This window comes from Roseateles sp. (assembly GCF_965262435.1).
In the GTDB taxonomy this organism is placed as follows: Bacteria; Pseudomonadota; Gammaproteobacteria; order Burkholderiales; family Burkholderiaceae_C; genus Paucibacter_A.
Genome location: NZ_OZ253537.1, coordinates 5,582,575 through 5,664,498 on the forward strand (window position 1 = coordinate 5,582,575; position 81,924 = coordinate 5,664,498).

Annotated in this window: 80 protein-coding genes, 4 tRNA genes, 3 rRNA genes and 2 riboswitches (1 of these 89 only partly in view); of the genes, 27 read left to right on the forward strand and 60 right to left on the reverse strand. The window is 63.4% G+C overall.

Annotation, left to right across the window (positions count from 1 at the left end; genetic code table 11):
- Window positions 1-869 carry the beginning of a hypothetical protein gene (locus ACQY39_RS23925; protein ID WP_428510577.1) on the reverse strand. It extends 988 nt beyond the left edge of the window, so only the first 869 of its 1,857 coding nucleotides appear in the window; its start codon is at window positions 867-869; the stop codon falls past the left edge of the window.
- Between the two features lie 290 nt (window positions 870-1,159).
- Between ACQY39_RS23925 and icmF the strand changes: the two genes are divergently transcribed.
- Together icmF and ACQY39_RS23935 are read left to right on the forward strand one after the other, a co-directional pair.
- Window positions 1,160-4,450: a fused isobutyryl-CoA mutase/GTPase IcmF gene (icmF, locus tag ACQY39_RS23930; protein ID WP_428510579.1), complete on the forward strand. Its 3,291-nt coding sequence runs from the start codon at window positions 1,160-1,162 to the stop codon at window positions 4,448-4,450.
- Window positions 4,451-4,558: 108 nt separating this feature from the next.
- Window positions 4,559-5,683, forward strand: a complete 1,125-nt coding sequence (locus tag ACQY39_RS23935) for a TerB family tellurite resistance protein (RefSeq protein ID WP_428510581.1) — start codon at window positions 4,559-4,561, stop codon at window positions 5,681-5,683.
- A gap of 19 nt (window positions 5,684-5,702) precedes the next feature.
- Here the strand turns inward: ACQY39_RS23935 and ACQY39_RS23940 are convergent, their stop codons facing one another.
- On the reverse strand, window positions 5,703-6,725 hold the full coding sequence (locus ACQY39_RS23940) for a transglycosylase SLT domain-containing protein (protein ID WP_428510583.1): 1,023 nt from the start codon (window positions 6,723-6,725) through the stop codon (window positions 5,703-5,705).
- Between the two features lie 275 nt (window positions 6,726-7,000).
- Between ACQY39_RS23940 and ACQY39_RS23945 the strand changes: the two genes are divergently transcribed.
- Entirely contained in the window at window positions 7,001-7,753 is a 753-nt protein-coding gene (locus ACQY39_RS23945; protein ID WP_428510585.1) for a DUF6683 family protein, read from the forward strand.
- Between the two features lie 78 nt (window positions 7,754-7,831).
- On the opposite strand, the gene ACQY39_RS23950 is transcribed toward ACQY39_RS23945, so the two are convergent.
- From ACQY39_RS23950 to ACQY39_RS23960, 3 genes are all read right to left on the reverse strand, one after another.
- On the reverse strand, window positions 7,832-9,448 hold the full coding sequence (locus ACQY39_RS23950; protein ID WP_428510587.1) for an oleate hydratase: 1,617 nt from the start codon (window positions 9,446-9,448) through the stop codon (window positions 7,832-7,834).
- A gap of 171 nt (window positions 9,449-9,619) precedes the next feature.
- Window positions 9,620-10,195: a Crp/Fnr family transcriptional regulator gene (locus ACQY39_RS23955; RefSeq protein ID WP_428510589.1), complete on the reverse strand. Its 576-nt coding sequence runs from the start codon at window positions 10,193-10,195 to the stop codon at window positions 9,620-9,622.
- Window positions 10,196-10,247: 52 nt separating this feature from the next.
- Entirely contained in the window at window positions 10,248-11,345 is a 1,098-nt protein-coding gene (locus ACQY39_RS23960; RefSeq protein ID WP_428510591.1) for a calcium:proton antiporter, read from the reverse strand.
- A 237-nt stretch (window positions 11,346-11,582) separates the two neighbouring features.
- Between ACQY39_RS23960 and ACQY39_RS23965 the strand changes: the two genes are divergently transcribed.
- Window positions 11,583-13,127, forward strand: coding sequence for a methyl-accepting chemotaxis protein (locus ACQY39_RS23965; RefSeq protein ID WP_428510593.1), 1,545 nt, complete (start codon window positions 11,583-11,585; stop codon window positions 13,125-13,127).
- 90 nt (window positions 13,128-13,217) lie between these two features.
- Here ACQY39_RS23965 and ACQY39_RS23970 read toward each other — a convergent pair whose 3' ends face one another.
- Complete coding sequence (locus tag ACQY39_RS23970) at window positions 13,218-14,864, reverse strand: hypothetical protein (protein WP_428510595.1); 1,647 nt, start codon at window positions 14,862-14,864, stop codon at window positions 13,218-13,220.
- A 130-nt stretch (window positions 14,865-14,994) separates the two neighbouring features.
- Here ACQY39_RS23970 and ACQY39_RS23975 point away from each other — a divergent pair, with 130 nt between their 5' ends.
- Window positions 14,995-15,822: a hypothetical protein gene (locus ACQY39_RS23975; protein WP_428510597.1), complete on the forward strand. Its 828-nt coding sequence runs from the start codon at window positions 14,995-14,997 to the stop codon at window positions 15,820-15,822.
- Between the two features lie 22 nt (window positions 15,823-15,844).
- On the opposite strand, the gene ACQY39_RS23980 is transcribed toward ACQY39_RS23975, so the two are convergent.
- Window positions 15,845-17,059: a DUF5009 domain-containing protein gene (locus tag ACQY39_RS23980; protein ID WP_428510599.1), complete on the reverse strand. Its 1,215-nt coding sequence runs from the start codon at window positions 17,057-17,059 to the stop codon at window positions 15,845-15,847.
- A 161-nt stretch (window positions 17,060-17,220) separates the two neighbouring features.
- Between ACQY39_RS23980 and ACQY39_RS23985 the strand changes: the two genes are divergently transcribed.
- Together ACQY39_RS23985 and ACQY39_RS23990 are read left to right on the forward strand one after the other, a co-directional pair.
- A complete protein-coding gene (locus ACQY39_RS23985; protein ID WP_428510601.1) occupies window positions 17,221-17,880 on the forward strand; it encodes a response regulator transcription factor in 660 nt (219 codons plus the stop codon).
- On the forward strand, window positions 17,877-19,271 hold the full coding sequence (locus ACQY39_RS23990) for a sensor histidine kinase (protein WP_428510603.1): 1,395 nt from the start codon (window positions 17,877-17,879) through the stop codon (window positions 19,269-19,271). The genes ACQY39_RS23985 and ACQY39_RS23990 overlap by 4 nt, the downstream gene beginning before the upstream one ends.
- Window positions 19,272-19,279: 8 nt before the next feature.
- On the opposite strand, the gene ACQY39_RS23995 is transcribed toward ACQY39_RS23990, so the two are convergent.
- Window positions 19,280-20,206 (reverse strand): LysR family transcriptional regulator, encoded by a 927-nt coding sequence (locus ACQY39_RS23995; RefSeq protein WP_428510605.1) that lies wholly within the window; start codon window positions 20,204-20,206, stop codon window positions 19,280-19,282.
- A 96-nt stretch (window positions 20,207-20,302) separates the two neighbouring features.
- On the opposite strand from ACQY39_RS23995, the gene ACQY39_RS24000 reads away from it, so the two are divergent.
- From ACQY39_RS24000 to ACQY39_RS24015, 4 genes are all read left to right on the forward strand, one after another.
- Window positions 20,303-20,563, forward strand: a complete 261-nt coding sequence (locus ACQY39_RS24000) for a DUF1127 domain-containing protein (RefSeq protein WP_428510607.1) — start codon at window positions 20,303-20,305, stop codon at window positions 20,561-20,563.
- Window positions 20,529-22,043, forward strand: coding sequence for an AMP nucleosidase (locus tag ACQY39_RS24005; protein ID WP_428510609.1), 1,515 nt, complete (start codon window positions 20,529-20,531; stop codon window positions 22,041-22,043). Before ACQY39_RS24000 ends, ACQY39_RS24005 begins: the two co-directional genes overlap by 35 nt.
- 61 nt (window positions 22,044-22,104) lie before the next feature.
- On the forward strand, window positions 22,105-23,328 hold the full coding sequence (locus tag ACQY39_RS24010) for a GGDEF domain-containing protein (protein WP_428510611.1): 1,224 nt from the start codon (window positions 22,105-22,107) through the stop codon (window positions 23,326-23,328).
- A 98-nt stretch (window positions 23,329-23,426) separates the two neighbouring features.
- Window positions 23,427-24,122, forward strand: a complete 696-nt coding sequence (locus ACQY39_RS24015; protein WP_428510613.1) for an N-acetyltransferase family protein — start codon at window positions 23,427-23,429, stop codon at window positions 24,120-24,122.
- Here the strand turns inward: ACQY39_RS24015 and ACQY39_RS24020 are convergent.
- The 41 genes from ACQY39_RS24020 to rpsL all read right to left on the reverse strand — a co-directional run bounded on the left by ACQY39_RS24020 (window position 24,112) and on the right by rpsL (window position 54,602).
- Entirely contained in the window at window positions 24,112-25,068 is a 957-nt protein-coding gene (locus ACQY39_RS24020) for a diguanylate cyclase (RefSeq protein ID WP_428510615.1), read from the reverse strand. The two genes, ACQY39_RS24015 and ACQY39_RS24020, sit on opposite strands and share 11 nt — an antisense overlap.
- Entirely contained in the window at window positions 25,065-29,930 is a 4,866-nt protein-coding gene (locus tag ACQY39_RS24025; RefSeq protein WP_428510617.1) for a PAS-domain containing protein, read from the reverse strand. Before ACQY39_RS24025 ends, ACQY39_RS24020 begins: the two co-directional genes overlap by 4 nt.
- A gap of 122 nt (window positions 29,931-30,052) precedes the next feature.
- Complete coding sequence (locus ACQY39_RS24030; protein ID WP_428510619.1) at window positions 30,053-30,547, reverse strand: hypothetical protein; 495 nt, start codon at window positions 30,545-30,547, stop codon at window positions 30,053-30,055.
- A gap of 60 nt (window positions 30,548-30,607) precedes the next feature.
- Entirely contained in the window at window positions 30,608-31,507 is a 900-nt protein-coding gene (locus ACQY39_RS24035; protein ID WP_428510621.1) for an acyltransferase, read from the reverse strand.
- Between the two features lie 274 nt (window positions 31,508-31,781).
- A tRNA-Met gene (locus tag ACQY39_RS24040) sits at window positions 31,782-31,858 on the reverse strand.
- Between the two features lie 112 nt (window positions 31,859-31,970).
- Window positions 31,971-32,047 (reverse strand) — tRNA-Met (locus ACQY39_RS24045).
- A 38-nt stretch (window positions 32,048-32,085) separates the two neighbouring features.
- A complete protein-coding gene (gene dsbD / locus ACQY39_RS24050; protein ID WP_428510623.1) occupies window positions 32,086-33,966 on the reverse strand; it encodes a protein-disulfide reductase DsbD in 1,881 nt (626 codons plus the stop codon).
- A gap of 265 nt (window positions 33,967-34,231) precedes the next feature.
- A complete protein-coding gene (gene rplQ, locus ACQY39_RS24055; RefSeq protein ID WP_263521011.1) occupies window positions 34,232-34,621 on the reverse strand; it encodes a 50S ribosomal protein L17 in 390 nt (129 codons plus the stop codon).
- A gap of 163 nt (window positions 34,622-34,784) precedes the next feature.
- Entirely contained in the window at window positions 34,785-35,771 is a 987-nt protein-coding gene (locus ACQY39_RS24060) for a DNA-directed RNA polymerase subunit alpha (RefSeq protein ID WP_263521013.1), read from the reverse strand.
- A gap of 138 nt (window positions 35,772-35,909) precedes the next feature.
- Window positions 35,910-36,533 carry a 30S ribosomal protein S4 gene (rpsD, locus tag ACQY39_RS24065; RefSeq protein WP_263521015.1) on the reverse strand — a complete coding sequence of 208 codons (624 nt, stop codon included), beginning with the start codon at window positions 36,531-36,533 and terminating at the stop codon, window positions 35,910-35,912.
- Between the two features lie 245 nt (window positions 36,534-36,778).
- Complete coding sequence (gene rpsK, locus ACQY39_RS24070) at window positions 36,779-37,183, reverse strand: 30S ribosomal protein S11 (RefSeq protein WP_058721926.1); 405 nt, start codon at window positions 37,181-37,183, stop codon at window positions 36,779-36,781.
- 29 nt (window positions 37,184-37,212) lie between these two features.
- Window positions 37,213-37,578: a 30S ribosomal protein S13 gene (gene rpsM / locus ACQY39_RS24075; protein WP_263521019.1), complete on the reverse strand. Its 366-nt coding sequence runs from the start codon at window positions 37,576-37,578 to the stop codon at window positions 37,213-37,215.
- A gap of 34 nt (window positions 37,579-37,612) precedes the next feature.
- Window positions 37,613-37,726, reverse strand: coding sequence for a 50S ribosomal protein L36 (gene rpmJ, locus ACQY39_RS24080; RefSeq protein ID WP_056194202.1), 114 nt, complete (start codon window positions 37,724-37,726; stop codon window positions 37,613-37,615).
- Window positions 37,727-37,785: 59 nt separating this feature from the next.
- Window positions 37,786-38,004, reverse strand: a complete 219-nt coding sequence (infA, locus tag ACQY39_RS24085; protein ID WP_009855680.1) for a translation initiation factor IF-1 — start codon at window positions 38,002-38,004, stop codon at window positions 37,786-37,788.
- A gap of 49 nt (window positions 38,005-38,053) precedes the next feature.
- The gene (gene secY / locus ACQY39_RS24090; RefSeq protein WP_428510629.1) at window positions 38,054-39,364 is read right to left on the reverse strand and encodes a preprotein translocase subunit SecY; all 1,311 of its coding nucleotides are present in this window, start codon (window positions 39,362-39,364) and stop codon (window positions 38,054-38,056) included.
- Between the two features lie 20 nt (window positions 39,365-39,384).
- Window positions 39,385-39,816, reverse strand: coding sequence for a 50S ribosomal protein L15 (rplO, locus tag ACQY39_RS24095; RefSeq protein WP_263565002.1), 432 nt, complete (start codon window positions 39,814-39,816; stop codon window positions 39,385-39,387).
- Between the two features lie 26 nt (window positions 39,817-39,842).
- Window positions 39,843-40,025, reverse strand: a complete 183-nt coding sequence (rpmD, locus tag ACQY39_RS24100; protein ID WP_102766033.1) for a 50S ribosomal protein L30 — start codon at window positions 40,023-40,025, stop codon at window positions 39,843-39,845.
- 23 nt (window positions 40,026-40,048) lie between these two features.
- Window positions 40,049-40,567, reverse strand: coding sequence for a 30S ribosomal protein S5 (rpsE, locus tag ACQY39_RS24105; protein ID WP_263521032.1), 519 nt, complete (start codon window positions 40,565-40,567; stop codon window positions 40,049-40,051).
- A gap of 18 nt (window positions 40,568-40,585) precedes the next feature.
- A complete protein-coding gene (gene rplR, locus ACQY39_RS24110) occupies window positions 40,586-40,951 on the reverse strand; it encodes a 50S ribosomal protein L18 (RefSeq protein ID WP_102766031.1) in 366 nt (121 codons plus the stop codon).
- Window positions 40,952-40,962: 11 nt separating this feature from the next.
- Window positions 40,963-41,496: a 50S ribosomal protein L6 gene (gene rplF, locus ACQY39_RS24115; RefSeq protein WP_263521034.1), complete on the reverse strand. Its 534-nt coding sequence runs from the start codon at window positions 41,494-41,496 to the stop codon at window positions 40,963-40,965.
- Between the two features lie 19 nt (window positions 41,497-41,515).
- Window positions 41,516-41,911 carry a 30S ribosomal protein S8 gene (gene rpsH, locus ACQY39_RS24120; RefSeq protein WP_102766029.1) on the reverse strand — a complete coding sequence of 132 codons (396 nt, stop codon included), beginning with the start codon at window positions 41,909-41,911 and terminating at the stop codon, window positions 41,516-41,518.
- Window positions 41,912-41,936: 25 nt separating this feature from the next.
- Window positions 41,937-42,242: a 30S ribosomal protein S14 gene (gene rpsN, locus ACQY39_RS24125; RefSeq protein ID WP_263521037.1), complete on the reverse strand. Its 306-nt coding sequence runs from the start codon at window positions 42,240-42,242 to the stop codon at window positions 41,937-41,939.
- An 8-nt stretch (window positions 42,243-42,250) separates the two neighbouring features.
- Complete coding sequence (gene rplE, locus ACQY39_RS24130) at window positions 42,251-42,790, reverse strand: 50S ribosomal protein L5 (protein WP_263521039.1); 540 nt, start codon at window positions 42,788-42,790, stop codon at window positions 42,251-42,253.
- A 10-nt stretch (window positions 42,791-42,800) separates the two neighbouring features.
- Window positions 42,801-43,118: a 50S ribosomal protein L24 gene (gene rplX / locus ACQY39_RS24135; protein ID WP_263521041.1), complete on the reverse strand. Its 318-nt coding sequence runs from the start codon at window positions 43,116-43,118 to the stop codon at window positions 42,801-42,803.
- A gap of 26 nt (window positions 43,119-43,144) precedes the next feature.
- Entirely contained in the window at window positions 43,145-43,513 is a 369-nt protein-coding gene (gene rplN, locus ACQY39_RS24140; protein ID WP_058721914.1) for a 50S ribosomal protein L14, read from the reverse strand.
- A 309-nt stretch (window positions 43,514-43,822) separates the two neighbouring features.
- Window positions 43,823-44,332, reverse strand: a complete 510-nt coding sequence (locus tag ACQY39_RS24145) for a peroxiredoxin (RefSeq protein ID WP_428510634.1) — start codon at window positions 44,330-44,332, stop codon at window positions 43,823-43,825.
- Window positions 44,333-44,515: 183 nt separating this feature from the next.
- Entirely contained in the window at window positions 44,516-44,785 is a 270-nt protein-coding gene (gene rpsQ, locus ACQY39_RS24150; protein WP_263521044.1) for a 30S ribosomal protein S17, read from the reverse strand.
- On the reverse strand, window positions 44,782-44,982 hold the full coding sequence (rpmC, locus tag ACQY39_RS24155) for a 50S ribosomal protein L29 (RefSeq protein WP_137945235.1): 201 nt from the start codon (window positions 44,980-44,982) through the stop codon (window positions 44,782-44,784). The genes rpsQ and rpmC overlap by 4 nt, the downstream gene beginning before the upstream one ends.
- Before the next feature lie 13 nt (window positions 44,983-44,995).
- Window positions 44,996-45,412 (reverse strand): 50S ribosomal protein L16, encoded by a 417-nt coding sequence (gene rplP / locus ACQY39_RS24160; protein ID WP_058721910.1) that lies wholly within the window; start codon window positions 45,410-45,412, stop codon window positions 44,996-44,998.
- Between the two features lie 2 nt (window positions 45,413-45,414).
- Window positions 45,415-46,269 carry a 30S ribosomal protein S3 gene (gene rpsC / locus ACQY39_RS24165; RefSeq protein ID WP_263521047.1) on the reverse strand — a complete coding sequence of 285 codons (855 nt, stop codon included), beginning with the start codon at window positions 46,267-46,269 and terminating at the stop codon, window positions 45,415-45,417.
- 16 nt (window positions 46,270-46,285) lie between these two features.
- Entirely contained in the window at window positions 46,286-46,615 is a 330-nt protein-coding gene (rplV, locus tag ACQY39_RS24170) for a 50S ribosomal protein L22 (RefSeq protein WP_263521049.1), read from the reverse strand.
- 11 nt (window positions 46,616-46,626) lie between these two features.
- Window positions 46,627-46,905: a 30S ribosomal protein S19 gene (gene rpsS, locus ACQY39_RS24175; RefSeq protein WP_102766020.1), complete on the reverse strand. Its 279-nt coding sequence runs from the start codon at window positions 46,903-46,905 to the stop codon at window positions 46,627-46,629.
- A 10-nt stretch (window positions 46,906-46,915) separates the two neighbouring features.
- Window positions 46,916-47,740 (reverse strand): 50S ribosomal protein L2, encoded by an 825-nt coding sequence (gene rplB / locus ACQY39_RS24180; protein WP_428510639.1) that lies wholly within the window; start codon window positions 47,738-47,740, stop codon window positions 46,916-46,918.
- Complete coding sequence (rplW, locus tag ACQY39_RS24185; RefSeq protein WP_263521054.1) at window positions 47,740-48,054, reverse strand: 50S ribosomal protein L23; 315 nt, start codon at window positions 48,052-48,054, stop codon at window positions 47,740-47,742. Before rplW ends, rplB begins: the two co-directional genes overlap by 1 nt.
- Entirely contained in the window at window positions 48,051-48,671 is a 621-nt protein-coding gene (rplD, locus tag ACQY39_RS24190) for a 50S ribosomal protein L4 (protein ID WP_102766017.1), read from the reverse strand. Before rplD ends, rplW begins: the two co-directional genes overlap by 4 nt.
- Complete coding sequence (gene rplC / locus ACQY39_RS24195) at window positions 48,671-49,342, reverse strand: 50S ribosomal protein L3 (RefSeq protein WP_263521060.1); 672 nt, start codon at window positions 49,340-49,342, stop codon at window positions 48,671-48,673. Before rplC ends, rplD begins: the two co-directional genes overlap by 1 nt.
- A 306-nt stretch (window positions 49,343-49,648) precedes the next feature.
- Window positions 49,649-49,960: a 30S ribosomal protein S10 gene (rpsJ, locus tag ACQY39_RS24200; protein ID WP_102766015.1), complete on the reverse strand. Its 312-nt coding sequence runs from the start codon at window positions 49,958-49,960 to the stop codon at window positions 49,649-49,651.
- Window positions 49,961-50,067: 107 nt separating this feature from the next.
- A complete protein-coding gene (gene tuf / locus ACQY39_RS24205) occupies window positions 50,068-51,258 on the reverse strand; it encodes an elongation factor Tu (protein ID WP_428502918.1) in 1,191 nt (396 codons plus the stop codon).
- Between the two features lie 158 nt (window positions 51,259-51,416).
- Window positions 51,417-53,519 carry an elongation factor G gene (gene fusA, locus ACQY39_RS24210; protein ID WP_263521009.1) on the reverse strand — a complete coding sequence of 701 codons (2,103 nt, stop codon included), beginning with the start codon at window positions 53,517-53,519 and terminating at the stop codon, window positions 51,417-51,419.
- A 70-nt stretch (window positions 53,520-53,589) separates the two neighbouring features.
- A complete protein-coding gene (gene rpsG, locus ACQY39_RS24215; protein WP_102766012.1) occupies window positions 53,590-54,060 on the reverse strand; it encodes a 30S ribosomal protein S7 in 471 nt (156 codons plus the stop codon).
- Window positions 54,061-54,227: 167 nt separating this feature from the next.
- Window positions 54,228-54,602: a 30S ribosomal protein S12 gene (gene rpsL / locus ACQY39_RS24220; protein WP_102766011.1), complete on the reverse strand. Its 375-nt coding sequence runs from the start codon at window positions 54,600-54,602 to the stop codon at window positions 54,228-54,230.
- A gap of 375 nt (window positions 54,603-54,977) precedes the next feature.
- Here rpsL and ACQY39_RS24225 point away from each other — a divergent pair, with 375 nt between their 5' ends.
- Window positions 54,978-55,451 carry a PIN domain-containing protein gene (locus tag ACQY39_RS24225; protein ID WP_428510643.1) on the forward strand — a complete coding sequence of 158 codons (474 nt, stop codon included), beginning with the start codon at window positions 54,978-54,980 and terminating at the stop codon, window positions 55,449-55,451.
- Here ACQY39_RS24225 and ACQY39_RS24230 read toward each other — a convergent pair.
- Complete coding sequence (locus ACQY39_RS24230) at window positions 55,442-55,654, reverse strand: hypothetical protein (RefSeq protein ID WP_263520972.1); 213 nt, start codon at window positions 55,652-55,654, stop codon at window positions 55,442-55,444. The genes ACQY39_RS24225 and ACQY39_RS24230 overlap by 10 nt on opposite strands.
- Window positions 55,655-55,902: 248 nt before the next feature.
- Between ACQY39_RS24230 and ACQY39_RS24235 the strand changes: the two genes are divergently transcribed.
- Window positions 55,903-56,466, forward strand: coding sequence for a thymidine kinase (locus ACQY39_RS24235; protein ID WP_263520974.1), 564 nt, complete (start codon window positions 55,903-55,905; stop codon window positions 56,464-56,466).
- Window positions 56,467-56,503: 37 nt separating this feature from the next.
- Here ACQY39_RS24235 and ACQY39_RS24240 read toward each other — a convergent pair whose 3' ends face one another.
- Together ACQY39_RS24240 and ACQY39_RS24245 are read right to left on the reverse strand one after the other, a co-directional pair.
- Entirely contained in the window at window positions 56,504-56,740 is a 237-nt protein-coding gene (locus tag ACQY39_RS24240) for a hypothetical protein (RefSeq protein WP_102766008.1), read from the reverse strand.
- 221 nt (window positions 56,741-56,961) lie between these two features.
- Window positions 56,962-57,720 carry an enoyl-CoA hydratase/isomerase family protein gene (locus ACQY39_RS24245; RefSeq protein ID WP_428510646.1) on the reverse strand — a complete coding sequence of 253 codons (759 nt, stop codon included), beginning with the start codon at window positions 57,718-57,720 and terminating at the stop codon, window positions 56,962-56,964.
- A gap of 170 nt (window positions 57,721-57,890) precedes the next feature.
- Between ACQY39_RS24245 and ACQY39_RS24250 the strand changes: the two genes are divergently transcribed.
- The 5 genes from ACQY39_RS24250 to ACQY39_RS24270 all read left to right on the forward strand — a co-directional run bounded on the left by ACQY39_RS24250 (window position 57,891) and on the right by ACQY39_RS24270 (window position 64,959).
- Window positions 57,891-58,928 (forward strand): branched-chain amino acid ABC transporter permease, encoded by a 1,038-nt coding sequence (locus ACQY39_RS24250; protein ID WP_428510648.1) that lies wholly within the window; start codon window positions 57,891-57,893, stop codon window positions 58,926-58,928.
- 5 nt (window positions 58,929-58,933) lie between these two features.
- On the forward strand, window positions 58,934-60,718 hold the full coding sequence (locus ACQY39_RS24255; RefSeq protein WP_428510650.1) for an ABC transporter permease subunit: 1,785 nt from the start codon (window positions 58,934-58,936) through the stop codon (window positions 60,716-60,718).
- 25 nt (window positions 60,719-60,743) lie between these two features.
- The gene (locus tag ACQY39_RS24260; RefSeq protein WP_428510652.1) at window positions 60,744-61,487 is read left to right on the forward strand and encodes an ABC transporter ATP-binding protein; all 744 of its coding nucleotides are present in this window, start codon (window positions 60,744-60,746) and stop codon (window positions 61,485-61,487) included.
- Window positions 61,488-61,627: 140 nt separating this feature from the next.
- Window positions 61,628-64,378, forward strand: coding sequence for an HD domain-containing phosphohydrolase (locus ACQY39_RS24265; RefSeq protein ID WP_428510654.1), 2,751 nt, complete (start codon window positions 61,628-61,630; stop codon window positions 64,376-64,378).
- Window positions 64,379-64,530: 152 nt separating this feature from the next.
- On the forward strand, window positions 64,531-64,959 hold the full coding sequence (locus ACQY39_RS24270; RefSeq protein ID WP_428510942.1) for a CreA family protein: 429 nt from the start codon (window positions 64,531-64,533) through the stop codon (window positions 64,957-64,959).
- A gap of 7 nt (window positions 64,960-64,966) precedes the next feature.
- Here ACQY39_RS24270 and ACQY39_RS24275 read toward each other — a convergent pair whose 3' ends face one another.
- On the reverse strand, window positions 64,967-66,388 hold the full coding sequence (locus ACQY39_RS24275) for a M28 family metallopeptidase (RefSeq protein WP_428510656.1): 1,422 nt from the start codon (window positions 66,386-66,388) through the stop codon (window positions 64,967-64,969).
- A 139-nt stretch (window positions 66,389-66,527) separates the two neighbouring features.
- Window positions 66,528-66,620: riboswitch (glycine riboswitch) on the forward strand.
- Between the two features lies 1 nt (window position 66,621).
- A riboswitch (glycine riboswitch) is annotated at window positions 66,622-66,740 on the forward strand.
- 168 nt (window positions 66,741-66,908) lie between these two features.
- Here ACQY39_RS24275 and ACQY39_RS24280 point away from each other — a divergent pair.
- From ACQY39_RS24280 to ACQY39_RS24310, 7 genes are all read left to right on the forward strand, one after another.
- Entirely contained in the window at window positions 66,909-68,216 is a 1,308-nt protein-coding gene (locus ACQY39_RS24280; RefSeq protein WP_428510658.1) for a D-amino acid dehydrogenase, read from the forward strand.
- Between the two features lie 172 nt (window positions 68,217-68,388).
- Entirely contained in the window at window positions 68,389-70,485 is a 2,097-nt protein-coding gene (fusA, locus tag ACQY39_RS24285; RefSeq protein ID WP_428510660.1) for an elongation factor G, read from the forward strand.
- Between the two features lie 130 nt (window positions 70,486-70,615).
- Complete coding sequence (locus tag ACQY39_RS24290; protein ID WP_428510662.1) at window positions 70,616-71,230, forward strand: hypothetical protein; 615 nt, start codon at window positions 70,616-70,618, stop codon at window positions 71,228-71,230.
- A 480-nt stretch (window positions 71,231-71,710) separates the two neighbouring features.
- The gene (locus ACQY39_RS24295) at window positions 71,711-71,905 is read left to right on the forward strand and encodes a hypothetical protein (RefSeq protein WP_263520994.1); all 195 of its coding nucleotides are present in this window, start codon (window positions 71,711-71,713) and stop codon (window positions 71,903-71,905) included.
- A 36-nt stretch (window positions 71,906-71,941) separates the two neighbouring features.
- The gene (locus ACQY39_RS24300) at window positions 71,942-72,205 is read left to right on the forward strand and encodes a hypothetical protein (RefSeq protein WP_263520995.1); all 264 of its coding nucleotides are present in this window, start codon (window positions 71,942-71,944) and stop codon (window positions 72,203-72,205) included.
- Between the two features lie 185 nt (window positions 72,206-72,390).
- On the forward strand, window positions 72,391-73,233 hold the full coding sequence (locus ACQY39_RS24305; RefSeq protein ID WP_428510665.1) for an HDOD domain-containing protein: 843 nt from the start codon (window positions 72,391-72,393) through the stop codon (window positions 73,231-73,233).
- Window positions 73,220-73,852 (forward strand): methyltransferase domain-containing protein, encoded by a 633-nt coding sequence (locus tag ACQY39_RS24310; RefSeq protein ID WP_428510667.1) that lies wholly within the window; start codon window positions 73,220-73,222, stop codon window positions 73,850-73,852. Before ACQY39_RS24305 ends, ACQY39_RS24310 begins: the two co-directional genes overlap by 14 nt.
- A gap of 31 nt (window positions 73,853-73,883) precedes the next feature.
- Here ACQY39_RS24310 and ACQY39_RS24315 read toward each other — a convergent pair whose 3' ends face one another.
- On the reverse strand, window positions 73,884-74,366 hold the full coding sequence (locus ACQY39_RS24315; RefSeq protein ID WP_263521001.1) for an Lrp/AsnC family transcriptional regulator: 483 nt from the start codon (window positions 74,364-74,366) through the stop codon (window positions 73,884-73,886).
- Between the two features lie 122 nt (window positions 74,367-74,488).
- Between ACQY39_RS24315 and hppD the strand changes: the two genes are divergently transcribed.
- Window positions 74,489-75,613: a 4-hydroxyphenylpyruvate dioxygenase gene (gene hppD, locus ACQY39_RS24320; RefSeq protein WP_428510669.1), complete on the forward strand. Its 1,125-nt coding sequence runs from the start codon at window positions 74,489-74,491 to the stop codon at window positions 75,611-75,613.
- 108 nt (window positions 75,614-75,721) lie between these two features.
- Here hppD and ACQY39_RS24325 read toward each other — a convergent pair whose 3' ends face one another.
- Window positions 75,722-76,642, reverse strand: coding sequence for an esterase/lipase family protein (locus ACQY39_RS24325; protein ID WP_428510671.1), 921 nt, complete (start codon window positions 76,640-76,642; stop codon window positions 75,722-75,724).
- Window positions 76,643-76,701: 59 nt separating this feature from the next.
- Between ACQY39_RS24325 and ACQY39_RS24330 the strand changes: the two genes are divergently transcribed.
- Window positions 76,702-77,451, forward strand: a complete 750-nt coding sequence (locus ACQY39_RS24330; RefSeq protein WP_428510673.1) for an FFLEELY motif protein — start codon at window positions 76,702-76,704, stop codon at window positions 77,449-77,451.
- A 101-nt stretch (window positions 77,452-77,552) separates the two neighbouring features.
- Here ACQY39_RS24330 and rrf read toward each other — a convergent pair.
- The 5 genes from rrf to ACQY39_RS24355 all read right to left on the reverse strand — a co-directional run.
- A 5S ribosomal RNA gene (rrf, locus tag ACQY39_RS24335) occupies window positions 77,553-77,665 on the reverse strand.
- Between the two features lie 238 nt (window positions 77,666-77,903).
- A 23S ribosomal RNA gene (locus ACQY39_RS24340) occupies window positions 77,904-80,784 on the reverse strand.
- Between the two features lie 337 nt (window positions 80,785-81,121).
- Window positions 81,122-81,197, reverse strand: a tRNA-Ala gene (locus ACQY39_RS24345).
- Window positions 81,198-81,288: 91 nt separating this feature from the next.
- Window positions 81,289-81,365 (reverse strand) — tRNA-Ile (locus ACQY39_RS24350).
- A gap of 197 nt (window positions 81,366-81,562) precedes the next feature.
- Window positions 81,563-81,924: ribosomal RNA gene (locus ACQY39_RS24355) — 16S ribosomal RNA — on the reverse strand; the annotation flags it as partial.

Sequence of the window (81,924 nt, forward strand, 5' to 3'; positions counted from 1 at the left end):
TGGGGTGCATCGGCCAGCACCCGGACCACATCGGTGTGCCCGCTGCGCGGCATCTGCAAATAGACCAGGCCGGCCGAGGAAGCGGCATCGACGTTGTCCCCCGGCGGCACGATGTCGTCGACCGTGCCGAGCAGCTGCACCACCTTGAAGCCCGGCGCCTGGCGCTCGGCCCAGCGCGTGGGCAGTTCTTGCCAGCGCAGGCGCAGGTCGTTCACGAAGGGCGCACCGTGGCGCGAGGCCATGACCGTGAACGGTGCACCGCCCAGGGCCGTCACCCAGGCATTCAAATCTTCGCCGAGCTGGTAGACCAGGCTGTTGAGCAAGCCCATATGGTGGTCAATGCTCCAGCCTCGGTTCACCCCGGCAAACAGCAGGATGCGGTCGGTCTTTAGCGCCCAAGGCGCGGCTTTCTCGGCCGTCAGCCCGTCGAGGTAGACGCGCCGCGCAATCAGGCTGCCCATGCTGTGGCCGACGAAGCGCACGCGCTCGTAGGCGCCACCGGGCGTCTTGGCGCGCGCCTCCCAGCGCTCCTGCACCTGGGCCACGACATCGGCGACAACGCTTTCGATGTCTGCCTGCGAGAAGACGTTCAGGGCCAGCTTGGGCACCAGCAGATCGATATGGGCCGCGTCCTCGCGCCGCAGCCATTCGCCCACCTGACACATGCCACCGGGCTCACGCGTGAAGGCATGCAGCAAGACCACCAGTTCGCGGGACTGCGGCCCACCGGCGATCCACTGGGTCTGCCCGGGCTCAGGCCAAGGGCAGGCATAGCCCGAGTCATCGGCCGCCGTCGCCCAAGGCCGCCACAGCAGCAGGCCGAGGGTCAGGACAAGAACGGGTGCGAGGAGTTTGAGCGGCAGATTCATGGGCTCATGCTTGCGCATCGGCCAGCCCCGGGCAAGCGGGACAACGCGAAGCCTGCGCGCTCGCTGGCGCACCGATCAACGCCCACAGGCCACCGCTAGGCGGCGCTGGATACAAGAAGGACCCGATCGCCCCAGTTGGGCGGACTTGACGAAGCGGGCACACCGGCGCAAGGACGAACCCAGCCTTCGTCGCCAGTGACGTTTACGTAAACGTCAATCAAGACCTAGAATCCGCCCACCTTTGCTGATAAAACCGGGCTTTGCCACCACGGGCCCGCAGGAGACTCGCCATGACCGATTTGTCCGCCGAAAACAAAGCCCTGGCCAATTACCGCCCGACGAACAAGGTGCGCTTTGTGACGGCCGCCAGCCTCTTCGACGGCCACGATGCGGCCATCAACATCATGCGCCGCATCCTGCAAGGCATGGGCGCCGAAGTCATTCACCTGGGCCACAACCGCTCGGTCGACGAGGTGGTCACCGCTGCGCTGCAGGAAGACGCGCAAGGCATCGCCATCAGCTCTTACCAGGGCGGCCATGTCGAGTACTTCAAATACATGGTCGAGCTGCTGAAGGCCCGCGGCGGCGAACACATCCAGGTCTTCGGCGGCGGTGGCGGCGTGATCGTGCCAGCCGAGATCCGCGACCTGGCCGCCCACGGCGTGCGCATCTTCAGCCCCGAAGACGGCCAGCGCATGGGCCTGCAAGGCATGATCGGCGAGATGGTGATGAAGGCCGACCAGGACTTCAGCGTCTACGCCCCCAGCGCCCTGAGCGCCCTGCAAGGCCACAGCGAAGCCGCCTGGCGCGCCCTGGCCCAGCTGATCACCGCGCTGGAAAACGACAAGGCCGATGCCGGCCTGGTGGCCGAGCTGCAAGCCGCTGCCAAGAGCATCCAGGTGCCCGTGCTGGGCATCACCGGCACCGGCGGCGCTGGCAAGAGCAGCCTGACCGACGAGCTGATCCGCCGCCTGCGCCTGGACCAGAACGACCGCCTGCGCGTGGCCGTCATCTCCATCGACCCCTCGCGCCGCAAGAGCGGTGGCGCCTTGCTCGGCGACCGCATTCGCATGAATGCCATCGGCCCGTGGAGCCAAGGTCAACGCGTCTTCATGCGCTCGCTCGCCACACGTGACTTCGGCAGCGAAATCTCCCCTGCCCTGCCCGACGCGATCGCCGCCGCCAAGGTGGCCGGCTTCGACCTGATCGTGGTCGAGACCTCGGGCATTGGCCAGGGCGATGCGGCCATCGTGCCGCATGTGGACGTGCCCATGTATGTGATGACGCCCGAGTTCGGCGCCGCCAGCCAACTCGAGAAGATCGACATGCTGGACTTCGCCGAGTTTGTGGCCATCAACAAATTCGACCGCAAGGGCGCGCTGGACGCGATCCGCGATGTCGCCAAACAGGTGCAGCGCAACAAGGAAGCCTGGACCACCGCGCCGGACCAGATGCCGGTGTTCGGCACCATGGCCAGCCGCTTCAACGACGACGGCGTCACCGCCCTCTACCAGGCCATGAAGCCTCGCCTGGCCGAGCTGGGCCTGCAGCTGCAAGACGGCCGCCTGCCCCTGGTCGCCACCCGCCACAGCACCCACCAGACGCCGGTGGTGCCCGCTGCGCGTGTGCGTTATCTGGCCGAAATCGCCGACACCGTGCGCGGCTACAAAAAGCGCGCCCGCCAGCAGGCCACGCTGGCCCGCGAGATCCAGCAGCTCTGGGGCAGCTCACGCATGCTGCTGGAAGCCAACCCCGAAAAGAACGGCGCCCGCACTGCCCTGGGCGAGCTGGCCGAGGCCCGCGAAGCGCAGATGGAAGGCGGCGCGCGCCAGTTGCTCAAGCAATGGCCGGACATGCAAAAAGCCTATGCCGGCGACGAGTACGTGGTGAAGATCCGAGACAAGGAAATCCGCACCAACCTGGTCCACACCAGCCTGTCGGGCACCAAGATCCGCAAGGTCGTGCTGCCGCACTACGAGTGCCATGGCGAGCTGCTCAAGTGGCTGCTGCTGGAAAACGTGCCGGGCAGCTTCCCCTACACCGCCGGCGTGTTCGCCTTCAAGCGCGAAGGCGAGGACCCGACCCGCATGTTCGCCGGCGAGGGCGATGCCTTCCGCACGAATCGCCGCTTCAAGCTGGTGTCCGAGGGCATGCCGGCCAAGCGCCTGTCCACCGCCTTTGACTCGGTCACGCTCTACGGCGCCGACCCGGCACCGCGGCCGGACATCTACGGCAAGGTCGGCAACTCCGGCGTCAGCATCGCGACGCTGGACGATATGAAGGTGCTGTACGACGGCTTCGACCTGTGCAGCCCCACGACCTCCGTGTCCATGACCATCAACGGCCCGGCGCCGACGATACTGGCCATGTTCATGAACACGGCCATCGACCAGAACCTGGCCAAATTCCGCCAGGACAACGGCCGCGAACCCACGGCTGACGAGGCCGCCAAGATCAAGGACTGGGTGCTGGCCAATGTACGCGGCACGGTGCAGGCCGACATCCTGAAGGAAGACCAGGGCCAGAACACCTGCATCTTCTCGACCGAGTTCTCGCTCAAGGTGATGGGCGACATCGCCGAGTACTTCGTGCACCACAATGTGCGCAATTTCTACTCCGTCTCGATCAGCGGTTATCACATCGCCGAGGCCGGCGCCAACCCGATCAGCCAGCTGGCACTCACGCTCTCCAACGGCTTCACCTTTGTGGAAGCCTATCTGGCGCGCGGCATGCACATCGATGACTTCGCGCCGAACTTGAGCTTCTTCTTCTCCAACGGCATGGACCCCGAGTACACCGTGCTCGGCCGTGTCGCCCGCCGCATCTGGGCCGTGGCCATGCGCGACAAGTACGGCGCCAATGAACGCAGCCAGAAGCTGAAGTACCACATCCAGACTTCGGGCCGTTCCCTGCACGCGCAGGAGATCCAGTTCAACGACATCCGCACCACGCTGCAGGCCCTGATCGCCATCTACGACAACTGCAACAGCCTGCACACCAATGCGTTTGACGAGGCCATCACCACGCCGACCGAAGAGTCGGTGCGCCGCGCCATGGCCATTCAGTTGATCATCAACCGCGAGTGGGGCCTGGCCAAGAACGAGAACCCCTCGCAAGGCGCTTTCATCATCGAAGAGCTGACCGAGCTGCTGGAAGAAGCGGTGCTGAGCGAGTTCGAGAAGATCGCCGAACGCGGCGGCGTGCTGGGTGCCATGGAGACCGGCTACCAGCGCAGCAAGATCCAGGAAGAGAGCATGCACTACGAGATGCTCAAGCACACCGGCGAGTACCCCATCATCGGCGTCAACACCTTCCGCAACCCGCATGGCGACCACGCGCCGGAGAGCATTGAACTGGCCCGCTCGACCGAAGAAGAAAAGCAAAGCCAGCTGCACCGCCTGCGCAATTTCCACCACAGCCATGCCGGCGACAGCGCGACTCAACTGCAGCGCCTGCAGCAAGCCGTGATCGACAACAAGAACGTCTTCGAAGTGCTGATGGACGCGGTGCGCGTCTGCTCCCTGGGCCAGATCACCTCGGCGCTGTTCGAGGTGGGCGGGCAGTACCGGCGGAGCATGTAAGTGCGACCAGCGCGCGGGCGCCGAACGGCTGCCTTGCCCCTGCGATAGCTGGGTCACAGGCCGCTCGGTTACGCTTGCGCTCCCACTGCTTGAAGGGAGCGCCGCACCGTGACAGCCGATCAGACCCACAACGTCGCCCATGATCTGACGCGTTTTTCAGGCGTGGAACGCGTGGTGGCCGAGCCGCTGCGATTCAAGGCCAAGCTGGCCATCGGCGAAGACGCCTACACCTCGCTGCGCATGGTCAGCCGTGCGCGCGAGGTCTGGGATGTGCTGGGCGCTGCGGGCGCGGGCGCTGCGATTGCGAAATCCAGCCTGGTGGCCTCGACCTTTTTCGCGCCCAGCGGTTTGATGGGCGCCATGGGCATTGGCGCCGCCGCCACACCGGTCGGCTGGGTGGCCTTCGCGGCCCTGGCCTCGGGCGGTGCCTGCTACGGCATCTATCGCTGGCTGGGCCACAGCAAGGGCAGCCGCGTGATCGAGATCCCGAAGTTTCTCAACACGCCGCTGGACACCCTGGGCTTGGCCCTGTTCGATCTGATCGCGCCGCTGAGCTTGCGGCTGGCCATGGTGGACGGCGAGGTCGAGTCGGCCGAGCGGGAGTTCCTGCGCCGGCATCTGATCGAGGACTGGGGCCTGGATCCAAAGTTTGTCGATGCCGCCATTGGCGCCGTGGAGTCCGAGCTGGCCGAGGCGCCGCTGGAGGTGTTGGCAAAAGACCTCTCCGACCTGCTGCATGCCAACCCCGACTGCAACCAAAAGGTGATGGTCGAGGAACTGATCGCTTTTTTGGCGCAGATGCTGGAAGCTGCCGGACCACTCTCGAACGAAGAAGCCCTGGCCCTGGCACGGGTGTCGCAGACCTTGCGGGCGGCACCTACCAGCGAACTGGCCGCATCGTGGGCCACGGCCAGGACCAAGGCTGGCGAAGCGGCCGAGCACGTCAAACGGGCCACCTTGGAGGCAGCCGACTGGACTGCCGATCGCCTGCCCTCGGCCGAGCAGCTGCGCGAGGTGGCCGAGCAATCCACCCAGCGCCTGAAGGTCGGCGCCATCAAGGCCGGTGAGACGGCCGAGCAGCTCGGGCTGGCGGCCGCCGAAGCCGCTGCGCAAGCCGCGGCCTGGACCACCGAACGCCTGCCGAGCCAGGAGCAACTGCGGAGCCAGGCCCAGCAAACCGGCGAGCAACTGAAGCTCGGCCTGGCCCGCATCAAGGCCAAGCTGAAGCCCTGACGCCGAGCCTCAACGGCGATCACGGCCCCTTGCGCAAGAGCGGCAGCTGGGGCGACGCCGGCGTCGCCTGAGCGTCGAAGGGATGGAAACCACGCCAGCCGAGCTGACCAAGGATCCGGCGAACATAAGCCCGAGTCTCTGCGTACGGCGGCACGCCGCGGTAGCGCTCCACCGCGCGCTCACCGGCGTTGTAGCCGGCCAAGGCCAGGGCGACATCGCCCTCAAAGTAGGCCAGCAACCAGCGCAGATAGGCCATGCCGCCGCGGATGTTCTGCGTCGGGTCGGTCAGGCGGCTGACCTTGAAACGGCGCGCCGTGTCGGGCATCAGCTGCATCAAACCCTGGGCATTCTTGGGCGACAAGGCGGCAGGGTCGAAATTGGACTCGGTGGCCATCACGGCCAGCACCAAGGCCGGTGCCAGGCGGTACTCGGGCGCCACCTGCTGGACGAAATCGACAATGGCAGCCGGTGCCTGCGCCGGCGGCGGCATCGCGGGCCAGTCTTGCGAGCGGGCCAGGGATTGCGGCTTCGCGCCGGGTTTCTGAGCGACGATCACCGGCTTCGGCGGCACATCGGCCTCGGGCGGGCGCAGGCACGGCGGCGGCTCGCCCATGGGTGTGCCGCCCATGGCAGCCAGCATGCGCTCGGCCTGGGCAATGCCTTGCTCGGCGGCTGCGGCAAACAGATGAGCCGCTTCGGCATCGTTGCGGGCGATGCCGCGGTCATGGCTGAGCATCCAGGCCAGGCTGTACTGCGACTCGGCATCGCCGTAGCGAGAAGCACGGCAGTAGAGCGCGGCGGCAGCCACCGGGTCACGCGGCATGCCGTTGGCCCCATGCTCGAGCGCCTTGGCTTCATCGCGCCAGCGCAGCACCTGGGACGGCACCACCAGGGCCCGCTCCGTCGGTGGGCCGCTGGGGCGCGGCAGCTGCTCCAGGGTCAGCAAGGGAGGCGCGGCGGCGGCCGGCTGCGCCCACAGCGGCGCCGCGGCGGGCAGGGCCAACAGCAGCAGGGCAAAAGTGGGGAACAAAGCGGGCTTCACGGCCGGAAGTGTAGGCGCCGTGCGCCAATGATCAGCGACCCGATCGCCCCGGCGCTTCGCCGGCCCTGAGTTGCCGGATTGCCCGGCTTGTGCGCCAGAACCAACAGCACAGGTGAAATGCGCAGGAGGCGCGGTCACAGCGTCCTCAGCCTCCCCAAGGCTGGAGATGTCCTGTAACAAAGTCGTTAGGTTCTCGGCCTCGCAACGCTGCGCTGGCCTCTAGACTGCAGCCCAAGTTTCAAACGGCGGCCCTTGGCCGCCAAGGAGCGGACCCAATGAAGTTGAACTCCACATCCAGGGCATTGCGTTTCAGCTGGCGCACGCTGGCTGGCTTGCTGCTGTGCAGCCTGCTGCAACCGACCTGGGCTTTCGACATTCCGCCGCCACCGCCACCGCTCTACCAAGGACTGATCTTCCCCTTGTTCCCTGGCTCCTCGGCCATTCCGTTTTCAGGCAGTTCAGGCAGCAGCAGCAACAAGCCGGCAGCGCGCAGCACCCAGGGCAACACGCCCGCCACCACGCTGGCGACCGAGCCGGCCCAAGTGCAAGCCCATGCGCGCGAGCTGGCCGCCCAGGCGCCAGCGGCGCAGCGCGACGCCCTGGCACAAGCCTACAGCCAGGCCTTCGAAGGCTACCGCCAGCTCGAACGAAAGCTGGGCCTGCCGGAGAACGATGTGGCCAATGCCATGGCGGCCTTCATCGCCGGCAACTACATGGCCTTGCACCAGGTCGAGGTGCCCGACGCTCACTTTGTGCGCCTGGCCGCTCAGCTGCGCGAGGCCCTGCCCCGCAACCCCGGCTTCAGCGCCATGAGCGGCGCCGCCAAGCGCAAACTCTATGAGCAAAGCGCGATGCAAGGCATGTTCATGGCCGTGGCGCGGCTGGCGTTTCTGAAGCAGCCCCAACCGGCGGCCGAGCAGAACTACCGCGCCGCCGCACGCGCCAGCCTGGAGGCAGCGTTGCAGCTGCCGGCCGAGCAGATCCGCATCGACGCGCTAGGCCTGCAGCTCGGCAGTACCAGACCCTGAGGCCCTGAACCCATGCGCGGGCGGCCTGGGCCTCGCTTTCGCGGTATCACATCGGCCAGGGCCTGGATCGCCAAGCCATCATTTCAGCGCCTTGACCAAGGCGTCCAGCTGCACCTTCAGTGAATGGTCGTGGCGCAGGATGGGCGGCACCGGGCGCGGCACATTGAGCAACTGGTAGACGGCCATCTGCGCGGCACGCACCGAGTATTCGACGGTGAAGACCACATCGTCCGGGATCTCAACGAACTGGCTGACAAAGGCCAGATTGCGCGAGTTCTTGGGCACCGGCAGCGGCCGGTCGCTGAGCGCGCGCGGCATGAACATGCTGGTGATGTAAGGCATGCGGCAGGGGATACAGTTGGCCCGGGCCACGGCATCGAGATCGAAGCGCAGGTGGCCGCAGAGCTCGCGCAGGATCTCTTCGCCCGTGCACTCGGACATGGGCTTGGCCACGAAATCACCGACGCGGTCGGGGAACAAGGCATAACCCCAGAACACCTGCACATCGGCCGGCTGGTTGGCAAAGTGCGGCTGGTGGGCCAGCACGATGGACATCAGCCAATTCGAATCCTTGAAGGTCACCAGGCCGCCGGTGCCCGGCTCATTGCCGCTGAAGGCGCGCATCTTGTCGAAGAAGGCGGTGTCCTTGAGCGTGACGGTGAAGGACTCCCACATGGACTCGGCAATGCTGCTGTTGAAGGCCGCCGGCTTGCCGAACTCGGGCCGGCCCTGGGCCAGCTTTTCCCACAAGGCCCAGCCCTGGCTGTGCTTCTTGTTCAGCTGCGGCGGCGCGCTGTGCATGGAGCCGAGGCTGGAGGCGTCGGTCATGGAGCCGTTCTGGAAAAACACCAGGTCTTGCGGGCCGAGCTCGATGCGCTCGGCCTGGCCGGCGCGCTGGCAGCAGATCGCGGCGACCTGGAACTGGCCCTCGGTCTCGACATGCTCCAGATCGGTGACCTGGCAGTCCATCACGAAGTTCACGCCCTGCTCGCGCAGCCAGGCTTGCAGCGGCCGCACAAAAGAGTCGTACTGGTTGTAGACCGTGCGCTTGACGCCGCCCAGGGTTTCGATGCGCGAGAACTCCATCATGAAGCGATGCAGATAGCGCTTGAACTCGACGGCACTGTGCCAGGGCTGGAAAGCGAAGGTGGTGGCCCACATGAACCAGAACTCGGTCTCGAAGAAGGCGGGCGACAGCCAGTCGGTGATGGTGCTGGTGCCCAGTTCTTCTTCGCTGGCATTGGAAAGCTTGAGCAGCTCCAGGCGGTCGTGCATGGAAAACCCCATGGACTCGACCGGCACCTTGGCGCGCTGGCGGTTGACCAGGCGGGCTTGCGAATGGGCCTTGTACTTCTCGTTGAAATCCAGGGTTTCGCCGAGCACGCTCTGGCCCGGGTGCTCCAGCGAGGGAATGGACTTGAACAGGTCCCAGGTGCACTCGTAGTTGTCGGTGGTCAGCATGCGACCACCGCGCAAGGAATAGCCGCGCTCGACATCGCCGGCGCCGTCCAGGCTGCCGCCCATCAGCGGAGACGCCTCGAGGATGTGAATCTGCGCGCCGGGCACCTGGGCGTCGCGGATCATGAAGGCTGCAGCGGCCATGGAGCCGATGCCGCCGCCCAGCAGGTAGGCGCGGAAGGATGAATCAATGGGGCGGGTCGATTGAGGCGTGGTCATGGCAAAGCTCGCTTTCATGTCAGGGGTGGCAGCGGATCTTTCAAGAATCCGCTGAACTTCACCGTTCTCCAGGGAACAGGTGATGGCATGGGCGTAGCTTGGCGTCGCCGAGGTAATCGGCAAATGATCAGGATCAATCGGCCCGGGTCGTGTGGCTGGGCTTTGACTTGGGACAAAGCCGGAGCGTCCTCACTCGTTTCGTAGACGCTTGCGAATGCGACTCAAGGCCTCGGGCGTCACGCCCAGGTAATGCGCGAGATCGCGCTGCTGCACCCGCTCGGCCAGAGCCGGTTGGCAGCGCAGAAAGGCCTGGTAGCGCTCGTCGGGGCGCAGGGTCAGCAGTTCGCGCTCGCGCTGCTCCTTGCGCACGATGTGCCAGGCCAGCAACTGGCGGATGGCGCGCTGCCAGGCCGGGTGGCGCTCGGTCAGCGCATGCATGGCGGCAAAGTCCACCTGCTCGATCTGACAATCCTCCAGGGCCACGGCGGCATAGTCGGTCTTGCCGCCGGCCACCAGCACATTGGGGCAGGCGAAGAAGTCACCCTCGCCGATGAAGGACTTGATCCACTCCTCACCCGCCTCATTGCTGTAGCTGAGCTTGACCACACCCTGGCGCAGCACATACACAAAAGGCTGCCACTGGCCGATGCTGAACACATCGTCGCCACGGGCGTAGTGACCCAGGCGGTAGCCGGGCTCCAGCAAGGCCCAGTCAGGCAGGGGCGCGCCGGCGGCGCCTTCGAGAAGAAGTCGGGTTTGCTGCATCAATCAGAGAAAAACACCAAGCGTTCAGAAGGCGCCGGACCGCGCCCGCCGATCAAGGCACAACGGCCAGGAAACAAAAGACGGCAAACAGCACCAGATGCACGGCACCTTGCAGCACCGTGGCGCGGCCGCTGCCCAGGGTCAGGGTGGCCACCACCACCGTCAGCAGGAACAGCACCATGCTGGTGTTGGACAGGCCCAGCACCAGGGGGTAGGGGAAGAACAGGGACAGCAAGGCCACGGCCGGAATCGTCAGGCCGATGCTGGCCACGCCCGAGCCCAGGGCCAGGTTGAGGCTGGTCTGCAAGCGCTTGCGCAGGGCCGCGCGGACGGCGGCCACGGTCTCGGGCAGCAGCACCAGCGCAGCCACGATCACACCCACCACCGAAGGCGGCGCGCCAGCCGCACGCACGCCGGCCTCGATGCCCGGCGCCAGCAGCTTGGCCAGGCCCACCACGCCGACCAAGCAGGCCAGCAGCAGCAGGACGCTCCAAGCCGCCACGCCGCCCGAGGGGTGCTCCGCGGCCTGCTCGCCTTCCTCCGTCTCAATGGGCAGGAAGTACTCGCGGTGCCGCACCGTCTGCACAAAGACAAAGGCGCCGTAAAGCACCAGAGACACCAGGCCGGCAAACATCAGTTGGGCGGTGGAAAAGGTCGGGCCCGGCGTGCTGGTGGTGAAGCTGGGCAGCACCAGGGTCAGCGTGGCCAGGGCCACCAGCACGGCCAGAGTCGGGCTGGTCGCTTCGACGCGGAAGGCCAGCACCTTGTGGCGCAGACCGCCCAGCAACAGGCACAGGCCGACCACACCGTTGCAGACAATCATCAGGGCCGAGAACACCGTGTCCCGCGCCAGCGCGTTCGAGCTTTCGCCGCCAGCCAGCATCAGGGACACGATCAGCGCCACCTCGATCACCGTCACGGCCACGGCCAGCACCAGGGAGCCAAACGGTTCGCCCACGCGGTGAGCCACCACCTCGGCATGGTGCACAGCAGCCAGCACGGCGGCCATCAGCAGCACGCTGACCGGTGCGGTCCAGGCGCCGTCCAGCGAGCCGTTGGACAGGCCCAGCAAGGCGGCCAGAGCCAGGACGGGGGACAGCACTGACCACAGAGGCAGGGCCGGTGGCAGAAGTCTGGAGATGTTTCGCATGGGTCGAGCATAAAGGCTGAGCGAGGCTGGGCCGCCTGTGCCGCCAGACCCACATACGTGCACCCAGGCAAATGTGGGTCAGCACCCCATGCCGCTTTTTCTAAACCTGCAGGGGCGTTTGCGTAAGCGGCAGAAAACGAAGTCGCTTGCAGAATTCCGCTTGTGCCCGCGAGGCAGCGGTCCGCATAATCGTCTGCACAAACGCAGCCGTCACAGCCAGCGACAGGAGACCTCGCCATGCTCAATGCCTTGAACCGCATGAAGATCACCACCTTGCTGCAGCTGGGCTTCGGCATCGTGCTGCTGATGACCATGGCCACCGCGACCATGGGCATCTTGCAGCTGAAGAACATCGTGCAGCTGAACGCCGAGCTGGCCCAGCTGGACGATCGCTCGGCCAAGGTCAACCGCTGGTACGCCGCCACCGACCTGAACCTGAACCGTGTGATGGCGATCGCCAAATCGGGCAACCAGGCCGATGTGGCCGGCTACCTGACCCAGCGCATGGGCGAAACCACCAAGCTGATCAACGGTCTGCAAAAAGACCTGGAAGCGGACATCAGCAATGCCGAGCAGAAGCAACAGTTGGAACGCATCGGCGAGGCGCGCAAGTCCTATATCGACACCCGCAAGAAGGTGATGGATCAACTCAAGGCGGGCACGGCCGACGGCTTGGCCCTGGTCGACCAGCAGCTGGCGCCATCCGCCGACGCCTATCTGAAGTCGGTGCAAAGCCTGGTCGATTTGATCGACAAGGAGTCGACCTCCTTCGCCAGCGCGCTGCAAAGTGGCGCCCGCCAGGCCACCTGGACGCTGGGCATGCTGGCCCTGGGCGCGGTGCTGATCGGCGTGATCGTGGCCTGGCGCATCACCCACTCGGTGACCGCGCCGGTCGCACGCGCAGGCGCCATCGCCCAGCAAATCGCCCAAGGCGATCTGAGCCAGCACATCGTCGTGGACCGCCAGGACGAGGTCGGCATGCTGCTGCAGGAATTGAGCAGCATGCAGGCCTCGCTGCGCCATATGGTCAACCAGGTGCGCAGCGGCACCGAGGGCATCAGCACCGCGACGGAGGAGATCGCCACCGGCAATCAGGACCTGTCGCAGCGCACCGAGGCCGCGGCCGCCAATCTGCAGCAGACCGCGTCCTCGATGGAGGAGCTGACCAGCACTGTCAAGCACACGGCCGACTCGGCCCGCACGGCCAATCAGTTGGTCGCCTCGGCGCAAAGCTCGGCCACCAAGGGCGGCCAGATGGTGGCCCAGGTGGTGTCGACCATGGACGGCATCAACGCTTCCTCGCGCAAGATCTCCGACATCATCGGCGTTATTGACGGCATCGCCTTCCAGACCAATATCCTGGCGCTGAACGCCGCCGTCGAAGCAGCCCGGGCAGGCGAGCAGGGCCGGGGCTTCGCCGTGGTGGCCGGCGAGGTGCGGCTGCTGGCCAAGCGCAGCGCCGACGCCGCCAAGGAGATCAAGTCCTTGATTGGAGAGAGCGTCGAGCGCGCCGCCTCGGGCGCCCGCCTGGTGGGCGATGCTGGCTCGACGATGGACGAGATCGTCGGCAGTGTGCAGCGCGTCTCCGACATCATTGGCGAGATCGCCCATGCCACCTCGGAGCAAAGCGACGGCATCGGCCAGGTCAATGTGGCTGTCAGCAATCTGGACCAGATGACGCAGCAGAATGCCGCCCTGGTCGAGGAGAGTTCGGCAGCGGCCAGCAGCCTGCGCAACCAGGCCCAGCAGCTGAACGAGCTGGTGGCGGTGTTCCGCGTCTGAGCCCGGAGCCCCGGACGAAGCCCGCCCAACGCGCAGCCTGTTCCGGCTGACGTCAAGTCTGCTCGGCAGCCACGAGCTCGCTTGCGGGCTTCAGCGCCAGACCGCGACAAAGGCGCGCAGCTTGTCCCAGGCCGACAAGCGCTCGTCGCTGAGGGCATCCAGGAAGTCAGACAGGCGCTTGGACTTGACCATGGTGTAAACCGTCAAGGCCAGGGTCACAGCCATCACCGCGGCGAAATAGAGCAGGCGCTGGCCGAGCGGTGCGTCGGCCTCAGCCAGCAAGTTCATGCCGAGAAAGCCGGTGGTGATGGTGCCAACCAGGCCGAAGATGGTGACCACGGTCAGGCGCACCACGGTGTTGGCCTGGCGGCGGATGCTGTCGGTCTCCAGATAGGCGCTCATGTCGGTGACGCGCTGCTTGACCTCGGCATGCAAGCTGTCCAAGCCCAGATGCTCGGCGCACATGCGGAACAGCGCACGGGACTGCGCCTGCTCGGCCACATCGTGGAACCAGTAGCGGTGGGTGAAACGCAGAAAGCCCTCGAAGGCCGAGCGGATGGCGCGCTTGAAGCGGCGCACGTTCTCGGGGTCTTGCACATTGAGCCGGCGCAGCGCCTCGACCAGGCGGTCCGAGAACATCAACAGCGCCGCCTTCTGGAAATGCGCGATCAGGAAGATCAGGAAATGCTGGTGCCGGAACTGGGCCAGCACACCGCGGTCGCGGCAGCTGAAGAACTCGGAGTCGGCCCGCCCCACCACCACCAGGGCATGGCCGCTGCACAAGTACCGCGTCTGCGGCGCCGCACCGCCATCACTCCAGAAACGGTCATAGCAGTGGCGCCGCTCAAAGTCGCTCAGATGATCTTCGCCGTAAGGCAAGCTGCCCTCCTGCGCCACCGGGCCGGATCCGGTGACCAGGCCCAGGCGCACGAAGTCGCTGCGTGTCAAGGCGCGGGGCTCGTCCACCGCCAGATAGGCCATCATGGGCATGCGGTAGTACTCGATCTGGCGGTAGCTGAGCGCGCCCGGCTGGGCCCGCGCCTCGTCGCTGGCATGGTTGAGCAGCGGGCGCAGCAACCAGTCCCAATGCGTGGCCAGACGCGGCGCACGGTGGCGGTGCACATGTTCGATGAAGCGCTCGCGCTCGCGGCTGTCGGAGCTGGACAAGACCTGCCCTTCGGCGTCCAGCCACTCGGCTTGCGCCAGGCAATGCAAGGGCAGGCCTTGCGCATCCCAGCCCGGCGGGTAGGCGCGGCCCAGTCGGTACATCAGCTCCTGCGCCTGCGCCAGGGCCAGATCGGCGCTGCTGACCTCCACATTCAGCAGCACCACGTCAACATCGAAGAAGAAATAGAGGTCGACGTGGACCACCTCCAGCAGCAGCGGCGCGTCCTGCGGCCGGGTCTGCACGCGCAGGCGCCGGACGTCATGGCGGCGGAACACTTTCATGCCCGAGCCGGCGCCGCCCTCGGCACCCTCGCCGTAGAGAAAGCGCTGCACATAGGGCAAGAAGGTGACGAACTCCTGGTAGTGGCGTTCGTGGAAATTCTGCGGCCCGCCGGTGTACTCGTCGGCCACTTCGCGCCAGGGGCTGTCGGCCACGGCAGCCAAGCGCTCCCAGGGGCGACGTGGCGCCCCCGGGGCATCGCCGATCGGCATCAGGCGCAGGGGCCACAGCAGGATCTGGTGCAGACGCTGCACGCGCGGGCTGGCGGCATTGCTTTCCGAAGCGGGCATGGCAGGGCTCGGGCAAGAACAGAGCCGCCATCATCGGCCGCTCAGCGCCGCCGTCAAGCAGCCATGAGCCAGGGCTCTGCCGGCTTGTTTGGCGCTTGCTCGCATCGCTTTAGCGTGCCACCATGACGCGATGATGACATTGACTGTCGCCGAATGGTGGACCCTGCTGAGCACGGTCGCCGCCTTCAACATCCTCGCCTGGCTGCTTTCCTCCGCCTTGTTGCGGCGCCGGCGAGCGGCCCTTAGCGAGGAGGTGTTTCTGATGCGGCGCTGGCAGCTGCTGCTCTCGGCCGGCTATGTCTTCGGTTGTGCTTACCGCTCTTTTGTCCCGGTCTTTGACGTGCCGCGAATCGTCTTGCTGGACAGCTGGATGTCCAGCGTGCTGATCGGTCGCTCGGTGGCGACCGTGGCCGAGCTTTGCTTTGTGGCGCAGTGGGCGCTGATGTTGCGCGAGGTGTCCAAGGCCACCGGCAGCCGGGTCGGTCACCTGACCTCCTTCTGGATCGTGCCCTTGATCGCGGTGGCCGAAACCTGCTCCTGGTACTCGGTGCTGACCACGGCCAATATCGGCCATGTGATGGAGGAGTCGATCTGGGGCATCTGCGCGGCCCTGCTGGTGCTCAGCCTGGTGGCCATCTGGCCGCGCTGCAGCCCACGACAGCGCCCCCTGCTGGCGGCCTGGTGCGTGGCCGGCGTGGTCTACGTGGCCTTCATGTTCATGGTGGACGTGCCCATGTACTGGGCCCGCTGGCTGGCTGACGAACTGGCCGGCCGCCCCTATCTGAGCGTCAGCCAGGGCCTGATTGATGTGGCCGGCCGCTGGGTGGTGTCACACCGCCAGGAAGACTGGCAGGGCGAGATGCTCTGGATGTCGGCCTACTTCAGCGTCGCGGTCTGGATGAGCATTGCGCTGATCCATGCACCGGTTCATCGCCCGGCGCCCCAAGCGCTGCGCTGAGCACAACCGCGCGCCCTGCGCTTCAGATGCGCAGGCGCAGGCCGCGCGCCGCCAAGCACTTGACCACGCCAGCCACAAGCAAGGCATAGACCGCGCCAAAGATCACCCCGCCCGGGCTGCGACCGAGCAGCTCAGGCCAAGCCCAGCCGGCCAAGCCCATGGCGGCACTGACGACGAAGGGGATCAAATAGGCCAGCAAGGGGTTAGCGGCCACTGGCTCCAGCAAGGCCGGCCACAAGCTGCGGCCCCAGCCGTCCACCCACTGCGCCAGCGCCGCAAAGATCAACACGCAGGCCGCCGCGCTGTACAAAGCCCAGCTCGGCGTGGCCAGGATCTTGGAGACCTTGAACTCCGGCCGCAGCAGCGCCGCCGCCAGCGCCAGCACCACCGCAAAGGCCAGGGCCCAGAGCCAGAGCCGCGCGCGATCCGTATGGCGCCCCGTTCCGTAAAACAGCAAGGCCGTGGCGCAGCCGCTGAGCACCAGGACCGCATGGGCGAAATGACCGTTCTGGCTGAACAACAGGGCCAGGCCGGGTGAAGCCTGCACCGCACCGAGCCAGTGCAGCGTGGCATAGGCCGCGCTGAACACCAGGCCGAGCAAAACCCCGGCCAGGCGGCCGCGCGCCAGCATGTAGACCGCGCAGCCAATCAAGTAGGCCCAGCCGATCAGACCCAGGATGCCCCACCACTGCGGCGTTAGGCCCTCACTGCCGTCTGCGCCGCCTCGATACAGCCAGGCCAGCAGGGCAAACAAGCCCAGGCCGGCCCAGCGCCAGGGCCGCGCCAGCGCCGGCCCACCACGCAGCGAGCCCCAGACCAGAAAGGCCGCCAGATAGCTCAGCAGGGTCCAAGCCGCGATGGGCAAGGGCATGGACGCCGTATGGAAACCGCCCTCCGCATTGACCATGAAGACCCCGATCAGCACCAGGCCCAGCGCTCTTTGCAGCACTTGCAGTTGCAGCTGCACGGTGCTGTCGCCCAAGCGCTGGCGCTGCTGCAGGGCGAAAGGGATGGACATGCCGACGATGAAGAGAAAGGCCGGGAACACCGCATCGACAAAGCTCATGGCATCGGCATTCGCTGGCATGTGCTGCATCCAGGCCGGCAGGCCGGCCACCCCACCCCAGGTGTTGACCGTGATCATCACCAGCACGGTCAGGGCCCGGAAGATGTCGATGGCCACGATGCGGCCGCTGAGCAGCAGCGGCCCGGACGGGGTGTAGACAGGCGGGTTCATGTCGTTCTCGTTCTCTTCTTTGTCTTGGTGCCCTTCACGCCAGGCCCCTGAAGCAGGCCTGGCCATGGTGCTGTCTGCGCACTATCGGGCTTGTTCACTGAGCACCGGCTGAAGGTCAGGTTAAGGCTTCATTAATCCGGCGCTTGCTAGAGTCGCCCCCCATGAAGATCTGCCTCGTGGAAGACGACCTGGAACTCGGTCACAGCCTGCAAGTTCTGCTGCAGGACGGCGGCCACGAGGTGGTCTGGGTGCGGCGCCTTTCGGAGGCCCGTTACTGGCTGGAATGCAAGCCGTTTGACGCACTGGTGCTGGACCTGGGCCTGCCCGACGGCCACGGCTTCGATTTGCTGCGCAGCGCGCGCGCGGCCGACCGGCAGCAACCCATCCTGGTGATCACCGCGCGCAGCGGCATCGAAGACCGCCTGCGTGGCCTGGACATCGGTGCCGATGACTATCTGGTCAAGCCCTTTGCCGGCGCCGAGTTGCTGGCTCGCTTGCGCGCCGTGGCCCGGCGTGCCGGCCTGAGCGACACCGACACGCCGCAGGAATGGCAACTCAAGGACCTGCGCCTGGACGAGCGGCGCATGACGCTGAGCCGCGAGGGCCTGGCCATCCACCTCTCGCGGACCGAATTTGCCATCCTGCTGGCCCTGCTCAAGCTGCCCGACCGGGTGGTCACGCGGCGCGAACTGGAAGCGCGCGCCCTGCCCAGCGCCGACAGCCATGCCCTCGACGTTCACATGTTCAATCTGCGCAAGAAGATCGGCGAGGGCTATATACGCACGGTGCGCGGGGTCGGCTTCGTGCTGGAGCGTGCATGAGTTCGGCCAGTGCCTCAGCGCCCTTAGCTCGGCATCGCTCCTTGCTGCGCCGCACCTTCGGCTATTTCAGTGCGGTACTCCTGCTGGTCTGGTGCGTGTTGATGGGGCGCGAGATCCATGACATCAAGGTCGTGCATGCCCGAAATGGCCAAGCCTGGAACCATGTCTGGGCCGAGCATGTGCGCTTGCAGTGCGAGCTCTGGGCCACTGAACCGGAACGTTTGGAGCAGGTGCTCCAGGAGCTCGAGCGGCTGCGCAGCCAGGAATGGGACGAGATGGGCTACGAGCCCCCCATCATTGCACTGCAGGTCTGGCACCGGGACCGCATGATTTACCGCCAGGCGGCCGACGGGCTCAGCGCGGATCGCCAGCCGCCCAATGAAGCACGCCTTGCCTCTGACGATCATTGGCTGTATGTCGAAGCCGAAGCGCCGGCCCAAGACATCGTCGTGCGGCGCTGGCAGGAAATGCCGGGCGACTGGCATTTCAGCATCCAGGGTCTGAGCTACTACGCCCGGCCCTTGTTCTACAGCCTGCCCTTGATGCTGCTGGTGGCTTGGCTGCTGCTGCGCAGCGGCCTGGAGCCGCTGCGCCGTATCGGCGAGCAGATCGGTCAGCGCTCGGCCCGCGACTTGACCCCCTTGCCACCCACACCCTTCACAGAACTGAGCCCGGTGGTCCAGGGTGTCAACGAGCTGATGGCGCGCTTGCAGGAGCGGCTGGAGCGCGAGCGCGAGTTCCTGCTCGATGCCGCCCATGAGCTGAAGACCCCTCTGGCCGTGATGCAGCTCAATGCCGAGGCTTTGCAGCTCAAGCCCGCCGGCCCGGCTCGCGACGCTGCCGGCCTGCGCCTGCTCGAAGGCGTGCGCCGCGCCAGCCACACGGTGCACCAGCTCCTGGCGCTGGCCCGCTCGGGTGCCGACCAAGAAGCGCTGGACATCGAGCGCCACGATCTGGTCGCCCTGGTGCGCGACCGCATCGCGCTGGCCAGCCAGCTGGCCCTGCCGCGCGGCATCGAGATCGAGCTGCACGCGCCAGAGCACTGCCCGAGGTCCATGCACCGCGAAAGCCTTGGGGCCCTGATCGACAACCTGGTGGACAACGCGATCAAGTACTCGCCCGACGGCAGCTTGATCCGGGTGGAAATCCTGCCCGAAACGGCCGATGGAGGCCCGCTGATCTTGCGCGTCAGCGACTCCGGGCCGGGCATCCCGACCAAACTGCGCAGCAAGGTGTTCGAGCGCTTCTACCGCCTGCCCGGACAGAACCAGGCAGGCAGCGGCCTGGGCCTGGCCATCGTCGAACGCGCGGCGGCACGCCATGACGCCACGGTTCACTTGAGCGATGCTGCACCGGGCGGAGGCCTGTGCGTCGAAGTGCGCTTCGGCTGAAGTCTCGCTCAGGCCTGAGCAAAAGCCCGCAACACCTCCAGCACTGGCGCCGCGCCCGGCGGCAGCATGGCCTCGTCGGCATGGACCAGCGCCAGCTCGCGGCTCAGCGGCGGGTTCAAGGGGCGCAACTGCATGCGCTCATGGCCGACCCGTCGCTGCGCCTCCTGCTCGCTTTCCAGCGGCAGCAGGGCCGCGCCATAGCCGGCCGCCACCAAGCTCTTCATCGCCTCGGTGAAATTGAGCTCGATGCGCGCGCTGGGGTTGAAACCGGCCTGGCCGAACCAGGCCATGGTCATGCGGTACATCTGGGTGCTGCTGTCGTTGAAGATCAGCGGCTTGTCGGCCAGCCAGGCCGGGTCCAGCTGCGCGGGCGCCTCCCAATCGGCCGGCAGAAAAGCCACCATGGGATCGCGCCGCCAGGGCGTGCAGCGAAGGCCGGTGCCGCCGGGCAGGGGCAAGGTCACGAGGCCGATGTCCAGGCGCCCAGCATCCAGCCGCGCCAAAGTGTCGGCCGAGCCGAACACGCTGAGCTCCACATCGATGCCCGGATGCTGCTGCGCCAGCGCCTCCAGCACTTGAGGCAGCAGATGCACGACCACGCCCGTGGCCGTGCCCAGGCGCACCCGGCCGACCAGGCCACGCGCATGGCGTCGCACCTGGGCCTCGGCGTCCTCGGCATCGCGCAAAAGCTGGCGGCCGCGCTGCACCAACTCCTGACCGGCCGGGGTCAGGCTCAGGCCGGCGGCCCGCGCGTCGGCGCGCGGCGCACCTTTGCGGCGCAGCAGCAAGGTGGCGTCGAGGCGCGATTCCAGCTCGCTGATGTGCAGGCTCACCGTCGGCGGGGCCAGGTGCAGGGCCTGGGCGGCGGCAGCAAAACTGCCCAGGTCGGCAATCGCCACCAGGGTGCGGATCTGGTCCAGACTCAGGCATCGCATCAGATTTCCTGATCTTTCCAATCAGTTCATTCTACTTTTCAAACCATACCTCAAAACCCAAGATGGCGACCACTCGCTACCCACCCGGTGAACGCCATGAGCCCCAAGCACTTTCCCCTGCTTTTACAAGCCCTGCTGCGCATGCTGGAACAAGGCCGGCAAGCCCGCCGTGCACGGGCCGAGCTGCGCGCCATGGATGGTCGGGCGCTGAACGATCTGGCCCTGGGTCCCGGAGAGGTCGAGGCCGTGCTGGCCGGGGCCACAATCAAGACCGATGGCGCACCGCCTCGGCCGCGCCCAGCCCGCCCGACTCATCAGCCCCATGGACTCACTGTTCTTCGCACCCCAGACCTTTGACCAGGCCGCCCCGGCCCTGGCCTATGTGCAGCAGATCTACCAGGCCGGCCTGCAGCAACTGCGCCGCGCGCTGCAGGACTTTCTCGCCGGCCAGGACATCGCCCCGGTGCGCGCCTGCTACCCCCTGCTGCGCCTGCGTGTGGGCAGCAGCGCGCGCGAGCAGCGCCAGGTTTCGCGCCTGGCCTACGGCTTTGTTGCCGGCCCCGGCGTGTATGAAACGACTCTGACACGACCCGAGCTGTTTGCGCGTTACTACCTGGAACAGTTCGAGCTGCTGCTGCAGAACCACGGCGTGGAGCTGGAGGTCTGCAGCAGCAAGCAGCCCATCCCCCTGCACTTCGCGCTCGACGAGCAGGCCAGCCTGGACAGCCAGCTGGCGCCCGAACGTCGCCGCCTGCTGCGCAGCCTGTTCGATTTCCCCGAGCTGGCCGATATGGACGACGGCATCGCCAACGGCACGCAAGAGCTGCCATCCGGCGCGCCCCAGCCCCTGGCCCTGTTCACAGCGCCGCGGGTGGATTACTCCCTGCACCGCCTGCGCCACTACACCGGCACCAGCCCCGAGCACTTTCAGAACTTCGTGCTCTTCACCAACTACCAGTTCTACATCGACGAGTTCGTCAAGCTGGGCCAGGCGCTGATGCGCGAGCGGCCCGACCCGGCCCGCCCGCATGAGCTGGACGACTGCATCGCCCTGGTCGAGCCTGGCAACCGCATCACGCGTCGCGTGGGCCTGAGCGCCGAGGACGCCGATGCCTTGGGCCAGTTGCCGCCTCGCCTGCCGCAGATGCCGGCCTACCACCTGATCCGGCGCGACCGCAGCGGCATCAGCCTGATCAATATCGGCGTCGGCCCGGCCAATGCCAAGACCATCACCGACCATGTGGCCGTGCTGCGCCCGCATGCCTGGCTGATGCTGGGCCACTGCGCCGGCCTGCGCAACAGCCAGCAGCTGGGCGACTATGTGCTGGCCCATGCCTATGTGCGCGAGGACCATGTGCTGGACGAGGACCTGCCGCTGTGGGTGCCCATCCCGCCCCTGGCCGAGGTGCAGGTGGCGCTGGAAACCGCCGTGGCCGACATCACCCAGCTCAGCGGCCTGGAGCTCAAGCGCCTGCTGCGCACCGGCACGGTGGCCTCCACCGACAACCGCAACTGGGAGCTGCTGCCCAAGACCCGCCACGGCGGCCCCGAGCGCCGCTTCAGCCAGAGCCGGGCCGTGGCCCTGGACATGGAGAGCGCCACCATCGCCGCCAACGGCCTGCGCCTGCGCGTGCCCTACGGCACCCTACTCTGCGTCAGCGACAAGCCCCTGCACGGCGAGATCAAGCTGCCCGGCATGGCCGACCAGTTCTACCGCGCCCGCGTTGACCAGCATCTGCAGATCGGCCTGCGTGCCGTCGAACTGCTGCGCCAGGGCTCGGCCGCGCAGCTGCACAGCCGCAAGCTGCGCAGCTTTGCCGAGGTGGCCTTCCAGTAGAGAATCCATCAAGCCGCCCTGCGTCCACTGCAAGCGACAAGAACAACCAGAGCCCGCCACCATGCTGTTTGACAACCCCACGCTGTTCAATGTGCTGCTGGTGCAGGCCCTGGCTGCGGCCCTCCTGTTCTTGGCCTTGAGTGGCTGGCGCAGCGGCCCGGCCACGCGCTGGGCCCAGGCCTGCATGGGTGCGAACGCGCTCGGCTGGCTGCTGATCGAGGCCAGCGCCAATCAGCCCGAGCTGGCGCGCGGCCTGCAAACCCTGGCCATGGTGGCCTTCAGCGCCGGCCTCAGCGCGCTCTGGTGGGCCTTGCAGCTCTGGTTGCTGCGCCGTCGGGGCCTCTGGCTGATGGCGGCGGCGCCGCTGTTGCTGGGCCTGGGCTATGGCATTCACTTTCATGACAGCGTGAGCTTCCGTCTGGCCTGGAGCCAGGCCTGGCTGGGCCTGCAATGCCTGATGCTGACCTTGAGCCTGTCCCTGCCGCGGCCGCCGCAGGAGCTGCATCCGGACATGAGCGCGACCGCAGCCGAGCTGCAGCCCAGCAGTGTCAGCCTGCGCTGGCGCGCACTGCTGCTGTCCGCCATCGTGCCGATCGGCCTGATCTGCCTGCTGCGCGCTGCCTTGACGGCTGCGGGCCTGCAAGATGCCAGCGGCCTGGCCAATCTGCACCTGACCGGCGCGGCCAACAGCCTGCTCGGCCTGACCGTGCACTGGAGCCTGACGGCCGGCCTGCTGGGCCTGGTGCTGGCATGGCGCGGCGAGGCGGAGGCGGAACTGGCTCGCTTGGCCCAGACCGACAGCTTGACCGGGCTGGCCGACGCCCGAGCCTTCGCGGCCCGCTCGGTGGCGCTGATCTCCATGGCGCGCCGGCACCAGGAGCCGCTGGCCCTCGTGCTGCTGGACTTGGACCATTTGAAGGCGATCAACGCCAGCCATGGCAATGAGGGTGGCGACCGCGCCCTGGCCCTGTTCGGCAGCTGCATCCAAGCGCAGATGCGGCTCGGCGACCTGGCCGGGCGCATCGGCCCCGAAGAGTTCGGCGTGCTGATGGCGCGCTGCGACGCCCAGGGCCCTGAGGCCCTCGATGCGCGCTTGCGCACCGCCCTGGCGCAGCGTGCACCAGCGGAGCTCGGTTTCGAGCTGGCCTACAGCGGCGGATGGGCCAAGCTGAGGCATGGCGACCGCGACATCGAAGACCTCAAGCGCCGTGCCGAAACCGCGCTGTATGAGGCCAAGCGCGGCGGCCGCGCCCGTCTGCAGGCCGAGCCCGGTCTGCAGGACTGAATTTCTCAGGCCTGGCACGCCGCTTGCATGCAAGCAGGACAAACCCGGGGGATCACCCGGGCTCTTGATTCCTTTTGCACGCACCCGGAGGCCAGGCCATGTTTTCCACCATCCTCTCTGCCAAACCCGCCGCCAGCGCTTTCACCGCCCGCAGCGCCCTGATGGCGCCCGAGGCTGCTCGCAAGTGCCTGACCGCCTCGGCACTGCAGGCCGTCAAAGGCCAGCAAGCGCTGTGCGTGCGCAAGATTGGCCCCAACGATCTGCAGTGGCTGCCGGCACTGTGCGACCTGCTGATCGACGGCGTGCACCGGGGCGCCAGCCTTGGTTTTCTCGCACCCCTGTCACGCTATGCCGCACTGACCTACTGGCACGGCGTGTTCGCCCGCCTGGGCCCGCAACACAGCCTCTGGATTGCCTGCGACAGCGACAGCGCCGACGGCAGTGACTCGCACGTGCCCAGCGGCCCCTTGCAAGGCGCGGTACAGCTGTCGCTGGCACCGCACAGCAATGCGCACCACCGTGGTGAAGTGCAAAAGCTGATGGTGCACAGCCAGGCGCGCGGCCGCGGCATTGCGGGCCGACTGATGGCCCGACTGGAATGCAGCGCCCAGGCACAAGGGCGCTCACTGCTGGTGCTGGAGGCCCAGGCCGGCTCGCAAGCCGAGGCGGTGTTCGTCCACCTGGGCTGGCAGCGAGCCGGAGAGATCCCGGACCATGAAGCCTGTGCCGATGGCCGGCTCCATGGCTCGGCGCTCTACTACAAGCGCTTGACGGCCGACGCCGCTACAGCGTGATGCCGCAGGCACGCCGGCGCCCGCCGGACTTGGCCAAATAAAGCTGCTCGTCGGCCGCCGTGACCAGGTCGGACGCCGCCAGCGTGCCGTGCGGGCGCAGCGCCGCCACCCCGATGCTGACGCTCAGGCAGGGCGCCACGTCGGAGTCGGCATGGGCGATGTCCAGCGCTGTCATGGCCTGTCCCATGGCCTCAGCCAGGGACAGGGCACCGGCCAGCTCGGTGTCGGGCAGCACGCAGGCAAACTCCTCGCCGCCAAAACGGCTGAGCAGATCCGCTGGGCGCTTGAGCTGCGCCTTCAGCGCCATCGCCACCCGGCGCAAGCCGTCGTCGCCGGCCAGATGGCCATAGCGGTCGTTGAAGCGCTTGAAGTAGTCGACATCGATCATCATCAGCGCCAGGCTGCTGCCCTGGCGGCGCGCCCGCTGAAACTCACGGGCCAAGCGCTCGTCGAAATGCCGGCGGTTGTAGACCCCGGTCAGACCATCGATGAAGACCAGCTCACGCAGCAAATCACTCTGGACCTTGAGCGTCAGATGGGTGCGAACGCGCGCGCGCACCACGGCCGGGCTGAAGGGCTTGCTGATGAAATCCACCGCGCCCAACTCCAAGCCACGGGTTTCGGTCTCGGCATCGCTGTGCGCGGTGACGAAAACCACCGGCAAGGCTGCAAGCTCGGGGTCGGCCTTGATCTGACGACAGACTTCGTAGCCATCCATGCCGGGCATCTGGATGTCCAGAAGCAGCAGATCGGGTTGTTTGTCGCGGCACAGCTGCAGGGCCTGGGCGCCCGAGGTGGCCATGAAGACTTGGTGGTCATGGGCGAACACCTGATAGAGCGCCTGGATATTGGCCGGCTGGTCGTCAGCAATCAGCAGGCGAGGCCGCCGGCCCAGTTGCTGCACGAGGTTGAAGCTTTCGCTGGAGCCGCCGGGGATCGCAGTCATGAGGCCTCCTGCAGCTCGCGGGCCAAATGCAAGGCCTGGGCAAAGTCCAGGGCGCTGACGGCCTCGTCCAGCCGCTCAGCCAGCGCACCCAAACGAGCCCCGTGCTGGCGCTGCAGCTCGGCAAAAGCTTCGGTGGCATCCATGTCGAAATCCTCCAGCATGCGCATGAAGCCCTGCAGGGCGGCGCGGAAGGCCGCATCATCGCCGGCCGCCGCCTCGACAGGCGGCGCCTGCTCGACCGGAGTGAGCTCCAGTGCCGCCAGCTCACCGGCCAATTGCTGCAAGTCCTGACTGCCCTGCAACACCTGCTGCTGCAGATCGACCAGCCAGGCCTCGCCCAGCGCCTGCCCCTGCTTGAGCAGGGTTTCACCCTCAGCACCGCGCTCGGACAGGCGCTGCGCGCCCAGCGTCGCAGCCAAGCCCTTGAAGCTGTGCAACGCCAACATGGCGCCGGCGCGGTCATCCTGCGCCAGGCAGCTGCGCAGTTGCGCGTCCATCTGGCCCGCCGACTTGCAGAAGGAACTCACCATGCGCTGGAACAGCGCCGTCTTGCCCATGAAACGGTCCATGGCGGCCTGCAAATCGACGCCCAGACTCTGGGCCCGCTGGCGCAGCGCGCCCGGCACGGCCAGCGTCGGGAAGCTGCGCTCGGGCTGCACCGGCGCCTCGGGCGCGACACGGCCGCTCAAGCGCAGCAGCACCTGGGCCAGATGTTCGAGATCGAAAGGCTTGCCGACATGCTCGTTCATGCCCGCGGCCAGACAGTCTTCGCGGTCCGAGGCCATGGCATTGGCCGTCATGGCGACGATGGGCAGCTCGACCAAGCCGAGCTGCTGCCGGATCGCGCGCGTGGCGGTGTAGCCGTCCATCACCGGCATCTGCACATCCATCAGCACGACATCGAAACCGTCGGGGTCGGCGCGCAAGACATCGACAGCGATCTGCCCATGGCCCGCCAGCTGGACCAGCGCACCGGCGTCTTCGAGCAGCTCCTGGGCCACTTGCTGATTGTTTGGGTTGTCCTCCACCACCAGCAAACGCAAGCCCTGCAAAGGACGCAGCGATGGGGTGGTGGCTGGGGCGGCCGGCACCGGCTGGCCGAGTCGCGCCTGAGCCGCCCGCAAGGCATCCGACAGCATGGCCGGTGTGACCGGCTTGACCAGGAAGCCCTGCAGCAGCTCTTGATCCTGATCGCTGCGTTGGCTCAGCAGCTCGCGGCCATGGGCCGTGACCATGATCAGCAGCGGAGCCGTGGCGGCGCTGTCCAGGGCATGAATCCGCCGCGCCGTCTCGAAGCCGTCCAGGCCGGGCATCTGCCAGTCGATCAGCACCAGTTGGTAGCCTTGAGCTTCGGAATTGGCCGCCTCCAGCCGAGCCAAGCCGGCCTCGCCGGAGCTGGCCAAGTCGGCCTGCCAGCCCAAGGTCTGGGCCATCTGCCCGAGCAGGGTCAGGGACAGCGGGTTGTCGTCCACGATCAAGGCGCGCAGCGGCGGCGCTGAACGCTCTGTTTGCGGCGGCGCTTCGGCGGCATCCGGCACCAGCGGCAAGGTCAAGGTGAAAGCAAAGCGACTGCCCTGCCCGACCACGCTGTCCAGGCTCAAGTCGCCGCCCATCAGCTGCACCAGGCGCTGACTGATGGCCAGACCCAGCCCGGTGCCGCCAAAGCGGCGAGTTGTTGAGGCCTCAGCCTGCGTGAAGCCGGAAAAGATCTGTGCCTGATGTTCGGGCGCAATGCCAATGCCGCTGTCACGCACCGAGAACTCCAGTTCGGCTTCGCCAGCCTTCAGGCTGAGCAGGCGCAAGGCCAGCACCACTTCACCGCGCGGCGTGAACTTGACGGCATTGCCACAGAGATTGATCAGCACCTGCTGCAGTCGCAGGGCATCGCCGACCACGGCCGGCGGCAGGGCCGGGTCGAGATCGAACAAGACCTCGACCGGCTTGGGGCCGACCGTCGCCGAAAGAATCACCGACAAATCACGCAGCAGCGGCTCCAGGCGGAAAGGCTGCGGATCCAGGGTCATCTTGCCGGCCTCGACCTTGGAGAAATCCAGAATGTCATTGAGCAGGCCCAGCAACGAGCGCGCTGCGCCTTCGGTCTTGCTGGCGTAGTCCAGTTGCCGTTCGCTCAGCTCGGTCTTTTGCAGCAGCTTGAGCATGCCCAGAATGGCGTTCATGGGCGTTCGGATCTCATGGCTCATATTGGCCAGGAACTGGCTCTTGGAGCGTGAAGCGCTCTCCGCTGCCTCGGTGGCGCGCATCAGATCGGTGATGTCGATGCGGAAGCCCACCTGATGCCCATCGTCCATGCGGCGTTCGACAACTCGGACCCAGCGCCCGTCACCGAGCTTTTGCAGCGGACTGACCTGCCCCTCACGGTGGGCTTTCATGCGCTCGGCCACCCATTCATCCACCCGGCCCTGTGCCTCCGCATACTGGCCCCGTTCGGCGCCGCCGCGGATGATGGACTCGAAGCTTGCACCCGGCACGATCAGGTCGGCGGACGCGGCATACATCTGGCGGTACTTCTCATTGCAGAAGACCAGGCGGTCGTCCGCGTCGTAAAGCACAAAGCCCTCGTTGACGGCATCAATCGAACCGCGCAGCAACGCTTCGGCGCGCAAGATCTCGGCCTCGGCACGTTTGCGTGCGCTGATGTCGACATAGGTGGTGACAAAACCACCGCCGGGCATGGGAGAGCCTCTCACTTCCAGGGTGTCGCCATTCGGCCGGGTGCGTTCGAACTGATGCTCGCTGGGGTGACGGGCGCGCTCGATGATCTGCTGCACGGTGGCTTCCAAGTCGGCCGGCTGGCCATATTCGCCGCGCGCCGCATTGAACCGGATGATGCTCTCGAAGCTCGTGACCTCGCCGTCGAAAAGATCGTCAGGAAAGTCCAGGAGGCGCCGAAATTGGGCGTTATGCGCCAGCAGGTTGAGTTGGGCGTCAAACACGCTCAGAGCACAAGGCAGGTTTTCCAGCACGCTGCGCAGCACCTGGTTGGCCTGCCGAGTCTGAGCCTCAAGAGCGCGCTGCAGGGTGATGTCTTGGTAGGTGCCGAACACCCGCAGGGCGCCATGGTCGTCGAAGGACGCCTCGCCGACCGAGCGCACCCACAGCTCACGCCCCTTGCTCGTGCGCAAGCTGAGTTCCAGATCCCAAGCGCGCCCCGAGGCGGCTTGGTGCAAGGCTGCTTGCAGAGCCGCCCGGCCCGGCTCGGCCAGGTGCGAGAGCGCCAACTCCAGGGACATGGGCGTGTCCAGGCTGACTTCGTGCAGGCGATAGGTCTGGTCGGACCAGGTCAACTGCTGGCTGGCCAGATCCAGCTCCCAGGCGCCCAAGCCGGCCAGCCTCTCGGCACGGTCCAGCACGACCTGGTTGCTCTGCAGGCGCTGGGCAGAGCGCTTGGCCGCACTGATGTCGGTGCGGATCGAGATGTACTTCTCGAGCTTGCCCTGCAAATCAAAAATGGGCGCGATGATGCTGTCCACCCAGTAGAGCCGACCGTCCTTGGCCCTGTTGCATAGCTCGCCGCGCCAGCTGTGCCCGGCCTGCAGCTGTTGCCAGACGCCACGCCAGAACTCCGCCGGGTGATGCCCGGAATTGACGATGCGGTGGTCGCTTCCCAGCAATTCTTCATGGCTGTAACCGCTGATACGGCAGAAAGCTTCGTTGGCCTCGATGATGGTGCCCGCCGGGTCGGTGATCGAGACGATGGCGTGCTGGTGGATGGTGCTGAGCAGAGAGCGGTTCTCACCGAGCGCTTGGGCCAGATCGGCCGTGCGAGCAGCAGCCAGCGCCTCGGCACGATGCCGTCCCGAGATCAGCAGCCAGCTGGCCAAAGCGAGACTCAAACTCAGGCCCAGGCCGCTGAGGGCAATCCATTGGACCGGGCCGCGGTCGATCTGTTGCTCAAACGCCGGCGTGCTAGCCAGCTGCAAATGCAGTCGCTTGCCGCCAAACTCCAATCGCCGCTCGATCTGCCAGTCGGCTTCTCGCGGCACACTCCGTGTCTCATAGAGGGGGCTCAGTTGCTGGGGCCCATCATCGGAGAGCAGGCGGAAGTCCAGGAGTTGCTCGCTGACGTCGGCCACACCGGCCATCAGCTCATGGACCAGCAAGGGCGCGTAAACCAGGCCTACAAGTGCGCGCAGATGCTGATCTGGTGTCTGCGGATCGGCCCCGCGCCGATAGACCGGCACCAGGAGCAGCAGACCAGGCCGGCCGGCTTCGTCCTGTAGCAAGTTGACACGCCCGCTCAAGGTATCCCGCCCGGTGAGTACCGCCCGTTCGACGGCTTCACGTCGCAGCAGCTCCTGCCCCATGTCGTATCCAAGGGCTTGGATGTTGTTGGCCAGGGGCTCAAGATACTTGATCACGTACAGATCTTCAGCCGTAGCCCCGGGGCTGCTTTGGACCCGAAAATCGGGCATGCCGTCCGCCTTGGCCTCGGCCGTGAAACGATCGAGATCCGCCCGCAGAACGCGCTCGATGAAGCCGAAGCCGCGAATGCCGGGGAACTCCTGCTCCATCTGGCGCGAGTCCACATAGTTGCGGAAGTCTCCGCGTGTGACCGCGTCGCTGGCCGCATAAACACCGCGCGCACCCTTCAGGCCATAGGTCGGCTGGCGCAAGCGCTGCTCAATCTCGCGCTCGATGCGAGAGGCCAGGATGTCAAAGCGGAGCTGAGCATCCTGCGCGATTTCAGCGTGCTTGCTCAGGCTGAGCAAGGCGGTCAGGGCCGCCCCGACCAAGGCCACGGCCACCGCGGCGATTGCGGCCGTCGGACCACCTGAGCGGAACTTCTGCCACAGGGCGGCAGGTGTTGCGACCCGAAGATGGTGCAGGCCAGGCAGGGACATCAGGCAAGCGGCTGCAGGCCGCGCAAAGAGTCAGAGGCGACCCCTAGTTTAGGCACCGGCCTTGCAAACGCGAGGCACAGAAACGCTGGTTTCAGGGCGCAGACCCAGCGATACCTAGCGCGTCACTGCACGCGCTTGACCCGCGGCGAGCGGTTGAGCCCGTCAAACTCCATGAAGTAGGTCCCCAAGGCTCCGCGGCGCACCAGAACGCGTTGATTCTCGGCCTGGAGCACGCCGCTGCTGCCATCGACCACCTGCCACAACTGGCCATTGGCGAGCTGAATGATCTGGTTCGGGCCCCAACCGTCCAGCTCGCGCGCCAGACGACTGGAGACGGTCTGAGCCTCACCCGCTCGGGCGTTGACCGGCAAACCAAAACCGTCAGCACTGCCGGCAGCGGCCTGGACCGGCGCGGGGGCAGCAGGCGTCGAGGCTGGTGCGGCTGGGCCTGCGCTGGCGGTCACGGCGGCTGCGGACAGAGGCGAGAGCGCGTCGTAGCAACTCAGTCGCTTCTGGGGGTCGGCGATCTTGCGGCAGGTCTGCAGGTCCGTCGCGGCCACGGTAAGCGCCGAACCCGTCAGGACGAAGAACACGGAGGCGCGGCTGATTGCTCGCATGAGGACTGCCCTTATTGGAAGTTGATCAGAAAGTAGCCGCTGTCCAGCGCGCACACCACTTCACTCCGGCGCGCGCAGGCCCTGCAGCAAGGCATCTTTGTCGGACCATTGCCGTTTGATCCACATGGAAATCCCGGCCCGCAGTCGCTTGTCTGCCATCGGATTGCCGCCGACCAGTTCGACGGGAATCGGCCGTTGCTGCACACGCACCACCACACGCCCGCACCGGCCGCTGAGCAAGTCCCAAAAGCTAGGCGTGCCGTCGGGGTAGGCCAAGGTGACATCTAGCATGGCCTCGAACTGATCGCCCATGGTGGCCATGGCCACGCTCAGCGCCCCGACCTTGGGTTTCAGCAGATGCTGGTAGGGGCTGTTCTGTTCGGCATGCTTGGCAGCGCTGAAGCGCGTGCCCTCGACGAAGTTGATCACCGTGGTCGGGATGGTCTTGAAGCGCTCGCAAGCCTTGCGCGTGGTTTCCAGGTCATCGGCCTGCGAGCTGGCATTGCGGCCTCGCTTCATGAAAGGGAAATCCAGAGCCCACCAAGCCAGACCGATCACCGGCACCCACATCAGCTCCCGCTTGAGAAAGAACTTCAGGAAAGGAATGCGGCCGTGGAAGACGCGCTGCAGCACCAAGATATCTACCCAGGTCTGGTGGTTGGGCGACACCAGATACCAACCCCGTTCATGCAGCCCATCCATACCCTGCACATCCCAAGGCGATGGGTTCAGTGCGGCAATCCATGCATTGTTGAATGCCACCCAGCCCGCCGCGATCGCATTGAGTGTCCGGTCGCACAGGCGTCGCACCGGCAAGACGGGCAGGATGAGCTTGAGCAGAGCCGGCGGCATCATCAAGGCCACACCGATCACAGTGTTCAGGGCGAGCAGCACGCTGGCCAGAATGCCGCGCAAGGGCGCCGGCAGCAGGAGGTGGAGAAGATTCGAAGGCCGGGTCATCAATCAGAGTCGGTGGAAGGAATCGGAGCTGAGCAGTCAGCGTGGGCCGGTATTTTAGGTGCAGAGCTCTAAAGAGGCCGGCTGCGCATGCTCGGGCCAAGACCGTGCATCGTAGTCCCTGAGACTCAGGCAAGCCCTGGCTGACTGCAAAGAAAGCATAAGCCGTGCGGCTGGCGCAGCAACATGGCATCGCAAGGACTGCGCCAGGCACTTGAGCGGGCAATCGGCGCGCGCAAAGCAAAACGCCAACCTCACGGTTGGCGCTTCGACATGATGGTTGCGGGGGCAGGATTTGAACCTACGACCTTTGGGTTATGAGCCCAACGAGCTACCAGACTGCTCCACCCCGCGACTGATGGGTGATGAAAACAAAGGCCACCGAATTCGGCAGCCTTGCTGTTGTTCATGGATCTTGCTGTCAGAACCGCTCGGAGACTTTTCCGGGCCGCACTGCACTAGTATTTGGTTGCGGGGGCAGGATTTGAACCTACGACCTTTGGGTTATGAGCCCAACGAGCTACCAGACTGCTCCACCCCGCGACTGAAGCTAGCAGTATAGCGCACTTTCTGCCCCGGCGTCAAAGTCCAGCGGCAGAAAGCGAAGAAAGGAAGCGTTCGGCGTTCTGAAAGCCGATCACGCGGACGCCGGTCAGCTCCTGGCCTTGTGCATCAAAGAAGATCGAGCCCGGCGGGCCGAAGAGCTTGAAGCGCTTGAGCAGCTCGCGGTCAGCCGGCGTGTTGGCCGTGACGTCCGCCTTGAGCAGCAGTGCCCCAGCCAGTCGCTGGCGCACCGCGGGGTCGGTGAAAGTGAATCGCTCCATCTCTTTGCAAGACACACACCAATCGGCATAGAAGTCCAGCATGACAGGCCGACCAGCGGTGGCGAGCGCCGCGTCAAGCTCGGCCACGCTGTGGACCTTCTGAAAATTCAATGCCCCACCGGCAACTGCCGCGCCGCCAGTCCTGGCCTCGGCCACGCTCAGCCCGGCCAAAGGCTTGAGCGGATCGGTTCCGCCGCTGGCCGCTCCCACCACCTGCAGCAGGCCATAGACAAAGGCCAACACGGCGGCCGTCTTGCGCAACCAGGTACGCGGGCGGTGCACAGCGTGGGCTGGCTGAAACAAGCCGAGCATGGCCGAGGTGCCGATCAACAAAGCGCCCCAGAGTGCCTGGGACAGAGCCGCAGGCAGAACCGGCTGCACGGTCCACAGCGCGACAGCCAGCAAGAGCATGCCGAAGAAATGCTTGACGCCGTCCATCCAAGCGCCAGCGCGCGGCAGCAAGCTGCCGGCGGAGGCCCCGAGCAGCAGCAAAGGCACACTCATGCCGCTTGCCAGAGCGAAGAGTGCACTGCCTCCAAGCACCACATCGCGAGACTGGCTCAGGTACAACAAGGCACCGGCAAGCGGGGCAGCCACACAAGGGCTGACGATCAGGGCCGACACGCCGCCCATCACAAAGACCCCGAAGAGATGGCCAGCCGGAAGTCGCTGCGAAGCCTGCGAGAGCCCCCCACTCAGTCCGCTGGGCAGGCTGATCTCATAAGCGCCGAACATAGACAGAGAGAACAGCACCAGCGCGCTGGCGAATGCCGCCAGGACCCACGGCTTTTGCAGGGTGGCAGCCAAGCCCTCACCAGCGAGGCCGGCGGCGACACCCAGGGCGGTGTAGATCAGCGCCATGCCCAAGGAATAGCTCGTCGCCAGCAACAGGCCGCGCCCACGGGTGGCTTTTCCGCCCTGAGCTTCACCAACAATGATGGACGACAGAATCGGCAACATGGGCAAGACACAGGGCGTGAGCGACAGCAGCAAGCCGGCAACAAAGAAGACGCCGACCACAGTCCAGAATTTCCCAGACTGCAAGGCAGCATCCAGCCGATTCGACTCTGACACTGGGGCAGTCGCAATCGACGCAGCGTCCAGCGTGGGAGCCGCGGCCGTGCTGCTCTGCTGCGCTGCAAGTGCCCCACCTTCAAGCGCCGGCTTGACTTCACTGGCACCACCCCCAAAGGCAGCCAGGCGCACCTGGAACTCAGAACTCATGGGCGGATAGCACAAGCCCTTGTCGGCACAGCCTTGACCACTGACCAGCAACTTGAACGGCCCAGTCGCCTGCTCAACCGCGACCTTGACCACCAAGGCCTCGCGGTAGACCTCGACTTCCTTTTGAAAGGTCTCGTCGAACTTGACCTTGCCTTTGGGGATGGCGAGCTCACCCAACTTGGCGTCTGCCGACTCCGCCTTAAACTGCTCACGGTACATGTAGTACCCCGGCGCAATGTCAAAGCGGACCTCGACGCTACGTTCATCGAGCGGCTTCACCGAAAGCTTGAAAGCCTGCTCAGGGTCCAGAAAATCGTCCGCGCGAGCCAAACCGGGCTGCAGCACCAAGCTCAGCAAGAGCAGCAAGCCTGCAAGCGGCCGCAAAAGGTTAGATGAAGAGAACAGACGCATCATGGGCAAACGACACCCGGCCCTGCGGCCGCGGGTGTTCCATAGGTCAAAAGATTCGAAGGCAAGGAGCAGCCACGTGATGACTGCCTGAGGCGCGGAACTGTACGCCGAAAGCCCGCCGGTGCGCCCAGACTGGCGCAACTGACCCGACTCCAGGCCGGGCTCCGTTCGCGCAGCGCCCAAAAAAAAGGCCAGCACGTCGGCTGGCCTTCATTTGCAGGCAATCGAAACTGAAAGACTCAGCTCCGGCGCCCTGGCTGCGCTGGATTTACTCAGCAGCTTCGCCAGCAGTCTCGGCTTCGCCGCGGTCCACCAGCTCAACGTAGGCCATGGGAGCGTTGTCGCCCACACGGAAACCCATCTTCAGGATACGGGTGTAGCCACCCGGACGGGCAGCGAAACGCGGGCCCAGCACATCGAACAGCTTGACGACCATGTCGCGGTCACGCAGGCGGTCGAAAGCCAGACGGCGGTTGGCAACGGTCGGAACCTTGGCCAGGGTGATCAGGGGCTCGACAACGCGGCGCAGTTCCTTGGCCTTCGGGACCGTGGTCTTGATGGCTTCGTGCTGCAGCAGCGAGTTGCACATATTGCGCAGCATCGCCTTGCGGTGTTCGGAGGTACGGTTCAGCTTACGGAGGCCGTTACGGTGACGCATGGTGCTATTCCTTTCTCGATTAATCCCAGCAGCCGTATCAGGTACTGCCCGGGTGCACCGGGTGGCCGGAAAGGCCACCCTTCTTAAAAACTAATGAATCCAAAAGTGCCAGCCTGACTGGCAAAACCAGCCCTGCAAGCGCCACCCTTGCGGGGGAGACGGATCAGCGCTTGTCCAGACCTTGCGGCGGCCAGTTTTCCAGGCGCGCGCCCAGAGTCAGTCCACGCGAAGCCAGCACTTCCTTGATTTCGTTGAGCGACTTGCGACCCAGATTCGGAGTCTTCAGCAGCTCGGTCTCAGTACGCTGGATCAGGTCGCCGATGTAGTAGATGTTTTCGGCCTTCAGGCAGTTGGCCGAACGCACCGTCAATTCCAGCTCGTCCACAGGGCGGAGCAGGATCGGGTCGAACGACGAGCTGCGCTGTGCAGGCTGGTCGAAATCAGGCACTTCGCTGCCTTGCAGCTGAGCGAACACGGCCAGTTGTTCCACCAGGATCTTGGCCGAAGCACGGATCGCCTCCTCGGGCGAGATGGCGCCGTTGGTCTCGATTTCCATGACCAGCTTGTCCAGGTCAGTCCGCTGCTCCACACGGGCGCTTTCCACGGCGTAGCTGACACGGCGAACCGGAGCGAAGGACGCATCCAGAACGATGCGACCGATCGACTTGGTGGGCTCATCGCCATAACGACGCATGGAACCGGGCACGTAGCCACGGCCCTTTTCAACCTTGATTTGCATGTCGAGCTTGCCACCTTGCGACAGGTGTGCGATGACATGCTCAGGGTTCACGATCTCGACGTCGTGCGGGGTCTGGATGTCGGCTGCCGTCACCGGGCCTTCACCTTCCTTGCGCAAGACCAGGGTCACTTCCTCGCGGTTGTGCAGACGGAACACCACGCCCTTCAGGTTGAGCATGATGTGAACGACGTCTTCCTGCACACCGTCGATGGCCGAGTACTCGTGGAGCACCCCAGCGATCGTGACTTCTGTCGGCGCATAACCCACCATCGACGACAACAGCACACGGCGCAGAGCATTGCCCAGAGTGTGGCCATAGCCGCGTTCAAACGGCTCCAGAGTCACCTTGGCGCGATGTCCGCCCAGGGGCTCCACATTGATGGATTTGGGTTTGAGCAGGTTTGTTTGCATGAGGTCTTTCTTTCAATACCCTCGGTTCGTTACACCGATAAGGCTGAGGGACCAGCCGGGCTTTGCGCGTCTGCGCTAAGCCCAGACGAGGAAACGCCGGCCATGCTCGAAAGAGCATCGCCGGCAAAAGAAGATCGATTAACGCGAGTACAACTCAACGATCAGCGATTCATTGATCTCAGCGCCGAACTCGTCGCGGTCAGGTGCCTTCTTGAACACGCCTTCCAGCTTGGTGCCGTCGACGGTGACCCAGGCGGGCAGACCGATAGACTCGGCCAGCTTCAGAGAGTCAGCAATGCGCAGCTGCTTCTTGGCCTTCTCACGAACGCCCACGGTGTCACCGGCCTTGACCAGGTAAGACGCGATATTCACGACTTCACCGTTCACGACGATGCCCTTGTGCGAAACCAACTGACGGGCTTCTGCACGAGTGGAGCCAAAGCCCATGCGATACACGACATTGTCCAGGCGCGATTCCAGCAGCGTCAGCAGGTTGACACCCGTCGAACCCTTGCGGCGCTCGGCCTCTGCGAAGTAACGGCGGAACTGACGCTCCAAAACGCCGTACATGCGCTTGACCTTCTGCTTTTCACGCAGCTGCAGACCGAAATCAGACGTGCGCTGACCGGAAGTGCGGCCATGCTGGCCAGGCTTCGAATCAAACTTCGCCTTGTCGCTGATGGGGCGGCGAGCGCTCTTCAGGAACAGGTCAGTGCCTTCACGGCGGGAAAGTTTGGCCTTGGGGCCGAGATAACGTGCCACTTTGAGTGTCCTTGTTCAATCTAACGCCAGCACACCTATCGAAGATGAGCCCAGCGCGAGTCCGGCCAGTGTTTTTATCGGCTCGGACGGTGGTCTTCAACAATCAGCCTGGATCGCGACTTACACGATCGAACAGGCCACAAACAAGCCCGAAGGCTTCAACAGAACCGCCGGCGCGGCACTTACGTGCCCGCCGGCGATGAGTAACCGCAGATTATCGCAGAAAAGCGAGCATCCGTGGAAACTTAGATGCGACGACGCTTTTGCGGACGGCAGCCGTTGTGCGGCACCGGTGTCACATCAGAGATCGAGTTGATCCGGATGCCCAGAGCACCCAGAGCACGAACCGACGACTCACGACCCGGGCCGGGGCCCTTGATCTTGACGTCCAGGTTCTTGATACCTTGGTCTTGAGCGGCACGGCCAGCCACTTCAGCTGCCACCTGGGCTGCGAAGGGAGTCGACTTGCGCGAACCCTTGAAGCCTTGGCCGCCACTGGAGGCCCAGGACAGAGCGCCGCCTTGACGGTCGGTGATCGTGATGATCGTGTTATTGAACGACGCGTGAACGTGTGCAATGCCATCGGCAACGTTCTTGCGAACCTTCTTGCGAACGCGTTGCGCAGCCGAGTTATTGGGTGCTTTTGCCATCTTGACCTTCTTTCAATGCTGTGCGCAGATCACTTCTTGCCCGTAGCGGCCGACTTGCGCGGGCCCTTACGAGTGCGAGCGTTCGTGCGAGTACGCTGACCGCGCATCGGCAAACCGCGACGATGACGGAAACCGCGGTAGCAACCGAGGTCCATCAAGCGCTTGATGTTGATCGACATTTCGCGACGCAGGTCGCCTTCGATGGTCATGCGGCCCACTTCGTCACGGATCTTTTCCAGATCAGCGTCGGTGAGGTCTTTGACCTTCTTGTCGAAAGGAATACCGCAAGTCGTGCAGATCTTCTGAGCCGTCGTACGGCCAACGCCGTAGATCGAAGTCAGACCAATCTCAGTGTGCTTATGCGGCGGAATGTTGATACCAGCAATACGTGCCATGTGCGTCCTCTAATTCGCTCGTGTCGTGCAGCAATCAGCCTTGACGCTGTTTGTGGCGCGGATCGGTACAGATCACACGCACCACGCCCTTGCGACGGATGATCTTGCAATTGCGGCACATCTGCTTGACGGATGCCGAAACTTTCATGGTCTGCTCCTTGACCTACTCAAATGCGCTCACAGCGCGTAACCGGGGAAAAGAAAAGCTCACTTCGCCCGGAATACGATGCGAGCACGACTCAAATCGTACGGGGTTAGTTCAACGGTGACTTTGTCGCCAGGCAGGATGCGGATGTAGTGCATCCGCATCTTGCCGGAGATGTGGCCGAGAACAACATGCCCGTTCTCCAGCTTCACTCGAAACGTGGCATTAGGAAGATTCTCAAGAATCTCGCCTTGCATCTGAATGACGTCGTCTTTCGCCATGCCTTCGTTTCTGTTCTGATGGAAATTGATTAAACGGGGGATCAGCTTTTCAGCTGGCCTTGAAATTTGCCTTCTTCAGCAGCGATTCATACTGCTGGCTCATCACGTAAGACTGCACTTGAGCCCAGAAATCCATGGTGACCACAACAATGATCAACAAGGAAGTGCCACCAAAATAGAACGGCACGTTGTACTTCAAGGTCAAGAACTCTGGCAGCAAGCACACACCGGTGATGTAGATGGCACCTGCCAGGGTCAAACGAGACAAGATCTTGTCAATATGCTTTGCAGTCTGGTCACCCGGGCGGATACCCGGAATGAACGCTCCGCTCTTCTTCAGGTTGTCTGCAGTCTCACGGCTGTTGAAAACCAGCGCCGTGTAGAAGAAGCAGAAGAACACGATAGCAGCGGCGTAGAGCAGCACGTAAATCGGCTGTCCTGGCGCCACCATGCCAGCAAGGTCCTTCAACCAACGCAGGCCGTCACCCGTAGCGAACCAACTCACGATCGTGGTCGGCAGCAAGATGATGGACGACGCGAAGATCGGCGGAATCACGCCCGACATGTTCAGCTTGAGCGGCAGGTGCGACGACTGACCACCATAGACCTTGTTACCCACCTGGCGCTTGGCGTAATTCACCAAGATCTTGCGCTGACCGCGCTCGACGAACACCACCAAATAGGTCACGGCAACGATGACAGCCGACAGGAACAGGAACGACACCGGGCCCATGGCTCCAGTACGCACCAATTCCAACAGACCACCAATAGCACCAGGCAAACCTGCGGCGATACCGCCAAAGATCAGGATCGAAATCCCATTGCCCAAGCCACGCTCAGTGATCTGCTCACCCAACCACATCAGGAACATCGTTCCGGCCACCAAGCTGGACACCGCCGTCAAGCGGAAGCCAAAACCCGGACTGACAACCAAGCCGGCGGAACTCTCAAGCGCCAGAGCAATGCTCAGCGACTGAAACAACGCCAGACCCAAGGTCCCGTAACGTGTGTACTGCGTGATCTTGCGACGGCCTGCTTCGCCTTCCTTCTTCAGCGCTTCCAAGGCCGGAACGACATAACCCATCAACTGGATCACGATCGACGCCGAGATGTAGGGCGTAATGCCCAGCGCAAAGACGGTGAAGCGCGACAAAGCGCCGCCCGAGAACATATTGAACAGGCTCAGGATGCCACCCTCCTGACCCTTGAAGAACTGCTGCAGCTGAGCCGGATCGATACCAGGCACCGGGATATGACCCCCGATGCGATACACGACCAGAGCCAGCAACAGAAACACAAGACGACGACGCAAGTCGCCGAACTTGCCGCTCTTGGCCAGTTGGTTTGCGTTGGTAGCCACTGTGCCTCGTTCCTAAAGCTTTAAGCGACCGAACCGCCGGCTGCCTCGATGGCCGCCTTGGCGCCAACCGTCGCACCCACGCCCTTGAGCGTGACCTTGCGGCTGATCGAACCGGACAGGATGACCTTGGCGTTCTTGGTCAGCTCGGGCACCAGGCCCACAGCCTTCAGCGTCATCAGATCGATCTCGTCGGCCACGAGGGCCTGCAGATCGTCCAGGTTCACTTCGGCATTGAACTTCAAAGCAGCCGACTTGAAACCACGCTTGGGCAGGCGACGTTGCAGAGGCATTTGACCGCCTTCGAAACCCACCTTGTGATAGCCGCCAGCGCGCGACTTTTGGCCCTTGTGGCCACGACCTGCGGTCTTGCCCAGACCAGAGCCGATGCCACGGCCCACGCGGCGCTTGGCGTGCTTGGCGCCAGCTGCGGGCTGAATGGTATTGAGTTGCATGTGTTGTCCTCTGTTCGTGAAGATGCTTACAGCACCTGCACGAGGTAGGCGATCTTGTTGATCATGCCGCGCACGGCCGGCGTGTCTTCCAACACACTGGTGCTGTTCAGCTTGCGCAGGCCCAGACCCACCACGGTGGCTCGGTGCGAAGCACGTGTACCGATGGGGCTGCGAACCAACTTGACGGTTACGGTTTTCTTGTCAGACATGTGTCTACTCCAATGCTGGCGAATCAGCCGAGAATTTCTTCGACCGACTTGCCGCGCTTGGCGGCGACTTCCGCAGCCGTCGTGGAGCGCTTCAGCGCGTCCAGAGTGGCGCGAACCATGTTGTACGGGTTGGTCGAACCGTGGCTCTTGGTCACGATGTCGGTCACGCCCATCACTTCGAAAACCGCGCGCATCGGGCCGCCAGCGATCACGCCGGTACCAGCTTGTGCGGGGATCATCATGACGCTGGCTGCACCGTGACCGCCCACCACATTGTGGTGAATGGTGCCGTTGCGCAGGTCAACCTTGACCATATTGCGACGAGCCGATTCCATGGCCTTCTGCACGGCGACGGGAACTTCCTTCGCCTTGCCCTTGCCCATGCCGATGCGGCCATTGCCGTCGCCGACCACCGTCAACGCGGCGAAGCTCAGAGTACGACCACCCTTCACCACTTTGGTGACGCGGTTGATCGCGATCATCTTTTCCTTCAGGCCGTCGTCATTGCCTTCGGTCTGCACGCGGGGTTGAAACTTTGCCATTTCGAAATCCTTTTTGCGTCAGAACTGCAGGCCGGCTTCGCGGGCTGCTTCGGCCAGAGCCTTGACACGACCGTGATAGGCGAAACCTGCGCGGTCGAAAGCAACCTTCTCGATGCCAGCAGCCTTCGCCTTTTCGGCGATGCGCTTGCCGATCAATGTGGCTGCGGCCACATTGCCACCCTTGCCAGCGCCGCCCAGTTGCTCGCGAACAGCCTTTTCGGCGGTCGAAGCGCTGGCCAACACACGGGTGCCATCGTCGGAGATGACGCTTGCGTAGATGTGCAGATTGGAGCGGAAAACCGTCAAGCGGACGACGCGCTGCACCGCAATGCGGGCGCGAGTCTGACGCGAGCGACGGATGCGCTGTTCTTTTTTGGTCAACATGGCGCTGCTCCTTACTTCTTCTTGGTCTCTTTGAGAGAGACCTTCTCGTCGGAATAGCGGATGCCCTTGCCCTTGTAGGGCTCCGGCGGACGGAAGGCGCGCACTTCTGCTGCCAGCTGTCCGACCACTTGGCGATCCGCGCCCTTGATCAGAATTTCGGTCTGGGTCGGGCACTCAACCTTGATACCAGCCGGCATGTCTTTCACCACAGGGTGAGAGAAACCGATCTGCAGATTCAGCTTTTGACCTTGAGCCTGGGCACGGAAGCCCACGCCAACCAGGTTCAGCTTCTTTTCGAAACCCTTGCTCACGCCGTTGACCATATTGGCCACCAGAGCGCGAACAGTGCCGCTCATCGCGCCAGCGGCGGTCGAGTCGTCACGGGGAACGAAAGACAGCTGGCCGCCTTCATTCTTGATGGTCACGAGGCCGTTCAGGGGACGCACCAGCGTACCCAGAGCGCCCTTGACGCTGACTTGATCAGCGCTCACGGTCACGTCCACTCCCTGGGGAATGGCGACCGGCATTTTTCCAACGCGGGACATTGTGTAAATCTCCTTGCGCTTAGGCGACGTAGCAGAGCACTTCGCCGCCGATGCCGGCTTGACGTGCTTTGCGGTCAGTCATCACACCTTGCGGGGTGGTGACAATCGCCACACCCAGGCCATTCATGACCTGAGGAATATCGTGGCGGCCCTTGTAAATGCGCAGGCCAGGGCGGCTCACGCGCTCGATGCGCTCGATCACCGGACGACCGGCGTAATACTTCAGCGCAATCTCCAGTTCCGGGCGAGCGGCTTCACCGCGCACTGCGAAACTGTCGATATAGCCCTCGTCCTTCAGGACTTTGGCGATCGCGATCTTCAACTTGGAGGAAGGCATCACGACGCTGGGCTTCTCAACGCTTTGGGCGTTGCGAATGCGGGTCAGCATATCGGCGATAGGATCACTCATGCTCATTTGCGAAATCTCCTAATCGTGCCGATTACCAGCTGGCCTTGACGACACCGGGGATGTCGCCCTTGAAGGCCAGCTCACGAATCTTGTTACGGCCCAGGCCGAACTTGCGGAAAGTACCGCGGGGACGGCCAGTCAACGCGCAGCGATTACGCTGACGGGTCGGGTAGGCATTGCGAGGCAGCTTCTGCAGCTCCAGGCGAGCGATGTAGCGCTCTTCGTCCGACTTCTTCGCGTCGTTGATGATTGCCTTCAGTTCCGCGTATTTCTTAGCGTACTTGGCCACCAACGCATCGCGCTTCAGTTCACGTTGAATAAGTGAAGTTTTAGCCACGAGTCACCTCAGTTCTTGAACGGAAACTTGAACGCAGCCAGGAGAGCCTTGGCTTCGTCGTCCGTCTTGGCGGTAGTGGTGATGCTGATGTTCAGACCACGCAGCGCATCCACCTTGTCATAGTCGATCTCAGGGAAGATGATCTGTTCTTTGACGCCGATGTTGTAGTTGCCACGTCCGTCGAACGAGCGACCCGAGATACCACGGAAGTCACGAACGCGCGGCAGCGCGATCGTCACAAAGCGATCCAGGAATTCATACATCTGGACGCCACGCAGTGTGACCATGCAGCCGATAGGCACCGAGTCACGAATCTTGAAGCCGGCAATCGCCTTCTTCGACTTCGTCACGACGGGCTTCTGGCCGGCGATCTTGGTCAAGTCACCCACAGCGTGGTCCATGACCTTCTTGTCGGCAACGGCCTCGCTCACACCCATATTCAGTGTGATCTTGGTGATGCGCGGCACTTCCATGACCGACTTGTAACCAAACTTCGTCGAGAGGTCGGGCACAACTTTTTCGCGATAAAACGCTTGCAAACGAGCCATGTCGAACCCCTTAAGCCTTGATCTCTTCGCCGGTCGACTTGTAAACGCGCACCTTCTTGCCATCGGCGGTGAGCTTGATGCCCACGCGATCGGCTTTGCCGGATGCAGCGTTGAAAATCGCCACGTTGGATTGATGGATAGGCATCGTCTTGTCCACCACACCACCGGTGGTACCCTTCATCGGGTTGGGCTTGACGTGCTTTTTGACGACATTGATGCCGTCGACGACGATGTGATCAGCATCCACGCGTTGCGAAACCGCGCCGCGCTTACCTTTGTCACGGCCGGTCAGAACGATGACCTCGTCGCCTGTGCGAATCTTGTTCATGGCAATACCTTTGTCTGTGGCTGAGCTCAGAGAACCTCAGGCGCCAGCGACACGATCTTCATGAAACGCTCCGTACGCAGTTCACGCGTAACGGGGCCGAAGATGCGAGTGCCGATCGGCTCGAGCTTGGCGTTCAGCAGCACGGCGGCATTGCCGTCGAACTTGACCAAAGAGCCATCTTGACGACGAACGCCCTTGGCGGTACGAACCACCACAGCGCTGTAAACCTCACCCTTTTTCACTCGGGCACGAGGCGCAGCTTCTTTGATGCTGACCTTGATGATGTCACCAATCCCGGCATAACGACGCTTGGAACCACCAAGCACCTTGATGCACATGACGGATTTAGCGCCAGTGTTGTCCGCGACATCAAGTCGCGATTGCATTTGAATCATGTCTATCCCCAACTTTTCCCAAATCACCCCATGCATGACGCACAAAGCTCATCGGTCAGTCTTGGGCCCGTTGACCAAACGCGATCCTCAGCACTCCTGTGTGAGTTTCGCGCCCAGCAGTTGAGGGCGGATCCGAGGCCATAACGCATCACTAGATGCGCCTTGCGTTCGGCGAAGCTTTAGATTGTGCACCAGAAGCTCTGGCGCCGTCAAGCGCGATTTGCAAAACAATTGAGTACTCAGCCTCTCACGAGGCCTGTGCCATGCAAGCGCCCGACGATGTGCGGCGCCGAACGGCGCCGCGTGAGCTCAGGCCTGTTGCGCCTGGCTCAGCATGGTCGAGGCGTCGCTGACTTCAAACTTGCCCGGAGCTTCAATATTGAGCGTCTTGACAACTCCATCGACGATCAGCATGGAGTAGCGCTGCGATCGCAGACCGAGCCCACCCGCCGTCAGGTCCAGAGTCAATCCCGTTGCTTTGGTGAACTCAGCGCTACCGTCAGCCATCATGCGCACGCTGCCTGCAGTCTTTTGCTCGCGGCCCCAAGCTCCCATCACGAATGCGTCATTGACAGACAGGCACCAGATCTCATCAACACCAGCGGCGCGCAGAGCCGCAGCCTGCTGCACATAGCCAGGCACATGCTGGGCGGAACAAGTCGGCGTGAAGGCGCCGGGCAAAGCAAAGATGGCAATCTTCTTGCCAGCCACCAGGGCGTCAACAGCGAACTTATTCGGACCGAGGGAGCAACCCTCGCCTTCGACTTCAATGAATTCTTGCAAGGTCGCAGCGGGCAGGCGATCGCCAATCTTCAGCATGGAGTTGTCCTTTTGGTTGGGTGGCGGAATTGGAAGCAACGAACTCATCGCGCACAGAAGGCCCATGCGACAAGAGAAAGCACCTCCGAAAATGAAAAATGACCGGGCGCCAGTATTCCAGCGTTCCGGTCATTCCTGTCAATCAGGGCACTAAGACCCCGCGAAAGACATGTCTAGCAGCGATCAGACCACTTGTGCCTTCTCGACCAGGCGGGTCACAACCCAGCTCTTGGTCTTGGACAGCGGGCGGCCTTCAGCGATCTCGACGACGTCACCCATCTTGTACTCGCCATTTTCATCATGGGCGTGGTACTTGCGGGAACGGGCCACGATCTTGCCGTAGAGCTCGTGCTTGGCGCGACGCTCGACCAGGACCGTGACGGTCTTGGAGCGCTTGTCGCTGACCACGCGACCCACCAGGGTGCGCGTGTTCTTCTCTTGAGCTTGCGTCATTTCGCGGCTCCCTTCTTCTTCTCGGCCAAAACAGTCTTGACACGAGCGATGTCGCGGCGCGTGTTGCCCAGCACGGTGTGGTTGGTCAACTGTTGGGTCGCCTTTTGCATGCGGAGGCCGAAATGGGCCTTCAGCAGGTCGGTCACTTCCTTTTCCAAGGCAGCGACATCCTTGCCACGCAGTTCAGATGCTTTCATGGTGTTCTCCGCTTCAGGTGCCGACCTGGCGGGTCACGAAGGTGCAGCTCAGCGGCAGCTTTGCAGCAGCCAGAGTGAACGCTTCGCGAGCCAGGGCTTCCGGCACACCGTTGATCTCGTAGAGCACCTTGCCAGGCTGAATTTCAGCGACGTAGTACTCCGGGTTGCCCTTGCCGTTACCCATCCGGACTTCAGCAGGCTTCTGGGAGATCGGCTTGTCGGGGAAGATGCGGATGAAGATGCGACCACCGCGCTTGATATGGCGCGAGATTGCACGACGTGCAGCTTCGATTTGACGAGCCGTCAGGCGACCGCGTTCGGTGGCCTTCAGACCGAAGTCACCGAAAGACACGGCAGCACCACGGGTGGCAACACCAGTGTTACGGCCCTTTTGCTCCTTGCGGTATTTGCGACGAGCTGGTTGCAGCATGTTTATTCTCCTTTGGCCTCGCCGCCAGCGGGTGCGACCTTGCGGACGACACGCTTGGCAGCGGGCTGGGCTGCGTCACCGGTGGCAGCCGGCTTGTCGCCGCCTTCACCACGCGGACCACGGTCACCACCCGGACGGCCACGGCCGGCGGGGGCGCCAGGACGGGCGTTGCGACGCGGGCGACGATCGTCTTCACCGGCTTCGCTCTTGATCACCGGCGCATCGCCGTTGGCCAGGCGGTCACCGCGGTAGACCCACACCTTCACACCGATGATGCCGTACGTCGTGCTGGCTTCGGAGAAGCCGTAGTCGATGTCAGCCTTCAGGGTGTGAAGAGGCACGCGGCCTTCACGGTACCACTCGCAACGAGCGATTTCGATGCCGTTCAGACGGCCCGACGACATGATCTTGATGCCTTGAGCACCCAGACGCATCGCATTCTGCATCGCACGCTTCATAGCGCGGCGGAACATGATGCGCTTTTCCAGCTGCTGGGTGATCGAGTCGGCGATCAGCTGAGCATCGATTTCAGGCTTGCGCACTTCTTCGATGTTCACAGCCACCGGCACGCCCAGACGCTTGGTCAGCTCGGCCTTCAGGCTTTCGATGTCCTCGCCCTTCTTGCCGATCACCACACCCGGACGAGCCGAGTAAATGGTGATGCGGGCGTTCTTGGCGGGGCGCTCAATCAGAACGCGCGACACAGCGGCGTTCTTCAGGCGAGCCTTCAGGAACTCCCGGACTTGCAGGTCTTCAGCCAGCATGGTCGCGAAGTTCTGGTTGTTCGCGTACCAACGCGAAGCCCAGTTACGCGTGACCGGCAGACGAAAACCGGTCGGATGAATTTTCTGTCCCATAGTCTTCCTTCAGCCTTCAGTTGCCGACCGACACGAAGATGTGGCAGGTGGGCTTGCTGATGCGATTGCCACGGCCTTTAGCGCGGGCAGAGAAACGCTTCAGCGTGGCACCTTGCTCCACATAGATCGTGGTGACCTTGAGCTCATCAATGTCAGCGCCGTCGTTGTGTTCGGCGTTGGCGATGGCGCTTTCCAGCGCCTTCTTGATGATCAGGGCCGCCTTCTTCTGGGTGAATTCCAGGATGTTGAGCGCATGGTCCACCTTCTTGCCGCGGATCAGGTCCGCCACCAGGCGGCCCTTGTCACACGAGAGGCGAACGCCGCGAACGATTGCTTTGGTTTCCATCGTTGGCATCCTTACTTCTTCCCGGCCTTCTTGTCGGCCGGATGGCCTTTGAAGGTGCGGGTCAGTGCGAATTCACCCAGCTTGTGGCCGACCATCTGGTCCGACACATAAACGGGAACGTGTTGCTTGCCGTTGTGCACAGCGATCGTCAGACCGATGAACTCGGGCAGGATCGTCGAGCGACGCGACCAGGTCTTGATAGGCTTCTTGTCCTTGGCAGCAACCGCCTTCTCGACCTTGGCCAAGAGGTGGTGGTCAATGAACGGGCCCTTCTTCAGTGAACGAGTCATGGCCTACCCTTTACTTCTTGCGACGCGAAACGATGAACGTCTGCGTGCGCTTGTTGTTACGAGTGCGGAAGCCCTTCGTGAGGGTGTTCCACGGCGACACAGGCGCCTGGCCTTCACCGGTACGACCTTCACCACCACCGTGCGGGTGATCCACCGGGTTCATGGCGGTACCACGAACGGTCGGTCGGATGCCCTTCCAGCGGATCGCGCCGGCCTTGCCGTACTGGCGCAGCTGATGCTCTTCGTTGGACACTTCGCCAATCGTGGCGCGGCAGTCGATGTGGATGCGACGAACTTCACCCGAGCGCAGACGCAGCTGGGCGTAGACGCCTTCGCGAGCCATCAGCACCACGGACACGCCAGCCGAGCGAGCGATTTGCGCACCCTTACCGGGCAGCATTTCGACGCAATGGATGGTGGAACCCACGGGGATGTTGCGGATAGGCAGGGTGTTACCGGCCTTGATCGGGGCTTCCGCGCCGCTCAAAACTGTCGAACCCACTTCCAGACCACGCGGAGCGATGATGTAACGACGCTCGCCGTCGGCATAGCACACCAGAGCGATGTGGGCCGTACGGTTCGGGTCGTACTCAATGCGCTCAACCTTCGCGGGAATGCCGTCCTTGTTGCGCTTGAAGTCGACCACACGGTAGTGGTGCTTATGACCACCGCCCTTGTGGCGAATCGTGATGTGACCGTTGTTGTTACGGCCAGCATTTTGCTTTTGCGGTTCCAGCAGCGAAGCTTCCGGAGCGCCCTTGTGCAGGTGCGAATGCACCACCTTCACGACGGCACGGCGGCCGGGCGAGGTTGGCTTGACTTTAACGACGGCCATTACGCAGCCTCCCCGGAGAAGTTGAGCTCTTGGCCCGCCTTCAGCGAAACATAAGCCTTCTTGACGTGGTCACGACGGCCGATCGAACGACCGAACTTCTTGACCTTGCCCTTGACGTTGACAACGTTCACGGCCTCAACCTCGACCTTGAACATCAGTTCAACAGCGGCCTTGATTTCCGGCTTGGTGGCGTCGCGCAGCACCTTGAACAACACTTGGTTGTGCTTTTCAGCAACCGCCGTGGCCTTTTCGGACACGATGGGAGCGAGCAGCACTGAGGCCAGACGGCCTTCAGAATACTTAGGGGCGCTCATGCCAGCATCTCCTGGAGTTGCTCCATAGCGGCCTTGGTCACCAGCACCTTCTTGTAGAAGACCAGCGACAGCGGATCCGCGTAGCGCGGCTCGCACACCAGCACATTGGCCAGGTTGCGCGAAGCGAGCAGCAGGTTGTCGTCCATCTGATCAGCGATCAGCATCACTGATTCCAGGCCCATGGCCTTGAACTTGGCGGCCAACAGCTTGGTCTTGGGAGCTTCCAGCGTGATCGAATCGATCACGGCCAGACGACCTTCACGGGCCAGCTGCGACAAGATGGCGGCCATACCGGCGCGATACATCTTCTTGTTCAGCTTGTGGGTGAAGTTTTCGTCGGGCATGTTCGGGAAAATCCGACCGCCCCCGCGCCACAGCGGCGAAGACGTCATACCAGCACGTGCGCGACCAGTTCCCTTTTGACGGAACGGCTTCTTGGTCGAGTGCTTGACTTGTTCGCGGTCCTTCTGGGCGCGAGTGCCTTGGCGAGCGTTGGCCTGGAAGGCCACGACCACCTGGTGCACCAGGGCTTCGTTGTAATCGCGAGCAAACAGCGTATCAGGAGCGTCCACCTTGGCGGTGGCCTGACCTTGCTCATTCAGGAGCTCGAGCTGCATCAGATGGCTCCCTTCTTGAGCTTGACCTTGACGGCGGGGCGAACGACAACGTGGCCATTCTTCGAACCCGGCACAGCACCGCGGACCAGCAGCAGTTGACGAGCTTCGTCAACGCGCACGATGTCCAGGTTCTGCACGCTCACCGTCACGTCACCCAGGTGACCCGACATCTTCTTGCCCGGGAACACGCGGCCCGGATCCTGCGCCATCGAGATGGAACCAGGAACATTGTGCGAGCGGCTGTTACCGTGCGAGGCACGCTGCGAGCTGAAGTTGTGGCGCTTGATGGTGCCCTCAAAGCCCTTACCGATGGATGTGCCTTGCACGTCCACCAGTTGACCCGCTGCGAACAGCGAGACCGGCACTTGCGCGCCCGGCTTGTATTCGGCAGCCACTTCGGCGGCAACACGGAATTCGCTCATGACACGACCGGCTTCCACACCTGCCTTGGCAAGGTGGCCGGCTTCCGGCTTGGTAACGCGCGATGCTTTGCGCTCACCGAACACCACTTGAATGGCGGTGTAGCCGTCGGTCTCTACGGTCTTGATCTGGGACACGCGGTTGTTGGACACATCCAGCACCGTCACAGGAACGGCATCGCCGTCGTCCGTGAAGATGCGCATCATGCCCACCTTGCGGCCCAGCAATCCGAGACGATTGCTTAGACTCATGGTTTTTCTCCAGCCCCACAGGTTGACCCTGGAAGCCATTTACATACACCCGACATCGATTGGCCGGGCTGACCAGTGCACCGTACGCACAAAACCTCTTGAGAAGGCCCTGCCGGACACGATGCGCCAAATTCCGCGCCGGAAAATTCCACCGCGGAAAAGCTGGCGAGTATAGCGTGAACCCTGAGGAATGCGCAAGGCCAGCTGGACTCACCATAGAAAAAGGGCGACCCTTTCGAATCGCCCTCTTCTTAGATCGGCTCAAGTGCCTGGCGCCGCCTCACGGCAACTCTGGCACTCAAATGATCACTGCAGCTTGATTTCAACGTCGACGCCGGCAGGCAGGTCGAGCTTCATCAGTGCATCAACAGTCTTGTCCGTCGGGTCCACGATGTCCATCAGACGTTGGTGGGTACGGATTTCGAACTGGTCGCGCGAAGACTTGTTGACGTGCGGCGAACGCAGGATGTCGAAACGCTCGAAGCGTGTCGGCAGGGGCACGGGGCCCTTGACGATCGCGCCAGTGCGCTTGGCGGTTTCCACGATCTCGGCAGCCGATTGGTCGATCAGCTTGTAGTCAAACGCCTTCAGGCGGATGCGGATCTTTTGCTTTTGCATGACGATTCCTTCAAAGAGCGTGCGGACTCAATCACTTGAGTACCGCGAAGTAGGTGAAGCCCGCTTGGCTGCCGAAAGCAGCCTAGCGGACTGGTCACGCAAAAGTGTTAGGCCAGGATGGTGGCAACCACACCCGAACCCACGGTACGGCCACCTTCGCGGATAGCGAAGCGCAGACCGGTTTCCATGGCGATCGGAGCGATCAGCTTCACGGTGATGCCGACGTTGTCGCCAGGCATGACCATTTCCTTGTCCGCGGGCAGCTCAACAGCACCGGTCACGTCAGTCGTACGGAAGTAGAACTGGGGACGGTAGTTGTTGAAGAACGGAGTGTGACGGCCGCCTTCTTCCTTGCTCAGCACATAGACTTCAGCAGTGAAGTGCGTGTGCGGCTTGATCGAACCCGGCTTGCTCAGCACTTGGCCGCGCTCGACGTCTTCGCGCTTGGTGCCGCGCAGCAGGATACCGACGTTGTCGCCAGCTTGACCTTGGTCCAGCAGCTTGCGGAACATTTCCACGCCAGTCACGGTGGTCTTCTGCACGTCGCGGATACCGACGATTTCGATTTCTTCGCCGACCTTGATGATGCCGCGCTCAACGCGACCGGTCACCACGGTGCCACGACCCGAGATCGAGAACACGTCTTCCACCGGCAGCAGGAAGGCGCCGTCCACGGCACGCTCAGGCTGGGGGATGTAGGTGTCCAGGGCATCAGCCAAGCGCATGATGGCTTGCTCGCCCAGATCGCCCGTGTCGCCTTCCAGAGCCAGCTTGGCCGAACCCTTGATGATGGGGGTGTCGTCGCCGGGGAAGTCGTACTTGGACAGCAGCTCGCGCACTTCCATTTCCACCAGCTCCAGCAGCTCGGCGTCATCCACCATGTCGCACTTGTTCAGGAACACGATGATGTACTTCACGCCCACTTGGCGAGCCAGCAGGATGTGCTCGCGGGTCTGGGGCATCGGGCCGTCAGCGGCCGAGCACACCAGGATCGCGCCGTCCATCTGTGCGGCGCCGGTGATCATGTTCTTCACATAGTCAGCGTGGCCGGGGCAGTCAACGTGAGCGTAGTGGCGGTTGGCCGTTTCGTACTCAACGTGGGCGGTATTGATCGTGATGCCGCGTGCCTTTTCTTCAGGTGCAGCGTCGATCTGGTCGTAGGCCTTGGCCTCGCCGCCGAACTTCTTCGACAGCACGGTTGCGATCGCAGCCGTCAGGGTCGTCTTGCCATGGTCCACGTGACCGATGGTGCCGACGTTGACGTGCGGCTTGGTGCGTTCAAATTTACTCTTTGCCATTGCAATTGCTCCAAAAAGAACAGGTCGCCAGTCTCAGGGTTTAGCGTTTCCGTCAAGGCATTCAATCCCGGCGACTGGCAACCAGGCAGCACTTGACGAAGACGTTCTCGAATGAGGAGAAGCGCCGAATCCAGCCTGGATTCAGCGCTTCAGGTGCATCACTTACCGCGTGCGGTGATGATGGCGTCAGCCACGTTCTTCGGAGCTTCGCTGTAGTGCTTGAACTCCATGGTGTACGTGGCGCGGCCTTGTGTGGCCGAGCGCAGGGTCGTCGAGTAGCCGAACATTTCCGACAGCGGAACTTCGGCCTTGATGACCTTGCCGCCACCGACCATGTCGTCCATGCCCTGAACCATGCCGCGGCGGCTGGACAGATCGCCCATCACGTTACCGGCGTAGTCTTCAGGCGTCTCGACTTCCACGGCCATCATCGGCTCCAGGATCACCGGCGAAGCCTTGCGGCAGCCGTCCTTGAAGCCCATCGAAGCGGCCATCTTGAAGGCGTTTTCGTTCGAGTCCACTTCGTGGTACGAACCGAAAGTCAGCGTGACCTTCACGTCCACGACCGGGAAACCGGCCAGCACGCCATTCGGCAGACTGTCGATGATGCCCTTTTCCACGGCGGGGATGAATTCGCGAGGAACCACACCGCCCTTGATGGCGTCGACGAACTCGAAGCCCTTGCCTGCTTCTTGCGGTTCGACCGTCAGCACGACGTGGCCATACTGACCCTTACCGCCCGACTGACGCACGAACTTGCCTTCCACGTCGGTGGCCGACTTGCGGATGGTTTCGCGGTAGGCCACTTGCGGCTTGCCGACGTTGGCTTCGACGCCGAATTCGCGCTTCATGCGGTCGACAATAATTTCCAGGTGGAGCTCGCCCATGCCGGAAATGATGGTCTGACCCGATTCTTCATCGGTACGCAGACGGAAAGACGGATCTTCCTTGGCCAGACGGCCCAGGGCGATACCCATCTTTTCCTGGTCGGCCTTGGTCTTCGGCTCAACAGCCTGCGAAATCACCGGCTCCGGGAACACCATCTTTTCCAAGGTGATGATCGATTCCGGATCGCACAGCGTTTCGCCGGTCGTCACGTCCTTCAGGCCCACGCAAGCTGCGATGTCACCGGCCAGAATCTCCGAGATTTCTTCACGCTGGTTGGCGTGCATCTGCAGAATACGACCGATACGCTCCTTCTTGCCGCGAATCGGGTTGAACACCGAGTCGCCCGACTTCAGCACGCCCGAATAGACGCGCACGAAGGTCAGCTGACCAACATACGGGTCGGTCATCAGCTTGAAGGCCAGAGCCGAGAACTTGGCGCTGTCCGAAGCTTCACGGGTTGCAGGCTGGTCGTCTTCGTCGGTACCAGGAACTGGCGGGACGTCGATCGGCGAAGGCATGAAGTCGATCACGCCGTCCAGCATGCGCTGCACGCCCTTGTTCTTGAATGCGGTACCGCAGAACATCGGCTGGATTTCGGCAGCCAAAGTACGTGCACGGATGCCCTGCATGATCTCAGCGTCGCTGAGTTCACCGGTTTCCAGGTACTTGTTCATCATGTCTTCGTTCGACTCGGCGGCGGCTTCCACCAGGTTGTCGCGCCATTTCTGGGCGTCAGCCTGCATTTCAGCGGGGATGTCGCGGTAGTCGAACTTCATGCCTTGGGACGCTTCGTCCCAGTAGATGGCCTTCATGACGGTCAGGTCGATCACGCCCTTGAAGTTTTCTTCTGCACCAATCGGCAGCACCACCGGCACAGGATTGGCCTTCAGGCGAGTCTTCATCTGGTCATAGACCTTGTAGAAGTTCGCGCCCGTGCGGTCCATCTTGTTGACGAAGGCCAGACGAGGCACCTTGTACTTGTTGGCTTGGCGCCAGACGGTTTCCGACTGCGGCTGCACGCCGCCCACGGCGCAGTACACCATGCAGGCGCCGTCCAACACGCGCATCGAGCGCTCGACTTCAATGGTGAAGTCCACGTGTCCGGGGGTGTCGATGATGTTGATGCGGTGCTCGGCGCGCGAAGCGTCCATGCCCTTCCAGAAGCAGGTCGTGGCAGCCGATGTGATCGTGATGCCGCGCTCTTGCTCTTGCTCCATCCAGTCCATGGTGGCGGCGCCATCATGCACTTCACCGATCTTGTGGTTCACACCGGTGTAGAAGAGGATCCGCTCGGTCGTCGTGGTCTTGCCAGCGTCGATGTGCGCCGAGATACCGATATTGCGGTAGCGCTCGATGGGGGTCTTGCGTGCCATGATGTCACTCCAGAAAGGCAGGAGCCGCCAACGGGTCAGTAGAAACCCGGGGCGGCTGAATCGAACTAGTTTAGAAGCGGAAGTGCGAGAAGGCCTTGTTGGCTTCTGCCATGCGGTGAACTTCGTCACGCTTCTTCATGGCGCCGCCACGGCCTTCAGCTGCTTCCAGCAACTCATTGGCCAGACGCTGCGACATGGATTTTTCACCACGCTTGCGGGCCGATTCCTTCAACCAACGCATGGCCAGAGCCATCCGGCGGACGGGACGAACTTCCACGGGAACTTGGTAGTTCGCACCGCCAACGCGGCGGGACTTCACTTCGACCATCGGCTTGACGTTATTCAAGGCGACCAGGAACACTTCCAGCGGGTCCTTGCCAACCTTCTTTTCGACTTGTTCCAGGGCACCGTAGATGATGCGCTCTGCAACGGCCTTCTTGCCCGATTCCATGATGACGTTCATGAACTTGGACAGATCAACATTGCCGAACTTGGGATCAGGCAGGATCTCGCGCTTGGGTACTTCGCGACGACGTGGCATGGGATTCTTCCTCTTGCTTCAGTGGGTACGGGCAAATGCCCTGCACCTTCGGATGACCACCGACTTCTGGGGGCATCCACTTACTCGGTCATTGCCAAACAGGGGAATGGCAGAAACCGCAAAAACGTCTAGCGCCAGCAATATGCCGGGCCGACATGACTCTTTGATTACTTCTTGGGACGCTTCGCGCCGTACTTGGAACGCGACTGCTTGCGGTCTTTCACGCCTTGCAAGTCCAGCGAACCGCGCACGATGTGGTAACGCACACCCGGCAAGTCCTTGACACGACCGCCGCGCACCAGCACCACGCTGTGCTCTTGCAGGTTGTGGCCTTCACCGCCGATGTAGGAGATGACCTCGAAGCCGTTGGTCAGGCGCACCTTGGCAACCTTACGCAGAGCCGAGTTAGGCTTCTTCGGAGTCGTGGTGTACACGCGGGTGCAAACGCCGCGGCGCTGCGGGCAATTCTGCATTGCCGGCGACTTGGATTTCGTGACCTCGGCCTGACGGCCGTGGCGCACGAGCTGATTGATGGTTGGCATAAGTAACTTGTTCCCGTTTGAAGTCACACACTTCAGCAGCATCACTCAGGATGAGCGCAAACCTTGACCGGCTGACGCTGCGCACCCGGCACCTACGCGGGATACGACACACGCCTGAAACCTTCACAAAGACTCAAGAATGAAGCGGCCGACAGGACAAAACACCGTCGACAGTTTTCCGTGAATCCATGGAAAATTCTCAGCAAGGCCTGCTGAAGAGCCCACGATTGTAGAACACATTGCCGAAGTGGCACAAGCGCGAGGCTCTCGAGCAGCTATGCTGCGGCGCGCGACGTGGCGCACAGGCACGCATACTCAGCCAGGGTCCGCTGAGCTCAGGCCGCGATTTGACCCGCTCACTCCATTGAAACCTTGATGCTTCGAGATCCGAATTCAGACGCGCGGCCACTCCAAGCCGTCATCGACACGCAAGTGGTGATGGACTGGCTGGTTTTTCGCGACGCACGCGTCAGCGCGCTGACGGCGGCGGTCAGCCATGGGCAGCTGCGCTGGATCGGCCAGCCCGCCATGCTCGATGAACTGCGCCACGTGCTCGCGCGCGGCGTTGCCGCCGCCTTTGAACCCGACCTCGTTTGGATCGAAGACCATTTCGCGCGCTTGTGCCACATGATTGAGGCAGCCAGCCCACCGGCCGTGCGCCTGATTTGCCGGGATCCAGACGATCAAAAGTTCATCGATCTGGCGATTTCCCAAGGCGCCCAATGGTTGTTTTCACGTGACCGGGCCGTGCTGGCCCTGGCCAAACGCGCCCGCGCTCAGGGGCTCGTCATCATGAGCCCCGACTCCTGGCAGTTGCCCTCCGCCGCGGAGCCCGCCCCTCAAGCCTGATCTTTGGGCTTGGCGCAAGCCGGCTTGCACACGACTTCGGTGCGACCGAGGACGCGCTTGGACTGCAAATTGTTGGGAGTGCGGTGTTTGCCGCACTTGAAGCAGGAGCGGGTGTGGCCGCTACCCAGGAAGGGCGAGCCGCCCAGTTTGGACTCGTAACGCAGACCGTTGTCACTGACGCTGGTGTAGGTGTCTTTGCTCATTGTTGTCGCGGGTTCACGGTGCCGACCGTCAGCGCGAGGGGCGCCTAGGCCTGGATGTGCTGGACTACTTTCCTCTGCCCTCTAGACCATAGTAGGCGGCTCGGAGCGGCTTTGACTACCTCGCTTGCCCCAGGTTTTGTCACAATCGCGCTCGCCGAGGGGCCCACCCCCTCATATGCGGGCGCTGGTCGCGCCAATCCGCCCTCCCGGGCTGACTTTCCACCACTTTTGCCGCTCCAGCCTCTGATATGGCCAAACTGTTTTTTCGCTACGCAGCCATGAATGCAGGCAAATCAACCGCCCTGCTGCAAGTGGCACACAACTACGAGGAACGCGGCCACGGCGTGCGGCTCTTCACCGCACAGCTCGACGATCGATACGGGCGCGGCACCATCACCTCACGGCTGGGTCCGCAACGCGAGGCCGAGGTCTTCGGTCCGGAAACTGATTTCTTGGCGATGGCGCTGCAACTGCCTGAGGTGTCATGCGTCTTGATCGACGAGGCGCAGTTTCTGCTCAAGCCCCAGGTCTGGGCGCTGCATGAACTGGCGCACGTACGCAATGTGCCGGTGATTTGCTACGGCTTGCGTACCGATTTCCAGGGCGAACTGTTCCCTGGCTCTGCCACCTTACTGGCTTTGGCGGACGAGATGGATGAGATGAAGACCATCTGCAACTGCGGCCGCAAGGCGACGATGAATATGCGTGTGGACGCCAACAACCGCAAGGTCACCGAAGGCAATCAAGTGGAGATTGGCGGCAACGCCCGCTATCGGGCAGTGTGCGGACGCTGCTTCAGACAGCAGGTCTGAAGCAGCGCACCGGCTAGAAGGCGCTTTCGCGCCCGGCTCAGCCCTTGCTGAGTTGTTCGTCGAGTTCCTTGCACGACGGTGCGCAGACCGGCTGCGACTTGCCCAAGAGCTTCTTGGATTTCAGCATCGCGCGCGGGCGGTGCTTGCCGCACAAAAAGCACGACATGGTTGCGGCACCAAAGGAAGAGGTCGCCGCAAACGGCGAACCTGGTGCTTTAGAGCGGTAACGCAGACCATCGGCTTCGATGGTCGTTTTAGTACTGTCCTTGGCCACGTCGGTCCTGATAGTGAGTTAGTGGGAGCTTGCCAGGGTGGGCCGATGACTCCGTCTCCGAAGCAGCCGGCCACCTGAGCCAACCCCTCTATTTTCCACTATCTGGAGGCCAATCCGGCACGGTAGCACTCAGACGGCCCCGGACACAGAGGGAGGGGATTCCCCTAGAGCAGCGTTGACCGCTGCGTGAATGCCCCCGCCACGATGCGTTTTCAGGCCACTCAACGGCCCTGAAAACGAGGTTCCCGGCGCTCCTGCCAGGCTGCCACACCCTCGGCCAGATCCTCCGACGCATTGGCTTCGGCCACATCCGCTTGCAGAGCCATCGGGTCTAGCCTGTCGCGCGCGATGGCATTCAAGTGTTTTTTCATGCCCAACAGCGCCAGCGGCGCCATGGCCAGCAGCTGAGCCACCAAGGCTTCAGTCGCAGACTCAAGCGCCGCTGCGTCGGGCAGCAGCTGGTCGAGAAAGCCACTGCGCAGCATCCCCTGCGCATCGAGTGTGGCGCCAGCCAGCAACACCTTTTTGGCCCAGGGCAGCCCCAGGCGAGTGACGTAGCGCTCCATGCCACCGCGATAGAAATGCAGACCCAGCCGGGCCGCCGGCACGAACATTTCGCAGGCGGGCTGGCCGAGGCGGAAGTCGCAGGCCAACGCCAGGTCGGTGGCACCGCCGTAGACCCCGCCCTGGATCTGCGCCACGGTCACCGGCCGGGCGTTCTCCCAGGCATCGCTGAGTTGCTCAAACAGGGCGCCCGCATTGAGCCCCGGCACTGCGCCGATATTGAAGCCGCTGCAGAAATGCCGTCCCTCACCGCGCAGCAGCAGCACGCGCAGCTCCGGGCGTTCGTTCACCAGCTGCAACTGCTGCTGCAAACACTGCAGATCACTAGGCTCCAGCCGATTGGCCAAGCGCGGCCGACGCAGCGTGATGCGGGCCAAATGGCCGTCGATTTCTAGCAGAGGGGCAAGGCCGGGCATGACAAGGACAGTGACAAGGAGGTCGAAACGGACCAGTCTAGCGGCTGACTCTCACACCTGCTTCAGCGTGCGCGTTTGTCAATGCGGCCCTGCCCCGAGCTGCGGGCCTGCAGGGCTTGATTAGAGTCGGGGCTCCAGCGCCCTGCCGCGAGCACCGAACCAAGCACTCCATGGATCTATCGATTGCCAGCATCCTGATGCTCGACGGCCTAAGCAACGGCGCCATCTACGCCCTGCTGGCACTGGCCACCGTGCTGGTGTTCACCGTGACCCGGGTGATCTTCATTCCGCAAGGTGAGTTCGTGGCCTTCGGAGCGCTCACCTTGGCCGCGCTGCAGCAAGGCCAGCGCCCCGGCACTGTGGTGTTTTTGCTGAGCTTGGCGGCTCTGGTGGCGCTGTTGGACCTTTGGGCCGGCTGGCGTGCGGGTGAGGCGACCGCCGCGCTGCTGATCCGAGTGGCCAAAGCGGCTGCATGGCCCGTAGCCCTGGGTGCTCTCGCCTGGTGGGCGGCACCCTTGCAACTGCCCCTGCTGCTGCAGGTGCTGCTGACCCTGGCCATCGTCACGCCCATGGGTCCCCTGCTCTACCGCCTCGCCTACCAGCCCCTGGCCGATGCCTCGGTGCTGGTGCTGCTGATCGTGTCTGTGGGCGTGCATTTCAGCCTGACCGGACTGGGCTTGCTGTTCTTTGGCGCCGAGGGTTCACGCAACCCCAGCTTCTGGGACAGCAGCTTCACCCTCGGACCGCTCTTCATTGCCGGGCAGACGGTGATCATCCTGCTGGCCTCGCTGGCTCTGATCGTGCTGCTCTGGCTGTTCTTCGAGCGCAGCCTTTATGGCAAGGCCTTGCGAGCCACGGCGGTGAACCGCCTGGGCGCCCGACTGATGGGCATCTCCAGCAACTCGGCAGGGCGCCTGTCCCTGGCCATGGCAGCCTTCATTGGCGCGCTCTCGGGCGTGCTGATCAGCCCGACCACGACAATTTTTTACGACAGCGGCTTTCTGATCGGCCTGAAAGGCTTCGTCGCCGCCGTCTTCGCCGGCCTGGCCAGCTACCCCGGCGCGGCGCTGGGCGCGGTGCTGGTGGGACTGCTGGAGTCCTTCAGTTCCTTCTGGGCCAGCGCATTCAAGGAGGTGATCGTCTTCACCTCTATCCTGCCGGTACTGCTGTGGCGCTCCCTGCGCAACCCGCACCAAGACGAGCATTGACGACGATGCGCCTGAATCGACAAACCCTGCCCGCAGCGCTCGGCCTGGCCCTGCTCTTCTCCCTACCCTTGCTGCCGGTGCCCGAGTTCTGGATCACCCAGCTCAACTACATCGGCATGTTCGCCCTGGTCAGCCTGGGCCTGGTGCTGCTGACCGGTGTGGGCGGCCTGACCTCTTTCGGCCAAGCCGCGTTTGTGGGCCTGGGCGCCTACAGCACGGCGGTGCTGAGCACCCAGTTCGGCCTTTCGCCCTGGCTGGGCCTGTTGGCCGGCTGGCTGCTGACCGGAGGTGTGGCCTGGTTGCTGGCCCTGCTGACGCTGCGCATGTCGGGCCACTACCTGCCCCTGGCGACCATCGCCTGGGCGCTGAGCCTCAACTTCAGCATGGCCAACCTCGAGCTGTTGGGCAAGTACGACGGCATTCTGGGCCTGCCGGCTCTGCAGCTCTTCGGCATCAGCCTGCAAGACGGCCGCGCCATCTACGGCCTGATCTGGGGCATCGCCCTGCTGGCCGCGCTGGCGGTGCGCAATCTGCTGGACTCGCGACCCGGCCGCGCCATCCGCGCGCTCAACGGCGGCGTCACCATGGCCGAGGCCATGGGCGTGTCCACCTTCCGCTACAAGGTCATCATCTTCGTGCTGGCGGCCCTGCTGGCCTCCACCTCGGGCTGGCTGTTCGCCCATGTGCAGCGCACGGTCAACCCCAGCCCCTTCGGCCTGAAGATGGGCATCGAGTACCTGTTCATGGCCGTGGTCGGCGGCGTGTCCAGCGTCTGGGGCGCCTTTGTCGGCGCCGGCGTGTTCAAGCTGGTGGAAGACGAGCTGAAGGAGCTGCTGCCCGCCCTGCTCGGCAGCAATGGCAATTTCGAGATCATCGTGCTGGGCATCGTGCTGGTGCTGGTGCTTCAGCATGCGCCGCGCGGACTCTGGCCCTATGCCCAACAGCTGCTGCAGCGCTGGTGGCCCAGCCCGGGCCGAGCGCAAGATTGGAGCCAGGCCGCGCCCCTGCCGCAACGCGCCAAGCCGCAGGCGGGCGAGCCGCTCTTGCAGGTCGAGCGTCTGCGCAAGCAATTCGGCGGCTTGGTGGCCGTGAACGATGTCAGTTTTGGCATCCGGGCCGGCGAGATCATCGGCCTGATCGGCCCCAACGGCGCCGGCAAATCCACCACCTTCAACCTCATCACCGGCGTGCTGCCGGCCAGCGGCGGCGCGGTGCATTTCCGCGGCGAGGACGTGTCCGGCCTGCCCTCGCGCGAGATCGCCCGGCGCGGCGTGTCGCGCACCTTCCAGCACGTCAAGATGATGGCCGAGATGACCGTGCTGGAGAACGTGGCCCTGGGCGCCTACCTGCGCGGCCACAGCGGCACGCTGCGCGCTCTACTGCGCCTGGACCGCGCCGAGGAGCAGCGCCTGTTCCGCGAGGCCGAGCTGCAGCTGCGCCGCATCGGCATGGCCGAGCAAGCGCATGAGCTGGCCGGCAATCTGGCCCTGGGCCCGCAACGCCTGATGGAGATCGCCCGCGCCCTGTGCAGCGACCCCGCCCTGCTGCTGCTGGACGAGCCCGCCGCCGGCCTGCGCCACAAGGAAAAGCAGGCCCTGGCCGAGGTTCTGCGGCAGCTGCAGCGCGAGGGCCTGAGCGTGCTGCTGGTCGAGCACGACATGGAGTTCGTGATGGGCTTGACCGACCGCCTGGTGGTGATGGAGTTCGGCACCAAGCTGATCGAAGGCACGCCGGCCGAAGTGCAGGCCAGCCCCGAGGTGCGCGCCGCATACCTCGGCACCGAACATTGAATGCCTCTGCCAGGACGCTGAACTTATGAGTTCCCCCACACCCTTGCTGAGCGTGCGCAGCCTGCACGCCGGCTACGGCCGCGCCGAGGTGCTCAGCGGCCTCGATCTGGACCTGCCGGCCGGCCAGGTGGTCACGGTCATCGGCCCCAACGGCGCCGGCAAGAGCACCACCTTGAACGCCTTGATGGGCGTGCTGCCCGCGCGCGGCCGCATCCTGCTGGACGGCGAGGACATCGCCAGCCTGAGCCTGGAAGAACGCGTGATGCGTGGTCTGGCTCTGGTGCCGGAAAAGCGCGAGCTCTTCACCACCATGAGCGTGGAAGACAACCTGCTGCTGGGCGGCTACCGGCCGCTGCGCCTCGGCCAGCGCGACTGGCGCGAGCAGCTGCCCCAGGTGTTCGAGCTGTTCCCGCGTCTGCTGGAGAGGCGCGCGCAGCTGGCTGGCACGCTGTCCGGCGGCGAGCGCCAGATGCTGGCCGTGGGCCGCGCCCTGATGGCCCGGCCCAAGGTGCTGATGCTGGACGAGCCCAGCCTGGGCCTGGCGCCGCTGGTGGTGAAAGAGATCTTCCGCATCGTGACCACCTTGCGCGAGCGCGGTGTCAGCGTGCTGCTGGTGGAGCAGAACGCCCGCGCAGCGCTGGACGTGGCCGATTACGGTTATGTGTTGGAGACGGGTGCCATCGCCTTGCAAGGACCGGCGGTCTCCCTGGCCGGCGACGGACGCGTGGCCGAAACCTATCTGGGAAGCGCACGCAAGCCGGCCGGCTGAGCCGGCGGCGAAGAAAAACGCACCTACCTGCAATACTTGACGAATCAGCCCCGAGCATGACACCGGCAACGAGCTTCAAGCAGATACTGGCAGCCGACCCAAGACCTGCACTCCTGCCGAGGGAGTCCCATTTGCCCGCCATGGAACTGTTTGCTCTCGACCCTGAAGTCATCGACCTCGAAACTAGGCTGAGCACACTGCACGGTACGGACCGACTGAGCGTCATCCCGGCCCTGGCCTGGCACTTGCGCCAGCGCGACTGCAAACGAGCCCTGCTGCTGGTCAACGAAGCCGAAGAACTGCTGACGCAAGTGGCCTGGAATGAAGGCCGTCGCCAAGCCTGCCATGCACGCCTGCTCCTGGTGCTCGGTGAGGTGGCGTGGTTGTTTGCCCAGCTCGATGCCGGCGAACAATACGCTGAAGCGGCGGTCGAGAATTTCGCGCAGCTGGGCGACCGGGTGGGCTGCGGTGACGGCCAGATTTTGCGTGCGGCGCTGTGCACGGAGCGCGGTGACAGCACAGGCCGCGATGCCTGCCTCAATCAAGCGCAAGACGACTTCCGTGCGGCCGGCGACAGCACGCGCCTGCAGATCATCCGGGCCATGCAGCTGAGCCATGCGTCATGGCGTGACGCGCCGGGCACGGCCGCCCGTCTGCAGCAACAGTTCGACCCAGACCAACCCCTGCCCGCCTCGGCGCAAGCCTGGGTCAGCAGCGCCAGCGCCCTGGTGGCCACCTTCACCGGCGAGTTGGGCCAGGCCATCAAGCATTTCCTGCAAGCCCACCATTGCGCCTTGGAAAGCGGCCAGATTCGCCACGCCATCTTTTCGGTCAGCAATGCGGCCGACAACTTTGCCTCGCTCGGTGACCTCGACGCCGCCCTGGAGTGGGATGAGCTGGCCCTCGCCCAGGCGCAAACCAGCGGCTGGCCGGGCACGCTGGGCAGCGCACAAATGCAAACCGGCAATGTGTTGCGCCTGCTCGGGCGCTTGCCCGAGGCACACGCCATCCTCAACGAGGCTCTCGAGTCCATGCGCGAGCTGCAAGGGGCCAGCCGCTACAGCCTGGCCCTGCAGTACCAAGGCGATGTGGCCCTGGACATGGGTGAACCGGCCGCAGCACTCGATTGCTTTTTGCATGCCGAGACGATTGCCGCCAGTCTGGGGGAGCTCTTTTACCTGCTGCGCTGCTGGCGGGGCCAAGCCAGCGCCTTGGGCCGTCTGGGCGAGCCCGAACAAGCGCTGAGCAAAATTTCTTCCGCCTTGCTGCGCGCACGCGAGCTGGGCAGCGGTGATGAGCAGATCAAGGTGCTGCGCGTCTTCGCAGAGCTCTACCAGCAACATGCCCTACCCGCCCCCGAGGGTCAGCGAGCGCCGAGTGCGAGCCTGCACTTCCTGCTGCAGGCCCTGCAGATTGCCAATGGCATCAAGGGCTACATCCTGCCCAGTGATTTGCTCGACGAAGTCGCCAACGCCTACGCGGCGGCTGGCGACGCCGCACAGGCTCGAAATTATGGGCAGGCTGCCGCAGCCGCGCGCGACAACAAGCGCCTGGACGATGCGCGCAACCGCGCCATGGCCATGCAGGTGCGTCAGGAGAGTGCCCTGGCCCGTGCCGAGGCCGAGTACCACCACCGCCTGGCCCAGGCCGAAAGCCAGCGCGCCGCGCAACTACAGGAGGCCAGCGCCACGCTGGAGACCCTCGGGCGCGTCGGCCGCGAGATCACTGGAAGCCTCAACACCGACGCGGTGTTTGCCGCGCTCTACCGCCACCTCGGCCAGTTGCTGGACACGACCTCGTTCTTTGTTTACTTGCTGGAGCCCGGGGGGCACGCGCTCAAGGCCGCCTTCATCAATGAGGCGCGCCATCATTTCCCCTCACCGCTGATCTCGCTGCATGACCCTCAGTCGCTGACCGCACGCTGCGCCCGCGAGCGCTGCGAACTGTTCTATCCGATGGCAGCCCGTAACAACCCACCCGAACACCTGATGGGCCCGCTGGAAACCCAAAGCATGATGTTCAGCCCGCTGCTGATCGGAGACCGACTGCTCGGGGTCATGGCGGTGCAGGCGGTCGACAGCCATGCCTACGGCGAACGCGAGCAGTCCATCTTTCGCACCCTGGCCGCTTATGCCGCCATCGCCCTGGACAACGCCGGCGCCTATGCCGCGGCCGAGACCGCGCGCCAGCAGGCGAACGCCGCGCTGGAGGCCCTGAACGAAGCCCGCGCCAAGCTGGCCGACCGCGCCGAGTGGCTGGCGGAGGAAGTGCGCAAGGCCACCAACCAGATCGTCCAGCGCGAGCGCGAAACCGTGATCCGCCTGTCCAAGGCAGCCGAGTACCGCGACCCCGAAACCGGCGCCCACATCCTGCGTATGGCGCATTACTCCGAGCTGATCGCGCGCGCCCTGGGCCTGCCCGTGGCCGATCAAGAGCTGCTGCTGGAAGCCGCGCCCATGCACGACATCGGCAAGGTCGGCATCACCGACAGCATCTTGCTCAAGCCCGGCCGCCTGACGCCGGAAGAGTTCGAGGTGATGAAGCTGCACGCCAGCTATGGCTACGAGATCCTCAAAGACAGCTCCTCCCTGGTGCTGCAGGCTGGCGCCGCCATCGCCCTGGGCCACCACGAGAAGTACGACGGCACGGGCTACCCGCAGGGCCTCAAAGGCGAGGCCATCCCCATCTTCAGTCGCATCGTTGCTGTGGCTGATGTCTTCGATGCCCTGACCTCCGAGCGCCCCTACAAAAAAGCCTGGACGCTGGAGGCCGCTGCGGCACACATCCAGGCCCATGCCGGCAGCCACTTCGACCCCGATTGCGTGCGTGTCTTCTTTGAGCGCTGGGACGAGGTGCTGGACATCCGCCAGCGCTTCCAGGACGAAGACTGAGCCCTCAACTGCGGGGCCTGCTAACCTGTCGGCTCCACCCAGGAGATGCCATGTTGCCCCGCTTGAACTCGCGCCCAGCATTCGATCGACCCACCCCTCGCGCGACCCGGCGGATCGCGTGGCCACTGCGCCTGGCCCTCAGCCTCGGTCTGATGGGCGGCGCCCATGCCGAGCCCGTCGGCGAGGTCGACACCGCCTTCAAGCTGATCGGGCCCGACCACAAGGTGGTCGTCGACGCGCACGAGGACCCCAAGGTCGCGGGCGTCACCTGCTATGTGTCACGCGCCAAAACCGGCGGCATCAAGGGCGGCCTGGGCTTGGCCGAGGACAAGGCCGAGGCCTCGATCGCCTGCCGCCAGACCGGGCCGATCAGCTTCGCCAAGCCCCTGGCGCGGCAGGAGGAGGTGTTCAACGAGCGCATTTCTCTGGTGTTCAAAAAGCTGCGCATCGTCCGCATGGTCGACAGCCGCCGCAACACCCTGGTCTACCTGACCTATTCCGACCGTCTGATCGACGGCTCGCCGCAGAACAGCGTGACCGCCGTGCCAGTGGACCGGGCCACGCCGATTCCGCTGAAGTAAGAACCGGTCAGCGCCGCAGCGGCAAGGGAAACGCCGCCAGGCTGGCATGGCCGTCTTTCGACAGGGCCTGCACGCCGAACACCACATTGTCTTTGGACAGGTTCTTGAGCGTGTGGCGGGCGACCCGGCCCAGGTCCTGATGATGCTGCCAAACGGCCGAGTCGGTATGGCGCCAGACGATGCGGTAGCCGGCCACCTCGGATTCGGGCGCCAGGGTCCAGCTGAGGGTGCTGTCGTTGCTGAGCTCGGTGGCGTCCAGGCGCACGTTCTGCGGCGCGGCGGGCGCCAGCGCCAGCGTCGCCAGGCCGGCGGCATTGATGCGGGCGACATTGGCCACGTAGGCGAAATCGACGAACTCGGGCAGGTCGCCGTAGCGCACGCCGTTCTCCTCGCGCAGGTTCTGGTGCTGGTGCGCAAAGTTCTCGAAGGGCTCGGAGAAGCGCACCGCGGCATAGCCGCGTTCGAGGAAGGGCAGGTGGTCGCCGCCGCGCAGATAGCGGTCACGGCGCTGGATCAAGTTGACGGTGAAGCCAGGCAGGTAGCGCTCGCCGGCGGCTTTCAGATGGCGGCCCAGCTGGTGGGTGGGCAGGTCTTCGCTGCCCCCGGCCAGCACCAGCTGCTGCAGCGCTTCACGCGCGGCCTCGTTGGCGCGCGCCTCGGCATCGGGCGTGGGCGTGTTGGCGCGGGCGGCCACCAGCATGCGCAGCAGCGGGTCCAGGCCGTCGGCAAACAGGCGCAGCTGGCGCTCGTCCACCTGGCCGGCATCGCCGCGCGGGCTGCCGATGATGTCGTTGGTGATCATGGCCTCGATGGGCAAGCCCTGGCGCCGCGCCTCGCGCGCCCAGTGGGTGGCGCCCAGCAGACCCTGCTCTTCACCCGGCACGGCCATGAAGACCAGGGTCGCTGGAAAGCGGTGGCCGGCCATGGCGCAGGCCAGCTCCATCACCGCGGCCACGCCCGAGGCGTCGTCGTTGGCACCGGGCGAGGCGCCCTCGGCATCCATCACATCGCCGTTGCGCGAGTCGTAGTGGCCGCTGACCACCAGCAGGCGCTGGGCCGCCGCCGGCGCGGTGCCGGGCAAGGTGGCCACCACATTGACCAAGGTGGCCGGGCGCGGCATGCGGTTGCCGGCGGGCTCGACAAAGCTGTCCAGGCTCACCTGCAGGCGGCCGCCGCTGCGTCGCGCGCACTGCTCCAGCTCGGCCTGGATCCAGCGCCGCGCGGCGCCGATGCCGCGCTGCTCCGATTCGGTCTCGGACAAGGTGTGGCGGGTGCCGAAATCGACGAGGCGACGGATGCGCTGCTCGATGCGCGGCGCCGAGATCTCGGCCAGGATCTGCTGGACCCGCGGGTCCAGCGGCGCCGGTTGAGCGACCGCACCCATCATCATCACGCCGCCCAGGGCCGCTCCCAAGATCCAAGCACGCATGCACATCAACCAGTCATCCTGGCCCCAAAAACGAAGGCCCTGATTCTGCGAGCTTTGCGCCAGCGCCGCTCGGCAAGCGCGACAAAGCCCCCCCGGCATTTGCCCCTAGAGCCAGGGCCACATCGGCCACCTACACTGCGCACCGGATTCAGGAGAGTGCAGGCCCACCCGGGCCCTGCCGCCGAAGGCGCAAGCTCCCATACTCGCTCAGGCCCCGTACTGGATCCGTCAACAAGCCGAATGCTGGAGAGAGCGGCCCGCGCAGACGATGTGCGAGCCGCCACCGAAGGAGCAAGGCCATGCCCCCGGGGCGCGGCTGAATCTCTCAGGTAACAGGGACAGCGGGAGCGGCGCGCGTCTAGCGCACGCTCTGCCATTGCCCGATCTGTGCTCTGCCCGGCTCGCGCCCCACCCTGGGGTGCCTCACCTGCCTGGAACGAAACACAGCCCGCGCTGGGCCTGAGCGCACGCCTGCGCGTCTCACTCAACGGTCTGTTTGTCTTGTTTCAGGAGTGCACACATGCACGCAATCGTCCTGGGCGCCGGAGTCACCGGCGTCACCACCGCCTGGTATCTGCGCCAATCGGGTTTTGAAGTCACCGTGATCGACCGCCAGCCCGCGGCCGGCCTGGAAACCAGCTATGCCAACGGCGGCCAGATTTCCGTCTCGCATGCCGAGCCCTGGGCCAACCCAGGCGCGCCGCTCAAGGTCTTGAAATGGCTGATGAAGGAGGACGCGCCCCTGCTCTTCCGCCTGCGCGCTGACCCGGCCCAGTGGCGCTGGGGTCTGCAGTTCCTGCGCGAATGCACACCGGGCCGCACCGCCCATAACATCCGCAACATCGTCAACCTCGGCCTCTACAGCCGCGAGCAGCTGCAGCGCCTGCGCGCCGCCACCGGCATCGCCTACGACCAGCGCCAGCAAGGCATCCTGCACTTCTACACCAGCGAGCAGGAGTACGCCGCTGCGCAGGAGCCGGCCCGCATCATGCGCGAGCAAGGCTGCGAACTGGACATGAAAACGCCCGAGGAATGCGTGGCCATCGAGCCGGCGCTGGCGCAATGCCGCGCGCAGATCGTCGGCGGCAGCATGACGCCCAGCGACGAGTCGGGTGACGCCCATCGCTTCACCCAGGCACTGGCCGCCCTGGCCGCGCAGGCCGGGGTGAAGTTCCGCTACCAGACCCGGGTGCTGGGCTTCGAGCGCGAGGGCCAGGATCTGGCGCGGGTGATCGTGGCCGATGCGAACGGCGAAATCGAGCGCCTGGGCGCCGACCGCTTTGTGCTCTGCCTCGGCTCCTTCAGCCGCGGCCTGGCGCGCGAGCTGGGCGTGTCGCTCAACATCTACCCGGCCAAGGGCTACTCGATGACGCTGCCGGTGATCTCGCCCGCACACAGCTACCAGGTCTCGCTGACCGACGACGAGTACAAGCTGGTGTTCTCGCGCCTGGGCGATCGCCTGCGCGTGGCCGGCACGGCCGAGCTCAATGGCTACGACAGCACGCTCAATCTGCGCCGCTGCGAGGCCTTGCTGCGGCGCACGCGCGAGCTGTTCCCGCAGATGGTGTCGCCCGAAGGCCAGCCCAGCGGCGCCCAGTACTGGACCGGCCTGCGCCCCGCCACGCCCTCCAACCTGCCCTACATCGGCGCCAGCCGCGTTGGCCGCCTCTTCCTCAACACCGGCCACGGCACCTTGGGCTGGACGCACAGCTGCGGCTCGGCCGCGGCCCTGGCGGACCTGATCTGCGGCCGCCGGCCCGAGCTGGACTACGCCTTCTGCGGGCCTGAGGTCGATTCCTGGGCCGGCCGGGCGCAAGCCGCCACTTGAGCGAACCGGCCCAGGCCCGCCGGCGCGGGCCTTGTAAGCCGGCCGGCCTTCCTCTACCCTGAGGCCAGAGCCGAGCGGACACTTCCGCAGCGTCAGAGCCCGGCACAGCGCACGCATCCATCACCGCGCCCCCCCACAAACGCCGGGGCGCCGGAGAGTCAAGGAGACTGCCATGAGCCAGAGCCCGAACGGCGACGCCAGCCGCGCCCCATCCTCCACCGGCGCGCCCCTGTCGCCTGCGGTCGCTACCTTGCGCAGCCTGGCCCTGGTCGGCCCCGCGGCGGCGGGCAAGACCAGCTTGCTGGAGGCCTTGCTGCTGCAGGCCGGCGCCATCGCCCAAGCCGGCACGGTGGAGCGCGGCAACACCGTCAGCGATTTCGATCCGCTGGAGCGCCGCCTCCAACATTCCCTGCACAGCAGCGTGGTGCACCTGGAGCATGGCGGCGTGCGCATCCATGCGATCGACACGCCCGGGGCGGCCGATTTCATCGGCCAGTCCCTGCCGGCGCTGGAGGCGGTGGACACGGCGGTGCTGGTGCTCAACGCGCAAAGTGGCCTGGAGCCCATGGCCAGCAAGATGATGGAGACCGCCGCCCAGCGCGGGCTGCGCCGGCTGATCGTGATCAACAAGATCGATCTGGCCGAGCTCGACCTGCCGGACCTGCTGGCGCAGATCCGCACAGTGTTCGGGCGTGAATGCCTGCCGCTGAACCTGCCGGCCGAAGGCGGGCGGCGCGTGCTGGACTGTTTCTACAACATCATCGGCCAGGCCGATTTTTCCTCGGTGGGCCAGGCGCACCAGGCTTTGGTCGAGCAGGTGGTGGAGGTGGATGCCGCGTTTGTGGATCGTTATCTCAGCGAAGGCGATGTCGACCCGCGCGAGCTTCACGTGCCGCTGGAGCAGGCCTTGCGTGAGGGGCACCTGATCCCGGTCTGCTTCACCTCGGCGCGCAGCGGCGCCGGCGTGGCCGAGTTGCTTGATGTGATCGAGCGCCTGCTGCCCAACCCGGCCGAGGGCAACCCGCCCCTGTTCCTGCGCGGCGAGGGCCCCGAGGCCCTGCCCCTGCAAGCCCTGCCCGAGCCCAGCGCCCATGTGCTGGCCCATGTGTTCAAGATCATCTCCGACCCCTACCTCGGCAAGATGGGCGTGATGCGCGTGCACCAGGGCACGCTGCGCCGCCACAGCCAGCTCTTCATCGGCTCGGCGCGCAAGCCTTTCCGCGTCGGCCACCTCTTCCTGCTGCAGGGTGGCCGGCATGTCGAGGTGGAGCAGGCCCTGCCGGGTGAGCTCTGCGCCATCGCCAAGGTCGACGACCTGCACTACGACGTCGTGCTGCACGACGCGCCCGAGGATGCCCACATCCATCTGCGCCCGCTGGACTTCCCCGTGCCCGTGCATGGCCTGGCCATCCGCCCGGTGCGCCATGGAGACGAGCAAAAGCTCTGGGAACAGCTGAGCCGCCTGGTCGAAGAGGACCCCTGCCTGCGCCTGGACCAGGCCGGCCAAACGCAGGAGACCGTGATCTACGGCCTGGGTGAGCTGCACCTGCGCCTGCTGCTGGAGCGCCTGCGTGAAAGCTACAAGTTCGAGCTGCACACCCAGCCGCCCCGCGTGGCCTACCGCGAGACCATCTCGGCCGCGGCCGAAGGGCACTACCGCCACAAGAAGCAGAGCGGCGGCGCCGGCCAGTTCGGCGAGGTCTATCTGCGCGTGGAGCCGCTGGCGCGCGGCGCTGGCTTTGAGTTCGTCGACGCGGTCAAGGGCGGCACCATCCCGGGGCAGTTCATGCCGGCCGTGGAGAAAGGCGTGCGCTCGGCCCTGGACACCGGCGTCGTGGCCGGCTACCCGCTGGTGGACCTGCGCGTGACGGTGTTCGACGGCAAGCACCATTCGGTGGACAGCAAGGAGGTGGCCTTTGTCACCGCCGGCCGGCGCGCCCTGATCGCCGCAGTCCAGGAAGCGCGGCCTCTGGTGCTGGAACCCATGGTGCATCTGGAAGTCAATGCCCCGGAAGCCGCGATCGGTGACATCACCGGCGATCTCGCCGCCCGGCGCGGCCAGGTCAACGGCACCGACAGCCCCTTGCCCGGCCGCAGCATCGTGCGCGGCCTGGCACCGCTGGCCGAGCTGAGCCAGTACCAGAGCCGGCTCAACGCCCTGAGCAGCGGCCAGGGGCGCTACAGCGTGCAGCTCTCGCACTATGAAGCGGTGCCGCCCCACACCCAGAGCCAATTGATCGCTGCCTATCAGGCGCAGGAAGAAGACTGAGGCCTCAAGTGGCCGAAAGGCATCGACTCTTTATCAAGAGGTAAAAAAAGCTGCGGCAAATGCCGCGCGGGCAAGCGCAGCAGACTGCCCGCCTCAGAGAGTCGGATGAACGAGGCTTTATCATAGAGGGATGTCATCCGCCCCCCGGGACGTCGCCCAGATCCGCTTGGACAACGCGATGCGCCTGTTCGAAGAATTCGTCGCCGCCTCCATCAAGCACCCCGACCCAGCCACCTTGCGCGGCCTGGAGCGGCGCTTTGCTGAGCGCTTGCAGATCCAGCCCAGCTATTGGAGCCAGATCAAGAGCCGCTCGCGCCAGATCGGCGAGCGTCTGGCGCGCCAGTTCGAGCAGTTGTTCCACAAACCCGCCGGCTGGATGGACCAAAACCACGCCTTTGGCGCGCCTGAGCCGGCCGCCGCGGAACGTGACGCCACGCCCAGCGTGCCGCAAGACGACGACGAGCGCTTCATCGTTGGCTTGGTTTTGACCTATTACCGGCGTCACCCGCAGCGCGCCCGCACGCGTTTGCTGGACTTGCTCGGCGAAGTCCTGACCCCGCCCCAGGAAGCGACAGCGGCTGGCAAGCAGGCCGCCACCGGCCCTGGCAAGGCAGCACCGCTGCCGGTACTGCCGCCGGCGCCTGCCGTTCGCCCCCAAGCCGCGGGCGGCGGTGCCGCCGAGCTTGACGAATGGCGACGCCTGCAGCAAGGCATTGCCCCCTTGAAACCGAAAAAGTCCCGGTGATGCGACGCCGACACGGTCTGCGCACAATTCTTTATCTCTTTTGATAAAAAGTATATGCACTTGATAAACGTTCGTTTATCATTTGCTCAAGCGGCCGGCGCAAGCCAGCCGTGAAGTCCCTCCTCCCCACGTCTTTACCGGGAGCTGCCCGCCCTCGCTAGCGCCGGAGTCTGGCTTCGCACATCGTTCGCGATGCGCCTTGTCCGCCCTGCTGCCCTGCGTTGCGCCGGCTCAGTGCCCAACGCGACTCGGTACCACCGAGCCGCATCGGAAATCAAGCGTTCAGGCGCCTTGCGTCGGCTGTTCTTCAGCCGCAGCAGGCCCGGCCGCTGCATGGAGTTCGGGCCGCCTGCCGCCTTCGCAGCAGCGCCTGCCCCAAGACGGTTTCGTTCATCGGACTGCTCAGAGTCGAGCTGCCGCATGGCCGGAACTGATTCATCAACACAAGGCGCGCCAACAGCACGCCACGGAGTCCGCGATATGACCCAGTTCACCTCACCCCGTCCGCTGAATCTGCGCCTGCTGAAGCCTCGAAATCCCATCGTGGCCCATGCCCGACTGCGCCAGGCCGGCCAGCATGGTTTGCAAGGCCAAACCACGCGCCAACGCCAGGCCGGAAAGCGCGAGACACGACAAGAAATTCTGCAGATCGGCAGACCCGACCGCAGCCCATGAAATGAAGGCCCAGAGGGGCCGCAGTGGAGACCCATCATGCATTTGCGAGAACTGACCGGCCCGGATCGCTCGGCCGAAGAATTCGAGATCACCCATCAAGCTTGGCGCTGGCGAGCCGCCCGCATCTTGCTCAGCGCCAGTGCTGGGCTGACCCATTTGGCCGTGCTGCTGAACCAGGTGCGCCGCGTCAGCCGCCGCCGGCCCGAACTGGAGTTCTATGCCGAAGCCGGTGCCCCTGAGGGCGCCCTTTTCGCCGACGGTCAGCGGGTCGGCACTCTTCCGGGAGTGAGTCGTCTTTAGCGACGCTCAACTGCCCCGATGCCACTTGCGCGGTATGCATTGATCGCAGCGAGGCGAATGTCCGCAAGGGCTGTGCGCAAAAGTGCACAGCCCTTGCATCAGGACCCCGCCCTGTGGCGGCAACTGGCTTCAAGATGGAACACCGGCCGCCGATATACGATGCAGGCACATCGTCCGAGCACTCCATGTCCGCGCCCTCCTTCCAGCCATCGCTGCACACCGCCCCGCCCGATTTGGCAGCTTGGGTCGCCCTGTTCCGGGATGCCGAGATTCCGGTGCTGGCCGAGACGGCCGACGCCCTGGAACTGCTACGCGCCAACGAGGATGCCGTCGACGCCAACAGCCTCGGCGAAATGATTGCCACCGACCCCCTGATGACACTGAAAGTGCTGGCCTACGCTGCGGCGCATCGATCCAGCCGGCTGTTGACGGATGCCGAGACGGTGACCGCTGCCCTGGTGCTGATGGGAATCACACCGTTTTTCCGCGAGTTTGGCCCGCAACCGACGGTTGAGGACAAGCTGGCTGCCACGCCCTACGCGCTGGATGGCCTCCAGCGTGTGCTCCGCCGCGCCGATCGAGCCGCTCGCTTTGCCCTGGGTTTCGCCGTTCATCGCCTGGACCCGGACGCAGCCGTCATCCACAGCGCGGCCTTGCTGCACGACTTTGCTGAAATGCTGCTGTGGATCCATGCGCCGGAACTGGCTGCCCACATCCGCCAACGCCAACAAGCTGACCGCCACTTGCGCAGTGTGGCGGCGCAACGCGATGTGCTTCACATCGAGTTGGCTGACCTTGAACAAGCGCTGATGCAGGCCTGGCGCCTGCCCGAGCTGCTGCGCCACATCACCAACGACAAACGCGCCAATGACCCGCAGGTTCAGTGCGTGAAGTTGGCGGTTCGACTGGCACGGCACACCGCCGATGGCTGGGATGATGAAGCCGTGCCGGATGACCTGAGCGAAATCGCAAGCTTGCTCAATTTGAGCCTCGAAGCGACCTTGAAACTGCTCCATGAGTTCGACTGATTCGCAAAGCAAACCGGCTGGCCCCTCACAGGACTTCTGGCAAGCACGCTTCACCAGCGGCCAAACTCCTTGGGACCGCGGTGGCGTCCATCCACAGTTGCTGGCTTGGCTGCAAGCTGGCATGTTCACTTCGGACCTGCAAGTGCTGATCCCAGGTTGTGGCCGAGGTCATGAGCTGAAGGCGTTGGGGCAAGCCGGAATTGCGGCGCACGGCCTGGACTACGCGCCGGCGGCTGTCGCCCTGGCTCGGGCGCAGCTGGCCGATTTGCCGGGAACGGTCGAGCTGGCCGATGTCCTGAACTGGCAGTCCAACAATCCCGTGGACCGGGTGTACGAACAAACCTGCCTGTGCGCGCTGCACCCAGACCACTGGCTTCGCTACGCAGACCAACTCCATGCTTGGCTCAAGCCCGGCGGCTTGCTGCTGGCCTTGTTCATGCAAGCTCGTCGCGACAGCGCGGCGGAGGGGTTCGTCGAAGGGCCGCCGTATCACGGCGACATTCAAGCCATGCGCGCGCTCTTTCCAGCCTCGCGCTGGAACTGGCCAGCACCGCCCTACCCAAGTACGGCCCATGGCCAGGGCTGGGCCGAGCTGGCCGTGGTACTGCAGCGCCGCTGACCGGCTGGCATTTGGGGCCGCAACGGCCACTTCAGACCGGCACGGCCGTGGTGTTCTTGACGCGGTCCAACACAAAGCTAGTTTTGCAGTCCTGAACGCTCGGGTGCTTGAGCAAGGTTTCGGTGATGAAGCGGGCGTAGTGGGCCATGTCTTGCACTACAACGCGCAACAAATAGTCCATGTCCCCAGTCAAGGCGGCACATTCGACCACTTCCGGCCAAGCCTGAACCGCGGCGCGGAACAAGTCCATAGGGTTGCGCTTGTGGCTTTCGGTGTGCTTTTCCAGCCGCACATTGATATAGGCCGTCAGCCCCAAGCCGACTCTTTCCGGCGGGACCAGGGCGACATACGCCGATATCGCGCCCGATTCTTCCAGCCGCCGGACCCGGCGCAGCACCGCTGAAGCGGACAAATTGACCTGCGCCGCCAGCGCGTCGTAAGTGACGCGCCCGTCAACTTGCAACGCCCTCAAAATGCGTCGATCTATCGTGTCGAGCTGGATCTCATTTTCCATCTTGGAGTTCTCCGCAGAATTGCTGCGTGCCTCGCAGCGGCGACGCGAGTTTTAGCATGAATCCTGCGCCTACTCCAGCCTACAGTCTTGACCCATCGTAAGACTTTTCAGAAAGAGACAAGATGGCCTTCACTCCATGGGACAACCCGATGGGAACCAACGGTTTCGAGTTCATCGAATTCGCGGCCCCGGAACCCGCAGCCTTGGGTAAGTTGTTTGAAACCATGGGCTTCACGGCCGTGGCCAAACACCGGCACAAAGACGTGACCCTCTATCGCCAGGGTGGCGTGAACTTCATCATCAATGCCGAAGTCGACGCCTTCGCCCAGCGCTTTGCCCGCCTGCACGGCCCGTCGATTTGCGCGATCGCCTTCCGCGTGGACAACGCGGCCCACGCCTACAAGCGGGCCTTGGAACTCGGCGCTTGGGGCTTTGACAACAAGGCCGGCCCGATGGAGCTGAACATTCCAGCCATCAAGGGAATCGGCGATTCGCTGATCTACTTCGTTGACCGCTGGCAAGGCAAGGGCGGCGCTGAAGCCGGTGCCATTGGCAATATCAGCATCTATGACGTCGACTTCGTGCCGCTACTGGACGCAGACGGCAAACCCGTTCCGGCGAATCCGGTGGGCCATGGCCTGACCTACATCGACCACCTGACACACAACGTCTTCCGCGGCCGCATGAAGGAATGGGCCGACTTCTATGAGCGCTTCTTCAACTTCCGCGAAGTGCGCTATTTCGACATCGAAGGCAAGCTGACGGGCCTGAAGTCCAAGGCCATGACCAGCCCCTGCGGCCACATCCGCATCCCGATCAACGAAAGCAGCGACGACAAGAGCCAGATCGCCGAATACCTCGACATCTATCACGGCGAGGGCATCCAGCACGTGGCGATGGGCACGGACGATGTGTATTCGACGGTGGAGCGCATGCGCACCGCCGGTGTCGACTTCCAAGACACCATCAACACCTACTTCGACCTGATTGACAAACGCCTACCCGGCCACGGGGAAAACGTCGAAGAGCTGCGCCGCCTGCGCATCCTGATCGATGGCGCCGCCCACCTGGACGCACCGAACGAACTGCTGCTTCAGATCTTCACCAAGGAAGTGATCGGGCCCATCTTCTTTGAAATCATTCAGCGCAAAGGCAATGAAGGCTTCGGTGAAGGGAACTTCAAGGCACTGTTTGAAAGCATCGAGCTGGATCAGATCCGCCGTGGCGTCCTCAAGGAAGAAGGCTGATCCGGCCTGACAGAACGAGTGTTTCCGTCTGCCCCGGATGCAGCCACATGGCTCACCCGAGGACTTCAGCCCCGAGACGCATACCGCGCCACTCGGGGCTTTTTCATTTCAGTCCGCAGGCGCGGCAGCAGCTTCGGGGGACAACTGAAGCAACTGCCAGACATCTTCTTGAATTCGCGGATGAAACACCAGGCCGAGGTGACCCGTGGACTCAATTTCGATTGCGCGGGCGCCAGGCAGGCGGGCCGTTTCTACCGGACACACGATTTGATCGCAACGCGAATAGTAGCAGTCCAGCTCAGCGGCGAGCGCTGGCGAGTCCTGAGCAGCCAAGTCATCCAACCAGGGGCTGCCACGGCGCATTTCCTGCCCGTTGCGTCCACGCCCGAAGCGCGCCAACAGTGTGCCAGCATGCGGCGTGCCCAGCGTCAGGATCCGCGCCAAACGACCTGCGCGCCCATGCTTGCGATACCAAGCACGAAGCGCCAGCCCACCCATGCTGTGAGCGACCACGACCGGCGGATTGCCCGGATAGCGCTGTTCCAGGTCCCGAATCGCCGCCTCGATGCTTTCGGAATACTCATCGATCGAGCCAAAAGCTGGCTCCAAGGTCAGGGCCCGCACAGGTACGCCTTGTTCGCTCAAGCCACGTAGCCACGAATTCCAAAGCCCGCGATTGCAGGTGTAGCCATGCAGAAACACAACCGGGCGAAACCGCTTGGCGGCCTGTGGGCTGGTATCCGGCCAATGCTGACAGGCAAAGGGCTGCTGCCATGCGAAAACCAAGTCCAAGGACACGATTTCTTGCCCCCAAGCACGTAGCAAAGCGGGCCAGGACGGCGCCTCCCGGTGATTCACCCAGCGCAAAGCGGCAAAGGACACCAACATGAAAGGCGCATGGGCCCAAAACACAAGTGCCGACAGGCCAAACACTGGCCCCCATCCATAGGATCGCCAGGCCACAGCCATCAGCCCCAGGGTCACCACCAGTCGCAAGAACAATTGCCAGCGTTGCAGTTTCGCATTCATGGCGCCAGTGTAGGCCGGCGAGAATGTTGGACCATTGACGCAGGACCCGCTCACGCCCCATGCAGAACACACCCGCCGAAAGCATTCATGCCCACCTGCATGAGGTGGAACGGCTGCGACATCATCGAATTGCCCAAGCAGGCTTGGTCCGAGCAAGCGAACAAATCAAGCACTTCCAGCAAGAGCGATTCCGGCGAAGCTATGCTGATCTGCTCGAGCATCCGCGTTACACCGGCGCGGCCCACTTTTTCTTGAACCACCTCTACGGCCCAGGAGATTTCAGCCGCCGCGATGCACAGTTCGCGCGGGTGGTGCCTGTCGTGGTGCGCCTGTTTCCCAGCGATGTGGTCGGCACCGTCGCCAAACTGGCCCACCTGCACGCCTTGTCCGAAGGATTGGACACACGGATGGGAGAGCAGCTGCGTCATACGACTACGGAAGTCTTGACCGCACAGTCCTATTTGCAGGCCTGGCAGGCCGTTGGCCATGCCGAACTGCGCAGCCAGCAGATCGAACTCACGATTGCCATCGGCGCCGAACTTGACCGCCTAACCCGCAAACCCTTGCTGCGCCAGGCATTGCGCATGATGCGCGGACCGGCCGCTGCAGCCGGACTTGACGAGCTTCAGACATTTCTTGAGACGGGTTTCGACACATTCCGCGCCATGAAAGGGGCCAAAGACTTTCTGGCTACGGTAGAAGCTCGAGAGCAAGAACTAGCAACCGCATTGTTTTCCGCCAATGTCCGCCCCAGTAACGCGGCCGAGCGAAAACACTTGGCAGAGGTACAACAGCATTTCCCGAGCTAAGCCCACCCAACCGGCCCCGGGTCTATCGCGCCGCGCAATTTTGAACCCGCAAAGCAAAACGCCCCCGATTCTTTCGAACCGGGGGCGTTGCCTAAATATTAGCCTGACGATGACCTACTTTCACACGGGAACCCGCACTATCATCGGCGCTGAGGCATTTCACTGTCCTGTTCGGGATGGGAAGGAGTGGGACCGCCTCGCTATGGTCATCAGGCTTAACTGGTTGGCTTCTTGTTGATTTTTAAATCAACAACAAACCCAATTTGTAGAGTTGCGCAGTATACCCGAGTATCTCGGGTATTGCACTTCGAATCAGCTTTGATTTTGATTGCGTTCACACGTTCAATTGAATGAACAGACTTCTGAAGAACAACATAACTTGCATTGACGACTCAATAGTCCTTGTCCGGCTCAGTGATCGACTCGCGTCGCTCACGAACTGTCAAAGTTATAGGGTCAAGCCTCACGGGCAATTAGTACTGGTTAGCTTAACGCATTACTGCGCTTCCACACCCAGCCTATCAACGTCCTGGTCTCGAACGACCCTTCAGGGGGCTCTAGGCCCCGGCAAGACTCATCTTGAGACGAGTTTCCCGCTTAGATGCTTTCAGCGGTTATCTCTTCCGCACTTAGCTACTCGGCGATGCCACTGGCGTGACAACCGATACACCAGAGGTGCGTCCACTCCGGTCCTCTCGTACTAGGAGCAGGCTCTCTCAATCTTGCAGCGCCCACGGAAGATAGGGACCAAACTGTCTCACGACGTTTTAAACCCAGCTCACGTACCTCTTTAAATGGCGAACAGCCATACCCTTGGGACCGGCTACAGCCCCAGGATGAGATGAGCCGACATCGAGGTGCCAAACACCGCCGTCGATATGAACTCTTGGGCGGTATCAGCCTGTTATCCCCAGAGTACCTTTTATCCGTTGAGCGATGGCCCTTCCATACAGAACCACCGGATCACTTTGTCCTACTTTCGTACCTGCTCGACTTGTCAGTCTCGCAGTCAAGCACGCTTATGCCAATGCACTATCAACACGATTTCCGACCGTATTTAGCGTACCTTCGAACTCCTCCGTTACACTTTGGGAGGAGACCGCCCCAGTCAAACTGCCCACCATACACTGTCCCCAATCCCGATAAGGGACCAAGGTTAGAACCTCAAACACACCAGGGTGGTATTTCAACGTTGGCTCCATGAGAACTAGCGTCCTCACTTCAAAGCCTCCCACCTATCCTACACAGATCTGTTCAAAGTCCAATGTAAAGCTACAGTAAAGGTTCATGGGGTCTTTCCGTCTTTCCGCGGGGAGATTGCATCATCACAAACATTTCAACTTCGCTGAGTCTCTGGAGGAGACAGTGTGGCCATCATTACTCCATTCGTGCAGGTCGGAACTTACCCGACAAGGAATTTCGCTACCTTAGGACCGTTATAGTTACGGCCGCCGTTTACTGGGACTTCAGTCAAGAGCTTGCACCCCATCATTTAATCTTCCAGCACCGGGCAGGAGTCACACCCTATACGTCGACTTTCGTCTTTGCAGAGTGCTGTGTTTTTAATAAACAGTTGCAGCCACCGATTCTCTGCGGCCCCATTCTGCTCACCAAGTCAATGGATCACATACTAGAGGCACACCTTCTTCCGAAGTTACGGTGTCAATTTGCCGAGTTCCTTCTCCAGAGTTCTCTCAAGCGCCTTAGAATACTCATCTCGCGCACCAGTGTCGGTTTGCGGTACGGTCGTCAATAGCTGAAGCTTAGTGGCTTTTCCTGGAAGCAGGGTATCACTCACTTCGTCTGCAAGCAGACTCGTTATCACGCCTCATCTAATTCCCCCGGATTTGCCTAAGGGATACGACTACACGCTTGAACCAACTATTCCAACAGTTGGCTGAGCTAACCTTCTCCGTCCCCACATCGCACTATTGATCGGTACAGGAATATTTACCTGTTTCCCATCAGCTACGCATCTCTGCCTCGCCTTAGGGGCCGACTCACCCTACGCCGATGAACGTTGCGTAGGAAACCTTGCGCTTTCGGCGAGGGGGCTTTTCACCCCCTTTAACGCTACTCATGTCAGCATTCGCACTTCTGATACCTCCAGCAGGCTTCACAACCCACCTTCACAGGCTTACAGAACGCTCTCCTACCACGTGCAATAAATTGCACATCCGCAGCTTCGGTAACTGGCTTAGCCCCGTTACATCTTCCGCGCAGGACGACTCGATCAGTGAGCTATTACGCTTTCTTTAAATGATGGCTGCTTCTAAGCCAACATCCTGACTGTTTTAGCCTTCCCACTTCGTTTCCCACTTAGCCAATTTTGGGGACCTTAGCTGGCGGTCTGGGTTGTTTCCCTCTTGAGTCCGGACGTTAGCACCCGGTGCTCTGTCTCCCAAGCTGTACTCATCGGTATTCGGAGTTTGCAATGGTTTGGTAAGTCGCCATGACCCCCTAGCCATAACAGTGCTCTACCCCCGATGGTAATACTTGAGGCACTACCTAAATAGTTTTCGGAGAGAACCAGCTATTTCCAAGTTTGTTTAGCCTTTCACCCCTATCCACAGCTCATCCGCTAATTTTGCAACATTAGTCGGTTCGGACCTCCAGCACCTGTTACGGTACCTTCATCCTGGCCATGGATAGATCACTTGGTTTCGGGTCTACACCCAGCGACTAATTCGCCCTATTCGGACTCGATTTCTCTACGGCTTCCCTATTCGGTTAACCTCGCCACTGAATGTAAGTCGCTGACCCATTATACAAAAGGTACGCAGTCACCCTTGCGGGCTCCTACTTTTTGTATGCATACGGTTTCAGGATCTATTTCACTCCCCTCCCGGGGTTCTTTTCGCCTTTCCCTCACGGTACTAGTTCACTATCGGTCGATTACGAGTATTTAGCCTTGGAGGATGGTCCCCCCATATTCAGACAGGATTTCTCGTGTCCCGCCCTACTTGTCTTACGCTTAGTTCCACACCGCAGCATTTCTCATACGGGGCTATCACCCGCTATGGCCGGACTTTCCATTCCGTTCTGATATACACGATGCTAAAACGTAAAGGCTACTCCAATTTCGCTCGCCGCTACTTTCGGAATCTCGGTTGATGTCTTTTCCTCGAGCTACTGAGATGTTTCAGTTCACCCGGTTCGCCACAATGACCTATGTATTCAGTCAGAGTTACCCCTCGCGGGGTGGGTTTCCCCATTCAGAAATCTCCGGATCAAAGCTAATTTGCCAGCTCCCCGAAGCTTATCGCAGGCTATCACGTCTTTCGTCGCCTGTAATCGCCTAGGCATCCACCATATGCACTTAGTCACTTGACCCTATAACTTTGACAGCGCTGACGGCACTGTCGGTCAAGAACTCGTACAGACCCCATTCATGAGTCCATACGTTTATTGAGTATTTACGCGTTACGCCGTTCTTCATACCTAAACAATTTCTTGCTCAGTTGAAGTCTTGTGTTTGACGCAATCAAAATGTTGCCGACGGCACGGTGTCTAGCCCCTCAAATCCGAAGATTCGCGAAGAAACTAAACTTTCCGTCGACAACGCTGATTCGACTCTACAAATTGTTAAAGAACAACAGCCAATAAAGGCTGGCAAACCACAACATCCAACCTGGACGCTTTGGTTTGCCAACTCTTGAATGAATAGTCTTGGTGGAGGATAACGGGTTCGAACCGTTGACCCCCTGCTTGCAAAGCAGGTGCTCTCCCAACTGAGCTAATCCCCCTCAAACCGCGCCATGCGTCGTTGCTCAACACTTCACATAGCGCTGCTATGCATCAGTGTCTCGCGCCTTGCCTGGCACGCTTTGTGTACGGTGGTGGGTCTGGCTGGATTCGAACCAGCGACCCCCGCCTTATCAAGACGGTGCTCTAACCAACTGAGCTACAGACCCACGCGTTCATCACTCGTGGCCTGCGGATCTGAGGCTTACCTGCTTTTCCAGCTATGAGGCTAGCTCCACAGGCTCACTTCTTCTATTCATTCACTGTTGTGATACAGCCGATAAGTGTGGGCGCTTCAATCTGAGTGCATGTGGATCTCGCTCATGACTTGTTGCATGCAACAAACCACTGCTCGACCATTTTCTAGAAAGGAGGTGATCCAGCCGCACCTTCCGATACGGCTACCTTGTTACGACTTCACCCCAGTCACGAACCCTGCCGTGGTAATCGCCCCCCTTGCGGTTAGGCTAACTACTTCTGGCAGAACCCGCTCCCATGGTGTGACGGGCGGTGTGTACAAGACCCGGGAACGTATTCACCGCGGCAAGCTGATCCGCGATTACTAGCGATTCCGACTTCACGCAGTCGAGTTGCAGACTACGATCCGGACTACGACCGGTTTTCTGGGATTAGCTCCCCCTCGCGGGTTGGCAGCCCTCTGTACCGGCCATTGTATGACGTGTGTAGCCCTACCCATAAGGGCCATGATGACCTGACGTCATCCCCACC

Bases quoted from the DNA above. Each gene is read 5' to 3' on its own strand.
- icmF (WP_428510579.1), top strand. From the start codon at position 1,160: ATGACCGATTTGTCCGCCGAAAACAAAGCCCTGGCCAATTACCGCCCG.
- ACQY39_RS23945 (WP_428510585.1), top strand. From the start codon at position 7,001: ATGAAGTTGAACTCCACATCCAGGGCATTGCGTTTCAGCTGGCGCACG.
- ACQY39_RS23950 (WP_428510587.1), bottom strand. From the start codon at position 9,448: ATGAAAGCGAGCTTTGCCATGACCACGCCTCAATCGACCCGCCCCATT.
- ACQY39_RS23955 (WP_428510589.1), bottom strand. From the start codon at position 10,195: ATGCAGCAAACCCGACTTCTTCTCGAAGGCGCCGCCGGCGCGCCCCTG.
- ACQY39_RS23960 (WP_428510591.1), bottom strand. From the start codon at position 11,345: ATGCGAAACATCTCCAGACTTCTGCCACCGGCCCTGCCTCTGTGGTCA.
- ACQY39_RS23965 (WP_428510593.1), top strand. From the start codon at position 11,583: ATGCTCAATGCCTTGAACCGCATGAAGATCACCACCTTGCTGCAGCTG.
- ACQY39_RS23970 (WP_428510595.1), bottom strand. From the start codon at position 14,864: ATGCCCGCTTCGGAAAGCAATGCCGCCAGCCCGCGCGTGCAGCGTCTG.
- ACQY39_RS23975 (WP_428510597.1), top strand. From the start codon at position 14,995: ATGATGACATTGACTGTCGCCGAATGGTGGACCCTGCTGAGCACGGTC.
- ACQY39_RS23980 (WP_428510599.1), bottom strand. From the start codon at position 17,059: ATGAACCCGCCTGTCTACACCCCGTCCGGGCCGCTGCTGCTCAGCGGC.
- ACQY39_RS23985 (WP_428510601.1), top strand. From the start codon at position 17,221: ATGAAGATCTGCCTCGTGGAAGACGACCTGGAACTCGGTCACAGCCTG.
- ACQY39_RS23990 (WP_428510603.1), top strand. From the start codon at position 17,877: ATGAGTTCGGCCAGTGCCTCAGCGCCCTTAGCTCGGCATCGCTCCTTG.
- ACQY39_RS23995 (WP_428510605.1), bottom strand. From the start codon at position 20,206: ATGCGATGCCTGAGTCTGGACCAGATCCGCACCCTGGTGGCGATTGCC.
- ACQY39_RS24000 (WP_428510607.1), top strand. From the start codon at position 20,303: ATGAGCCCCAAGCACTTTCCCCTGCTTTTACAAGCCCTGCTGCGCATG.
- ACQY39_RS24005 (WP_428510609.1), top strand. From the start codon at position 20,529: ATGGACTCACTGTTCTTCGCACCCCAGACCTTTGACCAGGCCGCCCCG.
- ACQY39_RS24010 (WP_428510611.1), top strand. From the start codon at position 22,105: ATGCTGTTTGACAACCCCACGCTGTTCAATGTGCTGCTGGTGCAGGCC.
- ACQY39_RS24015 (WP_428510613.1), top strand. From the start codon at position 23,427: ATGTTTTCCACCATCCTCTCTGCCAAACCCGCCGCCAGCGCTTTCACC.
- ACQY39_RS24020 (WP_428510615.1), bottom strand. From the start codon at position 25,068: ATGACTGCGATCCCCGGCGGCTCCAGCGAAAGCTTCAACCTCGTGCAG.
- ACQY39_RS24025 (WP_428510617.1), bottom strand. From the start codon at position 29,930: ATGTCCCTGCCTGGCCTGCACCATCTTCGGGTCGCAACACCTGCCGCC.
- ACQY39_RS24030 (WP_428510619.1), bottom strand. From the start codon at position 30,547: ATGCGAGCAATCAGCCGCGCCTCCGTGTTCTTCGTCCTGACGGGTTCG.
- ACQY39_RS24035 (WP_428510621.1), bottom strand. From the start codon at position 31,507: ATGACCCGGCCTTCGAATCTTCTCCACCTCCTGCTGCCGGCGCCCTTG.
- dsbD (WP_428510623.1), bottom strand. From the start codon at position 33,966: ATGATGCGTCTGTTCTCTTCATCTAACCTTTTGCGGCCGCTTGCAGGC.
- rplQ (WP_263521011.1), bottom strand. From the start codon at position 34,621: ATGCGTCACCGTAACGGCCTCCGTAAGCTGAACCGTACCTCCGAACAC.
- ACQY39_RS24060 (WP_263521013.1), bottom strand. From the start codon at position 35,771: ATGCAAACAAACCTGCTCAAACCCAAATCCATCAATGTGGAGCCCCTG.
- rpsK (WP_058721926.1), bottom strand. From the start codon at position 37,183: ATGGCAAAAGCACCCAATAACTCGGCTGCGCAACGCGTTCGCAAGAAG.
- rpsM (WP_263521019.1), bottom strand. From the start codon at position 37,578: ATGGCACGTATTGCTGGTATCAACATTCCGCCGCATAAGCACACTGAG.
- rpmJ (WP_056194202.1), bottom strand. From the start codon at position 37,726: ATGAAAGTTTCGGCATCCGTCAAGCAGATGTGCCGCAATTGCAAGATC.
- infA (WP_009855680.1), bottom strand. From the start codon at position 38,004: ATGGCGAAAGACGACGTCATTCAGATGCAAGGCGAGATTCTTGAGAAT.
- rplO (WP_263565002.1), bottom strand. From the start codon at position 39,816: ATGCAACTCAATACCATTCAGCCCGCAGCTGGCGCCAAGCACGCCAAG.
- rpmD (WP_102766033.1), bottom strand. From the start codon at position 40,025: ATGTCTGACAAGAAAACCGTAACCGTCAAGTTGGTTCGCAGCCCCATC.
- rpsE (WP_263521032.1), bottom strand. From the start codon at position 40,567: ATGGCAAAGTTTCAACCCCGCGTGCAGACCGAAGGCAATGACGACGGC.
- rplR (WP_102766031.1), bottom strand. From the start codon at position 40,951: ATGTTGACCAAAAAAGAACAGCGCATCCGTCGCTCGCGTCAGACTCGC.
- rplF (WP_263521034.1), bottom strand. From the start codon at position 41,496: ATGTCCCGCGTTGGAAAAATGCCGGTCGCCATTCCCCAGGGAGTGGAC.
- rpsH (WP_102766029.1), bottom strand. From the start codon at position 41,911: ATGAGCATGAGTGATCCTATCGCCGATATGCTGACCCGCATTCGCAAC.
- rplE (WP_263521039.1), bottom strand. From the start codon at position 42,790: ATGGCTCGTTTGCAAGCGTTTTATCGCGAAAAAGTTGTGCCCGACCTC.
- rplX (WP_263521041.1), bottom strand. From the start codon at position 43,118: ATGAACAAGATTCGCACAGGCGACGAGGTCATCGTTCTGACCGGCCGT.
- rplN (WP_058721914.1), bottom strand. From the start codon at position 43,513: ATGATTCAAATGCAATCGCGACTTGATGTCGCGGACAACACTGGCGCT.
- ACQY39_RS24145 (WP_428510634.1), bottom strand. From the start codon at position 44,332: ATGCTGAAGATTGGCGATCGCCTGCCCGCTGCGACCTTGCAAGAATTC.
- rpsQ (WP_263521044.1), bottom strand. From the start codon at position 44,785: ATGACGCAAGCTCAAGAGAAGAACACGCGCACCCTGGTGGGTCGCGTG.
- rpmC (WP_137945235.1), bottom strand. From the start codon at position 44,982: ATGAAAGCATCTGAACTGCGTGGCAAGGATGTCGCTGCCTTGGAAAAG.
- rplP (WP_058721910.1), bottom strand. From the start codon at position 45,412: ATGCTGCAACCAGCTCGTCGCAAATACCGCAAGGAGCAAAAGGGCCGT.
- rpsC (WP_263521047.1), bottom strand. From the start codon at position 46,269: ATGGGACAGAAAATTCATCCGACCGGTTTTCGTCTGCCGGTCACGCGT.
- rplV (WP_263521049.1), bottom strand. From the start codon at position 46,615: ATGGAAACCAAAGCAATCGTTCGCGGCGTTCGCCTCTCGTGTGACAAG.
- rpsS (WP_102766020.1), bottom strand. From the start codon at position 46,905: ATGACTCGTTCACTGAAGAAGGGCCCGTTCATTGACCACCACCTCTTG.
- rplB (WP_428510639.1), bottom strand. From the start codon at position 47,740: ATGGCCGTCGTTAAAGTCAAGCCAACCTCGCCCGGCCGCCGTGCCGTC.
- rplW (WP_263521054.1), bottom strand. From the start codon at position 48,054: ATGAGCGCCCCTAAGTATTCTGAAGGCCGTCTGGCCTCAGTGCTGCTC.
- rplD (WP_102766017.1), bottom strand. From the start codon at position 48,671: ATGCAGCTCGAGCTCCTGAATGAGCAAGGTCAGGCCACCGCCAAGGTG.
- rplC (WP_263521060.1), bottom strand. From the start codon at position 49,342: ATGAGTCTAAGCAATCGTCTCGGATTGCTGGGCCGCAAGGTGGGCATG.
- rpsJ (WP_102766015.1), bottom strand. From the start codon at position 49,960: ATGCAAAAGCAAAAGATCCGCATCCGCCTGAAGGCGTTTGACTACAAG.
- tuf (WP_428502918.1), bottom strand. From the start codon at position 51,258: ATGGCAAAGAGTAAATTTGAACGCACCAAGCCGCACGTCAACGTCGGC.
- fusA (WP_263521009.1), bottom strand. From the start codon at position 53,519: ATGGCACGCAAGACCCCCATCGAGCGCTACCGCAATATCGGTATCTCG.
- rpsG (WP_102766012.1), bottom strand. From the start codon at position 54,060: ATGCCACGTCGTCGCGAAGTACCCAAGCGCGAGATCCTGCCTGATCCC.
- rpsL (WP_102766011.1), bottom strand. From the start codon at position 54,602: ATGCCAACCATCAATCAGCTCGTGCGCCACGGCCGTCAGGCCGAGGTC.
- ACQY39_RS24225 (WP_428510643.1), top strand. From the start codon at position 54,978: ATGCTTCGAGATCCGAATTCAGACGCGCGGCCACTCCAAGCCGTCATC.
- ACQY39_RS24230 (WP_263520972.1), bottom strand. From the start codon at position 55,654: ATGAGCAAAGACACCTACACCAGCGTCAGTGACAACGGTCTGCGTTAC.
- ACQY39_RS24235 (WP_263520974.1), top strand. From the start codon at position 55,903: ATGGCCAAACTGTTTTTTCGCTACGCAGCCATGAATGCAGGCAAATCA.
- ACQY39_RS24245 (WP_428510646.1), bottom strand. From the start codon at position 57,720: ATGCCCGGCCTTGCCCCTCTGCTAGAAATCGACGGCCATTTGGCCCGC.
- ACQY39_RS24250 (WP_428510648.1), top strand. From the start codon at position 57,891: ATGGATCTATCGATTGCCAGCATCCTGATGCTCGACGGCCTAAGCAAC.
- ACQY39_RS24255 (WP_428510650.1), top strand. From the start codon at position 58,934: ATGCGCCTGAATCGACAAACCCTGCCCGCAGCGCTCGGCCTGGCCCTG.
- ACQY39_RS24260 (WP_428510652.1), top strand. From the start codon at position 60,744: ATGAGTTCCCCCACACCCTTGCTGAGCGTGCGCAGCCTGCACGCCGGC.
- ACQY39_RS24265 (WP_428510654.1), top strand. From the start codon at position 61,628: ATGGAACTGTTTGCTCTCGACCCTGAAGTCATCGACCTCGAAACTAGG.
- ACQY39_RS24270 (WP_428510942.1), top strand. From the start codon at position 64,531: ATGGGCGGCGCCCATGCCGAGCCCGTCGGCGAGGTCGACACCGCCTTC.
- ACQY39_RS24275 (WP_428510656.1), bottom strand. From the start codon at position 66,388: ATGCGTGCTTGGATCTTGGGAGCGGCCCTGGGCGGCGTGATGATGATG.
- ACQY39_RS24280 (WP_428510658.1), top strand. From the start codon at position 66,909: ATGCACGCAATCGTCCTGGGCGCCGGAGTCACCGGCGTCACCACCGCC.
- fusA (WP_428510660.1), top strand. From the start codon at position 68,389: ATGAGCCAGAGCCCGAACGGCGACGCCAGCCGCGCCCCATCCTCCACC.
- ACQY39_RS24290 (WP_428510662.1), top strand. From the start codon at position 70,616: ATGTCATCCGCCCCCCGGGACGTCGCCCAGATCCGCTTGGACAACGCG.
- ACQY39_RS24295 (WP_263520994.1), top strand. From the start codon at position 71,711: ATGACCCAGTTCACCTCACCCCGTCCGCTGAATCTGCGCCTGCTGAAG.
- ACQY39_RS24300 (WP_263520995.1), top strand. From the start codon at position 71,942: ATGCATTTGCGAGAACTGACCGGCCCGGATCGCTCGGCCGAAGAATTC.
- ACQY39_RS24305 (WP_428510665.1), top strand. From the start codon at position 72,391: ATGTCCGCGCCCTCCTTCCAGCCATCGCTGCACACCGCCCCGCCCGAT.
- ACQY39_RS24310 (WP_428510667.1), top strand. From the start codon at position 73,220: ATGAGTTCGACTGATTCGCAAAGCAAACCGGCTGGCCCCTCACAGGAC.
- ACQY39_RS24315 (WP_263521001.1), bottom strand. From the start codon at position 74,366: ATGGAAAATGAGATCCAGCTCGACACGATAGATCGACGCATTTTGAGG.
- hppD (WP_428510669.1), top strand. From the start codon at position 74,489: ATGGCCTTCACTCCATGGGACAACCCGATGGGAACCAACGGTTTCGAG.
- ACQY39_RS24325 (WP_428510671.1), bottom strand. From the start codon at position 76,642: ATGAATGCGAAACTGCAACGCTGGCAATTGTTCTTGCGACTGGTGGTG.
- ACQY39_RS24330 (WP_428510673.1), top strand. From the start codon at position 76,702: ATGCAGAACACACCCGCCGAAAGCATTCATGCCCACCTGCATGAGGTG.